Annotated in this window: 114 protein-coding genes and 1 riboswitch (1 of these 115 running past the window's edge); of the genes, 50 read left to right on the top strand and 64 right to left on the bottom strand. The window is 59.4% G+C overall.

The annotated features are described in order from the left end of the window. Positions 1–108: 108 nt before the first annotated feature. From C1N60_RS22230 to C1N60_RS22215, 4 genes are all read left to right on the top strand, one after another. Positions 109–1821, top strand: a complete 1713-nt coding sequence (locus C1N60_RS22230; RefSeq protein WP_394521810.1) for an ABC-F family ATP-binding cassette domain-containing protein — start codon at positions 109–111, stop codon at positions 1819–1821. A gap of 143 nt (positions 1822–1964) precedes the next feature. Continuing rightward, positions 1965–3140, top strand: a complete 1176-nt coding sequence (locus C1N60_RS22225) for an efflux RND transporter periplasmic adaptor subunit (protein WP_127835113.1) — start codon at positions 1965–1967, stop codon at positions 3138–3140. Beyond that, entirely contained in the window at positions 3137–5074 is a 1938-nt protein-coding gene (locus C1N60_RS22220) for a MacB family efflux pump subunit (RefSeq protein WP_394521809.1), read from the top strand. The genes C1N60_RS22225 and C1N60_RS22220 overlap by 4 nt, the downstream gene beginning before the upstream one ends. Positions 5075–5249: 175 nt before the next feature. Next, the gene (locus tag C1N60_RS22215; protein WP_058770289.1) at positions 5250–5528 is read left to right on the top strand and encodes a hypothetical protein; all 279 of its coding nucleotides are present in this window, start codon (positions 5250–5252) and stop codon (positions 5526–5528) included. 350 nt (positions 5529–5878) lie between these two features. On the opposite strand, the gene C1N60_RS22210 is transcribed toward C1N60_RS22215, so the two are convergent. The 5 genes from C1N60_RS22210 to C1N60_RS22190 form a co-directional block, all read right to left on the bottom strand. Further along, the gene (locus C1N60_RS22210; protein ID WP_058759053.1) at positions 5879–6094 is read right to left on the bottom strand and encodes a YdgH/BhsA/McbA-like domain containing protein; all 216 of its coding nucleotides are present in this window, start codon (positions 6092–6094) and stop codon (positions 5879–5881) included. A 114-nt stretch (positions 6095–6208) separates the two neighbouring features. Continuing rightward, positions 6209–6367 (bottom strand): hypothetical protein, encoded by a 159-nt coding sequence (locus tag C1N60_RS22205; RefSeq protein ID WP_165899342.1) that lies wholly within the window; start codon positions 6365–6367, stop codon positions 6209–6211. Between the two features lie 153 nt (positions 6368–6520). Then, positions 6521–6724, bottom strand: coding sequence for a DUF1471 domain-containing protein (locus tag C1N60_RS22200; RefSeq protein WP_394521808.1), 204 nt, complete (start codon positions 6722–6724; stop codon positions 6521–6523). Positions 6725–7044: 320 nt separating this feature from the next. Then, a complete protein-coding gene (locus C1N60_RS22195) occupies positions 7045–7596 on the bottom strand; it encodes a C40 family peptidase (protein ID WP_021508972.1) in 552 nt (183 codons plus the stop codon). A 259-nt stretch (positions 7597–7855) separates the two neighbouring features. Further along, positions 7856–9373: an MDR family MFS transporter gene (locus C1N60_RS22190; RefSeq protein WP_394521807.1), complete on the bottom strand. Its 1518-nt coding sequence runs from the start codon at positions 9371–9373 to the stop codon at positions 7856–7858. Positions 9374–9451: 78 nt separating this feature from the next. Between C1N60_RS22190 and C1N60_RS22185 the strand changes: the two genes are divergently transcribed. Then, positions 9452–10114, top strand: coding sequence for a TetR/AcrR family transcriptional regulator (locus C1N60_RS22185; RefSeq protein ID WP_394521806.1), 663 nt, complete (start codon positions 9452–9454; stop codon positions 10112–10114). A 1-nt stretch (position 10115) separates the two neighbouring features. Here the strand turns inward: C1N60_RS22185 and C1N60_RS22180 are convergent, their stop codons facing one another. Beyond that, a complete protein-coding gene (locus C1N60_RS22180; RefSeq protein ID WP_021508969.1) occupies positions 10116–10271 on the bottom strand; it encodes a hypothetical protein in 156 nt (51 codons plus the stop codon). A 183-nt stretch (positions 10272–10454) separates the two neighbouring features. On the opposite strand from C1N60_RS22180, the gene C1N60_RS22175 reads away from it, so the two are divergent. Genes C1N60_RS22175 through C1N60_RS22160 form a run of 4 tightly spaced genes read left to right on the top strand, consistent with a single transcriptional unit; the run spans position 10455 to position 13456 of the window. Then, positions 10455–11021, top strand: a complete 567-nt coding sequence (locus tag C1N60_RS22175; protein WP_021508968.1) for a peroxiredoxin — start codon at positions 10455–10457, stop codon at positions 11019–11021. Positions 11022–11035: 14 nt separating this feature from the next. Further along, positions 11036–12265, top strand: coding sequence for a protein-disulfide reductase DsbD family protein (locus C1N60_RS22170; protein ID WP_394521805.1), 1230 nt, complete (start codon positions 11036–11038; stop codon positions 12263–12265). 17 nt (positions 12266–12282) lie between these two features. Next, the gene (locus C1N60_RS22165) at positions 12283–12834 is read left to right on the top strand and encodes a sigma-70 family RNA polymerase sigma factor (RefSeq protein ID WP_058759048.1); all 552 of its coding nucleotides are present in this window, start codon (positions 12283–12285) and stop codon (positions 12832–12834) included. After that, positions 12827–13456: an NrsF family protein gene (locus C1N60_RS22160; RefSeq protein ID WP_104187505.1), complete on the top strand. Its 630-nt coding sequence runs from the start codon at positions 12827–12829 to the stop codon at positions 13454–13456. The genes C1N60_RS22165 and C1N60_RS22160 overlap by 8 nt, the downstream gene beginning before the upstream one ends. Before the next feature lie 21 nt (positions 13457–13477). Here C1N60_RS22160 and C1N60_RS22155 read toward each other — a convergent pair whose 3' ends face one another. Beyond that, on the bottom strand, positions 13478–14542 hold the full coding sequence (locus C1N60_RS22155) for an SDR family oxidoreductase (RefSeq protein WP_394521804.1): 1065 nt from the start codon (positions 14540–14542) through the stop codon (positions 13478–13480). Between the two features lie 100 nt (positions 14543–14642). On the opposite strand from C1N60_RS22155, the gene C1N60_RS22150 reads away from it, so the two are divergent. Further along, entirely contained in the window at positions 14643–15545 is a 903-nt protein-coding gene (locus tag C1N60_RS22150) for a LysR family transcriptional regulator (protein WP_058781093.1), read from the top strand. Between the two features lie 7 nt (positions 15546–15552). Here the strand turns inward: C1N60_RS22150 and C1N60_RS22145 are convergent, their stop codons facing one another. The 7 genes from C1N60_RS22145 to C1N60_RS22115 form a co-directional block, all read right to left on the bottom strand. After that, positions 15553–16203 carry a methionine ABC transporter permease gene (locus tag C1N60_RS22145; RefSeq protein ID WP_021508962.1) on the bottom strand — a complete coding sequence of 217 codons (651 nt, stop codon included), beginning with the start codon at positions 16201–16203 and terminating at the stop codon, positions 15553–15555. After that, a complete protein-coding gene (locus C1N60_RS22140) occupies positions 16187–17284 on the bottom strand; it encodes a methionine ABC transporter ATP-binding protein (protein ID WP_262258282.1) in 1098 nt (365 codons plus the stop codon). The genes C1N60_RS22145 and C1N60_RS22140 overlap by 17 nt, the downstream gene beginning before the upstream one ends. A 2-nt stretch (positions 17285–17286) precedes the next feature. Then, positions 17287–18087 carry a MetQ/NlpA family ABC transporter substrate-binding protein gene (locus C1N60_RS22135; RefSeq protein WP_168714982.1) on the bottom strand — a complete coding sequence of 267 codons (801 nt, stop codon included), beginning with the start codon at positions 18085–18087 and terminating at the stop codon, positions 17287–17289. Between the two features lie 20 nt (positions 18088–18107). Beyond that, entirely contained in the window at positions 18108–19469 is a 1362-nt protein-coding gene (locus tag C1N60_RS22130; RefSeq protein WP_394521803.1) for an LLM class flavin-dependent oxidoreductase, read from the bottom strand. Next, positions 19466–20671: an SfnB family sulfur acquisition oxidoreductase gene (locus C1N60_RS22125; protein WP_394521802.1), complete on the bottom strand. Its 1206-nt coding sequence runs from the start codon at positions 20669–20671 to the stop codon at positions 19466–19468. The genes C1N60_RS22130 and C1N60_RS22125 overlap by 4 nt, the downstream gene beginning before the upstream one ends. Before the next feature lie 6 nt (positions 20672–20677). After that, a complete protein-coding gene (locus C1N60_RS22120) occupies positions 20678–21883 on the bottom strand; it encodes an SfnB family sulfur acquisition oxidoreductase (protein ID WP_394521801.1) in 1206 nt (401 codons plus the stop codon). Between the two features lie 340 nt (positions 21884–22223). Beyond that, positions 22224–23648 carry a hypothetical protein gene (locus C1N60_RS22115; protein WP_394521800.1) on the bottom strand — a complete coding sequence of 475 codons (1425 nt, stop codon included), beginning with the start codon at positions 23646–23648 and terminating at the stop codon, positions 22224–22226. A 184-nt stretch (positions 23649–23832) separates the two neighbouring features. Between C1N60_RS22115 and C1N60_RS22110 the strand changes: the two genes are divergently transcribed. Continuing rightward, positions 23833–24720, top strand: coding sequence for an alpha/beta hydrolase (locus C1N60_RS22110; RefSeq protein WP_394521799.1), 888 nt, complete (start codon positions 23833–23835; stop codon positions 24718–24720). Positions 24721–24728: 8 nt separating this feature from the next. On the opposite strand, the gene C1N60_RS22105 is transcribed toward C1N60_RS22110, so the two are convergent. Next, on the bottom strand, positions 24729–25931 hold the full coding sequence (locus tag C1N60_RS22105) for a lactonase family protein (RefSeq protein ID WP_394521798.1): 1203 nt from the start codon (positions 25929–25931) through the stop codon (positions 24729–24731). Positions 25932–26211: 280 nt separating this feature from the next. Here C1N60_RS22105 and C1N60_RS22100 point away from each other — a divergent pair, with 280 nt between their 5' ends. Further along, on the top strand, positions 26212–26850 hold the full coding sequence (locus C1N60_RS22100; RefSeq protein ID WP_058776059.1) for a LysE family translocator: 639 nt from the start codon (positions 26212–26214) through the stop codon (positions 26848–26850). 114 nt (positions 26851–26964) lie between these two features. Here the strand turns inward: C1N60_RS22100 and C1N60_RS22095 are convergent, their stop codons facing one another. From C1N60_RS22095 to C1N60_RS22080, 4 genes are all read right to left on the bottom strand, one after another. Beyond that, the gene (locus tag C1N60_RS22095) at positions 26965–27765 is read right to left on the bottom strand and encodes an inositol monophosphatase family protein (protein WP_021508951.1); all 801 of its coding nucleotides are present in this window, start codon (positions 27763–27765) and stop codon (positions 26965–26967) included. Between the two features lie 14 nt (positions 27766–27779). Beyond that, on the bottom strand, positions 27780–28841 hold the full coding sequence (locus C1N60_RS22090) for an ABC transporter ATP-binding protein (RefSeq protein ID WP_021508950.1): 1062 nt from the start codon (positions 28839–28841) through the stop codon (positions 27780–27782). Continuing rightward, on the bottom strand, positions 28838–31060 hold the full coding sequence (locus C1N60_RS22085) for an ABC transporter permease (RefSeq protein WP_394521797.1): 2223 nt from the start codon (positions 31058–31060) through the stop codon (positions 28838–28840). The genes C1N60_RS22090 and C1N60_RS22085 overlap by 4 nt, the downstream gene beginning before the upstream one ends. An 89-nt stretch (positions 31061–31149) precedes the next feature. After that, complete coding sequence (locus C1N60_RS22080) at positions 31150–32178, bottom strand: ABC transporter substrate-binding protein (protein ID WP_058759035.1); 1029 nt, start codon at positions 32176–32178, stop codon at positions 31150–31152. A gap of 217 nt (positions 32179–32395) precedes the next feature. On the opposite strand from C1N60_RS22080, the gene C1N60_RS22075 reads away from it, so the two are divergent. Then, on the top strand, positions 32396–33430 hold the full coding sequence (locus tag C1N60_RS22075) for a LacI family DNA-binding transcriptional regulator (protein WP_058759034.1): 1035 nt from the start codon (positions 32396–32398) through the stop codon (positions 33428–33430). A 1-nt stretch (position 33431) separates the two neighbouring features. On the opposite strand, the gene C1N60_RS22070 is transcribed toward C1N60_RS22075, so the two are convergent. Continuing rightward, positions 33432–34334, bottom strand: coding sequence for a LysR family transcriptional regulator (locus C1N60_RS22070; RefSeq protein ID WP_394521796.1), 903 nt, complete (start codon positions 34332–34334; stop codon positions 33432–33434). 131 nt (positions 34335–34465) lie between these two features. Here C1N60_RS22070 and C1N60_RS22065 point away from each other — a divergent pair, with 131 nt between their 5' ends. Beyond that, positions 34466–35158, top strand: coding sequence for an SDR family NAD(P)-dependent oxidoreductase (locus C1N60_RS22065; RefSeq protein ID WP_088517377.1), 693 nt, complete (start codon positions 34466–34468; stop codon positions 35156–35158). A 5-nt stretch (positions 35159–35163) separates the two neighbouring features. On the opposite strand, the gene C1N60_RS22060 is transcribed toward C1N60_RS22065, so the two are convergent. Continuing rightward, the gene (locus tag C1N60_RS22060) at positions 35164–36093 is read right to left on the bottom strand and encodes a LysR family transcriptional regulator (protein WP_394521795.1); all 930 of its coding nucleotides are present in this window, start codon (positions 36091–36093) and stop codon (positions 35164–35166) included. A gap of 79 nt (positions 36094–36172) precedes the next feature. Here C1N60_RS22060 and C1N60_RS22055 point away from each other — a divergent pair, with 79 nt between their 5' ends. Together C1N60_RS22055 and C1N60_RS22050 are read left to right on the top strand one after the other, a co-directional pair. Further along, positions 36173–36994, top strand: coding sequence for an MBL fold metallo-hydrolase (locus tag C1N60_RS22055; protein ID WP_394521794.1), 822 nt, complete (start codon positions 36173–36175; stop codon positions 36992–36994). Positions 36995–36997: 3 nt separating this feature from the next. Beyond that, positions 36998–38359: an amidase gene (locus tag C1N60_RS22050; RefSeq protein WP_394521793.1), complete on the top strand. Its 1362-nt coding sequence runs from the start codon at positions 36998–37000 to the stop codon at positions 38357–38359. Here the strand turns inward: C1N60_RS22050 and C1N60_RS22045 are convergent. From C1N60_RS22045 to C1N60_RS22030, 4 genes are all read right to left on the bottom strand, one after another. After that, positions 38334–38741, bottom strand: a complete 408-nt coding sequence (locus C1N60_RS22045; RefSeq protein ID WP_058770312.1) for a DUF2000 family protein — start codon at positions 38739–38741, stop codon at positions 38334–38336. The two genes, C1N60_RS22050 and C1N60_RS22045, sit on opposite strands and share 26 nt — an antisense overlap. Before the next feature lie 35 nt (positions 38742–38776). After that, positions 38777–39634 carry an AraC family transcriptional regulator gene (locus C1N60_RS22040; RefSeq protein ID WP_059009250.1) on the bottom strand — a complete coding sequence of 286 codons (858 nt, stop codon included), beginning with the start codon at positions 39632–39634 and terminating at the stop codon, positions 38777–38779. 27 nt (positions 39635–39661) lie between these two features. Beyond that, the gene (locus C1N60_RS22035; protein WP_059009252.1) at positions 39662–40957 is read right to left on the bottom strand and encodes an SLC13 family permease; all 1296 of its coding nucleotides are present in this window, start codon (positions 40955–40957) and stop codon (positions 39662–39664) included. A 92-nt stretch (positions 40958–41049) separates the two neighbouring features. After that, positions 41050–41949, bottom strand: a complete 900-nt coding sequence (locus C1N60_RS22030) for a LysR substrate-binding domain-containing protein (protein WP_059009254.1) — start codon at positions 41947–41949, stop codon at positions 41050–41052. Positions 41950–42046: 97 nt separating this feature from the next. Between C1N60_RS22030 and C1N60_RS22025 the strand changes: the two genes are divergently transcribed. Continuing rightward, positions 42047–42817: a HalD/BesD family halogenase gene (locus C1N60_RS22025; RefSeq protein ID WP_394521792.1), complete on the top strand. Its 771-nt coding sequence runs from the start codon at positions 42047–42049 to the stop codon at positions 42815–42817. On the opposite strand, the gene C1N60_RS22020 is transcribed toward C1N60_RS22025, so the two are convergent. Together C1N60_RS22020 and C1N60_RS22015 are read right to left on the bottom strand one after the other, a co-directional pair. Further along, positions 42802–43884: a DUF2817 domain-containing protein gene (locus tag C1N60_RS22020; protein WP_394521791.1), complete on the bottom strand. Its 1083-nt coding sequence runs from the start codon at positions 43882–43884 to the stop codon at positions 42802–42804. The genes C1N60_RS22025 and C1N60_RS22020 overlap by 16 nt on opposite strands. Before the next feature lie 38 nt (positions 43885–43922). Continuing rightward, positions 43923–44693 carry a transporter substrate-binding domain-containing protein gene (locus C1N60_RS22015; RefSeq protein ID WP_394521790.1) on the bottom strand — a complete coding sequence of 257 codons (771 nt, stop codon included), beginning with the start codon at positions 44691–44693 and terminating at the stop codon, positions 43923–43925. Between the two features lie 267 nt (positions 44694–44960). Between C1N60_RS22015 and C1N60_RS22010 the strand changes: the two genes are divergently transcribed. Continuing rightward, positions 44961–45635 (top strand): heavy metal response regulator transcription factor, encoded by a 675-nt coding sequence (locus tag C1N60_RS22010; protein WP_104093403.1) that lies wholly within the window; start codon positions 44961–44963, stop codon positions 45633–45635. Then, positions 45632–47011 carry a heavy metal sensor histidine kinase gene (locus C1N60_RS22005; RefSeq protein WP_394521789.1) on the top strand — a complete coding sequence of 460 codons (1380 nt, stop codon included), beginning with the start codon at positions 45632–45634 and terminating at the stop codon, positions 47009–47011. The genes C1N60_RS22010 and C1N60_RS22005 overlap by 4 nt, the downstream gene beginning before the upstream one ends. A 37-nt stretch (positions 47012–47048) precedes the next feature. On the opposite strand, the gene nfsB is transcribed toward C1N60_RS22005, so the two are convergent. Both nfsB and C1N60_RS21995 read right to left on the bottom strand, forming a co-directional pair. After that, a complete protein-coding gene (gene nfsB / locus C1N60_RS22000; protein WP_058770319.1) occupies positions 47049–47702 on the bottom strand; it encodes an oxygen-insensitive NAD(P)H nitroreductase in 654 nt (217 codons plus the stop codon). A gap of 104 nt (positions 47703–47806) precedes the next feature. Continuing rightward, positions 47807–48808, bottom strand: a complete 1002-nt coding sequence (locus C1N60_RS21995) for a zinc-binding alcohol dehydrogenase family protein (protein WP_394521788.1) — start codon at positions 48806–48808, stop codon at positions 47807–47809. Positions 48809–48944: 136 nt separating this feature from the next. On the opposite strand from C1N60_RS21995, the gene C1N60_RS21990 reads away from it, so the two are divergent. The 3 genes from C1N60_RS21990 to C1N60_RS21980 all read left to right on the top strand — a co-directional run bounded on the left by C1N60_RS21990 (position 48945) and on the right by C1N60_RS21980 (position 51011). Further along, positions 48945–49862 carry a LysR family transcriptional regulator gene (locus C1N60_RS21990; RefSeq protein WP_278708198.1) on the top strand — a complete coding sequence of 306 codons (918 nt, stop codon included), beginning with the start codon at positions 48945–48947 and terminating at the stop codon, positions 49860–49862. Between the two features lie 494 nt (positions 49863–50356). After that, positions 50357–50728, top strand: a complete 372-nt coding sequence (locus tag C1N60_RS21985) for a type II toxin-antitoxin system RelE/ParE family toxin (protein ID WP_088517388.1) — start codon at positions 50357–50359, stop codon at positions 50726–50728. Next, positions 50712–51011 (top strand): helix-turn-helix domain-containing protein, encoded by a 300-nt coding sequence (locus C1N60_RS21980; protein WP_021508926.1) that lies wholly within the window; start codon positions 50712–50714, stop codon positions 51009–51011. The genes C1N60_RS21985 and C1N60_RS21980 overlap by 17 nt, the downstream gene beginning before the upstream one ends. A gap of 77 nt (positions 51012–51088) precedes the next feature. On the opposite strand, the gene C1N60_RS21975 is transcribed toward C1N60_RS21980, so the two are convergent. From C1N60_RS21975 to C1N60_RS21940, 8 genes are all read right to left on the bottom strand, one after another. Continuing rightward, complete coding sequence (locus C1N60_RS21975; protein ID WP_058759022.1) at positions 51089–51556, bottom strand: hypothetical protein; 468 nt, start codon at positions 51554–51556, stop codon at positions 51089–51091. Between the two features lie 185 nt (positions 51557–51741). Then, positions 51742–52671 (bottom strand): ABC transporter substrate-binding protein, encoded by a 930-nt coding sequence (locus tag C1N60_RS21970; RefSeq protein ID WP_394521787.1) that lies wholly within the window; start codon positions 52669–52671, stop codon positions 51742–51744. Between the two features lie 9 nt (positions 52672–52680). Beyond that, positions 52681–53415, bottom strand: a complete 735-nt coding sequence (locus tag C1N60_RS21965) for an ABC transporter permease (protein WP_058776076.1) — start codon at positions 53413–53415, stop codon at positions 52681–52683. Beyond that, the gene (locus C1N60_RS21960; protein WP_021508922.1) at positions 53399–54115 is read right to left on the bottom strand and encodes an ABC transporter ATP-binding protein; all 717 of its coding nucleotides are present in this window, start codon (positions 54113–54115) and stop codon (positions 53399–53401) included. The genes C1N60_RS21965 and C1N60_RS21960 overlap by 17 nt, the downstream gene beginning before the upstream one ends. Then, positions 54112–55080 carry a HesA/MoeB/ThiF family protein gene (locus tag C1N60_RS21955; RefSeq protein ID WP_394521786.1) on the bottom strand — a complete coding sequence of 323 codons (969 nt, stop codon included), beginning with the start codon at positions 55078–55080 and terminating at the stop codon, positions 54112–54114. Before C1N60_RS21955 ends, C1N60_RS21960 begins: the two co-directional genes overlap by 4 nt. Before the next feature lie 10 nt (positions 55081–55090). Next, positions 55091–55849 (bottom strand): thiazole synthase, encoded by a 759-nt coding sequence (locus C1N60_RS21950; protein ID WP_010615680.1) that lies wholly within the window; start codon positions 55847–55849, stop codon positions 55091–55093. 3 nt (positions 55850–55852) lie between these two features. Beyond that, positions 55853–56050 (bottom strand): sulfur carrier protein ThiS, encoded by a 198-nt coding sequence (thiS, locus tag C1N60_RS21945; RefSeq protein WP_127834999.1) that lies wholly within the window; start codon positions 56048–56050, stop codon positions 55853–55855. Next, positions 56034–56978 (bottom strand): FAD-dependent oxidoreductase, encoded by a 945-nt coding sequence (locus C1N60_RS21940; RefSeq protein WP_394521785.1) that lies wholly within the window; start codon positions 56976–56978, stop codon positions 56034–56036. The genes thiS and C1N60_RS21940 overlap by 17 nt, the downstream gene beginning before the upstream one ends. 126 nt (positions 56979–57104) lie before the next feature. After that, positions 57105–57224, bottom strand: a riboswitch (TPP riboswitch). 165 nt (positions 57225–57389) lie between these two features. On the opposite strand from C1N60_RS21940, the gene C1N60_RS21935 reads away from it, so the two are divergent. Further along, positions 57390–57827, top strand: a complete 438-nt coding sequence (locus C1N60_RS21935; RefSeq protein WP_104093410.1) for a 6,7-dimethyl-8-ribityllumazine synthase — start codon at positions 57390–57392, stop codon at positions 57825–57827. Positions 57828–57982: 155 nt separating this feature from the next. Here C1N60_RS21935 and C1N60_RS21930 read toward each other — a convergent pair whose 3' ends face one another. Together C1N60_RS21930 and C1N60_RS21925 are read right to left on the bottom strand one after the other, a co-directional pair. Then, positions 57983–58192 (bottom strand): glycine zipper 2TM domain-containing protein, encoded by a 210-nt coding sequence (locus C1N60_RS21930; RefSeq protein WP_031279978.1) that lies wholly within the window; start codon positions 58190–58192, stop codon positions 57983–57985. A 253-nt stretch (positions 58193–58445) separates the two neighbouring features. Then, on the bottom strand, positions 58446–59171 hold the full coding sequence (locus tag C1N60_RS21925) for a pirin family protein (protein ID WP_021508917.1): 726 nt from the start codon (positions 59169–59171) through the stop codon (positions 58446–58448). 123 nt (positions 59172–59294) lie between these two features. Between C1N60_RS21925 and C1N60_RS21920 the strand changes: the two genes are divergently transcribed. Next, on the top strand, positions 59295–60176 hold the full coding sequence (locus C1N60_RS21920) for a LysR family transcriptional regulator (RefSeq protein WP_394521784.1): 882 nt from the start codon (positions 59295–59297) through the stop codon (positions 60174–60176). A gap of 1 nt (position 60177) precedes the next feature. On the opposite strand, the gene C1N60_RS21915 is transcribed toward C1N60_RS21920, so the two are convergent. The 9 genes from C1N60_RS21915 to C1N60_RS21875 form a co-directional block, all read right to left on the bottom strand. Next, positions 60178–60927 (bottom strand): anti-sigma factor family protein, encoded by a 750-nt coding sequence (locus C1N60_RS21915; protein WP_394521783.1) that lies wholly within the window; start codon positions 60925–60927, stop codon positions 60178–60180. Continuing rightward, a complete protein-coding gene (locus C1N60_RS21910) occupies positions 60924–61427 on the bottom strand; it encodes a sigma-70 family RNA polymerase sigma factor (RefSeq protein WP_394521782.1) in 504 nt (167 codons plus the stop codon). The genes C1N60_RS21915 and C1N60_RS21910 overlap by 4 nt, the downstream gene beginning before the upstream one ends. Next, positions 61427–61981, bottom strand: coding sequence for a cytochrome b (locus C1N60_RS21905; protein ID WP_021508913.1), 555 nt, complete (start codon positions 61979–61981; stop codon positions 61427–61429). Before C1N60_RS21905 ends, C1N60_RS21910 begins: the two co-directional genes overlap by 1 nt. Then, positions 61978–63027, bottom strand: coding sequence for a catalase family peroxidase (locus C1N60_RS21900; RefSeq protein WP_394521781.1), 1050 nt, complete (start codon positions 63025–63027; stop codon positions 61978–61980). Before C1N60_RS21900 ends, C1N60_RS21905 begins: the two co-directional genes overlap by 4 nt. A 71-nt stretch (positions 63028–63098) precedes the next feature. Further along, on the bottom strand, positions 63099–64322 hold the full coding sequence (locus tag C1N60_RS21895) for an MFS transporter (protein WP_059009278.1): 1224 nt from the start codon (positions 64320–64322) through the stop codon (positions 63099–63101). Between the two features lie 186 nt (positions 64323–64508). After that, complete coding sequence (locus tag C1N60_RS21890; RefSeq protein WP_132463284.1) at positions 64509–65456, bottom strand: ROK family protein; 948 nt, start codon at positions 65454–65456, stop codon at positions 64509–64511. Next, positions 65453–66322, bottom strand: coding sequence for an ABC transporter permease (locus tag C1N60_RS21885; RefSeq protein WP_150058888.1), 870 nt, complete (start codon positions 66320–66322; stop codon positions 65453–65455). The genes C1N60_RS21890 and C1N60_RS21885 overlap by 4 nt, the downstream gene beginning before the upstream one ends. Next, positions 66322–67242 (bottom strand): ABC transporter permease, encoded by a 921-nt coding sequence (locus tag C1N60_RS21880; protein WP_238562156.1) that lies wholly within the window; start codon positions 67240–67242, stop codon positions 66322–66324. The genes C1N60_RS21885 and C1N60_RS21880 overlap by 1 nt, the downstream gene beginning before the upstream one ends. A gap of 18 nt (positions 67243–67260) precedes the next feature. Continuing rightward, entirely contained in the window at positions 67261–68796 is a 1536-nt protein-coding gene (locus C1N60_RS21875; RefSeq protein ID WP_059009281.1) for an ABC transporter substrate-binding protein, read from the bottom strand. A 285-nt stretch (positions 68797–69081) separates the two neighbouring features. Between C1N60_RS21875 and C1N60_RS21870 the strand changes: the two genes are divergently transcribed. Genes C1N60_RS21870 through C1N60_RS21860 form a run of 3 tightly spaced genes read left to right on the top strand, consistent with a single transcriptional unit; the run spans position 69082 to position 73462 of the window. Continuing rightward, positions 69082–70215 carry an ROK family protein gene (locus tag C1N60_RS21870; RefSeq protein ID WP_394521780.1) on the top strand — a complete coding sequence of 378 codons (1134 nt, stop codon included), beginning with the start codon at positions 69082–69084 and terminating at the stop codon, positions 70213–70215. 11 nt (positions 70216–70226) lie between these two features. Further along, positions 70227–71669 (top strand): M81 family metallopeptidase, encoded by a 1443-nt coding sequence (locus C1N60_RS21865; protein ID WP_394521779.1) that lies wholly within the window; start codon positions 70227–70229, stop codon positions 71667–71669. Then, positions 71666–73462, top strand: a complete 1797-nt coding sequence (locus C1N60_RS21860) for an ABC transporter ATP-binding protein (protein WP_058781053.1) — start codon at positions 71666–71668, stop codon at positions 73460–73462. Before C1N60_RS21865 ends, C1N60_RS21860 begins: the two co-directional genes overlap by 4 nt. Positions 73463–73479: 17 nt before the next feature. On the opposite strand, the gene C1N60_RS21855 is transcribed toward C1N60_RS21860, so the two are convergent. Next, positions 73480–74649 (bottom strand): ROK family transcriptional regulator, encoded by a 1170-nt coding sequence (locus C1N60_RS21855; protein ID WP_058759002.1) that lies wholly within the window; start codon positions 74647–74649, stop codon positions 73480–73482. 264 nt (positions 74650–74913) lie between these two features. Between C1N60_RS21855 and C1N60_RS21850 the strand changes: the two genes are divergently transcribed. Genes C1N60_RS21850 through C1N60_RS21830 form a run of 5 tightly spaced genes read left to right on the top strand, consistent with a single transcriptional unit; the run spans position 74914 to position 79938 of the window. Then, complete coding sequence (locus C1N60_RS21850; protein WP_394521778.1) at positions 74914–76152, top strand: extracellular solute-binding protein; 1239 nt, start codon at positions 74914–74916, stop codon at positions 76150–76152. A gap of 9 nt (positions 76153–76161) precedes the next feature. Further along, entirely contained in the window at positions 76162–77073 is a 912-nt protein-coding gene (locus C1N60_RS21845; RefSeq protein ID WP_394521777.1) for a carbohydrate ABC transporter permease, read from the top strand. Further along, on the top strand, positions 77063–77902 hold the full coding sequence (locus tag C1N60_RS21840; protein ID WP_394521776.1) for a carbohydrate ABC transporter permease: 840 nt from the start codon (positions 77063–77065) through the stop codon (positions 77900–77902). Before C1N60_RS21845 ends, C1N60_RS21840 begins: the two co-directional genes overlap by 11 nt. After that, complete coding sequence (locus C1N60_RS21835) at positions 77902–78852, top strand: carbohydrate kinase family protein (RefSeq protein ID WP_394522001.1); 951 nt, start codon at positions 77902–77904, stop codon at positions 78850–78852. Before C1N60_RS21840 ends, C1N60_RS21835 begins: the two co-directional genes overlap by 1 nt. 3 nt (positions 78853–78855) lie before the next feature. Continuing rightward, positions 78856–79938: an ABC transporter ATP-binding protein gene (locus C1N60_RS21830; protein WP_058776100.1), complete on the top strand. Its 1083-nt coding sequence runs from the start codon at positions 78856–78858 to the stop codon at positions 79936–79938. Positions 79939–80056: 118 nt separating this feature from the next. Here C1N60_RS21830 and C1N60_RS21825 read toward each other — a convergent pair whose 3' ends face one another. Continuing rightward, on the bottom strand, positions 80057–81466 hold the full coding sequence (locus tag C1N60_RS21825) for an MFS transporter (RefSeq protein WP_394521775.1): 1410 nt from the start codon (positions 81464–81466) through the stop codon (positions 80057–80059). Positions 81467–81581: 115 nt separating this feature from the next. On the opposite strand from C1N60_RS21825, the gene C1N60_RS21820 reads away from it, so the two are divergent. From C1N60_RS21820 to C1N60_RS21800, 5 genes are all read left to right on the top strand, one after another. After that, a complete protein-coding gene (locus tag C1N60_RS21820; RefSeq protein WP_394521774.1) occupies positions 81582–82436 on the top strand; it encodes a helix-turn-helix transcriptional regulator in 855 nt (284 codons plus the stop codon). Between the two features lie 99 nt (positions 82437–82535). Continuing rightward, the gene (locus C1N60_RS21815) at positions 82536–82781 is read left to right on the top strand and encodes an AbrB/MazE/SpoVT family DNA-binding domain-containing protein (protein ID WP_058770344.1); all 246 of its coding nucleotides are present in this window, start codon (positions 82536–82538) and stop codon (positions 82779–82781) included. Beyond that, positions 82781–83113, top strand: coding sequence for an endoribonuclease MazF (mazF, locus tag C1N60_RS21810; RefSeq protein ID WP_394521773.1), 333 nt, complete (start codon positions 82781–82783; stop codon positions 83111–83113). Before C1N60_RS21815 ends, mazF begins: the two co-directional genes overlap by 1 nt. 105 nt (positions 83114–83218) lie before the next feature. Further along, a complete protein-coding gene (locus tag C1N60_RS21805; protein ID WP_021508895.1) occupies positions 83219–83392 on the top strand; it encodes a hypothetical protein in 174 nt (57 codons plus the stop codon). 29 nt (positions 83393–83421) lie between these two features. Beyond that, a complete protein-coding gene (locus tag C1N60_RS21800; protein WP_021508894.1) occupies positions 83422–83769 on the top strand; it encodes a hypothetical protein in 348 nt (115 codons plus the stop codon). Between the two features lie 39 nt (positions 83770–83808). On the opposite strand, the gene C1N60_RS21795 is transcribed toward C1N60_RS21800, so the two are convergent. Beyond that, entirely contained in the window at positions 83809–85002 is a 1194-nt protein-coding gene (locus tag C1N60_RS21795; RefSeq protein ID WP_125310199.1) for a zinc-dependent alcohol dehydrogenase, read from the bottom strand. Positions 85003–85265: 263 nt separating this feature from the next. Between C1N60_RS21795 and C1N60_RS21790 the strand changes: the two genes are divergently transcribed. Beyond that, a complete protein-coding gene (locus tag C1N60_RS21790) occupies positions 85266–85973 on the top strand; it encodes a phage antirepressor KilAC domain-containing protein (RefSeq protein ID WP_021508892.1) in 708 nt (235 codons plus the stop codon). Positions 85974–86007: 34 nt separating this feature from the next. On the opposite strand, the gene C1N60_RS21785 is transcribed toward C1N60_RS21790, so the two are convergent. Both C1N60_RS21785 and C1N60_RS21780 read right to left on the bottom strand, forming a co-directional pair. Further along, positions 86008–86223 carry a hypothetical protein gene (locus C1N60_RS21785; RefSeq protein WP_021508891.1) on the bottom strand — a complete coding sequence of 72 codons (216 nt, stop codon included), beginning with the start codon at positions 86221–86223 and terminating at the stop codon, positions 86008–86010. Between the two features lie 141 nt (positions 86224–86364). Beyond that, on the bottom strand, positions 86365–87636 hold the full coding sequence (locus C1N60_RS21780; protein ID WP_394521772.1) for an NAD(P)/FAD-dependent oxidoreductase: 1272 nt from the start codon (positions 87634–87636) through the stop codon (positions 86365–86367). 117 nt (positions 87637–87753) lie between these two features. On the opposite strand from C1N60_RS21780, the gene C1N60_RS21775 reads away from it, so the two are divergent. The 5 genes from C1N60_RS21775 to crtB are packed head-to-tail and all read left to right on the top strand — an operon-like array spanning position 87754 to position 93524. Further along, positions 87754–88659, top strand: a complete 906-nt coding sequence (locus C1N60_RS21775; RefSeq protein ID WP_022547229.1) for a polyprenyl synthetase family protein — start codon at positions 87754–87756, stop codon at positions 88657–88659. A gap of 14 nt (positions 88660–88673) precedes the next feature. Next, positions 88674–89951, top strand: coding sequence for a glycosyltransferase (locus tag C1N60_RS21770; RefSeq protein WP_394521771.1), 1278 nt, complete (start codon positions 88674–88676; stop codon positions 89949–89951). Next, positions 89951–91117 (top strand): lycopene beta-cyclase CrtY, encoded by a 1167-nt coding sequence (gene crtY, locus C1N60_RS21765; RefSeq protein WP_394521770.1) that lies wholly within the window; start codon positions 89951–89953, stop codon positions 91115–91117. Before C1N60_RS21770 ends, crtY begins: the two co-directional genes overlap by 1 nt. Continuing rightward, the gene (locus C1N60_RS21760) at positions 91117–92598 is read left to right on the top strand and encodes a phytoene desaturase (RefSeq protein ID WP_021508885.1); all 1482 of its coding nucleotides are present in this window, start codon (positions 91117–91119) and stop codon (positions 92596–92598) included. The genes crtY and C1N60_RS21760 overlap by 1 nt, the downstream gene beginning before the upstream one ends. Next, on the top strand, positions 92595–93524 hold the full coding sequence (gene crtB / locus C1N60_RS21755; RefSeq protein ID WP_127835013.1) for a 15-cis-phytoene synthase CrtB: 930 nt from the start codon (positions 92595–92597) through the stop codon (positions 93522–93524). Before C1N60_RS21760 ends, crtB begins: the two co-directional genes overlap by 4 nt. On the opposite strand, the gene C1N60_RS21750 is transcribed toward crtB, so the two are convergent. Then, positions 93463–93996: a sterol desaturase family protein gene (locus tag C1N60_RS21750; protein ID WP_022547228.1), complete on the bottom strand. Its 534-nt coding sequence runs from the start codon at positions 93994–93996 to the stop codon at positions 93463–93465. The two genes, crtB and C1N60_RS21750, sit on opposite strands and share 62 nt — an antisense overlap. Before the next feature lie 308 nt (positions 93997–94304). Between C1N60_RS21750 and C1N60_RS21745 the strand changes: the two genes are divergently transcribed. Continuing rightward, the gene (locus tag C1N60_RS21745; RefSeq protein WP_127835014.1) at positions 94305–95495 is read left to right on the top strand and encodes an MFS transporter; all 1191 of its coding nucleotides are present in this window, start codon (positions 94305–94307) and stop codon (positions 95493–95495) included. A gap of 2 nt (positions 95496–95497) precedes the next feature. Here the strand turns inward: C1N60_RS21745 and sfnG are convergent, their stop codons facing one another. Together sfnG and C1N60_RS21735 are read right to left on the bottom strand one after the other, a co-directional pair. Further along, positions 95498–96592 carry a dimethylsulfone monooxygenase SfnG gene (gene sfnG / locus C1N60_RS21740; protein ID WP_288423596.1) on the bottom strand — a complete coding sequence of 365 codons (1095 nt, stop codon included), beginning with the start codon at positions 96590–96592 and terminating at the stop codon, positions 95498–95500. Between the two features lie 220 nt (positions 96593–96812). Continuing rightward, positions 96813–97160, bottom strand: coding sequence for an ArsR/SmtB family transcription factor (locus C1N60_RS21735; RefSeq protein WP_021508880.1), 348 nt, complete (start codon positions 97158–97160; stop codon positions 96813–96815). Between the two features lie 159 nt (positions 97161–97319). Between C1N60_RS21735 and C1N60_RS21730 the strand changes: the two genes are divergently transcribed. Next, a complete protein-coding gene (locus C1N60_RS21730) occupies positions 97320–98546 on the top strand; it encodes an MFS transporter (RefSeq protein ID WP_058770354.1) in 1227 nt (408 codons plus the stop codon). Positions 98547–98599: 53 nt separating this feature from the next. Here the strand turns inward: C1N60_RS21730 and clcA are convergent, their stop codons facing one another. Continuing rightward, entirely contained in the window at positions 98600–100003 is a 1404-nt protein-coding gene (gene clcA / locus C1N60_RS21725; protein ID WP_081316036.1) for a H(+)/Cl(-) exchange transporter ClcA, read from the bottom strand. Between the two features lie 297 nt (positions 100004–100300). Between clcA and glsB the strand changes: the two genes are divergently transcribed. From glsB to C1N60_RS21710, 3 genes are all read left to right on the top strand, one after another. Beyond that, positions 100301–101224: a glutaminase B gene (gene glsB, locus C1N60_RS21720; RefSeq protein WP_394521769.1), complete on the top strand. Its 924-nt coding sequence runs from the start codon at positions 100301–100303 to the stop codon at positions 101222–101224. 578 nt (positions 101225–101802) lie between these two features. Further along, positions 101803–102219, top strand: coding sequence for a DUF2946 domain-containing protein (locus tag C1N60_RS21715; RefSeq protein WP_021508875.1), 417 nt, complete (start codon positions 101803–101805; stop codon positions 102217–102219). Positions 102220–102284: 65 nt separating this feature from the next. Next, positions 102285–104024 carry a DUF2534 family protein gene (locus tag C1N60_RS21710; RefSeq protein ID WP_058770357.1) on the top strand — a complete coding sequence of 580 codons (1740 nt, stop codon included), beginning with the start codon at positions 102285–102287 and terminating at the stop codon, positions 104022–104024. Between the two features lie 80 nt (positions 104025–104104). Here the strand turns inward: C1N60_RS21710 and C1N60_RS21705 are convergent, their stop codons facing one another. Both C1N60_RS21705 and C1N60_RS21700 read right to left on the bottom strand, forming a co-directional pair. Further along, on the bottom strand, positions 104105–105121 hold the full coding sequence (locus tag C1N60_RS21705; protein WP_021508873.1) for an NADPH-dependent aldehyde reductase Ahr: 1017 nt from the start codon (positions 105119–105121) through the stop codon (positions 104105–104107). 123 nt (positions 105122–105244) lie between these two features. After that, on the bottom strand, positions 105245–105514 hold the full coding sequence (locus C1N60_RS21700; protein ID WP_010616678.1) for a hypothetical protein: 270 nt from the start codon (positions 105512–105514) through the stop codon (positions 105245–105247). Between the two features lie 332 nt (positions 105515–105846). On the opposite strand from C1N60_RS21700, the gene C1N60_RS21695 reads away from it, so the two are divergent. Next, on the top strand, positions 105847–106743 hold the full coding sequence (locus C1N60_RS21695) for an extracellular solute-binding protein (protein WP_394522000.1): 897 nt from the start codon (positions 105847–105849) through the stop codon (positions 106741–106743). After that, positions 106740–107522: a molybdate ABC transporter permease subunit gene (locus tag C1N60_RS21690; RefSeq protein ID WP_348879422.1), complete on the top strand. Its 783-nt coding sequence runs from the start codon at positions 106740–106742 to the stop codon at positions 107520–107522. The genes C1N60_RS21695 and C1N60_RS21690 overlap by 4 nt, the downstream gene beginning before the upstream one ends. Here C1N60_RS21690 and C1N60_RS21685 read toward each other — a convergent pair. The 5 genes from C1N60_RS21685 to C1N60_RS21665 form a co-directional block, all read right to left on the bottom strand. Continuing rightward, entirely contained in the window at positions 107519–107908 is a 390-nt protein-coding gene (locus C1N60_RS21685) for a response regulator transcription factor (RefSeq protein ID WP_021508870.1), read from the bottom strand. The genes C1N60_RS21690 and C1N60_RS21685 overlap by 4 nt on opposite strands. Positions 107909–108118: 210 nt before the next feature. Then, a complete protein-coding gene (locus C1N60_RS21680) occupies positions 108119–108895 on the bottom strand; it encodes an ABC transporter ATP-binding protein (protein WP_058758981.1) in 777 nt (258 codons plus the stop codon). Then, the gene (locus C1N60_RS21675; RefSeq protein ID WP_159377600.1) at positions 108895–109578 is read right to left on the bottom strand and encodes an ABC transporter permease; all 684 of its coding nucleotides are present in this window, start codon (positions 109576–109578) and stop codon (positions 108895–108897) included. The genes C1N60_RS21680 and C1N60_RS21675 overlap by 1 nt, the downstream gene beginning before the upstream one ends. Positions 109579–109587: 9 nt before the next feature. After that, positions 109588–110307 carry an ABC transporter permease gene (locus C1N60_RS21670; RefSeq protein ID WP_159377599.1) on the bottom strand — a complete coding sequence of 240 codons (720 nt, stop codon included), beginning with the start codon at positions 110305–110307 and terminating at the stop codon, positions 109588–109590. Positions 110308–110319: 12 nt separating this feature from the next. Further along, on the bottom strand, positions 110320–111154 hold the 3' portion of the coding sequence (locus C1N60_RS21665) for a transporter substrate-binding domain-containing protein (protein WP_241493834.1). 14 nt of this gene lie beyond the right edge of the window; 835 of the gene's 849 nt are visible here — the last part of the coding sequence; the start codon falls outside the window, past its right edge — the gene reads right to left on this strand; its stop codon occupies positions 110320–110322.

Here is a 111154-nt window from a genome sequence, read left to right as displayed (position 1 = left end):
CCTGAGCGAAGTTCTGACAATCTAATCCCTTCTCTCCGGCTTACCGGGTTGTCGTCAGCGAAATTCTGACGTCAGGCTTTTTTGCGCCTGCAACTTGAGAGTAAGTAGATGAGCACACTCCTTTCCGCACATGCCGTCGGCTTCGACAATGCCTTTGGCCCGCTTTTCCATTCCCTGGATTTCAGCCTGAAAAAAGGCGACCGCATCGGCCTGATTGGCGACAACGGCAGCGGTAAAAGTACCCTGCTGAAAATTCTCAGCGGAGAACTGGCCGCCAGTCACGGCAGCGTCACGCCAGCCAGCCACTGTCTGCTGGCGCGCATTGAACAACACCTGCCGGAAACGTTACTTGAGGCCTCATTGCTGGATGGCGTGATCGCCCGGCTGCCCGCAGCACAGCGCAGCAGCGAGCGCTGGCGTGCCGAGGCGCTGCTGCATACGCTGGGTTTCAGCACAGCGCAGCAGTCACAAACCGCGGCGACGCTGAGCGGCGGACAGCATATGCGGCTGTTGCTGGCGCGCGCGCTGATTCTGCAGCCCGATTTACTGTTGCTGGACGAACCGGGTAACCATCTCGACCTGCCGACCCTGCTGTGGCTGGAGAATTTTCTGATCGGCTGGCAGGGCAGCTTTGTACTGGTATCCCACGACAGCGCACTGCTGGACCGAGTCACCAACTGCAGCGCAATTCTGCGCGATCGCACGCTGCATGTTTTCCGTCTGCCCTGCACGGCCGCCCGCGAGGCGCTGGCGCAGCAGGATGAGGCGGATGCGCAGCGCCACCAGGCACAGCAGCAGGAGATCGCCCGGGTTGAGAGCAGCGCAAAACGGCTGGCGATCTGGGGGCGGACCTATGACAACGAAGGTCTGGCGCGTAAAGCAAAACAGATGGAGAAGCGCATCGACTGGCTGAAAGCCGCGCAGACCACGCTCAGCGCCGGCAGTCCGTGGCAGCTGCAGTTACAGGGCGAAGCGCTGCAGGCGGATCGCGTGCTGGCGCTGCCGCCGATGTCGATTCAGCCTGCTGCCGGGGCGCCGACCCTTTTTTCCCTGCCCGCGCTGCAGGTGAAAAGTGGCGATCGCATCGCGATTGTCGGCCACAACGGCTGCGGCAAATCCTCACTGCTGCGCCAGCTGTGGCACAGCTGGCAGCAAGGCGACAGCCCGCTGTTTCATCCGCGCGCCCGCGTCGGCTATTACGACCAGAGCCTGCAACAGTTGCGTGACGACCAGACGTTAAGCGCGGCGCTACACGGTTTCGCTGCGCTGAGCGATGAGCAGTGCAAAATGGCGCTGATTAGCGCAGGCTTTCCCTGGCTGCGCCATCAGCAGAAGGTTGCCTCACTCAGCGGTGGTGAGCGCTCGCGCCTGCTGTTTGTCGGCCTGACGCTGGCGCGCTACTCGCTGCTGCTGCTGGATGAACCGACCAACCATCTGGATATGACAGGCAAAGAGGAGCTGGCGCAGGCGCTGCAGCAGTTCGCCGGCGCGGTGCTGCTGGTGTCTCACGACCGCAGCCTGATCGCCAGCAGCTGCAATCGCTTCTGGCTGATTGAACAGCAGCAGCTGAGCGAGTGGCACGACTGGCCGCAGGTGACCGCCAGGCTGGCCACCGCCCATGTGCCAGTCGATCACCCGCTTGCCGCTGCCGCCGTCGATGACCGCCCGGGCGATGAAGATGCGCTGTTGCAGGCGCTGCTGGTGCTGGAAGAAAAGCTGCAGCAGGACGAAGCGCGTAAGGCAAAGCATCAGAAACCGGCGCAGCAGCAGCAGTGGCGCAGGGAGATTGCGCAGCTGAAGCAACAGCTGAATCTGCTCTAAACGGATTGACTGACGGGGTATCGCTAACCCACAACCTGCGCCAGGGATGGCGCACTCCCCTGCGGCTGACAAAATTCCGCAGAATTTTTCTCCAGTTTGTCCCGCTTAGTGATTATTATTCTCGCTAAATTTAAGGGACGATGATGCACACAATGACGAAAAAATGGCTGTTTGCCGCGCTGACCGCGCTGGTGATGATTCTGGTTCTCTGGGCATATTCGGCGTCACGCAGTAAACCCAATCCGCTGATGACCGCCGCGGTGCGCCAGGGCGACATCGAAAACGTGATTGCCGCCACCGGCAAAATGGACGCGATTGAGCGCGTTAACGTCGGTGCGCAGGTCTCCGGTCAGGTGAAAAAGCTGTATATCAAAGCCGGCGACAACGTGCGTAAGGGCCAGCTGATCGCGGAGATCGATGATCAGCCGCAGCGCAGCGATCTGCGTAATGCGCAGGCGGCGCTGAGCGTGGCGCAGGCGGATTTACAGACCCGTCAGGCTACGCTGGTACGCCAGCAGGCACAGTTTCAGCGCCTGCAGCAGATGATTAAAACCAACGCCGTTTCCCGCCAGGATTTTGATACCGCCGCCGAAGCGTGGCGCATCGCCCAGGCAGAGCTGACGGCGCAGCAGGCGCGGGTGATTCAGGCGCAGATCGAAGTGGATAAAAAGCAGCTCGATCTCGGCTACACGCGCATCATGGCACCGATTGACGGCACGGTGGTGGCGATCGTCACGAAGCAGGGCCAGACCGTAAACGCCGTACAGAGCGCCCCGACCATCGCCAAACTGGCGCAGCTCGGCACCATGACCATCAAAGTGCAAATCTCCGAGGCGGACATTACCAATATTCAGCCCGGCCAGCAGGCGTGGTTTACCACCTTCGCCAATCCGGATAAACGCTACAACGCCACGCTGCGCAGCATCGAACTGGCCCCTGAGTCGGTGATGAAAGATGATGCGCTGATGGGCAACAGCGAAAGCAATACCGTGAGCAGCACGAACGCGGCGGTGTATTACAACGCCCTGCTTGATGTGCCGAACCCGGATAATGCGCTGCGCATCTCCATGACGGCGCAGGTTAATCTGCTGCGTGACCAGGCGAAAAACGCGCTGCTGGTGCCGGTACAGGCCACGAAAAAGGCCAGCGATGGTCGTACTTACGTCGAAATCGCGGATCAAAATAATCAGCCAGAGAAGCGCTACATCACCACCGGCATCAGCGACAGCGTTGACATTCAGGTGCTGAGCGGGCTGCGCTTAGGGGAAAAAGTGATCCTTGCCACGCAGCAGCCGGGCGCGGACAAGGTGGTGATGTGAATATCATCGAACTGCACAACATTCAGCGCAGCTACGTCAATGGTTCCCAATCCCTGCAGGTGCTGAAAAACATTAATCTGCAGATTGCCAGCGGCGAAATGGTGGCGATCATCGGCCCCTCGGGCTCAGGCAAATCCACGTTGCTGAACATTCTTGGCTGCCTTGATGCGCCGGACAGCGGTGATTACCTGATTGGCGGCAAAAATACCGCCACGCTCTCGCCCGATGCGCTGGCGCAAGTGCGGCGCGAGCACATCGGCTTTATCTTTCAGCGCTATCACCTGATGCCAGATCTCAGCGCGCTGAGCAACGTTGAAATACCGGCGATTTACGCCAATTTATCCGGCACCGCACGCCGTCAGCGCGCCGCACAGCTGCTGGCACGGCTCGGATTACAGGGGCGCGAACAGCATAAGCCGGGCGAGCTGTCAGGCGGCCAGCAGCAGCGTGTCAGTATTGCGCGTGCACTGATCAACGGTGCCGAAATTATCCTCGCCGATGAGCCCACCGGCGCGCTCGATTCGCACTCCGGTGAAGAAGTGCTGCGCATCCTAAGCGAACTGAACCGCGAAGGTCACACGGTGATTATCGTTACCCACGATATGAAAGTGGCGCAGCACGCGGAACGCATTATCGAAATTCAGGACGGCGAGATTTTTGCCGACAGCGGCAGCGCTGCCACGGCCGCAAAAACGTGCTTTACGCCAGCGCCACGCAAGCGGCAAAGCAGATTCCGCGGTCTGCTTGACCGGCTGCGCGAATCATTGCGCATGGCGCTGAATGCCATGAACGCCCACCGCCTGCGCACCGCACTAACTATGACCGGCATTATCTTTGGCATTGCCGCCGTCGTCACCGTGGTGGCGCTGGGCCAGGGCGCGCGGGAAAAAACGCTGGAGAGCATTTCCGGACTGGGTACCAATGTGGTTTCTATCTATGCCGGGGGCGATTATGTCGAGGACGATGCGCATCCGGTACAAACCCTGGTGATGGCCGATGCCGATGTGATTGCGCGCCAGCAGTTTGTCGCCGCCGTCAGTCCGGAGATCATCGCCACACAGCCCATTCGCTACCTGGCCAACGCCTCCAAAACTTCAGTTTCCGGCGTAGGCGTCGACTATTTTCGCATTCAGGGCATTAAGCTGGTGGAAGGCAGCAACTTCAGCGATGAGCGGCACGCGCGCCAGGAAGTCATTATTGATATCAACACACGCAATAAATTATTTGGCGAACAGGGCCCGAGCCCGATTGGCAAAATGATTGTGCTGGGATCGGTGCCGGTGCGGGTTATTGGCGTGGCCAACAATGAAGATGGGCTTTCGCCCAACCGTCTCAGCGTCTGGCTGCCGTGGAGCACGGTGATGTATCGCATCAGCGGTCAGACCGCGCTCACCAGCATAAGCATCAAACTTAAAGATGATGTGGTGAGCGGTGCGGCGGTGGAATCGCTCACCCAGCTGCTGACGGCGCGCCACGGCACCAAAGATTTCCTGATGTTCAACCGGGACAAGTATCGTAAAGCGATAGAAGGTGCGGCGGCCACGCTGACGCTGCTGATTTTACTGGTGGCTTCGATTGCGCTCATGATCGGCAGTATTGGCGTAATGAACATCATGCTGGTGTCGGTGACCGAACGCACCCACGAGATTGGTGTGCGCATGGCGGTGGGTGCGCGACGCGGCGACATTATGCAGCAATTTATGATTGAAGCCGTGCTGGTGTGCCTGGTGGGCGGATCGCTCGGTGTGGCGCTGTCTCTGGTGATAGGTCCGGTCATTTCACTGCTGGCTGGCGGCGTGCTGACCGCCATCTACTCATGGCAATCGGCTGGCGCAGCGTTTGCCTGCTCAACCATTATCGGCATGATATTTGGTTATCTGCCCGCGCGCAAAGCCGCACGAATGGATCCGGTCGCCGCGCTCGCCAGCGAATAAATCAACAACCGGACCGGCACATTATTCATGCTGGTCCGGCCATTTCAGGTCTAATCCGAAAGTCATTAAATCAATTAGCCCCGCAGGTCATCATCGGCGTAGACTGAACGCGTCTCTAATTTAGACACATCACCGATTATCTATTCGATGGCTATCACTCGCCCGAGAGTAAGTTATGTTAGAACCGCACTATTTTTATTTATGTCACGATCCGGACGCCGGCTGGGTATTGCATAAAAAAGGCTGTTACGTACTGGAATTTGAGGAAGAGAAGCGCTTTATCGGCTCTTTGTATACTGTGCATCAGGCGCTGACGGTAGCGCGTATCCACCATCCGCAAATAGCCTGTTGCCGCGACTGCCTGCTGGACAAAGGCCGGTCGAAAAGAACGCCGGTTAATAAAGAGAAAAATCTGATTCCCTCTCGCCATTTTGACGACGACGCGAAAAAATAACGGTGCAGATTACGCAAACGTAATGTGTTTTGAAATGGTGAAATAAAGTCACCCGCTTCGCGTTTATTTAGCCGCAACCGGATTCATTTCTGAAAAATAACCGACGGGTAAGTCGGGAAATCCACTCAGCGTTTGTCGCCTGACGGTTTGATATTAAAGCAGTTATCCACAACTGACGTGCAAAGAGGCTGGCTTATCCTGTGGATAAACGCCTGGGCTCCGCCTGTTGCGCCCGCTGAGCAGGATTGGTCAAATTTCGAACGCCAGCCTGCTGCTTTTGTTCGTTTCAAGCCTTCCGGAAACAGCAAAGCCGCCCGAGGGCGGCCTTAACGCAGTGAACCAGTCTGAACTTAGTTATACAGTTCAGCCGTCATGTGCACGCGGTTGTTGGTGTTGGCTTCAGTAATTTTATACTGAGCGCCCTGCTCTTGCGCCTGCGCGGCGATTTTAGCTTCTGCACCGTCCAGTGTAGAGGAAGTCACGGTTACGCTCTGGGCAAAGCTGGCAGCTGACATCAGTGAAAGAGCGGCAACAGCGGCGAGTGACATAGCTTTAATGGTTTTCATGGTCTTATTCCTTAATGGTTGTGGCTGAAGGCTGTGTGCCTTCGATGGAACTAATAATAACTCGGGTTACTATACTGCAATTGATAATTAGTGCGGTTATCGTGATCGTGCTAATTATTTCTGATCGCCCGGTTGCGCCAGCTCAGCGCGCACCGTCGCGATAAATTGCGGCCAGTGGGCAAAACGAATCACCGGAACGTGAGCATGGCGTTGCGTGCGTAATGCATCTGCAAAAGCCAGCGCCTGCCGGTTGATATCCACGTTGTTCAGCATATTGCGTTCTCCTGCCAGACAGTCTGCGCTGCAAATTCAGCAATATCGCCAGAATGATTGATACGCTGCGAGCCTGACTGCACGACAAAAAAGGCCGCCCGTCAGGCGACCCGTTCTGGCACATCCCTGTGCAACCATCCGTTATTTGTAGAGTTAAGCGGTCATGTGCACCAGGTTGTTGGTGCTGGCTTCCAGAATTTTATATTGCGCGCCCTGCTGCTGAGCCTGAGCGGCAATTTTCGCTTCGGCACCATCCAGTGTGGTGGAGGTGGCTGAAACGGTTTGCGCGAAGCTGGCAGCAGACATCAGGGAAAGCGCGGCGGCGGCGGCAATGGTCAGTGTTTTGATAGTTTTCATGGTCATATTCCTTAGCGTTTGATGAGAAGGCGCTGCGCCTTCGATGGAGATAATAATAACCATGATTACTATTACAAAATTGATAATTAGTGCGAATACTATGATCGCACTAATTGTTAACGCGTGATATTTAAATTGTTTATTTATAATCAACAGGTTGAATGTATTTCGATGCCCATAAAGCGGCACAGAGCGTTAAAGCAGCCATCATATTTAAGGCGAATTGCTACTGAAACAGGAGACGAATGGTTGACGGCAGGATGGGTCTGAGTACGGGCGCGAAAACCTCGCGCCGCGATTTTGTTGAGGGAAGTCTGACCTCAGACTTTATTTTTATAATTGAAACTGATCTGCGAATTTTGCTCGCGCGGAAGTCGTCTGGCTTCTAAATATACCGATTTCCAGTACGGATTATTCAGTGACGAGCGCATCACGCCCTGGCTGACTGAGGCATGCAGGAACTGGCGATCGGTATCGTAAAAGCCGACGTGCAGCTCATGCTTAATGCGGAAGAACACTAAGTCGCCAGGCTGTAAATGCGCCTGATCGACCGGCTTACCCATGGCAATCAGTTCACGCGTTGTGACGCGATCCATGGGAATATTGAAACGATCTTTTAAGGTGCGCCAGACAAATCCGGAACAGTCAACACCGGATAATTGCGTCCCGCCCCACTGATATTTGGTGCCTTCCCACGAATGCATTTGATCGTGCAAAGCGGCTATCACCGGAATTAAATCGGGCTGTTTACCACCGTCCTGCGAGGTATCAACACTTTCCTGCTCCGGTGCTGGCGAGGAGTGAGACGAGCAGCCAGCCAGGGTTAATAACATCAGGCAGGCAATCAGGTTGCGGGCCGCAGTAGCAATCATAGGGTGACGTTTCACAGTGGATAACAGGGATAGCAGATTTATACCGTAAAGAAGTTGCAGAAATAAAGCGTCTCCGCCCGAATTCTTGCTGTCTTCACTATTTTTACCTAAGTTTACAGAAAGGTAACGCTATGTATTTAGGATAAAAATCTATATCTTTTGCTGCTTTGCGCCGACAGCGCATATTTATCCGGCAAATTGCGTTTAAATTTTATTCCGCAGCCTGACCGACGGACCTGCTGCGAAATAACCGGAAAGCTTATTTGCGCACGTTATCGCGCAGCGGCGACTCCGGCAGCAGCAGCGACAGTATAAACGCCAGCAGCATAACGCCGGCGGCCATCTGAAATGCGGCATGCACCGCATCACTGAACACCAGCAAATAAGCCTGACGCAGCGCTGCAGGCAAATGGTTCACGGCGACCGGATCCAGCGAGGGCGGCAGCATGTTACCCTGCTCTATCAGTCGGATCGCTCCGGATTTCAGCACGTGACTGAACACAGCGCCAAACAGCGCAACGCCGATCGAACCGCCCACCGAGCGAAACAGCGTAACCGATGAGGTCGCTACGCCGATGCGATCGGCCGTCACCGCATTTTGCACCGCCAGCACCAGCACCTGCATAGTCATGCCCATTCCCATGCCGAGCACGCTGGAGAACAGATAAATGTGCCAGAGCGGCGCATCCAGCGTCAGCGTGGTCATCAGCGCCATCCCGGTTGTGGCCAGTAGCGTCCCGGCGATGGGTAACAAACGGTATTTCCCGCTGCGGCTAATCATGCGACCACTAATGATCGAGGTGACCAGCAGCCCGCCCATCAGCGGTAACAGCTGTAGCCCGGCCTCGGTGGGCGTGGCGTTTTTTACCACCTGCAGATAAAGCGGCAAAAACGTCACGCTGCCAAACAGCGCCATGCCGATAATAAACGCCATCAGACTGGCGAGGGAAAAACTGCGATTGCGGAACAGATCCAGCGGAATGATCGGTTCCCATGCGCGTCGCTCCTCATAGATAAACCCCAACACGCCAACCAGCCCCATGGCCAGAATGCACCATAGCTGGGGATCTGACCATTCGCGCAGCGTGCCGCCTTCACTGGTAAACAGCGTCACGCCCACCAGCGCCAGGCTGAGAAACACCGCACCCGGATAATCGATTTCATGGGGTTTGCGTCGGCTATCCGCTTTAAACACCGCATTAATGATCAGCAGAGCCAGCAGGCCGAGCGGCAGATTAATGTAGAAAATCCAGCGCCAGGACATGTGCTGCACGATAAAACCGCCCAGCAGCGGCCCAATCACCGTCGCCAGACCAAACACGCCGCCAAACAGGCCCTGGTACCGGCCGCGATCGGCGGGCGGAATGACATCCGCGACCGCCGCCATGCTCACCACCATCAATCCGCCGCCGCCCAGTCCCTGCAGCGCGCGAGTAAAAATCAGCTGCGGCATGTTTTGCGCCAGCCCGCACAGCGCCGAGCCCAGCAAAAACAGCACCACCGAGATTTGCAGCACCGTTCGGCGGCCAAACAGATCGCCAAATTTGCCGTACAGCGGCACAACCAGGGTTGAGGCCAGCATGTAAGCTGTGACGATCCACGACAGGCGATCCAGCCCGCCCAGTTCGCCGACGATAGTCGGCAGCGCGGTCGAGACGATAGTCTGATCAAGCGCGGACAGCAGCATCACCAGCATCAGCGCGCCCATCAGCAGGCGAATGGAAGGCGGGCTGGTTGCCCCGCTGTCGCGCTGCGATGTGATAGATTGAGGTTTCATAACGACACCGTTTGAAATTAATTAAATGCACAATTAATATTAACCGAAGTCTGACACGAAACCCGTGAGTACGTAAAGATGACCGCACAAAAAGTGATGGAGAGCGAGACAGCGCCTTCTGATAAACCCCGCCGGCCGGGCCGTCCACGCGGCGGCGCAATCAATGCCCAGCAGCGCGAGCATCTGCTGGACATCACGCTCGCGCTGTATGCGCAAAACGGCATCGCGGAAACCTCGCTCAACGCCATAGCCCGTAAAGCCGGCGTCAGCCCGGCCATGCTGAATTACTATTTTCAGTCGCGCGAGTCACTGCTGGATACCGTGGTCGCGGAACGCTTTGTGCCATTACGGCAACGGCTGGAAGCGCATTTTGTCGAAGAGAGTAGTGAACCTGTCGCTGCGATCAGCGGATTTATTAAAGAGTTCGCGGATATCGTGCTGAGTCATGACTGGTTCGCACCGCTGTGGCTGCAGGAAGTCGCCAGTGGTCAGGGGCTGGGCGGCACGCTGAAACAGCGTCACGGTCATGCCGGACGCGAACGGATTCGCGCGTTGCTGATTCAGTGGCAGCAGCAGGGATTACTGAACAACCAGCTGAATGTCGATGTGCTGATGACCTCAATTCTCAGCATGGTACTGGTGCCCTTTACCCGCTTTGCCCACGAGCCGGGCTTTGATACCGAAATGATTCTGCAGCACACCCTGAGCATGGTGTGCCACGGTATTCAGCCGCACAACTGAGTCAGGCGTCGTCGCCGTGGGTCAGCGTCTCTAACTGCTGCCAGAAATCTTCCGGCACCGGCTGCACCCGGGGAGGCGGCTCGGCAATGTGCTGTTCAAGGGAGGCCAGCAGCTGCTGGGTTTCACTGTTCTGTTTATCGCAAGACGTTGAAGACATATCTAAAACCTAAAAAAACATCAGGCGATTATTGTAAGGATTTCACGCAAAGAATAAATAAACGAGACGGGAAAAAGGGATCTGCCCTGCTTTTTTTTGCCCTCCGCGCAACTTTTTACCGACTGCGGCGAACTGTCTGGCTGAACACCCCTAACCGGACCTCTTTCACCGCAGGAGCAGATCATGACAACTATCAGGCATCTCATCGCTACCCTCACCCTTGGCACCACGCTGAGCCTCGCCGCCTTCGCTGCCAGCGCGGCGCTGCCCGTCGGGGCCAAAGCACCTGACTTTGAACTTCAGGGCGCGCTGGCCGGCAAGCCGCTCACCTTCTCGCTGCAGCAGGCGCTGCAAAAAGGGCCGGTGGTGCTCTACTTCTTCCCGGCGGCCTTCAGCGCGGGTTGTACCATCGAGGCGCACGACTTCGCCGAAGCCACGGATGATTTCAAAAAAATGGGCGCCACGGTGATTGGCGTCACTGCCGGTAACACCGAGCAGATCAGCGATTTTTCTAAGCTGGAGTGTCGTGACAAATTCGCCGTGGCTGCCGATCCGGGTGCCAAAGTGGCCGCCGAATATAAAACGCTGATGCAGATAAAAGGCAAAACGCTGTCTGACCGCACCTCTTATGTGATTGCCCCCAACGGCAATATTCTGCTGAGTTATACCGACAGAAACCCGGATACCCATATCGAAAAAGCGCTGGCGGCGGTGAAAGAGTATGACGCTGCGCATCCGCAAGCGCAGTAAGTGAGAGGCCAGCCATGTTAACCGCGATGCTGGCCGCCTTTTTGGGCGGCATCATCCTCAACCTCATGCCGTGCGTCTTTCCGGTGATTTCGCTGAAAGCGCTTGGCCTGCTGCGCCATCAAAGCCAGGCTGCCAGCGCGCGTCGGGAAGGCCTCGAATTCCTGCTCGGCGTGCTGGTGACCATGATGGCGCTGGCTGGCATTCTGCTGGCCGCACGCGCGGGTGGCGCCGCGGTCGGCTGGGGCTTTCAGCTGCAGTCACCGCTGGTGATCGCCCTGCTGTCGCTGGTGATGCTGGCTGCCGCGCTTAACCTGCTTGGCGTCTTTGAGGTGGGACTAACGGTGCAGCGCGTCGGGGCCATCGACATCCAGCGCGGCGCTTTTTTGCGTTCCGCGCTGACCGGTGCGCTGGCGATCATCGTAGCCACGCCCTGTGCCGCGCCCTTTATGGCCAGTGCCATCGGCTACGCGCTGGTGCAGCCCCCTGCGGTTGCGCTGGTCATTTTCTTTGCGCTGGCGCTCGGCTTCGCCGCGCCCTTTACCCTGCTGTCGCTGTTCCCGCCGCTGGCACGATTTTTACCGCGTCCTGGCGTCTGGATGGATATCCTTAAGCGCGGGCTGGCCTTTCCCATGCTCGGTGCCTGGGCCTGGCTGGTGTGGATTCTGGCCCAGCAGGCGGGCAGCAGCGCGCTGGCTGTTGTGCTGGCCGCCTCGGTGGTACTGGCGTTTGCCGGCTGGCTGTATGGCATGGCGCAGCAGCGCCGCTTTGCCGGAAAAGGGCACAAAGCGCTGTTCAGCGTCACGGCGATATTGCTGATTGCGGTGATCGCGCCGCTGCCGGGGCTGATCAAGCCAGGCGCGGCGCTGCAAGGCGATATACAGGCGCAGGTCAGCAAACAGACGTGGACGCCGCAGGCGGTGGCCGCTCAGCGCGGGCATGGCAAAGCGATTTTTGTCGATTTTACCGCATCATGGTGCATCACCTGTCAGGTGAACGAGAAGACCTCGCTGTCGACCCAGGCGGTGAAAACCGCACTGGCGAAAACCGGTACGCTGTACATGGTGGCAGACTCGACTAAATTTAACCCGGACGTTGATGACGTGATGAGTGAGTTTGGTCAGGGCGGTTTACCAATGTACCTGGTGTATCCGGCTGATGGCGGACCACCGAAAGTACTGCCGCAGGTGCTGACACCCGGCATCGTAGTGGATGCGTTAAACCAGGCGGCAGCGAAGAAGACGTAACGGCAACAAGGCAGCGTATGCACACAGGCGATAGCGCACGTGAAAACTGGCCCGGACTGATGGAACGCGCGCAGGCCGGGGATCAGTGTGCCTATACCCGGCTGCTGCGGGCGCTGGTGCCGGTGATACGCGCGCAGGTGCGGCGCAGGCTGAGCGATGAAGCCTTAACGGAAGATGTGATTCAGGATGTGCTGCTCACGCTGCATCGCGTGCGCCATACCTACGATCCCGCTTACCCTTTTCTGCCCTGGCTGACGGCGATAGTCTCGGCGCGCGCGATTGATGCCCTGCGCCGCCGCGGCCGCCAGCAGCACTGCGCGCTTGACGACGCCCAGGCCGCCGATCCCGCCAGCACGGCAGAACAGCAGCAGCTGGACACCCGGCAGGAGCTGGCGGGCTATCTCAGCCAGCTGCCGCTGCGTCAGCGTGAAATCGTTGAGCATGTTCATTTGCATGAAATGAGCCTGAACGAGGCGGCGGCACACCATAATCTGAGCGTGTCGGCGGTGAAATCGCTGCTGCACCGCGCGCTCATCAATCTGCGCCGCTTTGGAGCAAACCATGACTGACCATCATTTGCTGATTGAAAAACTGGGGCGCGATCTGCGCCCGGTGAAACGCCCGCCTGCGACCGGAAAACGCGTGCTGGGCTGGCTGGCGCTGGCGCTACCGGCCGGCATCGCGGCCAGTTTGCTGGTGCCGCGCACCCTGACTGACTGGTCGCAGGCCGGCGCAATGCAGGCCGCGCTGCAACTGATGCTGGCCTTTATCCTCGGGCTGCTGGCGATGCGCAGCGCCTTTGAACTCAGCATTGCCGGCCGGCGCGGCATCAGCGCAAAGCTGCTGTTGCCGCCGGGCCTGCTGTGGCTGGGATTGAGCGCCAGCAGTCTGCTGCAGACGGCCGCGCCGCTGCAGCAGCACGACACGCTGCCGTGCTTTGTTTTCCTGCTGGTGGTGAGTCTGCCGATGCTGCTGCTGACCATCATCAGTCTGCGCCGGACGCGGACGCTCTATCCGTCCCGCAGTCTGGCCATGGCGGGCCTGGGCGTCGCCTGCATGGCGGTAAGCCTGCTGGCGTTCTGTCATCCGGTGCACCTGCATGCGCTGGATTTGCTGCAGCACCTGGCGGCCATCGTGAGCATCATCGTGCTGACCGTATTGCTTGGCCGGCGCTGGGTGCAGATCGCCTGACGACGCCGGCCAGTGACGCTATCAGGGAATGATGCGCTCCGCCCGCAGCCGGTCGAACAGCTGGGTGAAGGAATCCAGCGTGGCGCGATAGCCGGTAAAGCCGGCTTTACGGCTCTTGCTCATATCGGTAAACGCCTCCATCGGCCGTCCCAAATCCGCATCGGTGTGCCACCACGACGCCAGTTTATCGATGTCCGCTTCACGCAGCTGATAGCGCGCAGCGATCTCACGCCAGGCCGCTGCGGCTTCCTGCATGCGTCCTTCCAGCGGCATCATCTGCGCCGGATAGTCTGCAGCTTCAATACCGAAATAGTCTGCCAGACGCGGCCACAGCCAGTTCCAGCGGAACACATCACCGTTCACCGCGTTGAAATCCTGATTGGCAGCCCCTTCAGCACGGGTCGCCCACAGCAGCTGTTCCGCCAGTAAACCGGCTTCGGTGACATCGGCCAGACCGTTCCACTGCTGCGGCGAGCCGGGAAAGATGAACGGCCAGCCTTTTTCACGGCACAGCGTGGCGTAAACGGCCAGCGTCTGCCCCATGTTCATGGCGTTACCCAATGCATAACCGATGATGGTGTGCGGACGGTGCACGCTCCAGCTGTAGCCATATTGCTCTGCGCCGGCAAACACTTCGTCTTCCTGCGCATAGTAAAAGTTATCGACTGGCTGACGTCCCTGCTCTTCGCGGAACGGCGTCACCGGCACCGCACCTTTGCCATACGCTTCGAATGGACCAAGATAGTGCTTCAGCCCGGTCACCAGTGCCACATGCGCGCCGTTCAGCCGCTCGCCGAGCGCGGCAATGACGTTATGCACCATGCCGCCGTTAACGCGAATGTTCTCTTTTTCATTCGCCTGGCGTGACCAGACGCTAAAGAACAGCGCATCCGGTTTTTCCTGCGCCAGCGCAATGCGCACCGCTTCTGTATCGGTCAGATCGGCCGTCAGACTGCGGCAATCTTCCGGAATGGCACCGCGTCCGCGCGACAAACCGGTTACCTGCCAGCCCTCGCTTTGCAGCCTTTCCGCCAGCGCACGACCAATAACCCCGCTGATCCCCACGATTAACGCCTGTTTTTGCATGTCGAATCTCCTCTGTTGCAGTTATCCTTAGCGTAATAGAGAATTCAATTCTTAGCCGTGGCATTAATTCACATCATTCCTGAACTGGATTCACTAATACATGCACGATCAGCGTCTGAAAGACATCGTTCCTTTTGTCGCCAGTGTTGAAAGTGGCAGTTTTGCCGCTGCCGCTGAGCGCCTGCACCTGACCGGTTCCGCCATCAGCAAAAGCGTGACGCGGCTGGAAGCGCGGCTCGGCTCTCGCCTGCTGGAGCGCACCACCCGCAGCCTGACGCTCACCGACGCCGGCAGCGCCTATTACCAGACCTGCCTGCGCATTATGGAGGAGCTGGCGGAAGCCGAAGCAGTGCTGGCGGCGCAGCGCACCATTCCTTCCGGGCGATTGCGGCTGGCGGTGCCGAATACCTATGGCCGCCTCAGCGTCATGCCGCTGCTGATTCCGTTCTGTCAACAGCACCCGGATGTGGAACTCAGCCTGACCTTTTCCGATCGCTTTATTGATCTGTTTGATGAGGGCATTGATGTCGCAGTGCGCATCGGCGGTTCGCCCGATCTGCCCGCCTCGCTCGGCTACCGGGCGATGGGCCGCGAGCGTATGGTGTTTTGCGCCGCGCCGGACTATCTGGCGCGCGCAGGCAGACCGACCAGCGAGAGTGAGTTGCTGCAGCATCGGGCGATTCTGTACGAGCGCGTTGACGGCAGCACCAAGCCGTGGCTGTTCACCACGGAGGATGGACATCCGCACTGGCGTCAGGTGCCGTCTCGCATGGCGCTGGGCGACGTGGATGCCCAAATGCAGGCGCTGTGCGCTGGCCTTGGGGTGGCGCAGATGCCGTCATGGCTGGTGCGTGACGCGCTGGCGAGCGGCGCGCTGGAAGTGATTGTGCCGCAGCAGCAGCCGGACGGTCTGCCGCTGTCGGTGATTTGGCCGCGCCGCAAACAGCTGCTGCCGAAGGTCGACGCGCTGCTGGCGGCGCTTGACGGCCTGCAGATCAGGTGAAACGCCTTTAGCGATGGTTCAGCCGGCGCGACAGCCGGTCGCCACACAGCTGCAGCAGCGTGACCAGTGCCACCAGCACCACGATCACCGTGAGCATGACCTGCATATCGAAACGCTGGTAGCCGTAACGATAAGCCAGATCGCCCAGCCCGCCGGCGCCAATCGCACCGGCCATCGCCGAGGCATTAATCATCGTCACCAGCGTAATGGTAAAACCGCTGACGATGCCAGGCCGCGCTTCTGGCAGCAGCACGTGCCAGACAATATGCCAGCGCTGAAAGCCCATCGCCTGCGCCGCTTCCGTCAGCCCTTTGTCCACTTCGCGCAGACTCACCTCCGCGATGCGGGCAAAAAACGGCGTCGCCGCCAGCGTCAGCGGCACCACGGCCGCCCAGACGCCGTAGGTGGTGCCGACAATCCAGCGGGTAAACGGGATCAGCGCCACCATCAAAATCAAAAACGGAATCGAGCGGAACAGGTTCACCAGCCAGCCCAGCAGCCGGTTGAGCAGCGGATTGGGGAACAGATCGCCGCGCCCGGTCACCACCAGAATCACCGCCATCGGTAAACCGATCAGCAGTGCCAGCAGCGACGACACGCCGACCATCAGCAGCGTATCCAGCAATCCCTGCCATAAACGATCAATAGCCAGTGACATAACCTGCAACCTCCAGTTGGTCCGCCAGCGGATGAAGCGCGGCAAGGGCTGCCGGCGCGTCGTGCCGGGCATCCAGCAGCAGCAACAGCTGGCCGGTGGGTTTGCGATCGACCCATTCAACCGCGCTATACAGTAGCGTCAGCTCGCCGCTGACCTGTGCGCTGATCGCCGCCAGATCCGGCTGCGCACCCTGCCCGCTGTAGCGCAGCCGGACCAGCAAACGCGAGTCCACGTCCTGACGTTGCGGCGTCAGCAGCGGCTGGATGGCCTCCGGCAGCGCGCCGAATTGCGGATTAAGCAACTGCCGCGTCGTCTCATGCTGCGGATCGCTGTACACCTGCCACACCGGACCGCGCTCAATGATTTCACCCTGATCGATCACCGCCACCTGGTGACACAGGTCGTGCACCACGTCCATCTCATGGGTGATCAGCACAATAGTGATATGACGCTGCTGATTGATTTTTTTCAGCAGCGCGAGGATGGCGCGCGTGGTTTCCGGATCCAGCGCCGAGGTTGCCTCGTCGCACAGCAGCAGTTCCGGATCGTGCACCAGCGCGCGCGCAATGCCGACGCGCTGCTTCTGCCCGCCGGAGAGTTGCGCCGGCCAGGCATGCTGGCGCGCCTCCAGCCCAACCAGCGCCAGCAGCTCATCCACTTTTTGTCGCCGTTGCGCCGCCGGTATGCCGGCCACCTTCATCGGCAGCTCAATGTTTTGCCGCACCGTTTTAGCGGACAATAAATTGAAGTGCTGAAAAATCATGCCGGTGCGGCGCCGCCACTGCACCAGCTGGCTGGCGCTCAGTGAACTGAGATCGATACCATCAATCACCACCGCACCCTGCGTCGGATTTTCCAGCCGGTTCAGACAGCGGATCAGCGTCGATTTGCCCGCGCCGCTGCGGCCAATGATGCCAAAAATCTCGCCGCGTTTAACCTGCAGGTCGATGTGCTTCAGCGCATCCTGCGACTGGCCGTCATAGCGTTTGCTCAGCCCGCGGATCTGCACATGCGCACGGCCCGCGACCGGCGGCGTGGTGTGCAGCGCCGCCTGCTCGCCAGGAAGAGTCAGGCTGACCATGATTACTGGCTCCAGCCCGGCTGATACAGCTTGCCGTAGAACTCATCCAGCTTCGCGCGCACCACCGGCGAGTGCTGATAGATATCTACAAACTTTTTGAGACGCGGATCGTCCTGATGTCCGTCACGAATCACGAACTGAATCACATATTCCGGATGCTCAAGGCCATCAAATAACAGGGCCTTGTTGGGGTCGATGGTCTTCGACAAACGCAGATAGTGCGGATATCCCTGCGCCAGGTCGACCTCATCCAGCGAGCGCGACAGCTGCACCGCCTCCACTTCGATGATTTTCAGGTGTTTTGGATTGCTGGCGATATCATCCACGGTGGATTTCAGCCCGCTGCCCGGTTTTAACGTAATCAGCTGCGCTTTTTGCAACAGCAGCAATCCGCGCGCACCGTTAATCGGGTCATTGGCAATCGCCACCGTGCCGCCGTCCGGAATCTGATCGATTGCCGTGTGCTTCTTCGAATAGAGCCCGATGTTATTGATGATGGCGGGCGCATACGGCACCAGATGGAAACCGCCCTCGCGGTTGGCATTGTCAAGAAACGGCTTGTGCTGGAACAGGTTGACGTCAATGTCGCCATTTTCCACGCTCACGTTCGGCGCAGTCCAGTCGGTGAACTCCACCAGCTCGACCTGCAGTCCCTGCTTTTTCGCTTCAGCCACGGCGGTTTCCAGCGGCGGCGCGAAAGCCGCCGTGGTACCGACTTTGAGGGCGCCGCTGTAGTCACCGGCGGCAAACGCGCTGGCGGTAAATATTGCGGCGCTCAGCGCCACTAATGAGGCAAATTTCATCCTGATTTCCTGAGGTTAAATTAACGAACGTCAGCCACAGGCCGCCAGCGCGCGGCCGGGTGGCGCGCGGGCAGACGATCCTGCTGCTGAAAAATTTTTTGCCGGAGCGATCCCGGCTGATAGGCGGTTTTGAAGCGGCCGCGCTGCTGAAGTTCCGGCACCACCAGTTCGATAAAATCGCGGTAGCTTTGCGGATTCAGGATGCGCGTCAGATTGAAGCCGTCGATGTCACCTTCATCAATCCAGCGGATCAACTGGTCGGCGACCTGAGACGGGTTGCCGACAATCACCGGGTAGCGGCTGCCAAGCGCGTGCTGCTCCAGCAGCTGGCGGCGCGTCCAGCCGTTATAGGCTTTGCTCACTGATTCAATGGCGCGCGTGTCGCCGCTGTGAATCGGTTCATCGAGGCCAAACGCGGCGAGATCGACGCCAATTGAGCTGGAGAAGTGCGCAATGCCCGCTTCAGCACTGGCGTATTCCAGATAACTGCGGTGCTTCTCCTGCGCTTCGCGTTCGCTGGCGGCGACGATCACGCTGACACCCATAAAGATGCGTAAGTCGTCCGCCTGGCGACCCGCCGCCACCGCCGCGTGGCGCAGACGCTGCGCCTGCTCGCGCAGCGCCGCCGGCGAGCTGGCATTCACGAAACTGCACTCGGCGTGCCGCGCAGCAAACGCCACGCCGCGCACGGATGAACCTGCCTGGAACAGCAGCGGCGTGCGCTGCGGCGAAGGGCTGCTCAGGTGATAGCCCTGCACCTGATAAAATTCACCCTGATGATTAATCGCGTGAATCTTCTGCGCGTCGGCATACAGCCGGCGCTGTTTGTCGGCCAGCAACGCATCGTCCTGCCAGCTGCCTTCCCACAGCTGATAAGTGACATCGAGAAATTCATCGGCCTGGTCGTAGCGCCGATCGTGCGCCAGCAGTTGCTGCTGCCCCATGGCGCGCGCCGCGCTGTCGAGATAGCCGGTTACGATGTTCCAGCCGATGCGGCCGTTGGTCAGATGGTCGAGCGTCGACAGGCGGCGGGCAAAAGGATAAGGGGCTTCGTAGCTGAGATTGGCGGTCACGCCAAAGCCCAGATGCTGCGTCACGCTGGCCATGCCGGAAATCAGCATCAGCGGATCGTTCACCGGCAGCTGAATGGATTCGCGCGCCGTCAGGCCGATACCCTGCTGATACACATCGTAAACGCCGAGAATATCGGCAATGAACAGTCCGTCGAACAGGCCGCGCTCCAGCAGACGCGCTAAATCCAGCCAGTACGCCAGCGAATTGAACTCCACCGAGCGGTCCTGCGGATGGGTCCACATGCCATGGTGAATATGCCCCACGCAGTTCATGTTAAAAGCATTGAGCAGAATCTGTTTGCGGCTCATAGCGTTCCCCGTCGCGGCGGCAGCACGCCGTTAAGCAGATAGTTGCCGATGACCGGATATTTCCAGCGTACCGGGTCATGCAGCGTGTGGGTGCGCGCGTTGCGCCAGTGGCGATCGAGACTGTGCTCGCGCAGGCTGGCGCGCGATCCGCCCAGCTCAAACAGCAGGTTGCCGGCTTCCAGCGCCACCTCAGTGGTCCAGGCACGCGCTTTCGCCACTTCAACCGATGCCAGCGCGACGTGTTCAGCGCTCGGGTTGCGTTGGGCGACATCGACCGCCTCCCCGGCGACATCCAGCAACGCATCACCGGCGCTGAGCCGTGCGGCAAGCCGCCCGGTGCGATCCAGCGTCAGCGGATCGTCACAGGCTCGCTCAACACCGCTGTCCGGCCACGGCCGGGCGCGCTGCTGCACAAAGGCCAGCATGTCGTTGAAGGCCGCGCGGGCAATGCCCTGGTCGATGGCCGCATGCATAATCTGGGCAAACGGTCCGACGGTGGTCGGCCGCTCAAACGCGCTATGAAACGGCACCACATCGTCCGGCGCGATCGCCACATCACGAAACTGCACGCTACCGCTGCCGGTGGTGCGCTGGCCGAAACCGCTCCAGTCATCAATCACCGTCACGCCCGGCTGATGGCGCGGCACAAACACCAGCTGTTCTTTGCCGTCATCGGCGATGGCCAGCGTCGGGATGCGGTCGGCAAACAGCGCCCCGGTGCAGTAAAATTTGTCGCCGTTGAGGCGCAGCCCGCTGGCGGTCTGGCTGAAGGCGGTGGTGCGCTGATGCGCCGCCGCAGAGGCGAACTCCGCCAGCGCGTTACCATAGTGAACGCCCGCCAGCACTTCGTTGTACAGCCGCTGCTGCTGGGCATCGCTGCCGTTAACGCGCAGCACTTCCAGCGCATAGAAGTGGTTTTGTGGCACCTGACCGATCGAGGCATCGGCAGCGCTGAAAATGACAAAAATCTGCGCCAGTTCTGCGCTGGAAATCTCAATACCGCCCCACGCACGCGGCACGGTAATGGCGCCCAGGCCGGACTGGAAATAGTGCTGAAGTTCAGCATGTGGCAGCTCACGCTGCCGATCGCGCTGCGCTGCGCCGCTGCGAAAGCGTTCAGCCAGCTCTTCTGCCACCTGCAGGGCCTGCTGCGCGCTGCGGATGCGTGCTGCCGGCTGTTTAGCGAAAACCTGCGTCATCATCGCTCCTTAAATCCACGCATGACGCGCGGGCAGAACATCATTGAGGTAATAGTTGCCGATAGCGTGCGTTTTCCAGCGCACCGGATCGTGCAGCGTATGGGTGCGCGCGTTGCGCCAGTGGCGATCCAGCCCATGCTTCAGCAATGTGCCGCGGCTGCCGCTCCACTCCAGCAGCTTTTCGCTGGCTTTCAGCGCAATTTCGGTGGTCAGCACTTTGGCTTCTGCAACCGCAATGGAGGCGCGCGCGCAGTGCGCAGCGGTAAGCGCGTGCGGGTCAATGCTGTCCAGTACGCGCGCCGCTCGCACCAGCAGCGCATTGGCGGCGCTCAGTTCGGTGCTGATACGCCCGACATCGGCGAGAATGTAAGGATCGTCTGCGTTGCGGCTCACGCCCGCGTCCACCCACGGACGCGAGCTGCTGTGAATAAACGCCAGTGCCTCGTCCAGCGCGCCCTGGGCGATCCCGGCGTCAATCGCGGCCTGGATCAGCTGCGATACGGCACCGCGCAGCGTTGGCTTATCTGGCGACGGTAGCGCGATGGTTAAACCGGCATCGACCGCCACCTGCTGGAGCTTCACCGTGCCGCTGGCGGTGGTGCGCTGACCGATACCCGACCAGTCATCGATAATCTCCACCCCTGCCGCCGGCAGCGGAATGAACGCCATCACCGGCTGGCCCTCCTGCTGCGCGGTGGTCACCAGAATGTCGGCAAACAGTGCACCGGTTGAATAGAACTTTTCACCGCTGAGCCGTAAACCCTCCGGACCTGACACCAGCTGCGCCTGCACATCACGCGTGTGCTTGCTGTTCTTTTCCGGACCGCCGTTGCCAAGCCGCTGGCCCTGTACCACCGCGCTGAGCAGGCGCTGCTGCTGTTGCGCGCTGCCTTCCCCCAGGATGAACTGAATCAGCCCGAAGTGGTTTTGCGGAATCTGGCCAAGCGACGGATCGCTGGCGGAGATCAGGCGGAACACCTCCGCCACGGTAGCAAAAGACAAACCGCCGCCGCCAAACTGGCGCGGCACGCTGATACTGCCCAGCCCCAGCTGGGTGAACTGATCGAGCAGTTCACGCGGATAGATACGCTGTTGGTCGCGTTCGGCTGCCCCGGCTTTCGCCTGTTCCGCCAGGTGGCGGGCAGCGTCGATTGCCGCCGCGTCAGACGTGATCACCGCCGCGCGCTGAAGTTGTTGAGCCCTGATTTGCGTCATCGCTGGATTCACTTTTTATTTTGCTGTGATTCACAGGCTCATTCTGCCAGGGCAGAGAGCCGTAATTTAATAACAGATTGAGCGCGATGATAATCAGCGGGAATAACAGCGGTAAAGAGCGCGGTTATGCTATATCCGGCAAACGGCATGCAGAAAGAGAATAAAGAATTTATCAGGGATAAGAAGGCGTTAGCGGGCGCGGAGATGCAGGGTTATGACGCTGAGTGACACGGGTGAATTATCTTAAGTATTAATTCCGCTATCGATAGTGATAAATGACATTATTGTTTTATTGCGCCATCGGCTGGCGCAATAAAGTGGGCATTACGTCATCCTGGTATTACGCCTGCGCCAGATACATCGCCGGTGAATAGTGGCGCGTCGATTCACTCTTCTCACTGTGCGGTGTGCTGGTACTGTCGATCAGCTTCGCCAGCTGATAAGTCTTCACCGTTTCCTGCTGCGTCAGCTGCCGGGCGAAACGGGCGGTGAGGTTACCCTGCGCATCCTGCGTCACCTCAGTGGTGCTGCGCGTTTCATCGTGAATCTGGTGGTAGTGATAGTTTTGTGATTCTTTGGTTTCATTGAGCGCCAGCGGCGAACTGGCGCTCAGCGCGGTATGAAAACTGGCGTTCAGCTTAAACAGGGTTTCCTGCGTCATGTGCTGCGTATCGCCGTTCTTCTGCTGGCTGCTGCGCTGCGCCACATCCAGAGCGAAAGTATCTTCTTCTTCCGGCTTCAGCGGATTACTGGAGCGCGCCGTCTGGTGATAGCTGGCCGAGAAATCCGCCAGGCCGCTGATGGCACCGGCCTGCGCCGCATGCGCGCCTACGGTGATCGCCTGCGGGGTGCGCATCGCCACGCCGGCCGCCGCGCTGGTGCTGTTTAAGCTCTCGAAACCCTGCTTAAACAGTGCCAGCGCCGCACGATCGCCATGACCGCGCGAAGCGGCCTGATCAAATTTCGCGCTCCACTGCGCCAGGGCGCTCTGCTGCTGACCGGCGTTGCTGGCCTGCGCCAGGCTGCGCATGTCCGTCGTCAGTTTGAAACTGGCGTCGGCATTATGGAAACCCAGCCAGCGTGAACCCGGGTCGGCATGCAGATTCAGCGACTGCATTACTTCGCCGCTGCGACGCAGGTCGGTTTTCAGATCAACGCTGGCCAGCTGGTTACTGTCAAAACTGAGCAGGTCACCGACATCCAGTTTACCGTTGCCGTTATCCAACCCGCTCAGGGTTTTCTCCAGCGCGCCGGAAAGTTTGGCAATTGCCGCAGCTTCGTCATCGCTCAGCTTACCGTGAGTGGTTTTCAGCGCCACCGCTACGCCATCCTGCTGCCGCGTCATCTGCAGAGTCAGGCTCACGCCGGACTGAGTGGTAATCTCCAGTGCCACCGCGCTCTGCGTGTCAGTTTGCGCGCCGCCGCTGGCCGGTACGCTGATGGTGACATCGTCACGCTGCTGCGTCAGTGCGCTCAGCAGCGCGCTGCCAATGCCGTTCATGCTGACGCCCGAGCTGCGCAGCGCCCCCATCGCCTGCGTCTGCACATCAGGCGAAAGAGGCGTGCTGGCGGTGACGCGCGCCGGCGTCATCTGGTACACCGCAGAGATGGCGTCGGTGGCTTCGCTAAAGGTGACTTTCGCCGAGGCGTCTGCCGTCAGACTATTTTGCCGGGTCGCATTGCTTGCCGTGCTGCTGGTCACGCGTGCGCTGGCGCTGCTGAGATGGAGCGGTGAGAAACTACCCGGTCCGATACCGTTAATCATCCTGACTATCCTCGCTGGTATTATACCGCTACGTTATCGGCGATCCTGACGAAATCTTTACACTTCCGCACGGCGCATGACGGTGCAAAATGGTTGTTGAAATTAATAATCATTATCACTAATCTGTCTGGCGCTTTCGCTGTGACACGGAAGTAATTGACTCGCCAGCTAGTAAGGAAGCGCCATGATTTATCGCTTTATCATTCCGCTGTTCACCCTGCTGAACCTGCTGCTCAGCCCCGCTGTCGGTTTCGCCCGGCCTGATATGACGCCGCTCGGACCCAATATTGCCGACAAAGGCTCTGCCTGGTATCGCTTCACTGTTAACACGTTTGATTCCGCTGACGGCCAGCGCCACTACAAGGTGTGGACGGCGGTGCCACGTAAACCGGCACCGGCCACAGGTTACGCGGCGCTGTATATGCTGGATGGCAACGCGGTGATGAACCATCTCAGCGAAGCACTGTTGCAGAAGCTGGCAGCAGGCAACCCGCCGGTGCTGGTGGCGGTAGGCTATCAGACCCCGCTGCCGTTCGATCTCGCTGCGCGCACGCTGGATTACACCCCGCCGCAGCAGGTGCAGGATCGTCGCGGCCGGCCAGCCGGCGGCAGTGCCGCATTCCGCCAGCTGCTGGAACAGACTATCGCGCCGCGTGCCGAACAGCATCTGCCGATCAATGCGCAGCAGCGTGCGCTGTGGGGCCACTCTTACGGCGGGCTGTTTGTGCTGGACAGCTACTTGACCTCCGGATTTTTCCAGCGCTATTTTGCCGCCAGTCCTTCCCTGCGCGGCGACACAACGCTGTTGCAGCAGATGGCGGCGGTGACGCCCGCATCGTTCAAGCAGAAGCAGCTGGTGCTGATGGAAGGCAACGGCGAATTCCGTTCTGGCGTCAGCGATGTGCTGAGCCGGATTCGCACCACCCTCGACGGCATGCAGGAGAACGGCCTGGCGGCTCGCTTCCAGCTGTTTCCCGGGCTCAGTCACGGCCAGATGTTTCCGGCTTCGCTGGAAAGCGCGCTGTCGGCCATGGCGGAAGACGGTGCGCCGTCACGCGCACCGGATGAGTGAAAGGGCAGTTAGTTGAAGAATTTGATGTCGGTTGGCGTTGCCAGCTTCGCCGCCACACCGCGCGCGCTCAGCTTGCCGCTGTGCGCATCAAAATCAAACAGCGTAATGGTATTGGTAAACACGTTGGTGACATAGAGGTGTTTACCGCTGTTATCAAACGCCAGCGCGCGCGGCTCAATACCATCGGCGGCATAGCGCTGTGGATCTGTCAGGCTGCCATCGGCGGCAATCTTAAACACCAGCAGATGATTGTCAGATCCGCGGTTAGCGGCAATCAGGAATTTACCCTGCGGGCTGAGAATGATGCCGCCGCCGCTTTTGTAGGCGGCGCTGCTGTTTTGCGTATTCAGCGCCACCTGTGCCTGCCGTTCCAGCCGGTCATCAGTGACGCGGAACACCACGATTTCGCCCGCCATTTCAGTAATCACATAAGCGTGTTTACCGTCGGCGGAGAACACCATGTGGCGCGGACCCGCACCTGGCGCAAAGCTCACATCACGGCTGGTATCCGCCTGCAGCGGCTCTCGCCGATCCGCGTGGTAGCGATAGGCGTGCAGTTTATCGTCACCGAGATCGGCCGCATACAGATAGCGGCCATCATGGGTAAAGGTGGTGGAGTGCGCATGGCCGCCATCCTGCCGATCTTTTACCACGCCGCTGCCTTCGCTGAACGCAAAATGCTGGACCTGTTCGCCCAGCTTGCCGTCCGACGCAATCGGGAACACCGTTACCCCTGCTCCGCCTTTCGCCACCGAATAGTTGGCGACAAACAGGAATTTGCCGTCCGGGCTGAGAGTGGCGTGCGTCGGCTGCTCGCCGTGGCTGTCGACCTGATTCAGCACCTGCACTGCGCCTTGTTTATCGATCGCCAGCGCGGTAACGGCACCGGCATTCTCTTCATTGGTGGTATAAGCAAACCGCCCGTCGCGTGATTTAACGATCCACGACGGGCTTTTCATCCTGATCACCTCCAGCGGCTTGAGCGTCCCGTCGCTGTTGACCTGCATGCGATACAAACCTTCACTGGGTCGATCCGGCTTTTGTACCGCAGGGGCATCCGGAATACTGGTCCAGGTGCCGACTAATGCTGTTTGATGATGTTCCGTGTTCTGCGCCATAGCACTCCCCGCCAGCGTCAATAGAGCCAGTGATATTGCCACGGTTAAGTTTGTTGCTAAACCGCCAGTTGCCGGTTTTGGGTATCCACTCATTGTCTTTCCACCATAATCGGAATTTTCACGGGCCTGCGCCCAAACCAGGTTGATTTTTTTGTATTGAAACGGACGTTGTTAACGTCTCGTTAACGACTATAGTGGCATTCGCTGCGCGCAAAGCTGCGCAGGCCGATCGGCTTCACAAATCGGTTTATTTAATTGTGCCTTTGCCAATGGGTCATAGCGTTTGGTTATGGATGGCAGGAAGCAGTGTAAAAAGCCCCGGCACGCATGCTTTAATCTTTCCTTTACCGAACTCAGGGATGGTCACGACGTTATGCTGCCGTTTTCTAATGGTTTTTTATTGAGTTTATCGCTGTGTCTGGATATCGGACTCGCCAACATCGCCATGCTGACGCTGGCGATGCAGCGCGGTTATCTGCACGGTTTCTGGCTGGGCATGGGCACCTGCGTGGGCGATTTAATTTACGCCTTGCTGGCGATGGCTGGCATGGCGGTGGTACTGCAGTTTACGCCGGTGCGCTGGTTGCTATGGATTGGCGGCGGCATCTTGCTGCTGTGGTTTGCCGCTAAAATGCTTTACGCCGCGCTGGCCAAAAAAATCGACATTCCCGCGGCTGAAACCCAGCCTTATCGTTCACTGCTGCGCGAATTTCGGCGCGGCATCGTGCTGGCGATGTCGTCACCGACGGCGATTCTGTGGTTCGCCAGCGTGGGCGGCGCGCTGATAGCCCGCATCGGCCACAGTGATGCCGGTGCAACTTCGTGGTTTCTCAGCGGGTTTTTCCTCGCCGGGGTGGTGTGGACCTGTGTGATCTGCCTGATCGGCAGCATGGGCGGAAAGCTGTTAGGCGAGCGCCTGCTGAAGTATTCGTATCTCGCCTCAGCGCTGATTTTCTGTTATTTCGCGGTGTATGTGATTTGGTCGGGATACCGCGAGTTCGTGGCGGTTTAAGTCACCACGTAACCGTTTAAAATCATGCGATTATCCAGTTACGACAGCGCAAGCGTTGTAAGGTCGCCATGGATGGCGACCCGGAAAACGTCGCGCGGCCGTGAAATACACCACTTAAACGCCGGCAATCCGCCTCAGCTCCGCCTGTGCACCCGGCGCCACCGCCAGCACCTGCGCGCCTTTCAACAGCCGGTCGCCCTCAGTATTAAACGGGTGATACCAGCCGCCGGCCTCTTTCACCAGACAGTAACCGGCCAGGCAATCCCACGCGTGCATGTAGGGTTCGAAATAGCCCACCACGCGTCCGGCTGCCACCCACGCCAGCATCAGCGCACCAGATCCGATACGGATAAAGTTGCCCCCCGCTGCCAGCAGCGACGCCAGCAGGCGGCCCACCTCTTCCGGGCTGACATAGCTATTAGCGCCAAAGCCGGTCACGTGATTTTGCAGCGTACGTGACGGATCCACCTGCAAACGGCGGCCATTCAGCGTTGCGCCCTGGCCGAGCGCGGCGACGTAGCACTCCTGATAGGTCGGCGCAAAGATCACGCCAATCACCGGCACGCCGTCATGCAGCACCGCAACGGAAACACACCAGTTTGGCATACCGTTGAGGAACGGGCTGGTGCCGTCAATCGGATCGACCACCCAGGTATAGCCTGACGTGCCCGGCTGCAGGCCGTACTCCTCGCCAAGAAAACCGTCGTCAGGAAAGCTGGCGCGAATCTGCTGGTCGATCATCTGTTCCACCTCGCGGTCAGCGCGTGATACCACATCCTGCAGGTCGTGCTTGGTTTCGACCACCAGCGTGTCACGCTGATTGAAGTAGGCCAGCGCCTTCTCCCCGCCCGCCCGCGCGACGCGTTCGGCCAGCAGCAGACGCGATTGCAGCGCGTCATTTTTCGTATCACTCATGCGTTATCCTTAAATTAACCGGCAATCAGGGCCAGACCCTGAGGTTTAAAATCAATCGCCACCCGTGCGGCCAGCGGCAGCTGCTGCTCCATCTGCGCATCGACGATAAACAGCGAGCCCAGTTCCGTGTTGACCTCGTATTCGATGTGATCGCCCAGCCAGGTGGCGTGTGTCACCTCGCCGCGCAGTGCGCCTTCAGCACCGCTGTGCAGGGTAATGAACTGTGGTCTGACCGACAGCTGCGCGGATCCGGTCGCAACGCCGTTACCGCGCACGCGATAGCGCTGCCTGCCGAGTCGCACCAGCGCTTCGCTGCCTTCTACCTGTTCGACTTCGCACGGCAGAATATTGGCTTCGCCCATAAAGTCAGCGATGAACACCGAATTGGGCGCGTGATACAGGCTTTCCGGCGCGCCCTGCTGAGCAATATCGCCCTCTTTCATGACAATAATTTTATCCGACACCGCCAGCGCCTCTTCCTGGTCGTGCGTGACATACACCGCCGTGAAGCCCAGCCGTTGCTGCAAATCACGAATATCGGTTCGCACCCGGCGGCGCAGGCGCTCGTCGAGATTGGAGAGCGGCTCATCCAGCAGCAGCACCTGCGGCTCCAGCACCAGCGCGCGCGCCACCGCAATGCGCTGCTGCTGCCCGCCGGAGAGTTCGGACGGCAGCCGCTGCCCCTGACTCTCCAGCCCGACCAGTTTCAGCCCTTCGCGCGCACGATCCTGCGCTTCCTTTTTGCTCATGCCGGACGATTGCAGGCCGTACATGATGTTGTCGAGCGCACTCATATGCGGAAACAGCGCGTAGGATTGAAACACCATCGCCACGTCGCGCTCGTTGGCTGGCAGATGCGTCACGTCTTTACCACCAATCAAAATGCGCCCCGAAGTCGGATGCTCCAGGCCGGCCAGCAGGCGCAGCGTGGTAGTTTTGCCGCAGCCGGAAGGCCCCAGTAGCGTCACCAGCGTACCAGGCTCCACCGTCAGCGATAAATCCGGCAGCGCGGTAAAACCGGCAAAGCGTTTCTCGACGTGTTCAAACACCACGGAACCAGCAGTAATCGCGGTCATACGGCACTCTCCTGAGTTAACGAAGGGGAAGCTGGTGGCGCGGCGACGTCCACCGGGCGCGCCACGCGGCGCAGGCGACGTTCGCCCACCAGCCACTGGAACACGCCAATGATCAGCAGCATCACCACAATCAGTACTGTCGAATAAGCAATGGCGACGCCGTATTCGCCATTCTCTACCAGCCCGACGATGTAGGACGTCGCCATGTTGTACTGGGCGCTGACAAGGAAGATCACCGCGCTGATCGAGGTAATGGCGCGGACAAAGGCGTACACCAGCGCCGCGCTGATCGCCGGTTTCAGCAGTGGCAGCACCACTTTGCGCAGCGTGCGGAAACTGCTGGCGCCCAGCGTCAGTGAGGCTTCATCAAGGCTCTTATCCAGCTGGCTCATCGCTGCGATACCGCCGCGCACGCCGACTGGCATATTGCGGAACACAAAACAGGCAATCAGGATCATTGCCGTGCCGGTAATCTCCAGCGGCGGCAGGTTATAGGCCATCACATAACTGACGCCGATCACCGTGCCGGGAATGGCAAAGCTCAGCATCAGCAGGAACTCAAACGTCTGGCGACCGGCAAATTTCTGCCGCACGATAAGCCAGGCGGTCAGCAGGCCCACCACGGCGGTGAGCGGTGCGGCAATCAGGGCTATTTCCAGCGTGGTCCAGAACGAGTTCCACGCCACGCCGCTCCACAGCAGATGACCGTCACTGACGCTGACGCGGAAAGCGCGCACGTAGTGATCGATGGTCAGCGCATCGTTCAGGCCCCACGACTGCACAAAGCCGCCCACCACAATCATGCCGTAGATCACCAGGGTAAACAGACCCCACGGAATCACCATGCCGTACACGCTGTAGCGCAGCAAACGCGGCAGCTGACCATGTTTGCCGCCGTCGCCCTTGCCGGTCACCGTGGCGAAGTTTTTGCCACCCAGCCACAGCCGCTGCAGCACAAAGGCGGCCAGCGTGAAGCACAGCAAAATCATCGCCAGCACCGCGGCGCGACTCGGATCGTTTTGCGCGCCTACCACCGAGAAGAAAATTTCGGTAGAGAGCACGCCGTGACTGCCGCCCAGCACCATCGGATTACCAAAATCGGCCATGCTCTCGATGAAGCTGATCAAAAAGGCATTGGCCAGACCCGGCGCCATCAGCGGCAGCGAAACGCGGCTGAAGGTGCGCCAGCGGTTAGCGCGCAGCGTTTGCGACGCCTCTTCCAGCGACGGACTGACGCCTTCCACCACGCCAATCAGCACCAGAAAGGCAATCGGCGTGAACGACAGCACCTGGGCAATCCAGATACCGGTCAGGCCATACAGCCAGCGGCCGGGCTCAATGCCAAAAAGCGCCGCCAGATGCTCCGTCACCACGCCCGAGCGACCGAACAGCAAAATCAGCGCCAGACCAATCACGAACGGTGGCGTGATGATTGGCAGAATGGTCAGCATGCGCAGCGCTTTTTTGCAGGGCAGCGGCGTGCGCGTTGCCGCCAGGGCAAAGGCCAGACCCAGCAGCGTCGAACCGCTGGCAGTCATCAGCGCCAGCCACAGCGTGCGCCACGCGGTGCCGCAGGTGCCGCCTTTCAGACAGGCAAGGCTCCAGATCGACGGGTCCTGCAGATTGCTGATCAAACCGTCCGGTTTGAAACTGCCGTCAACGTCCTGCACCGATACTACAAACATGCTGAGCACCGGATAGAGTACGAAGATGCTGACCAGCGCAGTCAGCAGCACCAGCGACGCCACCACAAAGGCATCGCCTTTCAGCACGCCGCGTTCGGCCAGCGCAAACGAGAACAGCAGCAAAAACACGGTCAGCAGCAGAAGCGCGCCAGCGCCCATCGCTGGCTGTCCCTGCGGCAGCGCGCCGAAGCGATTTTCCAGCCACAGCCAGCTCCAGCCGCTGTAGCCAATCGCGTGCCCTTCCACAATCAGGAAGATCACGCCCAGCGCGCTGAACAGCAGCAGCAACCGGCTGCGCGCGCTGCAGGGCAGTAAACCGCAGGCGGCGCACAGCGCCAGCAGCGCCACGGCGAGCGCCAGCCATGGATGGCTGCCGATCTGCCACAGCGCCGGCGCGCTGGCTTCATCACGCCACAGGTTAAGCAGCCAGCCGCTATCGAAAAAGCCTGCTTCCAGGCTGTACCACGGCAGCAGCAACAGCGCGACGGCGCCCAGCAGCAGCGCGCCTGTCAGACGGCGATTATTTGCGTTCATGTGTTACCTCAATGCGGGATCATCGCGCCATCCTTAGCGCTGTCGGAATCGGTAAGCCGCCGTGAGCGGCAGCGTCCGGCGATGCGGCATTACTGCGCGCTGGCGCCGATCTCTTTATCCCAGCGGCTCAGCAGCGCTTTGCGTTTGGCGGAATCGCCGTAGGTTTTGAAGTCATAATCGATCAGTTTGATGTTCTCGAAGCGCGGCGCGTATTCGGAGATCTCTGCACTGCGGTTTGACGGCAGCTGGAAGGATTTGGCCTCTTTCATGTGCGACTGCGCTTCGGCGCTAAGCGCCCAGTCGTACCACACTTTGGCATTGGCCAGATTGCGTGCCCCTTTGACGATCGACATTGAGCCAATCTCATAGCCAGTGCCTTCACAGGGCGCGACGGTTTTGATCGGGAAGCCGTCGACTTCCATTGCCACCGCGTCGTGCATAAACACGATGCCAACGGTGGTTTCGCCGCGCGCCGCCGCCTTCACCGGTGCCGAGCCGGATTTGGTGTACTGGGAAATGTTGGCATTGAGCTTTTTCAGGTAATCAAACGCTTTGTCCTCGCCCATGATCTGCACCAGCGTCGCCAGGGTGTTATAGGCGGTGCCGGACGAGTTCGGATTGGCAATCTGAATTTCGCCTTTGAAGGCCGGATCGAGCAAGTCAGCCCAGCAGGCTGGCGCTTTGAGCTTTTTATCCGCCAGCAGTTTGGTGTTATAGCCCCAGCCGAGCGCACCGGCATAAATTCCCACCGTACGGTAACCTGAGTTTTCCGCCTGCTTCTGCGCCCAGTCCTGCTGCTGGTCGAGCAGTGGCGATTTATACGGCTGCGTCAGCCCCTCTTCCGCCGCCTGCATATGCGGATCGCCGGTGCCGGCCCACCAGATGTCGGTGCGCGGGTTACGCGCTTCGCTGCGCAGGCGGGCATAGGCTTCACCCGCCGACAGGCGCACCATGCTGACTTTAATATCCGGATGTGCCTGGCTGAAAATGCGCGTCATGTGTTCGCACACCACCACGTCCGCCGAGCAGACCATATTGAGATTACCAGCGGCCGTCGCAGCAAACGGCAGCGCGGTGCAACTGAGGGACAGCGCGATGGCCAGTGAGGTGTAGCGCATGATGTTCTCCTTGGTTGGCAGGGTTCCGTGCTTAACAGAGGTTTTTATTTGCACGTGTGTGCAAATTAGTAATGAACAGAAAATAGCCTGTCAAATAGCGCAATCTGCAATTGACAGGCTGTGTCACAAAAATGCAACAAATGTGATCGCAGACAAATTGCACAGCTTTGCAATTTACGGCAGACTGCTTTTCAGCCGTAATTGTGAGGAGGTGAAGATGCAGAATGACAAAGCCGGGGTGAGCGCACAGGATGTGGCGGATCGGGCGGGCGTGTCGCGCTCGGCGGTGTCGCGCGCCTTTACGCCCGGTGCCAGCGTTTCTGCAGCCACGCGTGCCCGGGTGATGAAAGCGGCGCAGGAGCTGGGCTATCACGTTAACCACCTGGCGCGCGGGCTGGTGCGCAACCGCAGCGGCATCGTCTGCCTGATCGTCTCTGAAATCGCCACGCCTTACCGCGCCACGCTGGTGCGCTGGCTGACACAGTTTTTACAGGAAGCAGGCAAAGTGGCGATGCTGATTAATACCGATCGTTCCGACAACAGCGTCTCCGCCGCGCTGCTGCAGGCGATCAATTTTCGCGCCGACGCCTCCATCATCCTTTCCGGCATGCCGGATCGCACCATCACCCGCCAGTGCTATCAGCACGGTCAGCGCATCATCCTGATCAACCGCGACGAAGCGCTGCCGGGCTCGCTCAGCATCAACCTCGACGCGCAGGCGGCGGCCGAAACGGCGGTGATGGCGTTTCAGCGCGCCGGCTGTCGTCAGCTGGCGTTCGCCAATTCGCTGGCCGGTACGCCGAGCCTGATCAAACGCGAAGCGGCGTTTATCGCTGTGGCGGAGCGCGCCGGACTGACGGTCAGCGTGGAGCGATTCGGCACCACCTCGTATGAGAGCGGTCAGATTCTGGCGCATCGCCTGCTGACGCGTCATCAGCGCCCGGACGCGGTGTTCTGCGTCACCGACCTGATGGCCTGCGGTTTCATGGATGAAGCGCGCCACCGTTTCCAGCTGCGCGTACCGGAGGATTTGTGCCTGATCGGCTACGACAACATCGCGCAGGCTGGCTGGTCCTCTTACAATCTCACCACCTTCGCCCAGCCGGTGGAGCGCTTTGCCCGCGACGCCATCGCGTGGCTGACGCAGACCGAGCAGGCGGAGAGTGGTTTTACGCCGCAGAGTGAGCAGCAGCACGACACGCTACTGTATCAGGCTGATGTGGTATGGCGCGGATCGGTGCGCGGCGGCTGATCTAAGCGCGGCATACCTGCCGCACCGTGTCACGCAACCAGCGGTGTGCGGCATCCTGCTCCAGTCGCGGATGCCATAGCTGTGACACCGTCACCTCTGGCGTGGCAAACGGTAATTCAAACATCGCAAACGCCGGATTATCTTTGATTAGCGGATGGTGCAGGCACAGCGTATGCGGCACCAGCGCCAGCCAGTCGCTGTGCAGCGTGAGCGCGACGGCAGTGGAAAAAGCGGGTACCACGGCCGCCACCTGGCGGGTAAAACCGGCGGCGAGCAGCGCCTCATGCACCGGCCCGCCCAGCTCATCGCGCCTTGACGCTACGATGTGACCATATGCGGCCAACTGCGCCAACGTCACGTCGGCGAGTAACGGATGCCCGGCGCGCACCACGCCGACGAAGCGATCGCGAAACAGCGCCTGCAGCCGAATCTCCGGTCCCATATTGCCCAGTACGCCAATCTCCAGATCGACGTCGCCGCTGCGCAGCGGTCGATCATTTTTCTCTGCTTTCGGCATGAAGCGCAGCTGCACGCCGGGCGCCTGTGCGCGGACTGCGGCGATCAGCGCGCTGCCAAACGCTTCGACAAAACCTTCGTTGGTACGCAGCGTGAAGTGGCGCTGCAGCTCAGCGGCGGCAAAGCGTTGCGCGGGTGGACTCAGCAGCGCCTGCGTGTCCTGCAAAGTGGCATGCACCTGGCTGCGCAGCGCTTCGGCGTGTGGCGTCAGCACCATCACGCGCCCGGCGCGCACCAGTAGCGCATCGCCGGTGGCAGCACGCAGTCGCCCCAGCGTGCGGCTCATCGCTGACTCGCTCAGCCCCAGGCGACGCGCAGCGCCCACTACGCTGCCTTCACTGAGCAGCGCGTCCAGCGCAGGAAGTAAATTCAAATCGACGGTATTCATCGCATCATCCTTATTGATTGAGCGCCATCTGGCAAGGCGTTTGCTGCAGGTTATCTATGCAGATGCTGCGCGTTCCGCCTGTTGTCATGCAAGGGTAGACTTTTCACTCACCCCAACACCAGGAGAGAGTCATGAACAAGGCTTCCCGTGCTTTATTGATTGGTGCTTCACGCGGCCTCGGCTTCGCGCTGGCGGAGAATATGCTGCAGCGTGGCTATCAGGTGGTGGCGACCGGCCGCCAGCACTCCCTTCACGCGCTGCAACAGCTGGCGCAGCGCTACCCGCAGCAGCTGACGGTGGAGAGCGTGGACATCACCGTGCCAGCAGAGGTCAACGCCCTGCATCTGCGGCTAAGCGGCCAGCAGTTCGATCTGCTGCTGGTCAACGCGGGCGTGAAAAATGACGATCGCGAAACCCTTGCCGATGTGTCGACGGAAGAGTTTATTCGCGTAATGGTAACCAACGCGCTGAGCCCGCTGCGCGTGCTGGAAACCTTCAGAAATAACGTCAGCGCGCGCGGCACGCTGGCGGTGATGTCCTCCGGCCAGGGCAGTCTCACCAACAACACCCATGGCAACTACGAGGTGTATCGCGGCAGTAAAGCGGCGCTGAATATGTTTATGCGCAGCTTTGCCGCGCGTCACGACGATGCGCGCACGCTACTGCTGCTGGCCCCAGGCTGGGTGCGCACCGACATGGGCGGCGCCGGGGCGCGACTGAGCATTGAGGAGAGCATCCCGAATCTGCTCAACACGGTGGAAAGCCAGACCGGACGCGGCGGCCTGCACTATCTCGATTACCTCGGCCGCGTAGTGCCGTGGTAAACGTTTCACGCCAGCTTGCGTTCGATCAGCTGACGCAGCGTGGCGCGCAGCCAGCGGTGCGCCGGGTCTTCCGCCCGGGCGTTATGCCACAGCAGCGAAAGCGCATAATCCGGCATGCCGATCGGCACCGCCGCCGTACTCAGCGCATAGCGCTGTTGCCATGCCTGCATCAGTCCCTGCGGAACGGTGGCGAACAGCGGCAGACGCTGCAACATTAGCGGTAACACCGAGAAGTGCGGCGTGACATAACGCACGCGGCGCGTCAGTCCCTCGCGGGCTAACGCAGCGTCCAGCGCACTTTCACTCACGCCGCGATAGGAGACCAGCGCATGCTGATACTGCACGAACTGCGCCAGCGTCAGCGGTGGCGCAAGGTCAATTTGTCCACGATGCCATACCGTGCGGAAGCCGGCGCGCGCAATGTGCTCCCGCGTAAGATCGCGGCTGGTTTCCTCTCCGACGGTCACCACCACGTCAGCCTGCTGCTGCTCCATCAGCGGAATGGCCTGCCACGGATCGGCAGCCACCACCCGGATATCAATATTCGGAGCCGAGTCGGCCAGTTGCAGCAGTAAATCGGGCATCAGCCAGTGCTCGAGCCAGTCGCTCATGCCGAGCGTAAAACTGCGGCTATCGTGCGCGGCATCAAAGCGATCGGCAGTGAAAATAACGCGATGGACGCTCTGCAGCAGCGGTGCGATCTGGCGCACCAGCTGCTCTGCGCGCGGCGTGGGCATCATGCCTTGCGAGGAACGCACGAACAGCGCATCGTCAAACATTGCCCGTAATCTTTTTAATGCCGCGCTGACCGCCGGCTGCCCCAGATAAAGCCGGCTTGCCGCCTGAGTTACGCTACGCACGTCATACATGACCAGCAGCACAATCAATAAGTTAAGGTCGATTTTGCTGAAATCATTTTCATTGATGCTTTTCATGATTTTAATCGATTTAAATAATGAAACAGCCCTCAGTATAGTGACCTGTAATAACAGGCACCACGCTTAAGGAGGCAATATGACCCTGCACATAGGTGAATGCAGCATTGATAAAGTGATCGAGCAGACCAGCTCACTCCCCTTCGCTGCGCTGTTTCCGGCACACCGCGAGACGATGGGCGACACGCTGGCACAGCAGCCGGCAGAGCTATCCATCCATAGCTGGGTGGTGCGCACCGCTCGCGACACCATCGTGATTGATACCGCAACGGGCAATGGCCGTAACCGCGATAACAAGCCGCTGTTTCACCAGCTGCAAACCGCGTGGCCGCAACGTCTGGCCGAAGCGGGCGTCGACCCTGATGAAGTGACGCTGGTGCTGATGACGCATATCCACACCGATCACGTCGGCTGGAATACCTGCTGGCGCGCTGGCCGCTGGCAGCCGATGTTTCGTCATGCGCGTTACATCGGTTCAGCGCGTGAACTGGCACAGTGCCGCAGCACGCCGTCGATGCAGGCGCTGTATCACGATAGCCTTGCGCCGCTGCTGGCGAGCGGCCAGCTGGAAACCATTGATGTGCAGCACTCCCCGCTGTTTGCCGGTGTGCTGCGCTATATGCCGACGCCGGGCCACAGCGTCGATCACGCTTCAATTGTGCTGCAAAGCGCCGGTGCCCATGCGGTATTTAGCGGTGATGTGATGCATCATCCAGTTCAGTTTGCACATCCGCAATGGAACTCAGTTTTTTGTGAGGATTTACCACGCGCCGTAACGTCACGTCAGTTACTGATAGACTGGTGCATCCGCCATCAGGCACTCTGGTGCAGCTCACATTTTGCCGGCAGTTCGTTCGGCCGGGTTTCGCCAGAGCGGCAATGGATTCCTGTGGGGGCCTGAACCATGCAATACGCTGATTACCTCACCGCGTCGCTGGGGGATATGCAACAGGCGCTGGCCCAGCGCCGGGTGAGCGCACGCCAGCTCACCATGTTTGCGCTGCAGCGCATTGCTGACGTGGATCAGCCGCGCTACAACGCCATCAGCTGGCTGTTTGCCGATGACGCGCTGGCTGCGGCCGCTGCCAGCGATGCCGCACGGCAGCAGAATGCGCCAGTTGGCCCACTGGCCGGTATTCCGCTGCTGATTAAAGACAACATTGAAGTCAAAGGCTGGCCGACCAGTGCCGGTTCGGCGCTGCTGCGCGATGTGATTGCCAGCGAGGATGCGCCGCTGGTTACGGCTCTGCGTCAGGCTGGCGCAATCCTCATCGGCAAAACCACCATGCATGAACTGGCGGCAGGCATCACCGGCGCGTCGTCGCTGAGCGGCTTCACCCATAATGCCTGGCAGCAAGGCCGTTCTCCGGGAGGTTCAAGCAGCGGTTCAGCCGTGGCGGTGGCCGCAGGCTTCGTGCCGCTGGCGATAGGCAGTGATACCGCCGGTTCGGTGCGCATTCCGGCCGCATTCAATGGCCTGTTTGGCTTACGTATGACGCGCGGTGCACTGAGTAGCGCTGGCATCGTGCCGCTGTCGCCTACCCAGGATATCCCCGGACCGCTGGTGCGCTACGCGGCCGATTTGCGGCTGATCAGTGAAATACTCACGGGCCAGCGTTTTTCCCGTCCCGACCGGGCGTTGCGCATCGGTATCTGGCAGGAAGGATTTGCCGCAGAGGAAACGGAGATCAACCAGGCGGTGCAGGATGCTGTGGCACCATTTCAGCCGCGCATGCTGAGCTGGCCGCAGCTGGAGACGCTGGCGACGGAAGCCAATATTATTGCCTATGAATTTGCCGACGCGCTGGCCACCTGGCTGGCGCTTCAACCCGAGGCACCGCTGCGCACGCTGGCGGCGATTGCCGCCTCAGGGCGCTATCATCCCCAGCTGGAGGCCACCTTCAAAACCCGCGCGCAGCATCCCGGCACGCAGAGTGACGGCTATCGCGAGGTGCAACTGCGCCAGCAGAGGCTGTATCAGCAGCTGGCGCAGTTTTTTCAGCAACAGCAGATCGACCTGCTCGCTTATCCGGTAGTCCGCCATCCGCCAGTGAAGCATGGCGAGTTACAGCCTGGCAGCAACGCGCTGATCTCAGCCGTTACCGGCGCACCGGCAATCAGCATTCCGGTCGGCCTGAGTACGGAAGGGTTACCCATCGGCCTGGAGCTTCTGGCACTGCGCGACCGGGAAGATGTGCTGTTAAAGGCGGCAGAACAGATTGAACAGGCGCACCCGCCGTTCAACCGTGCAGCGCCAGCCCTTTAATAGCTTTATCCACCGCCTTTTTCGGGCCGCGCAGCGCGATGCCCACCAGGTTGAGATTATCGGCGTCTTCGGCCAGAAACACCGCGCGGTTGGCGGCATCGTGGCCGGTGGAAAACATCGCTTCGACGTAGGGAATCAGCGTTAACTCGCGCTCTACGCCCTGGCGATGCGCCCGTTGCAGGCCGGCTAAATCGGCGGCAAACACCAGCATCGGCTGGCCGGCCATGTTGCCGTACTGACGACCGAGCGCGTCGACGTAGGGTTCACCCATCATCTCCGGCGCGGCCGCCGCAATGCCGGTCGCCAGAAAAGCCACCACATTCAGGCGCTGCCAGGTGGCTAAATCATCACGTACGATCAGGGCAATTTTGGTATCAAACATCTGTCAGAACTCTCCGGTGAGGATTAAAAATCCTATCATCGGATAGCCGGCAGAGAGCGGTATAGAACGTTTGTGCACTGGCGCTGATAGGCGGCGGGTGTCAGACGATAAGCGCGCTGGAACCAGCGGCCAAGGTGGCTTTGGTCGGCAAAGCCCACCTGCGCTGCGACCTGCACTGGCTCAACGCCCTGTGCCAGCAGCGCACGCGCGCTACGCAGCCGCAGCCGCACCAGATAGGCGTGCGGCGACTGGCCAAACGCCTGCTTAAACTGGCGCGTCAGGCGGAAACGATCGATGCCGGACAAGCGCGACAGATCGTCCAGCCCGATATCCTGCGCCATAAAATCGTGCAGATAGTCACGCAGCAGATGCATCTGCCGCTGAGCGTCACTGAGTTGCATGCCGGGTTTATTTTCCAGATGCCGGGACAGCAGCGTGAGCAGATGATCCAGGCTCTGATCGCGCGCCAGCCGCCCTTCCCGCTGATGCACCGCAAACCATGCCTGCTGAATCGCAGAGGCCAGCTGAGCATCATCGGTGAGCGTGGAGCGAAATGCCCCCTGAATATTCGCCACATCGCCCAGCCCGCGGCGCTGCATCATCTCCGCCACCCAGGGTTGCGGCAGATAAAGCATCACATAGGTAAAACCGGCGGCATCGGGCGCGTGACCATCGTGTACCGCGCCCGGCTCAATCAGAATAGCGCGGCCCGGCGTGCTGGTGTGCAGCGCGCGGTGACAGTTAAAGCGCTGCAGCCCCTGCTGCGTCACGCCGACCAGCAGTTCGTCGTGGTCATGCGGATCGTAAGCATGGCCGCAGAAGTGCGCGTTAACACTTTCGATGCCCGTTTCCTCATCGCGACGGAAATCTACCCAATCGTTAGTAGCTGACATAGCGAATTCGTGACCTCTGACGGCGTATCAGGCATAGCCTAGCAGCCGGAACCACAGATAATCCAGCGGTAACAGCAGCAGCGCGCTCAGTACAAACACCAGCAGGCACAGCTGCAGACCGGCTCTGGCAGGCACATTCCCCAGCCCCATTGCCACCACGATGGGCGACGCCTGATATGGCAGCAGCGGTGTGGCGTAGGCAAAAACCTGCAACATCACCACGCTCAGTAGCGGAAAGCCCGAAGCGGCAGCCAGCTCCTGCGCCATCGGCGTCACCATCGCCGGCACGCCGTTGGCGGTGAGCACAAAATTCAGCAGCGTCACCAGCGCATTGAGCACGGCAAAATTACTGAATGACGGCGAGTCATGCAGCGGCAGCAGGTGAAGCAGTGCATTGGCGATGAGCCGCCCCAGGCCAGAGTCCACCACCACCGTGGCGACGCCGAGAATGCCGGCGATATAGATGCAGGTGCGGAAATTGACGCCGCTAGCAAAATCGTCGCCCGAAAGAAAGCCCACGCGCGGTAACAAACACAGACACGCCGCGGCCAGCCCGACCCACGCAGCGGATAAGTCGTGCAGGCTGTCGGTCATCCACAACAGTAGAGTGACGGCCAGTAAGGCAATCAGCCGCCATTCGCGCCCGCTTAGCGCCGGCAATGCTTCCCGCGTTGCCACCGGCTGCGGCTGAGCGCGGAACAGCAGCGTAATGCAGGCAACCAGCAGAATACCTTTGCCCAGCCCCACCACCGGCATGTGCAGCAGCCACCACGGCAGCCATTGCAAATGCAGCTGGTACGCGCTTTCCGCCGCGCCGCTCAGCACCAGGTTTGGTACGTTGGCGGGCAGAATACTGGCAGAGAGTTGAAAGGTGCCGAAGCCCACCGCCAGCGCCAGCCCAATGCTGCCGCGACTGCCCGGCCGGATACCGGCCCGCTCGCCCAGCGCCAGCACCACCGGCATCAGCAGCGCAATGCGTCCCATGTTCGACGGCATCACCAGCGCCAGCAGATAACTCAGCAGCACCGTGCCCGCCACCATCCGCGGCCAGCTCTGGCTGAACGGCACCACCAGCCAGTTGGCCCAGCGTTGGGCAAGGCCCACTTTGCGGATCGCCGCGCCCAGCACAAAACCGCTCAGCACCAGCCAGAACGCTGAGGAGGCAAAACCGCTGAACACGCTGCTGGCTGGCGCTATCGACAGCAGCATCGCCGCCGCAAAAAACAGCAGCGCGGTAAGGTATTCCGGCAACCGCGCCAGCGCCCACAGCAAAATTGTGATGCTGACCACCAGCGTGGTCAGCCAGAATGAGGTATCAATCATCGTGCCTGAACTCCCTTTCCTCGCAACTGCGCACAAAGCGCATCAGCATAGGGCAATCCCTGTCGCAGAACGCTGCGGCAGTTAACAGTTTGTTAACTCGCCAGCTGCGTCAGCCACTTAATCAGCGCCTCGCTGCCGGGCTGACTGCGGGAACGCTGTGGCCAGGCGAGGAAATAGGGTTTGCTCAGCGGCAGACTGAGCGGATCCACCACCTGTAGCGCACCGCGCGCCAGTTCGCCGGCAATCAGGCGACGCTGCCCCAGCAGCACACCGGCCCCGGCTACCGCCGCGTCGATCGCAAGTGAGGTGAGATTAAAGCTGAATGCCGGCTGGACCGCCGGCTCCATGCTGCCTTTGGCCTGAAACCAGCTGCGCCAGTCGGGCAGAAAGCGTCCTTCATTGCCCCAGTCCAGATGGATCAACGGCGCCTGGCTGAGCAACGATTCGCCCGGGTAACGCTGTATCAGCGCCGGACTGGCGACCGGCAGCACCTCGTCACAGAACAGCCGTTGCTTGTCGAGTTGCGGGTAGCGATCCTCACCAAAGCAGATGACAAAATCTGCCGGTGTGGCGCTGAAATCCACCGGCGCATGAGTGCCGTGCAGGCTGAGTTCGCAGTCCGGGCAGTGAGCCCGCCAGGCGGTGATATTCGGCAGCAGCCATTTCGACGCCAGCGCCGGCAGTGAATAGAGCGTCAGCTTCGGCATGCTGGCCGCATGGCGCAAATTTTGCTGCCCCAGATGCAGAATATCGAACGCCTCACTGACGTAGCGCAGATACTCTTTACCGGTTTCCGTCAGCATTACCCCGCTCTGGGTGCGCACAAACAGCGCGCTGCCCAGCTGCTCTTCCAGCTGACGAATCTGCTGGCTGACGGCAGCCGGCGTCAGCGCCAGCTGTGCGGCGGCTTTCGCAAGGCTACCAAGTTCCGCCGCCACTTTGAACGACTGAATCACGCTGATTTTCGGCAAACGCGACGCGGGTGCAGGCATTAAGGTTTCCTTAGCAAGGCGTTAAATATTTATCGTTAGGCATCAACATATCAGGCCGTTACAGTCTCTACACCTGCCAACTCAGAGAACCACCGCGATGTCTGCTTTGATTCGATTTGATTTGCACCCACTGGCCGACGCCGACTGGCGTCGGCACTGTCGCCAGCAGCTGGAGCAACACGGCGCGCTGGTGCTGCGTCAGTTTTTGCAACCGGCTGCGCTGCAGGCGATCGTGGCTGACGGGCTGGCCCAGCGCCATCTGGCTTACCACACCGTCAGCAAGCACAACGTCTATCTGCTGAAGCCGAACGAGGCGTACCGTGCCGATCATCCGCGCAATCGTGACGTGATCAGCACCAAAGGCTGCATTACCGACGATGTGATTGCGGCGGAATCGCCGCTGCGTCAGCTGTACAATGACGAACTGTTTAAACGCTTTCTGTGTGATGTGCTGGACGAGGAGGCGCTGTATCCGTACGCCGACCCGCTATCGTCGATTAATCTGCATTACGCACCTGATGGCCAGGAGCTGGGCTGGCACTTTGATAACTCCTCTTTCGCCATCACGCTGCTGGTGCAGAAACCGCACGCTGGCGGTGTGTTTCAGTACGTGAAAGATCTGCGCGATGCGGACGCCGGCGAGATGAACTACGACGGCGTCGCCGCCGTGCTCGATCAGCGCCAGCCGGTTGAGGCGCTGGAGATCGATGCCGGCGATCTGGTGCTGTTTCGCGGCCGCAATTCGCTGCACCGCGTGACACCCACCGAAGGTGATGTTACGCGCATGCTGGCGGTGCTGGCCTACAACACCCAGCCCGGTATCGCACTGTCCGAAACCGCGCGCATGACCTTTTACGGCCGGTTGTAAGCCACCAGCCCGCGCCAGCCGCGCAGGAAAATTTGTTGGGTACGAAACGCAGTTAAGGCGCGCCAGTCCTCATCGGCGGGCCAGAACCCCTCCACCAGCTGCTGCTTCAGCGCGCGTCCGGCGTGGCTTGCCGGATCGCCCTGCAGATGCAGCCAGTGATCGTCGCGCACCCGGCGGTGCATCTCTTCGCCCGGATAAGTGCCACACTCCACCACCAATGGCAGCAGCTGCGTGTCAGGCAGCGAGGTCAGCAGAAACTGCGAGACATAGCCGGTGGCGGTCGCCGTGACGCCAGTGTCGCTGTCGCGCCCGCTGCCGGTGAACAGCAGCGTCAGCCACTCATCGTATAAGCTTTTGCCCCAGTGATGCGCCGGATAGCGCTGCTCCGCAATCGCCAGCAGCATCGGATGGCCCCACGCGCCGGCACCGGTGTGCAGGTCGAAACTCAGGATGACCTGCGCCTGACGCAGGTGCTGTTCGACGATGGCGTGCAGCGTGCGGTGCGACCAGGCCGGCTGCTGCCCGCCATAAAACAGGCCATCTGCTGCCTGATATTGGCCCGCTTCCACCACCCGTTTTAGCGCCGGCCAGCCTGACTGCTGCAGTGTCTCCGCCAGCAGCCGATCGGCATGTGCGCGGTCGCCCTGATACAGATCGTGCCATAGCGCATAGTGCGGATTAGCGGGTGCGGGCTGGCTGAAATCGATGAAATTCCGGTTGAGATCGATATTGTCTTCATTGACGCGCCGCAGATGCGCAGCGCCCCATGGATTCAGCAGATGGACCAGCACAAGGGCGCAGTCGGGCGGTAACGCGGCGACATCGAAGCTATCAAGCCAGGCGATCTGGCTGTCTGAACCGTAATAGCCCTCCACACCGTGTGTGCCGGAGAGAATCAGCATGCGTTTGGGAGCCGCCGGATCGCCGATCACCGCAACGTCGGTGTACAGCGCGGCCCCGTCGGGCGCGGTCAGCGGATGGCGATAGGCAGTCAGCGCGCCGTGCTGGCGCGTGACGGCGGCCAGGAATCGCGCCCGCTGCTGGGTATAATCAGGGAGTAAAGACATGATTTTCCTGTGCGTTATAAAGGCAAATCGGCCGGCAATTAGGGATAAACCTTAACCTTAAAGTACTTCTGCGCCAGCCGGTCGTAGGTGCCATTGCTGTGCAGCGCGGCCAGCGCATCGTTAATTAAGGTAAGATTGGCCGTATCGCCTTTACGCAGCCCGATACCCACGCCGTTGCCCAATAATGCTTTATCCACCAGCGTGGCTTTATTGACATAGCCCTTGCCTTCCGGCGTGTTGAGAAAGCCCTGCTCGGCCGAAACCGCATTCGCCAGGCTGGCATCGAGTCGACCCGCTACCAGATCCGGATAGATCTCCATCTGATTCGGATACGAGACCACGTTGACGCCCTGCGGAGCCCATTTCGTTTTGGCGTAGGTTTCCTGAATGGTGCCCTGCGCGACGCCGATATTTTTCCCGCGCAGCGTGCTGATGTCCGCCGTCAGCGTGCTGTTGGCAGGCGTCAGCAGCGCGCTGGGCGTGATATATAGCATATCGCTGAACGCCACCTGCTCGCGGCGCTTCTCCGTCATCGACATCGCCGACAGAATGGCGTCAAATTTCTTCGCCTGCAGCGCCGGAATGCTGCCGTCAAAGCCAATCTGTACCCACTGACATTTCACTTTGGCCTGCGCACAGATGGCATTGCCCAGATCAATATCAAAACCCTGCAGCGAGCCATCGCTGGCTTTGGATTCGAACGGTGGAAAAGTGGGATCGACGCCAAAACGCAGCGTCTGCTGCGCCGCAGCCAGTTGGCTAAGGGCGCTGAGTGACAACAGTAAGGCATAAGACCAACGCTTTTTCATGATGCTCTCCGGCAGGCTATCTCACAGGTTTTAACCTTGTAATAACACGATGCCGCTGACACCACCATCAAAAGCGCGCAATAATGCAGAGCAAATTCTTATATATGTTAATGAGTTAGCGAAATTTGTCGCGCCATTAAGTTTTACTTAACGCTCTGTAATGATTTTGTCATCAGGGGCTCATGCCGCTTTCAGCCTCGGTTTTCTATGCTAACCCGCGTTATACTGCCCGCCATCAGCAAGCGGCCGCCACTGCCGGGAGATCGCATGAAAATATTGGTGATAGAAGATGAAGCCGGGGCGCGTGATTACATGCGCAAAGGATTGACCGAGGCCGGTTTTATCGTCGACGTGGCGGAAAACGGTCAGGATGGCCTGTTTTATGCGCAGGAGCACCATTACGATCTGATTCTGCTGGATGTGATGATGCCCGGCATCAATGGCTGGGAGGTGATGGCGCAGCTGGATAAGCAATTGCAAACGCCGGTGATTTTCCTCACCGCCAAAGGCACGGTGGAAGATCGCATCAAAGGGCTGGAACTGGGTGCCGATGACTATCTGGTCAAGCCCTTCTCCTTCGCCGAACTGCTGGCGCGCGTGCGCACCCAATTGCGGCGCGGTAGCCAGCAGAAGCTACCCGACATCCTGACGCTGGCCGATCTGCAGCTGGATATTGCCCGTCGCCGGGTCGAGCGCGCCGGACAGCGCATCGACCTGACCAACAAAGAGTTCAATCTGCTGCATCTGTTTCTGCTGCATCCCGGCGAGGTACTGACACGCACGGTGATTGCGTCGCGCGTCTGGGATATGAATTTTGACAGCGACACCAACGTGGTGGATGTGGCGGTAAAACGGCTGCGGCAGAAAATTGACGGCCCTTTCAACCGACCATTAATTCATACCGTGCACGGTGTCGGTTATCGCTGCGAAGCTGAAACATGAAACTCCGCTCGCTCGCCGTCCGCCTTTCGCTACTGCTCAGTGCTACGGTGGTGGTCATTTTTACACTCAGCGGCATGGCGCTGTATCACGCACTGGCGAAGCAGATCGGCGTGCGCGATGACGCAGCCCTGCTGACGCGCATCGATCAAATGCGCACACTGCTGCGCGATGAAGATGCGCTGACGCTGATTCAGCAGAAGCCGCGGCTGTTCGCCAATATGCTGGGTAATACCGAATCGTTGCTGGTGCTGCGCTTTCCCGGCCAGCCGCCGCTGATCGTGATCAATCCTGGCGGGCGTCCGGTGCCAGCCATTACGCCGGTCGCCGCCGATCAGCCGTTAACCCTGCAATCGGTCCACCATCAGCAGGCGGCGGACGGCACGCCGTTTATTGCCGCCGCCGCGTTAACGCCAACGCGCGATGGTAGCGGCCAGATCGAAATCATTACCGGTCGCCTGATGAGCGACCGCACGCAGACCCTCACCGGCTATCGCCACCAGATTATCCTGTGCACCGCGCTGGCGGCGCTGCTGGTCGCCGCGATCAGTGTGCTGCTGGTGCGCCACGGCCTGACGCCGCTGCGCCGGCTGGCGGCGGAAGCTGGGGTGATCGACGTGCGGCGGCTGTCGCATCGCATTGAACTGACCAGTGCGCCAGGCGAGCTGCAACCGCTGCTGGCGGCGCTCAACCAGATGCTGAGCCGGCTGGAGCAAGGTTATCAGCAACTTAGCCAGGTCTCAGCGGACATGGCACACGATCTGCGCACGCCGATTGGCACGCTGCTTGGCCAGACGGAAGTGGCGCTAAACCAGCCGCGCAGCGTCAGCGAGTATCAAACGCTGCTGGGTTCCAATTATGCGGAGCTGGAGCGGCTGGCGAAGATGATTGATAACATGCTGTTTCTCGCCAAAGCCGCAGACGCCAGCCAGGCGCTGGACAGGCAACGCATCGATCTGACCCCGCTGGGTGAGCGGTTGAGTGACTATTTTGAGGGCATGGCGGAAGAGCATGGCATGCAGCTTGTCATCTCGCTTCACGGTGAGTTGCACGCCGATTCACAGTTGTTACAGCGCGCGCTGGCGAATCTGATCGCTAACGCGCTGCATTACGGCACGCGCGACGGCACCATTCACGTCTCCAGTATCACGCAGCCAGACGCCGTGCTTTTGGTGGTGGAAAATCAGGGGCCGACGCTAAGTCAGGCGCAGCAGGCACGCCTGTTTGACCGCTTCTGGCGCGCCGATGCGTCACGCCAGCAGGGCGGCAGCGGACTGGGTCTGTCGATCGTGCGCGGCATCATGCAACTGCATCAGGGCAGTTGCACGGTGAGCAGCGAACACGGCATCACCCGTTTCTGCCTGCGGTTCCCACGTTGAGCGCGCAGGTGCGCAGGTGCGCACCTGGTTAAGTCCCTTAGATAAAGGTGAAAATTTCGTCCTGCGGCAGACGCGATTTCGGCAGCGTAGCGTTGAAATCTTCCTCACTGCGATAGCCAAGCGAAACCAGCACCACGCTGGTAAAGCCCTGTTCACGCAGGCCCAGCGCCTGGTCAAGTGCGCGCGCATCAAAGCCTTCCATCGGGGTGGCATCAATGCCGAGCATCGCTGCGCCCAGTAACAGTCCGCCCAGCGCCAGATAGACCTGTTTCTCCATCCACTGCGGCACGTCGCGCAGCTCATAACGGTGCATATCCACATAGCTGCGGCGGCTCTTATCCTGACCGGCTTTGGCTTCGGGTTTGGCAAAACGCCCGTCCTTCTCTTCCTGCGCCAGCACATTTTGCAGGTGCGCTTCATCCAGATCGGTGCGCATGCACAGCGCAATCACGTGTGAGGCGTTCAGCACCTTAGGGTTGTTGTAAATGAACGCGCCGCTGGTGGATTGCGCCATCTTTTCCCGCCCTTCCGCAGTCGACGCGACAACAAAGTGCCACGGCTGCGAGTTAACCGATGACGGGCTGTTGCGCAGCAGGTTAAGCAGCGTGTCGATCTCCTGCTGCGGCAGCGTTTTGCCCGCAGAGAAAGCTTTTACGGTGTGACGGCGGGCAACCGCATCATTAAGGGTCATGAGAGTCTCCTGATTGAAGATTGCGCCGGAGCGCAGATAAATAGCAAAGTCGCTACCATAACCGCCCGGGCTGACGGACGGTTAACCTTACGTGTTTTAATGACTTAAAAGCCGCTGAGGACAATCTTGCCGCGTGCGCGACCGCTTTCAATCAGCGCATGCGCTTTACGCAGGTTGGCCGCGCTGATGCTGCCGTGATGCTCGCCAGCGGTGGTCTGCAGGGTTTGATCGTCAATCAGCTGACTCACCTGCTGCAGAATCTGATGCTGGCGCTGCATATCGGCGGTATGGAACAGCGAGCGGGTAAACATCAGTTCCCAGTGCAGCGAGATGGCTTTGCGCTTCAGCGGCACCGCATCCAGTGTTTCCGGATCGTCAATCAGCGCCAGTTTGCCCTGCGGAGCCAGCACATCGATCAACTGCGGATAGTAGCTGTCGGTATGGGTCAGTGAAGCCACGTAGCGCACCTCTTTAAGGCTAATCTCTGCCAGCTGCTCGCCCAGCGGACGCTGGTGATCGATAACATGATGGGCACCCAGCGAGCGCACCCAGTCGGCGGTTTCCGGGCGAGAGGCGGTACCAATGACCGTCAGTCGGGTCAGTTTGCGCGCCAGCTGCGTCAGCATCGAACCCACGCCGCCGCCCGCGCCAATGATCAGCAATGTGCCTTCATCGGCAGCATCAATTTCCAGGCGATCGAACAGCAGTTCCCACGCGGTAAGTGACGTCAGCGGCAGCGCGGCGGCATCGGCGTCGCTCAGCGTGCGCGGCTTGAGTCCGGCGATGCGTTCATCCACCAGTCCGTACTCGGCATAGCTGCCAGCGCGTGTGATGTCGCCGGCGTAGTAAACTTCATCGCCGGGCTGAAACAGCGTGACATCGCTGCCCACCGCCTCGACCACGCCCACCGCATCCCAGCCGAGAATGCGCGGCGTGTCTGTCGGGGCGCCAGCGCGCACTTTGGTATCAACCGGGTTAACCGCAATCGCACTGATTTTTACCAGCAGATCGCGTGCGCCTGGCTGCGGTTTCGCCACGTCCAGTTCATATAACGCATTTTCATCTGAAATCGGTAAACCGTTTTGGCTATAAACAATCGCTTTCATGCAACAGGCTCCAGGTGAGTGAATATTTTCAGGGTGTTGACAGCAGCATAGCCAGACATCGCACCGGGAAAAATGCCTGTTGCAGGACAACACTTTCACTCGTAGAGTGAAAATCCCGATAATGGCGAGAACGTCGATGATTCGTTTAGAAGATGTCACCCTGTTTGTGCGCTCTGCCGCGCTGGGCAGCTTTTCCCGCGCAGCGCGCGAAGCCAACCTGCTGCCCGGTCAGGTCAGCGCCGCCATTCAGCGGCTGGAGCGCGATCTCGATCGCCGTCTGTTTGCGCGATCGACGCGCAGCCTGCGTTTAACGGCGGAAGGCGAAAAGTATCTGCCGTTCGCGCAGGAGATGCTGGCGCTGATGCACGCCGGTGCGGAAAGCCTGCAAAGCCACGACGATGCCCTGAGCGGCGAGCTGAAAATCGCTCTGCCGTCTGACATCGGCCGCCATATTATTCTGCCGCTGCTGACAGAATTTTGCCGGGCGCATCCGGCGCTCGGGCTGCGTCTCTCGTTTTCCGACCAGGTGAGTGACGTGTTCCGCGATCCGGTGGATATCGCCATTCGCTACGGTAAGCTGGAGGACAGCAGCTATGTCGCGCTACCGCTGGCGGAAGAAAACCGCCGTGTGATGGTCGCCGCACCCAATTATCTCGATCGACATGGCCGTCCGGAAAAACTCGAGGATCTGGCACAGCATCACTGTCTGCCGTTTGTCATGGGCGGTCACGTGTATGATAAATGGACTTTTCCGCAGGAAGGGATGCGGCGACAGATTACGGTGAAAAGCCGGCTGCTGTGCGACGACGCTGAAGTGGCGCGCCGCTGGGCGATTGCCGGGATGGGGATTGCTTATAAATCCTGGCTTGATGTCTGCGACGATATCAGACACGGCCGGCTGGAACGGGTGCTGCCGCAGCTGCCAGGCGAAAGCACGCCGCTGCATTTAATCTGCCCGCATCGCAAACAATTCTCGCCGGCGATTCGCGCTTTACATCAATTACTGCGTGAACATTTACGCACTCTGACGGCGCAAATCTTACCGGCGATTTAATCTCACCGCTGCGCCTCGACGCCATTAGCCACGCAATCCGGGCCAGCCATCAGGCGAATGCCCCTGCGATTTATCTTTAAAATTAAGGACGCGCGGCCGCAAGCAAATGAAATGCTGCGCCTTCTGAACCCGCGCATGAAAACGCAGCCGTCCGGCACCTCTGATAACCGTGGCACAGCATAGTAATCTTATTCTTAACAGGTAATATTTAACGTTACTTCACTGTATTCACGTTAATTATTCAGGACTGATGATGTCTCAACCCAAAGCAATGTCCGTTAATGCTCTCACCCACATTATCCTGTTCTTCCTGGCCATCAACGCGATTGATGTCGTGTATGCGCTGATGCACTGATGGCTTATTGCGCTTTACCGCTGTTTTTGCGAGCCAGATTCGAAAGATGAGATAAATTCCCCGTCACGGATTTTTTAATCCGCGAGCCTTGATAGACTGCAGACGATAAAATAGACTACAGACTATCAAGGATGGCATCGTGTGGCAGGTTGAAGCAACAGATCGGTTTTGGAAATGGTTGCAGGCTCAGGATGAAGCGTTGCGTCTCGATGTGCTTGCCGCCATGAAGCTTCTGGCGCAGGACGGTCCGCACCTCGGCCGCCCTTTCGTTGATACCCTGATGTTATCGCGGGTGCCCAATATGAAAGAGCTACGCGTGCAAAGTAAAGGTCGTCCCATCCGCAGCTTTTTTGTTTTCGATCCGCGCCGCCATGCGATTGTGCTGTGTGCCGGCAACAAACAGGGTAAAAATCAGAAGCGTTTCTATCAGCAGATGCTTCGCATTGCCGAAACCGAATACCATTATCATCTGAACGCAATCGGGGAAACTCATAATGAAAACCTTGGATGAGATGCTGGCGGCGCTGACGCCCGAACAGCAACATCAGGTCGATGAACGCGTCAGCCAGATGCGTCTGGAATACCAGCTTTACCAATTACGTGAGCAGATGCAGCGGACTCAGCGTCAGCAAGCGCAGGCCATGCACATTGCCCAGTCATCTGTGGCGGCGATGGAAGCGCGTGGCGCAGAGTTAAAAATTTCCACGCTGAAGCGCTACATTGAGGCACTGGGTGGAGAGCTGACGCTGGGTGTAAAGATGCCGGGTGGCCAGCATGTCGACTTAATTATCTGACCGTTCAGGCAGAGCGCATTACGCCCTGCCCCAGACTCCGATCAACGGTGCCGACATCTGACCCGCACCGCAGTCAATCAGGAGTTGTTTGGCGTGGCAGCGCTTTCGCTGAACTGCGGTTTTTGCCGCGTAACGGAATAGACCACGTTTTTCGGGCCATTGGTGTCTGTGGTGACATCGACCGCAGGAATGGTCACTTTGCCAAAACCAAACAGTGTTTGCACGTAGCCGCCAATCTGGTGTTTACCGGCCGGAACGCGGAGCTCTTTACTCTCGCCCTTTTGCAGCAGTCCGGCTTCCTGCCCATCCACCGTCACGTACACGGATGAGCCATCGTCGGTGCGCGTCACCAGATGGGAGACATTGATGACGGTCGGTCCGCTGGCAAACGGCGAAGCGCTGTCGTTGTTTTCGACCGGAGCGGAAGCAGTAGCCGGGGCTTCTGCGGCGGCAGCATCAGCGCTGCTGTCGCTGGCAGCATGACGCGCGCAACCGGTGAGCAGGAGTGTGGCCGTTAACGTGGCCAGTGTGAAACGCGAAAACATCGTGACGAAAAACCTTCTGCTAAATGAGAAGTATTTATTTTAGCGTTACCCGCGCAGTGATAACAGTCACAGAAATCCAGTATTTTCCGAAAACCGGGGATGCGGGTCTCCGTTTGTCCCCCGGCCGCACGCAATGTCAACGCGCGCCGTTCTCCCGGCCAGGGAAAACGGCGCAAGCGGACGAATTACAGTGAATAGCGCGCCAGCGGCGCCACGGTGGTGATCAGCCCGTTGGCTTTCATATATTCACCAAATGCCTGATAACGCGCCTGATTGAATTCCGCACTGTGCGTTGCAAAATAAGGCAGCGTCGCCTGCCAGGCCTGATGATTGAGTGGCGTATCCAGTTCAGGATAACGCTTAATGAACGCCTGCCACGCTTGTTGCGGATGAGCGCGCAGCCAGGCGATGCCCGCATCCAGCCCACGCAGAAATGCCGGGATGCGAGGATCGTTTGCCGCTGTGTTGCTGTTGGCCAGAATGATCAACTCATCGTAGGCCGGCACGCCGTAATCTTCCGGTTTAAACGACACCGGCTTTGCGCCTTTGTCCTGCAAATCCAGCAGCTCGTAGTTACGGAAGATGGTCAGCGCGCCGTCAATTTTATGCGTCAGCAGCGCGGAGACGGCGTCCATATTCAGATTTACCAGCTTCACGCTGTTAACGTCGACGCCCTGCGATTTCAGCATGTTGCGGATAGCCACATCTTCCGCGCCGGGAATCGCATAGCCAATCGATTTACCGGCGAAGTCTTTAATACTGTGGATATCGCCCGATACGGCTGTCAGGGTGTTCAGCGGCTGGTTAATAAGCGTGCCAACCCGGATTACCGGCACCTGCTTGTCCACCAGCGTATAGAGCTGTGGCTGATAGCTAATCGCCAGATCCGCCTTGCCTGCCGCCAGCAACAGCGGTACCGACGCGGAATCCGCCGGTGCGATCATCTCGACATCCAGCCCCTGCTGTTTAAACGCCCCGCTGTACTGAGCGGCAAAGATCGCCGTGTGGTTTGGGTTAATGAACCAGTCGAGCAGCAGCCGCACCTTTTCGGCTGCCTGCGCGTTGACGGTGGCCAGCAGCAGTAACGAAGCGATGGCACGAAGAAGTCTGTTCACTCAAGTTCCTTAGTATGATTGCCAGAGAAATTTTTTACGCACCAGCGCCACGGCCGCTGAGAGCAGCAGCGCCAGGCTCATTAACAGCAGCAGTGCGGCAAAACTGGTGGCCGTTTCCAGCCGCGCGTTGGATTGCATCATCAGGTAGCCCAACCCTTCGCTGGCACCGACCCACTCGCCGATCACCACCCCAATGGGTGCCAGCACCACCGCCATTTGCAGGCCGGCGAAAAACTGCGGCAGCGCAGCCGGCCAGCGCACGCGCCAGAAAATTCGCCAGCGCGAGGGATACAGCGTTTGCGCCAGCTCCAGCCAGCCGGCAGGCGTACGGCATAAACCGTCGAACAGCGACAGGCACAGCGGGAAAAACAAAATCAGCGCCGCCACCACGACTTTTGACGCGATGCCAAAACCCAGCCACAGCACCAGCAGCGGGGCCAGCGCAAATACCGGGATGGTCTGGCTGGCCGTCACCAGCGGAAACAGCACCCGACGCAGTAGCGGGCTGGAAGCCATCAGCACCGCCAGCACCACGCCACCGCCGACGCCCAGCAGCAGCGCCAGCACAATTTCCGCCAGCGTAAACATTGCGTGATGCGCGAGCAGCTGCCGCTTTTGCCACAGAGCCTCCAGCACCGCCTGCGGTGCCGGCAGCAGAAATGCCGGTACGCCGTTGTGGCGCGCCAGCAGCCACACGCCCAGCACCACCGCGATCAGGTAGATACCACTACTCAGCTTTTTCATAGGAATTCAGTCGGGAAAAGAGTTCGGCCTGCGCCTGCAGCAGTCCGGCATCATTGAGCGCGCGCGGCACCGTACCGTTCGGCACAGGCCAGTGCGTCATCTGCAGCGGCTGGCCGTGCAACAGCAGAATGTCATCGGCCATACGGCAGGCTTCCAGCGGATCGTGGGTCACCAGCAGCACCGTTTTGCCGCGCAGCAGCGTCGCGGTCAGCGTTTGCAGTTGGTGTTTGGTCATCACATCCAGCGTGGCGAATGGCTCATCCATCAGCACCAGCTCGCGCTGCGCATACAGCGTGCGCGCCAGCGCGACCCGCTGCCGCATGCCACCCGAGAGCTGTGAGGGCGCGGCTTGCGCCTCGTCTTCCAGTCCCACCTGTGCCAGCAAGTGGTGCGCCCGCACGCGGTCCGGCTTCGCACCGCTTAGACGCGCCGTCAACATCACGTTCTCCAGCACCGTCAGCCACGGATAGAGCAGATCCTGCTGCCCCATCCATGCCACGTGCTGCGCAATACCGCTCAGGCTGCCCTGCTGCGGCTGCACTAAGCCGGCCACCAGACGCAGCAGCGTGCTTTTACCAATGCCGCTGCAGCCCAGCAGCACCGTGGTTTTGCCGCCGCGCAGTTGCAGATTGAGCCGATCGCATAGCTGTTTTTCGCCCCAGGCAAAGCTCACCTGGTCAAAGCGGATGTCCTGCGTCATGGCCGCCGCGCCGCCAGAATTGCCAGGTGGCTAAAGCCGCGCTGCGCCAGTGCGCTGGCCGCCTGCGCTGCCCGGATGCCGCTGGCGCAGACCAGTACGATGCGGCGATCCGCCGGTGGCTGCCAGGCGTCCAGTTCGTGCGGCAGCACGCGCTCAACCCGTTCGGCCACGCTGGCGGGCGCCTCTTCGCAGCTGCGCAGCTCCACAATGCAGTCTCCGGGTTGTAACAGGTGAGCATCAATAAACGGCACGCCGGGCTGGGCCGGTTCCTGTGCCGCATCAAAGCGGAACGAACGAAAGTGCCAGCTGACGAAGTCACAGTTGACCATGCAGCCGAGCGGTGAGGGTTGCAGCCCGAGCAGTACGCTGAGCGCCATCTGCGCCTGCATCGCCCCCAGCGCCGCCACGGCCGGGCCCATCACGCCAGCGGTGTTACAGTTAGCCGCGGAAGCAGGCAGCTGCGGAAACAGCGCACGATAGCTCGGCGCGCCGCCGCAAAAACCGCCAGCATAGCCCTGACGACCCAGCACCGAGGCGCTGATCAGCGGTATGCCTGCCTGGAAACAGGCATCAGACAGTTGGTAAGTCACCGCGAAGTTATCGGCGGCATCAATCACCAGATCGCACCCCGTCAGCGCCTGCGCGATATTGCTGGCGCTCAGCGCCTCGGGCACCGCTTCGATTTGCACCTCAGGATTGCGCTGCTGCAAAGCCTGCTGCGCCGCCACAGCTTTGCTGCGACCCACATCCTGCAGGGTGAACAGCGTCTGGCGATGCAGGTTATGCAGCGCGACCTGATCATCATCGTACAGGCACAGCTGACCGACGCCCGCGCCCGTCAGCTGAGGCAGCAGCGTGGCGGCCAGCCCACCGGCACCGGCTACCAGCACGCGGGCGCGAGCCAGTTTCTGCTGCCCGACGACGCCAATTTCCGGCAGCATCATCTGGCGTTGGTAGCGTTCCATTGCGCGCTCCTTAGTTCAGGTTAGCGAGGCCGAAGATCGGCGTTGAGGCCACGGCCATATCACGCTTCTCCATCAGCCCGGCATCGCGCGCGCCCTGCCCGGCGGCGATCGCCTGGCTGAACGCGCGCGCCATCGCCACCGGATCGCCCGCTTTCGCCACGGCGGTATTGAGCAGGATGGCATCGAAGCCCATCTCCATAGCCTGCGCTGCCTGTGACGGTGCGCCGATGCCGGCATCAATGATCAGTGGAATATCGCTGAACCAGGCTCGCATCGCCCGCAGCCCGTCAATATTTCGCAGTCCCTGGCCGGAGCCGATGGGCGCGCCCCACGGCATCAGCAGTTCACAGCCGGCGGCCAGCAGTTTTTCACCGACAATCAGATCCTCCGTGGTGTAGGGAAACACCTGGAAGCCGTCGGCGCACAGAATGCGTGCCGCTTCGACCAGCGCGAACGGATCGGGCTGCAGCGTGTCGGCATGACCAATCACTTCCAGCTTGATCCACGGCGTGTTAAACAACTCGCGCGCCATGTGCGCGGTGGTGACGGCCTCTTTGACCGTGTGGCAGCCAGCGGTATTGGGCAGCACGCGCACATTCAGGCCCGTCAGCAGCTCGCGAAAAGCCGCGCCCGCCGTGCCTTCGCGGCGCAGGCTGACAGTGATAATTTCACTGCCGGATGCGGCGATCGCCTGCTGCAAAATCGCCGGTGAAGGGTAGCCTGCGGTGCCGAGCAGCAAGCGTGACTGCGGTGTAAAATCGTAAAACATCGCTCAGCCTCCCTGCATCGGTGACAGGACTTCCAGCTGCCAGCCTTCCTGCAACTGCAGGCTGGCATACTGACTTTTCGGCACAAAATCGCCATTGCAGGCGGTGGCAACACAGACCGCATCGATTTGCTGTTCGATCAGCAATTCGCTGAGGCTGCTGGCCTCAGTGCTGATGGTGCGGCCGTTAAGCTGAATATTCATGGCTAACCTCCCCGGACAGGCGCTGCATCAGCTGTTCTGCCATCATTGGTGCCAGCAGAAAACCGTGACGATACATGCCGTTAAGATAAAAAATACCGTTGTGATAGTGGATTTCCGGCAGATTAGCCGGCCATGCCGGACGCAGACCGCTGCCGCTTTCGTTGACGCGCGCTTCCGCCAGCGCCGGGTGCAGGGTGTAGGCCGCGCTGAGCAGTTCCATCATGGCGCGCGCGCTGATAGCGCTGGCATCGTCGCTTTCGATCATGGTGGCGCCGAGCATGAAGTGGCCGTCGCGACGCGGCACCAGATAACAGGGAAAACGCGGATGGAGCAGACGAATCGGCCGGGAAAATGACACCTCATGACTCTGCAGGATCAGCATTTCCCCACGCACCGCGCGCAGGCCGGAGAGCTGCGCTCTGGCATGGATACCGCGACAGTCGATGATCCGGCCCGATGGCTGGCGCGCATCAAAGCGGACGCCGCGCTGCAGCAGTTTGTCACGCAGTTCAGCCAGCGCACGGCGCGGATCGAGATGTGCTTCGCGCGGGAAAAACAGTCCGCGCGCAAACCGGTTTTCCAGCGCCGGTTCAAGCGACGCCGGATCAACCCATTGATGCGCCGTCGTCATGCGCGCGAAGCGGTTTAACTCCGGGTTATCACGCGGCGGTGCCAGCACTAACGTACCCTGATGCACCACGCTGCTGACGCGCGTTTGCCACCATGCCGCAGCATGCTGGCCGAGGGTAATTACGTCGGCTGGCGCGCTTTCAGCTTCACACCACGGCGCCAGCATGCCACCGGCAAACCACGAGGCAGGCTGACGCGCTTCATCATCAATGACCTCGACGGTTTCGCCGCGCTCAGCCAGTAGCGTGGCAACACAAAGCCCGGACACGCCGCTACCGAGCACGCTCCAGCGGCTCATGAATCACGTTCCGGTAAATAATCTGGGAAATTCACATCGGCCTCTCAGTGATAACTGAGACCCGCAGATACAGGTGAAGGGAATCGACGCCAGCGATCGGGCTCGCCTTTGCGCCAGACGGCTTTGCACATGAGCCGTCAGTCTTCCTACGCCAGTATCAACTGGGTCAGGTTCAAAGGGTCGCTAAGCCGCGCAGTGCGCTATTAGCCTCTCAGTCTCTCAGGCGAGACTCCCCCGACGCGTCTATTTGTATTGCAGGCGCTGGCTGGCGTCAAGCAGCACGTTAACTGCGCTGCCCGCGTTGTGGATCAAAATTGCAACATATGGTATACCAGACGGATAGCGGGCAGATGATAAAAAAGACTTTTTTATTATTCACTTATAAATTTTTCAGCTAATCATGGAAGCATTATGAATAAGTTTCGTGTGGCTTTTATTAAAGCAGGATGGCATCAGGCGATCGTGAACAACGCGCTGGTGGGATTTGAGCAGGAACTGACCGAACAAGGCGTCGAAAATACATTAAAAAGCTATGACGTACCCGGCGCGTTTGAAATGCCGCTGCTGGCTAAACGCCTGGCCGAAACCGGCAAATTTGATGCGATTGTCTGCGCCGCGCTGGTGGTCGACGGTGGCATCTATCGCCATGACTTTGTCGCGCAGGCCGTCGTCGATGGCCTGATGAATGTACAGCTCGCCACCAATGTTCCGGTGTTTTCGGTATCACTCACTCCGCACAATTTTCAGCCGGTCGATGCGATTGAAGCGTTTTATACCGAACATTTTATTAAAAAAGGCAAAGAAGCCGCACGCGCCGCTCTGATGATTCATCAGCTACAGATCGATTAATATTTTTTAAGCGGTAGCGGTAATAATTGATGGCCGGATTAAATAAAGAAATTTCTGGCCGATGAATATTTCAACGCGGGGCTATTGACGGCAGGTTATGAAGTGAAATGATTTCGCCAGCATTCCGGCTGGCGAAATCCTGAGTAGCGGTGGAATTAACGGCTGACTTCGTGACCAATCAGGCCGCCGATAGCCGCGCCGCCGAGGGTACCGAAGGTGCTGCCGCCGGTCAGAACGGCGCCGCCTACCGCACCTACACCAGCGCCAATGGCGGTGTTGCGGCCACGATGAGACATGCCACAAGCCGTTACAGAAAAGGCTAAAACCAATACCACTGCGATATTAAAGCTGCGTTTTAAAACCATCAAAATCCTCATTACCATTAATTCTAATGGAATGTAATAGTGTTAACTTTGTTTGTTGTTTAGCCGCCAAATACCTGGCGTAGCGTGCTTATCCTGGAGGCAAATTTAAGGGGCTTTGCATTTTTGTGGAAGGTAAAAATTCCTATTTTATGCCGGACCTGCCAGGTGCTGGTTATTATTCGTACCTTAAGCCAAATAAAAAGGCATGGCGTGAAGGTTCACGCCATGCCTCGATGACTTACCGCGCAATGAATTAACGCTGCGGATGATTAACTTCTACTGGTCGTAAATCAAACACCAGCACTTCAGCATTGTTACCGTTGGCGAACTGCAGCGCCGTCTCATTGCGTACGCGCGCGCCGTCGCCGGCTTTGAAGCTCACGCCATTCACTTCAATGCTGCCGCGCGCCACGTGAATATAAGCATAGCGATCGTTAGCCAGTTCCAGCGTCTGCTGCTCAGCACCGTCAAACAGTCCCGCGTAAATACGCATATCCTGACGTACGCGCAGCGAGCCGTTGTCGCCTTGTGGCGAAACAATCAGGCGCAGCTGACCACGTTTGTCGGCCTCTGCCACTGACACCTGCTGGTAACCTGGCTCGGTACCGCGTTCTGCCGGCACAATCCAGATCTGCAGGAAGTGCACATTGTCCTGTTTCGAGTGGTTAAACTCGCTGTGCGTTACGCCGCTACCGGCGCTCATCAGCTGCACGTCACCGGGCACGATAACCGAACCGGTACCCATGGAATCTTTATGCTCCAGCGCGCCTTCCAGCACGTAAGAGATAATCTCCATGTTGTTGTGCGGATGCGCACCGAAACCGCGACCCGGTGCTACCTGATCATCGTTAATCACCAGCAGATCGGAGAAACCGGTCTGTTGTGGGTCCCAGTAGCTGGCAAACGAAAAGGTATGGCGTGAATGCAGCCAGCCGTGATCGCCTAAGCCACGTTGTTCGGACAGTCGTTGTTCAATCATGGTCTGCTCCTAAAATTTTTAGCTGGAGGGCGAAGGCCCTTCCCGTTGCTGACCAGTATACGTAAACTGATTTGCCCAACAATGCGCCTGTATGACAATGACTGTCACAGATAAGTGGACAATATGCAGATTGAAGATCTCCGAATTTACGTCGCCGTAATCAAAGCGGGCAACTTTACCGCTGCGGCTGAACAGCTGATGCTCTCCAAGCAGTACGTCAGCCGGCGCATCGCCGCGCTGGAAGAGTCACTCGGGGCGCGTTTGCTGAATCGCAATACGCGCAAACTGTCCGTTACCGACAACGGCCAGCTGTTTGCCCAGCATGCGCAGCGCATTCTGGATGATGTGCAGGAAGCCGAACTGGCGGTGTCTGGTCGTCGTCAGGTGCTGCGCGGCAGTTTTCGTCTCAGCGTGCCGATGTCGTTCGGCATCAGCCATCTTTCCCCTTATATCGCCGAATTCCTGAGCCAGCATCCCGGTATCCAGTTCCAGGTGGAACTGGCGGATCGGCATGTGGATATGGTTGGAGAGGGTTTTGATATGGCGATCCGCATCGGCACGCTGCCGGACTCCAGCCTGATCGCCAAACGGCTGGGCGAATTCCGCCGCGTGATCTGCGCCAGCCCGGCCTACCTGCAGGCCGCCGGCGCACCGCGTGAGCCGGAGGATCTACTGCAGCATCTCTGTCTGCGCTATGGACGTGAAAGCCAGACCGGCTGGGAGCTGTTTCAGGGCGACACGCGCAAAGTACTGGCGGTACAGGGACCGATGGTCAGCAATAACGGAGAAATGCTGCGTGATGCGGCCGTCGCCGGGCTGGGGCTGATCCTGCTGCCGGAGTTTATCGTGGCTCCGGCGCTGGCGCGAGGTGAGCTGGTGACGGTACTGGATGACTGGCATCCGGCCTCGCTGCACCTCAATGCGCTTTATCCGCAGCATCGCCAGCGCAGCGAGATCAATCGGGTATTCATGACGTTCCTGCAGGCAAAGCTGGCAGGCAAATGAATCAGCCCACTTCGCTGCCTATCGCAGCACGCAGTGCCGGTGCGGCTTCCCCGCTCATCGGGCTCACCAGTGCATAGTTATAGTGGCGATCGCTCCAGTATTGCGCCACCAGATTGTCCGCCTGGCGCGACCCCTTTTCCAGCCGCACGGTTTGCGGGCGGATGTACCAGCCAACGCGCGTACCGCTGGCGGTCTGATACAGCACCAGCGCCGAGGCGCCATGCTCATTCGCCATCAGGCGCGCGCCGATGAGCTGATAGCCAAAGCGCTCCAGATTGGGCGGCAGCGTACCGTTGATAAAATAGCGGCCCAGCCAGCTGGCCAGCTGTGTCGTCTGATGGGTGCTAATGTCCATCGTCGCCTGCTGCGCGCCATCGCCGAATAACCGGTAAGCCTGTACCGCATCCTCCATCGGTAACGGGTGATTCTGTAAGCGTTCAGTCATCTGCCAGCCGGACAGACTGCCGATCCCCAACGCCAGCACCAGCGAGCAGGCCAGCGCCAGCCGCTGATAACGCTGCCGCGCGCGCCGCTGGCGTAGCTGTGCCGGTTGCAGTGGCGTAAAGGCGGTTCGCGCCATGTTGCGCTGCAGGCTTTGTTGCAAGCGCAGCTTGTCCTGACGCCAGCCCTCAACCTGGGCGGCGATGTCAGGATGCTGCGCCAGCCAGACGCTGACGGCCTGATGGCTGGCGCTATCCAGTTCACCATCCAGCCAGGCGTGCAACTGGTTCTCATCGGGCGGGATATTCATTTTAATCTCCTCAACGTCACCGGGGCCGGCAGGCCTTCGGTCATATGCTGCAACTGTTTTCGCGCCCGCGACAACCGTGACATCACGGTGCCCAGCGGAATGTCCAGCGTGTCAGCCGCTTCCTGATAACGCATGCCTTCCACGTTAACCAGGAGCAGCAATGCGCGACTGTCAGACGGCAGACGGGCGAACAGCGCCAGCATCTCATCGGCGATGGCGTGATGCTCAGCCGACTCGGCAAAGGACTCGGCGCGGCTGAACAGCGTCATAATCGCCTGCCAGCGCTTACGGCGCCGTTCGCCATCAATGAACTGATGCCAGAGAATGGAAAATAGCCAGGCACGCAGACTGCGCGTGTCATCGCGCGCCGCGTCCAGTGCTTTGACCAGCGTGTTTTGTACCAAATCCTCAGCGGCCATGCGCTCACGCGTCAGCCCCAGCGCAAAACGCTGCAAATGCGGCAGTAATGCGCGGATTTCGTCATCGCTCAATGCAGACATTATTTTTGCTCTCGCACCCGGCGCAGGCCGGTCATGCTACTCAGCACGCCATCCCGTAAAATCAGACCATGCAGCAGCGCGGCAGCCAGATGGGCCAGGATCAGCGCGAACAGACTAAACGCCAGCAGCGAGTGTAACGGGCGCAGCACGGCATAACTTTCCACGCTAACCGGCAGCAGCGGCGGCAGCACCAGCCCCTCGCCAATTGTCACCGGAAACCCGCCTGCCGACAGCATTGCCCAGCCTACCAGCGGTTGCGCCAGCATCAGTAAATAGAGCGCCAGATGGGTCAAATGTGCCACCGTTTGCTGCCAGCCCGGCACCGACGCGGGCATGGCGGGCACACCATAGTAACGCCGCAGCCCGATACGCACGACCACCAGCAACGCGATTACCACGCCGAGCGGTTTGTGTATCGCCAGCAGCAGTGAATGGGCAGCCGAGATATCCGCCACCATCGCCACGCCGATAAATAGCATGGTCAGCACGGCCAGCGCCATCAACCAGTGTACGATGCGCAGCAGCGGATGAAACAGGGTTGTCTGGTGACTCATGATTTTTTCTCCTGCTGGCGCGCCTGTTCAGCCGTGCGCAGATTGAAAGATTTCGCGTAAGCGGCGGAGCGCGCGTTGAGCAGCGGATCGTCCGAACCGCTGATGCCCTGCGGCAGAATAAGCGGATCGTAATTGATGTCATTGCAGCTGCCGCCCTGTTGCGGGCTGCTGTCGCGCAGCGTCAGCGTACCGGCGACAACCTGCTGCCGATCGGCTGGCCACACCTTGCTGGCATCGTTCACCGCATCGCCGGGCTGAGCCACGCTGATCACCAGATCCCACTTCAGCGGTGCGGTCGCCAGCCGGTCGTGCAGGTCGCTCTGCAGATAATCCGGCTGCTTCTGCTGAGCGGCGCTAATCGGCTGCCATGGCGTACGCGGCACCAGACTCCAGCGCACAAAGCGCGTTTCCCCCTGCGCATTGGTAAAACGGAAGGCATTCAGGCTGTTGTACTGCTCCTGTGCCCAGCTGGCGGCCAGCACATGGGTTTTCACCCAGGCAAAGAACGGTTTAACTTCGGGATGGGCAACGGTAAACGCCATCAGCTTTTGCGCATCAGGTTTGCCGGTCTGCGGCAGCGGCCGGCTGGCCTGCTGCTGATCGTAAAAAGCCTGCGGCGTACTGACCGGGAAAAACGGCAGCGCGTTCATGCCGGTACGCCACTGCTCGCCGTGCGCCAGCTGAAATTCCAGCGCCAGGCTGCGCACCGGCACGCCATAGTCCGGCGCGTGCGGATTACCGCCGGCAATGGCAAAGCGGCCAATCACCGGCACCGTACCCGGCTGGAAAACGCTGGCGCGTGACAGAAACGCCGCGTTGCCGCTGGAGGTAAAATCACCGGTAACGCACACGCCCTTGGCATGATTGCGCCGGTATCCCGGATGCACACCGCTGTTTTGCTGCAGCGACTGCACCAGACTTTGCGCACTGAGGCGCTGCGGCGTCAGCCAGCCGCCTGCAGCAAGAAACAGCACCAGCAGTAATCCGGGAATAATGACCACCAGCAGTAACAACGGCAGATGTCTGACCGTAGGTTTAAAGTTCATCTTAGCCAACTCAGTAAGGGAAAGTGGGCATAAGACGAACCAGCGCGGCGTTTATTCCCGCGCGGTAAAAATTATTTTATGGCGAGCGCCGGCGTCCGGCGCGCATCGCGCACCGCAACGGCATGAATCAGCAGCCCCAGCACGGACAGAATGGCCCCAACCCAGCCGGTGGACTGCCAGCCCAGCCCGGCGGAAATGGTGATGCCGCCGAGCCACGCCCCCAGCGCGTTGGCAATGTTGAACGCTGAGTGATTAAGCGCGGCCGCGAGGGTTTGTGCATCACCGGCCACGTCCATCAGGCGGATCTGTAGTACGCTTCCCAGCGCCACCATGGTACCGACCAGCATCACGTTAAGCGCCCCCGCCAGCGCATAATGCGCCGCGAAGACAAACGCGCTCAATACCAGCAGCGACCACACCAGCACAATGCGGATGGTTTTCTCCAGCCCGCGATCGGCCAGACGTCCCCCGACAAGGTTGCCGATAATCATGCCAAGACCAAACAGCGCCAGTATCGCCGGCACCAGATTCTCCGGCAGGTGGGCCAGTTCCATCATGGTGGGTTTAACGTAACTGAATACCGAGAACATGCCGCCGCTGCCAATCGCGCCAATCGCCAGCGTCAGCAGAACCTGCTTGCGCGTCAGCGCCGAGAGCTCGCGCAGTGGACTGGCCTGCTTGTCACCGGCCACATTGGGAACCCAAAGCCACACCAGTAACAGCGTCAGCAGCGCCAGTCCGCCGACGATGGCAAACGCATCACGCCAGCCAAACCACTGGCCGATGGCGGTAACGGCAGGTACGCCAATCAGATTGGCGATGGTTAATCCCAGCAGCACCATCGACACCGCCTGCGCGCGCCGCGCGCGCTCCACCAGTCCTGCCGCCACCAGCGCCGCAACGCCAAAGAAGGTGCCGTGCGGAAAGCCCGCCAGAAAGCGGGCCACCAGCATCGCAGGGTAGCCCGGTACGACAGCGCTCAGCAGATTACCCAGCGCAAACAGGCCCATCAGCGTCATCAGGAAATTACGCCGTGAAGCCCGCGCGCCGAGAATAGCCAGCAGCGGCGCGCCAATCACTACGCCGAGGGCATAAATGCTGATGAGATGGCCGGCCTCAGGAATCGTGACGTTCAGGCCTTTCGCCGCATCGGGCAGCAGGCCCATGATGACAAATTCACCGGTGCCGATGGCAAATCCACCGGTGCCCAGCGCGAACAGCGCTTTTGGCACGCTGTGACGCGGCAGCGAGGCCTCGTCCGGAAGCTGAGAGAGTTGAGGTTGTACTGATGACATGTTTTTTTCCGTACCGCAGGTGAAAAAAACAGCAAAGAGGCTGGCGACAGTGTCTGTTCACCAGCCTCTTTGCTGCGGGTTTTAGCGCGTCAAGCTTAGCGCATTTAAGGTTGAATCGGGTTCAACGAAGTCTTGAGCGCAACACGGTAACCGAAAAGCACCAGCAACGGGCGAAAGGGCAAAAGCTCAGGACGCGCTGAGCGCCTGCCGCGCCAGCAGCGCCGCGCCCACCATGCCGCCCTGATGGGCAAACTCGCCCGGCACCACCAGCGCATGCGCTGTGCTGCGCAACACGCAGCGCTGCACCGCATCATTAAGCGCAGCAATCAGCGGGGTGACCGAAGCCAGGCCGCCGCCTACCGCCACCCGCGACGCGCCGGTAATGTTAATGGTGTAGGCGAGCGGCTCGCTTACCAGTTGCAGCCAGGCTTCTATCGTCTGCTGCGCCCGCGCTTCTGCCTGCTGCCAGCGGGCAATGATTTCCACGCTGCTGGCGCTTTCAGCGTGCAGCACCTGATGCAGCGTTTCCAGTCCGCGCGCGCCGCCGTAGGTGTCCAGACACCCTGTCTGGCCGCACGGACACGCCTGGCGCGGCACGCGCACGCGACGATGCGCCAGCGTCACTTCCGTGAGGGTAATCGGCCCGTGGCCCCATTCGCCGGTCAGGCCGTTTTGTCCGGTGATAATGCGGCCGTCCGCCACCAGACCACCGCCCACGCCGGAACCGAGAATCGCGCCAAACACCACTTTGTGCCCTTTGCCGCTGCCGGCCAGCGCCTCGGCCAGGGCAAAGCAGTCGGCGTCGTTGTGCGCGATCACCGGCCGCTGCAGCACCTCACCCAGTTCCCGCGCCAGATTACGCCGGTGAAAAGCCGGGATGTTGCTGGCAAACATTTCGCCGGTTTGCGGTGCCACGATCCCCGCCGTGGAGATGGCGACAGCCGCCTGGCTGCTGAAATGGTTATGCTGCCCGGCGATCATCTCGCTGACTCTGGCGCAAAATGCCTGCCAGTCCGTCGCCGGGATTTTTTGCTGATCGAGCAGGGTTAGCCGATCCTGTGCATCCATCACGCCAAGCTTGATAAAGGAGCCGCCCAAATCGAGGCAGATCACAGTTGAGTGCGGGTGAGTCATAAACGTTTATCCATTACATCGCGCAGGCCGTCGCCCAGCACATTAAAACCGAGCACGGTAATCAAAATCGCCAGTCCAGGAAATAGGGAGACGTAAATATTTAGCCCGAGAAAGTTGCGGCCATCGCTCATCATGGTGCCCCACTCCGGCATCGGCGGCTGCACGCCGAGCCCGAGAAACGACAGACTGGCGGCAGAAAGCACCACCGCACCAGCCGTCAGCGTCGACTGTACAATCAGCGGGCCAATGGCGTTGCGCAGAATATAGTGCGTGATAATGCGCGGGTATCGCACGCCAAGCATATGCGCCGCTTCGATATACTCCATATTTTTCAGTCCCAGCGTCAGGTTGCGACTCAGACGTGCATACACCGGGATCGAGAACAACGAAATGGCGATCAGCATGTTTGTCAGCCCCTCGCCGAGCACGCTGACAATCAGAATCGCCAGTACGATGCCGGGGAAGGCGAAAATAATATCCATCAGCCACATGATCAGCGCATCAATTTTGCGTCCAGCCAGCCCCGAGATGATGCCCAGAGGAATGCCGATCGCCATCGAGATGGCTACGCTGAGGCTGACTTCAAACAGCGTGATGCGCGCGCCATAAATGACGCGGGCAAAAATATCGCGGCCGTAATCATCGGTGCCGAACCAGTGGGCAGCGGAAGGCGCCTGCAACGTGTTCAACAGATCCTGCTCGATGGGATCCCAGTGAGTGATCAGCGGTGCGAAAAGGGCAGCCAGTACCACCAGCAGCACCAGCCCGCCTCCGGTCGTGATGGAAGGGTTGCCAAGCAAAAACCTCACGATCTGGCGGCGGCGGCGCGCGGGCGGCGGCTGGAGAGACGTGTCGAAACTGTTCATCAGTCGAACCTTATTTTCGGGTTGAGCAAGCCAATCACTATCTCACCCACCAGATTCATCAACACCACGCCGGTTACCGCCACTAACGTTACGCCCTGAATCACCGGATAATCGCGGTATTTCACCGAATCCACCAGCAGGCGGCCAATACCCGGCCAGTTAAACACCGACTCAGTGACCACTGCCCCCCCGATCAGGCTGCCAAAATTCAGCGCGACGATGGTGACAATCGGTATCAGCGCATTGCGCAGCGCGTGTTTCCAGTTAACGCTGGCCGACGATAATCCTTTGGCTCTGGCGGTACGGATGTAGTCCTGACTGAGCACATCCAGCATGCTGGAGCGCGTCATCCGCGCGATCATCGCCATCGGGAGAATCGCCAGCGTCACGGTCGGCATCACATAGTTGCGCCACGAATCAGCGCCGAGTAGCGGCAGCCAGCCGAGCTGTACCGCAAAGTAGTTCATCGCCAGCAACGCCAGCCAGAAATTCGCAATCGAGGCACCGGCAATGGTCAGTACCATGACGATCTGATCGGGAATCCGCTGCCGGTAAATGGCCCCGGTCATGCCCGCCGGCACGCCGATGGCAATCGCCAGCAGGTACGCCAGCGCCGCCAGCGACAGCGTGTACGGCAGGCGTTCGCTGATTTCGGTCATCACCGGACGCTGCGACTGCAGCGACAGCCCGAGATTGCCATGCAGCGCTTCACCGGCAAACCTGACGTATTGCAGCGGCAAAGGCTGATCCAGCCCGAGGCGCACGCGCATACTGTCCACCGCTTCCTGCGGCGCTTCGGGGCCGGCCATCAGGCGTGCCGGATCGCCCGGCAGCGCGCGGATGGCGATAAACACGATGATCGACACACCGAAGATAATTAACGGCAGCGAGAGCATCTTTTTTGCGACATACGCTTTCATATCAATCAGCCATCAGCACTATTTCTTCACGGCATCACGGACCACAATCTGGCCGCCCGGTTGCATCGTCACGCCACTGATATTTTTGCGCGTCGCATACAGATCGTCCTGATAGTAGAGCAGCACCTGCGGGGCGAGTCCGCTGATCCGCTGCTGTGCCTGGAAATAGAGCGCTTTGCGCTGGGCATCGTCGAGCGTGGAGGCGGCGCTGTCGATTAGCTCATCGGTACGTTTGTCGCTGAAGAAGCCGAGGTTAGCCCCGCCGGGCGCAAAGCTGCTGCTGTGATATAGCGGACGCAACTGCAGATCCGAGCCGTACAGCCCCGAGGACCAGGACGCCAGCACCGCGTCCGTCCCCTGCGCGGCTTTCTCTTTGGCATCGGCAAACGCCGCTTTGGCCCATACGCCGCTCTCCATCTGGCGCACGCTGAGTTTGACGCCAATTTTGCTCCACATACCCTGCAGAACCTGCGCGGTGCGTGCGTCAGGTGCCTGCACGGCAATCGACATGGCGAAGCCGTCGGCATAGCCCGCTGCCTTAAGCAGATCTTTGGCTTTCTGCACATCATATGGATAGTCATGCAACGCTTTGTCGTAGTTGGCATCGACCGGCGCCAGTGGGGAATTGGCCGGCTGCGCATAACCAAACATCACCGCTTTTACCAGCGCCTGCTGGTCGGTCGCGAAGTTCAGCGCCTGGCGTACTCTGACATCGCTGAGGGCTTTACTCTGCGTATTGAGATCGATCCAGAATACCGCCGCGCCCGGCGACTGTTTTAACTGCACGCCGGGATTATTTTTTAACATGCCGGCAAATTGCGGCGGCACCGGGTTAATAATATCGACCTGACCGGATTGCAGCGCCATATTCATGACTGACGGCTCACTGCTCCAGGTCCATTTTATTTCGTCCGGCCCGGCAGACTTGCCCCAATAGTCCGGATTCTTCTGCTCCAGGACAAATTCACCGGATTTATACTGCGCCAGTTTATAGGGTCCGGTACCGTCGGCTTTATTATTGATCGTGCCGGCTTTGTCAGCTTGTGGACTCACCATTAATCCCGGACCGGAGGCCAGCACGGTTAAAAACGCCGGATTAATTTTCTTCAGTGTAAAGGTGACGGTTAAGTCATCTTTTTTCTGCACGTCCTGAATAAAGGTGCGAATTTTCCCACTTCCGGCAAGACCGCGCTTCGTATCCAGATGACGCTGAAAGTTTTCAACGACCGCATCGGCATTAAATGGCGTGCCATCGTGGAATTTAACGTTGGGACGCAGCGTAAATTCCCAGTGCAGTCCGCTGTCGTCGGCATGCCAGGAGAGCGCAAGGGCCGGCATGATTTTGCCATCGTCACCGAGCCGCGTCAGGCCTTCATACATCGGGTCCAGCACCGTGCCGGTAAAGGTCGCGGTCTGATTGCCCGGGTCCATGCTGCGCGGCGGTTCGTTTTGCATAATGACCAGCTGAGCAGCCAAAACCGATGCGCTGGAAAACGACGCCAGAATACCCGCGGCAAGTGTCAGTACCCTGAAATGCTTGAGTGTGCTTTGCATGAAGGCCTCAGTGAATCAGTGACAAAGAGTGAAGAGTCATTGCCCGGCAGGCAGCTGACCGTCAATGCGCGCCATCGCCTGCCATACGCTTTGGTTGTGTTAACGGCAGCAGATGAACGGGCTCGACGCTATATAAGGCACACTCTGCAAACAAAAGCCAAGATGTCAGTTCATATATTTTACTTATAATTCGATCTGCATTCAGAAAATAAACTAAATACGCTTGAATTTGTTTTCAAGGCTGATTAATGTCGGCCAAATACAGCCTGTGCCGTGAGAACTCTGATGCTTAATGCTCATCAGCAACAAATTGTGCGTTTATTAATTGCTTCGCATGGCATGAGCCGCACGGCAATTGCGGAAAAAATGAAGCTGAGTAAAGCCGCAATCAGCACTTTAATCAAAGAGATGCTTAGCGCAGGACTGCTTGAAGAGAGCATTCCGGAAAGTAACGGTCAGGGTCGGCCTTCGGTGTTATTAAAAATGCGTGCCGACAGCGCCTATTTTCTCGGTGCGTCGTTGCTCGGTGACGATGTGTATCTGGTGCTGACGGATATGCATGGCCGCATCCTGGCCAGCACTCACATGCCGCTGAATCCCGATCCTGCGCTGCTGGCTGGTGCGCTGGCCGCCGCCATTCCCGGCCTGATTGCACAAAAAGGTATCTCCGCCGATCAGCTCATCGGGCTGGGCGTCACGCTTTCCGGCTTTGTGGATGAAAACCAGGCGGTGTGCGTCCAGTCTGCCCTGCTGGGCTGGAAAAACGTCCCGCTGGCGGCACTGCTTAACGCGCAAACCGGTCTGGAGGTGTCACTGGAAAACGATGCCAAAGCTCTGGCGGTCAGCGAAAAGATTTTCGGCGTGGCGAAAAAGGCACGGAATTTTACCCTGATTTCCCACGGCGACGGCATTGGCTCCGCGCACTTCTTTCAGGGGCAGCTGCACCGCGGCGCGCACGGTGGGGCCGGTGAAATTGCTCACTGTACCGTAGAGCCGGGCGGGCGTCCGTGCCGCTGCGGCAAACGCGGCTGCCTTGACACGCTGGCGTCGCTCACTGCGATGCGTGAAAGCATGCGTGACAAACAACTGCCCTGCACCAGCGTTGCCGAACTGGAAGCGCTGGCGGTAAAAGGCAATAGCGCCGCGATCGCTATTCTGCACCAGGCAGGTGACGCACTTGGCCTCGCCATCGCCAATATCATTCAGATGAACGATCCGGAGATGATTATCATCGCCCATCAGCCGGATGCGTTCGACGGCCTGCTCAGAACCGTGGTGATGCAGGCGATAGATAGTCACGTGTTGCCTTCAATCATGGGCAAGACGCCCATCGCCAGCATGGCGATTGATCAGTTGAGCTGGGCCCGCGCCGCAGCCAGTGTGGCGGCTTACCGTTTTATCGTTCACTTACCCGACTAGCGGAGTCTGTTATGCGCATTGCCTATGGTGGAATTCATACTGAATGCAGTACCTGGAATCCGGTGCTCAATTACGCCGACGACTTCCGCATCGTGCGGGGTGAAACGATGACGTCCAATCCCTATTTCGCCTTTCTGCAGGATTACGCGGCCGAATTTCTGCCGACCTTTCACGCCCGCGCCATTGCCGGTGGGCCGGTGGCACGTGTGACCTATGATGCCTTCAAACAGGAGTTTCTCCGTCGGCTCGAGGCGTATTTGCCCGTGGATGGCGTTTACCTGGCGATGCACGGCGCGGTATATGTCGAAGGGATGGAAGACGCGGAAGGCGACTGGATTAGCGCGACGCGCGAGCTGGTCGGGCCCGATTGTCCGATTAGCGTCAGCTACGATCTGCACGGCAATGTCTCGCAGCGCATCATCGACGCGATCGATATGTTTTCGACCTACCGCACAGCACCGCATATCGATGTGGAGGAGACCATGCGCCGTTCCGTCTCAATGCTGGTCAAAAGCCTGCAAAGCGGCATCCGACCGGGCGTGGTGTGGGCACCGATCCCCGTGGTGCTGCCAGGCGAGCGCACCAGCACGGAAGATGAACCGACCAAAAGCCTTTACGCCAGCCTGCCCGGCATTAACGCACTTGAACATATCTGGGATGCTTCGCTGATGGTTGGCTATGTCTGGGCGGATGAGCCACGCGCCACGGCGGCCGCCATCATGACCGGTACCGATGCCGATGTGCTGTCTGAGCAGGCGGCCAAACTGGCGCTGGCTTACTGGCAGGCGCGTGAGCAATTTGTATTTGGCTGCGTGACCGGCAGTACTGAAGAGTGCGTACGCATGGCGATTTCCAGCCCTGGAGGACCGGTGATTCTCGCCGACTCCGGTGATAACCCGACCGGCGGCGGCGTGGGCGATCGGGCCGATGTACTGGCCGAGCTGCTGCGGCAAAATGCGCAGGATGTCATCGTTGCAGGCATTACCGATAAACCGGCCACGGAGGCGGCCTTCGCCGCAGGCGTCGGGGCCCGGCTCTCCCTGACTATCGGTGCCACGCTGGATCCTGCCGGCGGCAAAGTCAGCGGCGAGTTTGACGTGCTGCTGCTGAGTGATGATGCCCGTTCGGTTGCCCGTCAGGCGCTGCTGAAGATTGCAGGCATTACCGTGGTAGTTGCCGATCGGCGTCGTCCTTATCACAACCTGGCGGATTTCGCCCTGCTCGGACTCGATCCGCGCCAGGCAAAAATTGTGGTGGTAAAATCCGGTTACCTGTCGCCCGAGCTGGCGCCGATTGCCAATCCCAACCTGATGGCGCTGTCGGAAGGTGTGGTCGATCAGTATGTTGAACGGCTGGTGCGCAAGCGCAAGTTGCAGCCGGCTTATCCGTTCGATACCGATTTTACCTTTGTGCCGGTCAGCACCCGCTCGGCGCGCTTTGTGGCGGCACAATGAATCGCGCTGACCCGCCGGTGCTGAGCATCGAAAATCTCACCGTCGCGTTTCGCAGCGATGACCGCTGGCGTGAGGTGGTGAAAAACGTCTCTTTTACCCTCGGGGCCGGTGAAACGCTGGCGATTGTGGGTGAGTCGGGCTCAGGCAAAAGCGTTACCTCGATGGCGATCATGCGTCTGCTGAATAGTCGTCACGCACGTATCAGCGGCAAAGTGCTGCTGAACGGCGTGGATTTGCTCACGCTGAGCGAACGTGCAATGCGCGATATCCGTGGCAATGCCATCGCGATGATATTCCAGGAGCCGATGACCAGCCTTAATCCGTCGTTCACTATCGGTCACCAGATTGCTGAGGCGCTGATCGCGCACCGCAAAATCAGCGCACGCGCTGCCCGCGAGGAGACCATCCGGCTGCTGGAGAAAGTGCGTATTCCCAACGCGGCCAAACGCTTCAGTGATTACCCGCACCACTTTTCCGGCGGCATGCGTCAGCGCGTGATGATCGCCATGGCGCTGGCGCTGCGTCCAAAATTGCTGATTGCTGACGAGCCGACCACCGCGCTCGACGTCACGATTCAGGGTCAAATCCTTGACCTGATCAAGACCCTGCAGGAGGAGGAAGGCACCGCCGTGCTGTTCATCACCCACGATATGGGCGTGGTGGCAGAAGTCGCCGACCGCACGCTGGTGATGTATCAGGGCGCGATGGTGGAAACCGGCAGCACCGCCGCGATTTTTTCTGCCCCGGCGGCAGAGTATACCCGCACGCTGATTGCGACCGTGCCGCAGCTCGGTGCCATGCGCGGCATCGATGGACCGCGTAAGTTTGCGCTCAACGGCGAAGCGCCGGTGGCGCAGGCGCGGCAGACGCCACAAGGGCAAACGCCGCTGCTGTCGGTGAAGAACCTCAGCACGCGCTTCAGCATTCACGAAGGGCTGTTCAGCCGTAAAACCGGTGCGGTGCACGCCGTGGAGAATATCTCGTTTGATCTGCTGCCGGGTGAAACCTTGTCGCTGGTCGGCGAATCCGGCTGTGGCAAATCCACCACCGGCCGCTCGCTGACGCGGCTGGTGCAGCCGGCCTCCGGGCAGATTGCTTTTGACGGCAGCGACGTGCTGACCCTCTCCCGGCAAGAACTGCGCAAGCTGCGCTGCGCCATGCAGATGATTTTTCAGGATCCGTTTGCCAGCCTTAACCCGCGCATGTCGGTCCTTGAAGCCCTCACCGAACCTTTTTTACAGCATCGGCTGGGCAGTAAGGCCGCCGCACAGAACAAAGCGGCCGAACTGATGACGCGCGTTGGCCTGCCCGCAACCATGCTGAAACGCTATCCACACGAATTTTCCGGCGGCCAGCGTCAGCGCATCTGCATTGCCCGTGCGCTGATGCTCGATCCGAAAATGATCATTGCCGACGAGTCGGTGTCCGCCCTTGATGTCACCGTGAAAGCGCAGATCATCAATCTGCTGCTCGATCTGCAACACAGCCTGAATCTGTCGTATCTGTTTATCTCACACGATATGGCGGTAGTAGAGCGTATCAGCCATCGTGTGGCGGTGATGCTGCTGGGAGAGATTGTTGAGATTGGACCGCGCGCGGCTATTTTTGAGAATCCGCAGCACCCTTACACACAAAAACTGCTCGCGTCGGTGCCGGTGCCCGATCCGGCGCGCCGCCATTTAAAACGGTACGTGGACGTCAGCGAGCTGAAGAGCCCGGTGCGTGCCAATGGATTTGTGCCGGAAACACGGCATTATCAGGAAGTGAGCGCCGGACACTGGGTGATGCGGTAAAACGCTGGCCGCGTTTTTCACTTCATCAGCACCTGGAACTGCGGATTAAACTCATCAAAAATTGGCAAAGCCGCTGCGCCGAGGGCGGCGGTGTCACTGCCGGTCATGCCGGTCTTGAGTCGCGTGCCGGTCAGATAGCGGCCGCGCACCGATTGGTAGAGCGGCGGCAGGCGCTGGATAATTTTATCCAGCAACACCGCTGGCATCATGCCGCCGATAATCACGCTCTCGGCATCAAAGATACACTCCAGCATGTTTATACCCTGTCGCAGCGGCGTAAGCACGGTATCAATCCAGCGATCAAACAGCGCCGGATCAACCTGCAGTAAATCTTCCGGCAGCGCGCTCATCGGGTCGAGCCCGCAGAATTCGTAAGCGGCCTGCAGCGAAACATAACGCTCCAGGCAGCCATGATTGCCGCAGTAACACTCACGTCCACCGGGTTCAACCACTACATGCCCTACTTCACCGGCGTTGTGCGCATGGCCGCTGTACACATGGCCATCCATGATGATGCCCGCGCCCAGGCCCGTGCCAATGTACAGATAAATAAAGGAATTAAGATGACGCGCCACACCGTGAAAGCGTTCGCCAATCGCCGCGACTGTGGCATCATTCTCCAGCGTGACCGGCAGTCCGCTCATCTCAGCGAGACGCGCGGCGATATCGACATCCTCCCAGCCGTGCAGCGTGGTCGGCCCCATTGACGAGATACCCTCCACACCAAACGGCCCCGGCATCACCACGCCAATACCCAGCACTTTTTGCCAGCGCGGCCCGGTCTGCTGTTTGATCTCCGCCAGCACCCCGGCAATGCGCGCTAATGTGGCATCCGGCTGCGGTTTTTGCACCATAATAAGGCGGCGAAAATGGATTTCACCGGTCAGGTCCACCAGCACAATCAGTAGCGTCTGATGGTCGAGATGGATGCCGATGGAAAACGCACTGGCAGGATTCAGGGTGACCGGAATCGCCGGCTGACCGCGGCCCTGCTTACGCGGCTGACGGCTGGTGAGCAACTCCGCCTGCTCCAGTTCAGCGACGATATTCGAGACGGTTTGCGGCGTTAACGCGGTCAGTCGCGCCAGCTCGGCACGGGTCAGCTCACCGTGCAGGCGTATCGCTTCGATAATCACCCGACGATTGTGCGCGCGCGCATGTTCCAGATTGGTTCCCGACGTTTTCATCCTGCTCGCTTCCCTCTTTTAACTACCGCTGCGGACCGCCGCCTCAATATCTATGATCGGCAACACATTTTACAACCTGTTTACCTGACAGCGGCAAAAATCTGTGCAAAGTAGTGTCGGATGGCAGCGTTGTTTTCTGCCCTGGCACGTCCCTTGCTTTAGCTCACTGCTGTCAGCCACTGCGCGATGGCAATCTGTGCGCGATATTAAATCAATCAAATTGATTTAATTAAACACCCTCTACTGCATGAAGGCGAGAACGCAATGAAAAATCAGATGAAAGGTTGTTTTGCCGCCGTACTGTTCGCCTGCGCGGGCAGCGCGGCAGCGGCTACCACTACGCTTAACGCCCTGTTTATGACGCAGGCGGCCTACAGTGAAAACGATATCCGCGCCATGACGCAGGCGTTTCAGACAGCGCACCCGGACGTGCAGGTCAATCTGGAGTTTGTTCCTTACGAAGCGCTGCACGATAAGATTGTCGCGGCACGCGGCGCGGGCGGCAACGGTTACGATGTGGTGCTGTTTGATGCCATCTGGCCGGCTGAATTCAGCAAGTTCGACCTGTTGCAGGATGTCAGCAGTCGCATCAGCGCAGATGAAAAAGAGAAAATCTTCCCCGGCGCAATGAACACCGTGGTGTTCAAAGGCAAAACACTGGGCATGCCGTGGATCCTCGACACCAAATATCTCTACTACAACAAAGCGATGCTGGAAAAAGCCGGCATAAAAGATCTGCCGCAAACCTGGCAGCAGGTGATGGATGATGCGCGCATCATTAAGCAGAAAAATATCGTTAAATATCCGCTGGTATGGAGCTGGTCACAGGCGGAAGCGCTGGTGTGTGACTACACCACGCTGGTCTCCGGCTTCGGCGGCAAATTCTATAACAACGGTAAGCTCGATTTCTCAACGCCAGCCTCGCTGCAGGCGGTGAAGCTGATGAAAAGCTCGCTTGATGAGGGTCTGACCAACCCGGCTTCGCGCGAATATCTGGAAGAGGACGTGCGCAAAGCCTTTTCCAACGGCGATGCGGCTTTCGCGCTCAACTGGACCTACATGTACAACATGGCCAACGATGCCAAACAGAGTAAAGTCGCCGGCCAGGTTGGCATCATGCCCGCACCCGGCGATGCGCCCAATCGTTTCGGCGCGGTCAACGGTTCGATGGGTCTGGGCATTGCCAAAGGCAGCAGCCATCCGGAGCAGGCGTGGCAGTACATCAGTTACATGACTTCGCAGCCGGTACAGAATAAATACGCCACGCTCAGTCTGCCGATCTGGAAAAGCTCCTATCAGGATCCCGCGGTCAGTAAGAATCAGGAGAGCCTGATCGCTGCTGCCGACAAATCGCTGAATGTCATGCTGTCGCGTCCGGAAACCGCTGATTACTCACGTCTCTCCAACACCCTGCAGCAGCAGCTGCAACGGGTTCTGGTCGGCAGCGCGACACCGGAAGCAGCCATGCAGGCGGTAGACAAAAGTGCGGCGCGTCTGCGTTAAGGGGTCAGTATGCTGAGTTTGCGTCAACGCGAACAACGGCAGGCATGGGTGCTGCTGGCACCCATGCTACTGGTGATGCTGTTGCTCACCGCCTGGCCGCTGCTGCGCACTATCTGGCTGAGTTTTACCGATGCCGCGCTGATTGGCGGTGGCGGTGAAGCGCCGCAATGGATTGGCCTGGAGAACTATCTCTACGCCATTACCGATGCGGATTTTCAAACCTCGCTGTGGCGCACGCTCTACTTCACCGTGGTGTCGGTAGCGATTGAAGGCGTCATCGGCGTGCTGGTTGCGCTGCTGCTCAACCAGAAATTCGCCGGACGTAACGTGCTGCGCGTGCTGGTGATTCTGCCGTGGGCGCTGCCAACCATTGTGAACGCCATGATGTGGCGCCTCAATTTCAATCCGGACTACGGCAGTATCAACGCCCTGCTGACGCAGCTCGGTTTCATCGATGGCTACCGCAGCTGGCTGGGGTCGCCGTCTTCCGCGCTCAACGCGGTAATGTTTGCCGACATCTGGAAAAACTATCCGCTGGTGACGCTGCTGGTGCTGGCAGCGCTGCAGTCGGTGCCGGAGGATCTCTACGAAGCGGCACGGCTGGATGGCGCATCGGCATGGCGGCGTTTTCGTGCCATCACCTTTCCGGCGATTGTTGGATCGCTCAGCGTGGCGCTGGTGTTACGCACCATCGACGCCTTTAAAATCTTCGACATCATCTACGTGATGACGCGTGGCGGTCCGGTCGACAGCACCAAAACGCTGAGCTTTTACGTCTATCAGGAATCCTTCAGCTACCTGCGCGCCGGCAGCGGTGCGGCTTATGCCATGTTAATGACGCTGCTGTGCGCGGTGCTGATCACCCTTTACATGTTATTACTGTGGCGGCAGCGCCGTCGGGGAAGTGCCTATGAAGGTTAAACTGCGTACCTGCGCTAAATACGCGGCGGCGCTGCTGGTGGCGCTCTCCGTCGTGGCACCGATGGGCTGGCTGTTTCTGATGAGCGTCAGCGCCACCAGCGATCTGACACGCGTGCCGCTGGAGTGGCTGCCGCGCCAGTGGGATTTCAGCCGCTACGGCAGGCTGATCTCGCTGGAACCCGGCCAGCCCGGCGCGCTGTTCCTGCATGCGCTGGGTAATAGCCTGCTGGTGTCAACCGGCGCAACGCTGGTGTGCCTGATGCTCGCGATCCCGGCAGCGTTCAGCTTCTCGCGCTATCGCGGCCGTGACGGCTGGCTGTTCGCGTCTCTGGCCATCTATATGGTGCCGCCGGTGGCGTTTGTGCTGCCGCTCTACTTTCTGCTGCAGCAGTTCGATCTGCTCAACACCCGACCCGGTTTGATCATCGTGTACTGCTCGCTGATTCTGCCGTTTCTCACCTGGATGCTGAAAAACCAGTTTGATGCCCTGCCGCAGGATATCGAACAGGCTGCGCGTCTTGATGGACTGCGCGTCTGGCAGGTGCTGCTGCGCATTACGCTGCCGCTGGCGAAACCGGTGCTGGGCGCGGCGGCGCTGTTTGGCTGGCTGCTGGCGTGGGATGAATTTTTCTACGCCCTGCTGTTCACCAGCAACATCGCCGCGCAAACCCTGCCGGTCACCATTGCCGGCTTTACCGCAGGCCGCGCCACCGACGATGGGCTGATTGCCGCCGTCGGTATTCTGGCGTCGGTTCCTCCTCTCTTTATCGCTATCTGGCTGCAAAAAACGCTGGTCAGCGGCCTTGCCAGTGGCGGGAGCAAAGGATGATGAGCAATAAGGAAGCCCGCGCCACGCTCTACGTGGTGGGCAATATCAATGTCGATGTCATCATGGGTACGCTGGACAGCTGGCCGCAGCGCGGCACCGAAGTGATGCTGCAGCACAGTGAGCTGCGTCCGGGCGGTTCGGCAGGCAACTGCGCGCTGGCGCTGGAAGCGATGCAGGTGCGCCATCGCGCCGTCGCTAATCAGGGCGATGACGGCCTCAGCGCATGGCTGGCGAGCCATTTTCCGCACAGCGCGGCGCACTGGACACGCTACGCCTGCGAAACCTCGCTCACCGTTGGCGTCACGCACTCCGATCACGAGCGATCGTTCCTCAGCAATCTCGGTCACATTGTGCGGCTCAGCGCGCTGGACGTGCTGAGCCAGCTCCCGGCGCAAGCCAGCAGCGGCGATATCGTGCTGCTGTGCGGCACGTTTCTCTGCCTGCAACTGTATGACGACTATCCGCAGTTGCTGGCCGAACTGCAGCAGCGCGGGTTTATCACCGCCGTCGATACCGGCTGGCCACCACAGGGCTGGAGCGATGAGGTGCGCGCGCAGATCGCCCACTGGCTGCCGCAGTGCGACTGGCTGCTGCTCAATGAAGTCGAAACGCTCGGGCTGAGTGGCGCAGATGATCTGCACACCGGCGCGCACCTGCTGGCGCAACGGCTCAGCGGGCGCGGCGGCTGCGTGGTGAAATGCGGTGCGCAGGGCGCGGGCTGCTGGCAACGTCAGCACAGCCTGCAACAGCCTGGTCGCGCGGTCGCGGTGGTCGACACCATCGGTGCCGGCGACAGCTTTAACGCCGGCTTTCTCACCGCGCTGCTGCATCAGCAGGATCTTGCCACCGCGCTGCAATGGGGCATTGCGGTGGCCTCACTGGCAATCAGCACGCAGCCACGTCGCTATCCCGACTGGCAACAACTGCAACTATGCGCACAGGAGTTTTAAATTATGGCCGGAGTTGAACTCGTTAAAGTGGCCAAGCGCTACGGTAAACAGTCGGTGCTGCATCCGCTCGACCTGACCATTCCCGACGGCAGCTTTACCGTGCTGGTTGGCCCGTCCGGCTGCGGCAAGTCGACGCTGCTGCGCCTGCTCGCCGGACTGGAGAGTCTCTCCGACGGCGCGATTCTGATGGATAAAGTGCAGATTAACGATCGCGATCCCGCCGATCGCGACATTGCGATGGTGTTTCAGAGTTATGCGCTTTATCCGCATCTGACGGTGGCCGAAAACCTGGCGTTTCATATGCAGGTGAAAAAGGTACGTCGCGATGAGCAACAGCAGAAAATCGCGCGCATCGCCGCGATTCTTGGCATAGATAAGCTGCTGCAGCGCTACCCGCGCGCGCTCTCGGGTGGGCAGCGTCAGCGCGTGGCGATGGGCCGCGCCATGGTGCGTAATCCGCAGGTGTTTCTGTTTGACGAACCGCTCTCTAACCTTGATGCCCAGCTGCGCATGGAGCTGCGCGCCGAGATCAAGTCGCTGCATCAGCGTTTCAAAACCACCATGGTGTATGTCACGCACGATCAGGTAGAAGCGATGACGCTGGCCGACCAGATTGTGGTGATGAAAGAGGGACGCATCGTGCAACAGGGCGCACCGCTGGCGATCTACGATCGTCCGGCAGATACCTTTGTGGCGCGTTTTATTGGTTCGCCGCCCATGAACCTGTTACCGGCACAATTGCTGACGCATGACGGCGTGCCGGGCGTGCAGTGTCAGGACTGGTGGCAGCCGCTGCCCGCGCAGTGGCAGGCGGTGGCGCGGGAACGTGAAGGCGCTGCCGTGACGCTGGGGGTGCGCCCGCACGATTTGTGCGAAGTGCAGGACGGCGCGCCTGCGAGGGTGAACGTGGTGGAGATTACCGGGGAATCAACCCTGCTGCACCTTGACTGGCACGGTCATGCGCTGCACATGCAGATGGCCGGACGGCATGCGGCCGGCAGTGGTGCGACGCTGCGCATCGGTTTCAATCCGCAAAAAATTCATCTGTTCGATGCCGAAAGCGGTTTACGCCTGGCGGAAAAGTAAGCGCGGCGCGGTTTTCAGGTGCCGGGGCGCATCAATGCGCACCCGGCCCAAAAACCTGTTATTACCTTGCAGGATCAGCGTTTACGGTGACCAGAAGGGCTGACTTTTCCCTCCGGCGTCAGCCTTCAGCCGTCGCCGGCTGGAATGTCCGGCGGTTGACGCTGGTCAGCACAACCAGCAGTGCCATCATCAGCAACTCCACCGTCAGCGTACCGCTGATGGCTGCCAGATGATTACCATGCTGATTGATCTGGGTGAACACGCCGCCGAGCAGCATCGGTCCCAGTCCCAGCGCCGATTGCTGCACGGTGGACAGCACAGCACTGCCTGCGCCAGCCTGATGATGCGGCACCCCGCTCATGCCAATGCGGTAGAAGGTGCTGACAATAAACGACTGGCCAAAGCCAATCAGCGCGGTAGCCGGAATCAACGTAGCAATGCCCACCTGCGGCCACTTCAGCTGCAGCGTCGCGATCAGCGCCACCAGCCCGACCATCTGAATCGCACAGCCAGACAGTAACGTGGCACGTTTACCATAGCGCTCAACCATGCGGGTAGTACGCATTGAGCCGATAAAATAGGCCGCACCAAGGGCAATAAACGCGTTGCCGGACTGGAAAGCGGTCATGCCGATGCCGGATTGCAGCGTCAGCGCCACCGCGAACATAAAGCCGCTCCAGCAGGAGAAGAACAGCACCGCCAGCGTCAGACCAAAACGCACGCTGGAAAGACGCAGCAGCGAGGGCGGCAGCAGCGGCGATCCGCCAGCGGCTTCCAGTCGCAGCGCGCTATGACGCAGCCGATGCAGAAACAACGGAAACAGCGCCAGTAGTAACAGGCACGGCCACGACCAGTGCAGCAGCGGCCCCAGCGCGAGTGCCAGCATCAGACAGCCGATCGCGCCGGCCAGCAGCAGCGTACCGCTCACATCCACCGGCACGCGCTTGAGGTTATGCGTTTCCGGCACGAAGCGGCGCGCGGTCAGCAGGACGAACAGGCAGATCGGCAGGTTGATGAGAAACACGCTGCGCCAGCCGTAGCCGCCAATATCGGCTTTGATCAAAAAACCGCCCAGCACCTGGCCAACAATAAAAGCCAGCCCGCCGATACCGCCGTACAGGCCAATGGCCCGCGCATGCGCCCTGCCCTGCAGCGTAACGTGCAGCGTGGCGAGAATCTGCGGCACCATAAAAGCGGCACCGACGCCCTGCAGCGCGCGCGCAAACATCAGCATGCCGACGCTGTTAGCGATGCCGCACAATAATGACGCAATGCCAAAGATCCAGACGCCAGCCAGAAACACGCGACGGCGGCCAAAGTTATCACCCAGGCGTCCGCCCATCGCCAGACAAATAGCAAAAGCGATACCGTACACCGCCACGATCAGCGCCAGCGCGATCGGCGAGGCACGCAGCGATTGCGCCATCGCATCCAGCGCGACGTTGACTATGGAAAAGTCGATCATCGGCAATAGCTGCCCGGCCAGCAGGACCACCAGTCCTGCACGTTGAAGTTGCGATGTCTGCATAGCGTTAACCTTGTTTTTAGTTTCACTATGGCATAGCATCACCTAACCATTAAACGGGTACCAGTTCTTGATTATCATGGTATAAATTCTACCCGTCTCGTCTGGAGAGCTGCTGATGAGCACCGCGCAAACCCTTACCCCCGCTGAGCTGAACAACCGTAAATTACTCGGTACCTTTTTACGTACGCGCCGTGAGAGCCTGGATCCTAACCGCCTCGGTTTACCGCGCATGCGTCAGCGCCGCACGCCGGGTTTACGCCGTGAAGAGGTAGCGCAGCTGGCGGATGTCGGCGTCACCTGGTACACCTGGCTGGAACAGGGGCGCGATATCAAAGCCTCCACCAAAACGCTGACGGCCATCGCCAGCGCCCTGCAATGCAATGATATTGAGACGCAGCATCTTTTCTCGCTGGCCGGACACACCCTGCCATCGACGCGCGTCGCCGCTGCCTGCTGCAAACTCGCCGGACATAATCAGCAAATGCTGGATGCCATTCAGCTACCGGCGATCATCGAAACGCCGCGCTTCGATATCCTCGGCTATAACCAGGCGTGGTGTGCGCTGATGGGCGTCGATTTAGCCCAGATCGCGCCGGAAGATCGCAACTGTATCTGGCTGGCGTTCAACCATGCCGGCTGGCGCAATGTGATGACCGACTGGGACGAAGTGATGCCGCAGATGGTGGCGATGTTTCGCGGTCAGATGGGCGAGCATCTGGGCGATCCGCACTGGGAGAGCTTCCTGGCGCGATTGCTGAACAGTTCCGATGAGTTCGCGCACACCTGGCAGCGCTACGAACTGGGCAAGGTGGAAAACCGCGTAAAACGCTTTTACCGTGCCGAAGTAGGCGAAATGACCCTGCGCCAGAATAACTGGTGGTCGGCGTCACGCAACGGCGATCGCCTGCTGGTATATGTGCCGGATGATGCCGCCAGCGCAGCGGCGTTGCAACAGTTAACGGCGCGCTGAATCCTGCCGCTTTCTTAACATGTCAGGCTGAAGGTGTTTATACGTTGTATCAACATCATCACGGCTATACAATGTATACACATTCTTCGGAGGCCTGTTATGACGACCGTCACCTTAAAGAAATGGGGCAACAGTCCCTCGATTCGCATTCCGTCCAGCGTGATGCAATCCGCGTCGCTCAGCGTGGACGATAAACTGGAACTCAGCGTTGAAGATGGCAAGCTGATCCTTGTGCCGCTCAGGGAAAAGGTGTATTCACTGGACGCTCTGCTGGACGAGATCACCGACGATAACGTCCATGATAAAATTGATTTTGGACCTTCAGTGGGCAAGGAAAGAATCTGATGGTGTCACGTTTTGTTCCCGATGCAGGCGATCTCATCTGGCTGGATTTTGATCCCACCCTTGGCCATGAACAGGGCGGCCATCGTCCTGCGGTTGTGCTGAGTCCCTTTGCCTATAACAACAAGGTCGGCATGTTGTTGTGCGTCCCGTGTACCACCCAGGTCAAAGGCTATCCTTTCGAAGTTTCCCTTGTCGGTAGCCGTGATAGTGTGGCGCTGGCCGATCAGGTCACCTCCATCGACTGGCGCGCCAGAAAAGTGGAAAAAAAAAGCCATGTGACCGCCGAGGAACTGAGTGAGATTCGCGCTAAAGCTAAAGCGCTGATTGGCTGACGTCCGTTATCTTTGCCATCGCCACCGATAAGAATGTCCTGCGCTATCCCCAACCTTATTTATCCTGACTATGCTTATCAGACGATAATAAATTCAGGAGAGCGCATGAAACTACTTTATTTCGTTTCGCTTATTGCTGCAGCCGGTTATTTACTGGCTTTCTTACCTAAACTGCGCACCCGTCGCGAGCCTGTGGCTTATTGGGGGTGCTGGGCTTATTTAGGTCTGAACGCGGTATATTGGGCAGTATTTGCGTTTCGCTATTATTTTCTGCGCTAACCGTGGTAACGTCATGAAGGAGTTATGTTATGTCAGAAAACAATCGCGATCGGATGCCCTATTTACTCTATTTTTCCCGTCAGCGTTTACTGGTGGAAAATATCGACGGCCATATCGTTGATATTGGCGGTGCGGAAAGAGTGGGCGATCGTTATCGCTGGCAGCTGGATGGTAAAGATGCCGGGGGAGAAACAGAGCAGGAAGTGGACGAATTACTGGCGGAGGTGGAAAAACACCTGAGCTTTTTGTTCGTCGATGGCCAGTTTACCAGCCTGCCCGATGTCAGTGCTGATTATGGCGATCGGCTGGATAACGCGCCCTCACGGCAAATTGCACTACCCGAGCTCAACGACCGCGATGAAGATATCGTGCGTTAAGCCACGGAAGCAGGCTGCCGTCAGGCAGCCTGTCAGCACTCAGGTCGCCGGTGTGGTACTGGCCATACCGGGCACCAGAATCACTTTGCGGCAATCCTCTTTGCGTTTTTCAAAGATTTCATAGCCACGCGCGGCCTCTTCCAGCGGCATATGGTGCGTCACAATCTCTTCCGGCGTCAGCAGCCCTTGTTCAATCAGCGACAGCAGGCGCGGTAAATAGGCCTGCACATGCGTCTGGCCCATTTTAAACGTCAGTCCTTTATCGAATGCATCGCCAAACAGGAAGCCGTGGATAAAGCCGGCATACACGCCCGGCACGCTGACCACACCGCCACGGCGCACCGCCGCAATACACTGCCGCAGCGCCTTCCCGCTGCTGCCCTCCAGCTTCAGATTACTCATCACCGTTTCCGTCAGGCTGCCCTTGGCTTCAAAACCTACCGCATCGATTACCGCATCAACGCCCCGGTGGCCCTGGGTATGATCAATGATCCAGCCAGCAGGATCGTCGATTTCGTCAAAATTGATCGGCGTAACCCCATAACGCTGGCGGGCAAATTCCAGTCGATAAGCGTTGTGGTCAATCATAAAGATCTCTTCCGCCCCTACCAGGCGCGCGCAGGCGGCGCTCAGTAACCCGACCGGGCCGGCGCCAAAAATGGCGACGCTGGAGCCTTTATCCAGCCCGGCATTTTGCACTGCCTGCCAGGCGGTGGGCAGGATATCGGAGAGAAACAGCACTTTCTCATCCGGTAGCGCCAGCGGCACTTTAAACGGCCCGACATTGGCTTTTGGTACCCGCACATATTCCGCCTGGCCGCCCGGCACGCCGCCGTACAGTTTGCTGTAGCCAAATAACGCTGCAGGCGGGGTAATATTTTTCTTGTTTAAAATAGCACCGCGCCCGCTATTGGTATTTTCACAGGCCGCATACTGATGCAGATGACAAAAGAAACAGTCGCCACAGGCAATAACAAAGGGCACCACAACGCGATCGCCAATTTTTACGTTGGTAACCTCACTTCCCGCTTCGACCACTTCACCCATAAATTCGTGACCAAATATATCACCGTGATCGGTACCGGGAATTTTCCCGCGATAAAGATGTAAGTCGGAGCCGCAAATTGCCGTCGCGGTGACGCGTAAAATAATGTCGTCCGGCTGCTCTAAAATCGGGTCAGGAACAGTTTCAACGCGCACCCGATGTGGGCCATGATAAGTTAACGCTTTCATAATCAGCTCCTCATAAATAAGCGTAACGAAAGGCTGTCTTTATTTAACCTGAATCGCTTAAGCCTGGTAGTAATAGTCGAATAGGCAAGCGTATCGGTATCGGGTGCAGAGCGGGGTCCGGCGCAGTTGCGCTTTGTGCGATATCTCGCAGAGAGGCATTTCTTACAGTAACGGCTAAAAATAATACTGGATATGCAAACAGTATATTGTATACTTATCCAGCAGTCTGATGGACTGTTCCACGTTTGTAAGAGGTGATACTGATGATGATCTCAACGGAAAGTCTTGCTGCTCTCAACGCAACTCTGCTGATGAGCAGCCGTGAAATTGCCAGAATAACCGGCATCACGCATGGCGAAGTGAAGCGCCTGATTAAAAGCCTGGAAACCGCGCAGCGCCTTTCCCAGCCTGTCACGGTGAATCATTACGAGCATGAAGGTGAGACACGTCAGGAGTTCCAGCTGAATAAACGTGACTCGCTGCTGGCGGTTGCTCGTCTTTCCCCTGGCTTTACCGCCGAACTGCTGGACCGCTGGCAGGAGCGGGAGAAATTCACCCATCTGCCCGATTTCACCAATCCGGCGGAAGCGGCACGTGCCTGGGCAGAACAGTTTGAGCAACGCCGTGCGGCGGAACAGCAACTGGCGCTGACGGCCCCAAAGGCAGAATTCTTTGATCGCTTTGTGGATGTGCATGAGTCGCTGGGTTTTCGCCAGCTGTGCAAAATGCTCAAGGTGAAAGAGCCGGAGTTTCGGCAGTTTCTGCTTGAGCGCAACATTATGTACCGTGACAAAGGTGCGCTGACACCACAGCAGCACCATCTGCAGGCTGGCTATTTTGCACTGCGCAGCGGAATGGGTGAAAACCAGCATGCTTTTTCGCAGGCACGGTTTACCGCGAAAGGTGTGAAGTGGGTTGCCAGCCTGTGGGCCGGTCATGTCGCTGCACGGCCAAATGGTGTCGCTGCCTGATATTCAGCCGGTCAGGACGACCGGCTGGATTCGCTTAGCGCTGATGGCGGCGGCGCTGGAGCCGATGGCGAAACTGCCTGACCTCTTCGCGTGACCAGCAGCGAGAGGAGAGCGGCAGGCTGTCATCAACCGCCGCCGGCAGCGGCAATTTTTCCAGCGTGCCACGATTACACATAGCACGCGCCAGCGTGGTACAGGGGATATCAAGGTAATGCGCCATCTGCGGCAGCGTCATCAGGGTGGTACGCATACTCACCTCCATTTGGCTTATGTTTCGCCTTCCATGGTTGAGCAGCCCGGCAGATGTTTTTTTGATCGCGATCAGCCTACGCCTTAATTCAGGTTAAAAATTAATCAATCTGCCACCCTGTGGTCTGCGCCATCGCTTCGCTCACTGTGCCGCCGGAAAGTTTCGCTGAATCGGTGCAAACGCGCTGGCGGCTTTGCCGATCAGCCGTTGTGGCCGGAACTCTTTCAGCAGGTCGCTGGGACTGTCGCCGATCAGTTCTTGCGCCACCAGCCTGCCAATCAGCGGTGATAACGTGATGCCGCTGTGCGTCACCGCGATATACACGCGCTGATGCGGGGTGACAAAGCCCAGCGCCGGCAACCCATCAGCCGGACGCGCCCGCTGCCCGACGACAATCTGCTCGATCTGCAACGCACCAGCCGTGGCAAACAGCGCACGGTAGCGCTCACGAAACTGATCGGCGATGGCACTATGAGTCGACGGCGGCGCGCCCGGATCGGCCAGATGATCGAGATCCAGCGCCTGTAACAGTAACCGCCCGCCGCCGTCCGGCCGCACGTTCAGCTGCGGAGAAATCAGGTTGGTGCCAAGCGATAACGGCTGTGGTGCGGTGCGCGCCAGAAAGCTGCAGGCCACCGCATCAGGCTTGCTGGTGTCAATCAGCGCCAGTTCCAGACCAAGCGTATGCAGCAGCTGATTGGCCCAGCGTCCGGTCGCCAGCACCAGACGATCACCCTGCCACTGCTCACCCTGCTCCAGCTGCACCGTCACGCCTTCCGCATTTTCACTAATGTGCTGAATCGCCTGATGCTGATGCAATACCGCGCCGTGCGCCTGCGCCTCTGACCACAGCCGTGCCAGATACAGCGCCGGATAGAGCACCGATTCCGTTGGAAAATGCCAGATGCTGCCGTGCACCGCAGACGTGCGCAGTTCAGGAATTTCCTGCTGCAGCTCGGCCAGCGTCCTTTGCCGTGCCGCATAGCCAGCGGCCTGTAATGTGGTGGCACGCTGCTGCAGTTGCTGTTCGGCTTCACCCGCGCCGGCCCACTCCCAGGTGCCACAAGGTTCCAGCCAGCGCACGCCATTGGTCTGCGTCAGCTGCAGCCGGATATGCTCCTCCATCGCCAGCGCATTGAGGCGGTGATAGCTGGCAGGCTGTTTGCCGTTCGAATTCACCCAGGCAAATGTGGTGCTGCTGGTGCCCGCGCCCATGTGTTGCCGGTCAAAGAGGGTCACCTGCGCCCCCTGCCGCGTCAGCGCCCACGCCACGGCGAGGCCGATCACACCCGCACCGATTACCGCCACTTTTTGCGTCGTCATAGCTGTCTCCTCTGATTGCCCGTCATCATAGCAGTCACCGCAGCGAAAACTGGCCTGAGGGTCATAGGAATTACTTCTCAGATTATTCAATAAATAAAAAAAGCGTGACGGTGCGTTAAAGTCGCTTCGCTCGCTGGCGCACTCCCCTTACCGGGTCTACGGTTAATTGAAAAAGCACAAGAATTTAACTAACCATGGAAAGCCGCTATGACCGCCCATGTCGATACCACAGCAAGCCAGGAAAGCGATCTCCTTCAGTTGCATCACGCATTGCAGGCTCATCTTGAACATTTATTGCCTGCCGGGCAGCAGGCCGATCGCGTTCGGGCCGCCATGCGTGCCGGCACGCTGGCACCGGGCAAACGTATTCGTCCGCTCTTGCTGCTGCTGGCAGCACGCGATATGGGCTGTGACGTGGCGCAGCAGGGTATCCTTGATCTTGCCTGTGCGGTCGAAATGGTGCACGCCGCCTCACTGATCCTTGACGACATTCCGTCAATGGATAACGCCCGGATGCGACGTGGACGCCCGGCAATCCATTGTGAATATGGGGAAAACGTGGCGATCCTGGCGGCGGTCGCGCTACTCAGCCGCGCCTTTGAGGTGATTGCCCTCGCGCCGGGTCTGCCGGCAACGCACAAAGCCGAAGCCATCGCCGAGCTCTCCTCTGCCGTGGGCCTGCAGGGACTGGTTCAGGGTCAATTCCAGGATCTGCATGACGGCGCACACAGCCGCAGTCCGGAAGCCATTACCCTGACCAATGAACTGAAAACCAGCGTCCTGTTTCGCGCCACGCTGCAGATGGCGGCGATTGCGGCCGATGCGTCAGTGCAGGTACGTCAGCGTTTAAGCTATTTTGCGCAGGATTTAGGTCAGGCTTTCCAGTTACTGGACGACCTGGCGGATGGCTCTAAACACACCGGCAAGGACTGTCATCAGGATCAGGGCAAATCCACGCTGGTGCAGATGCTGGGTCCTGAAGGGGCTGAACGTCGTCTGCGCGACCATTTAAGCAGTGCCGATGCCCATCTTGCCTGCGCCTGCCATCGCGGTGTCGCCACCCGTCAATATATGCACGCCCTGTTTAATCAACAGCTGGCGATGTTTAACTGAAGCCGGTCATACCTATGGGGCATTTTGCCGTTATTGCGCCACCGCTCTACAGCCACTTTCACGCATTGCAGGCGCTGGCGCAAACGCTGCTGGCGCGCGGACACCGCATCACCTTTATCCAGCAAAGCGATGCACGCACCTTGCTGAGCGACGATCGTATTGCCTTTGTGGCCGTCGGCGAGCGCACGCATCCTGCCGGATCGCTCTCCAGCGAACTCAGGCGGCTGGCCGCACCGGGCGGGCTATCGCTGTTTCGCGTGATTCACGATCTGGCCAGCACCACCGATATGCTGTGCCGCGAACTGCCCGCGGTGCTGAAACGGCTACAGGTCGATGGCGTGATTGCCGACCAAATGGAAGCGGCGGGTGGTCTGGTGGCAGAGGCGTTACAGCTGCCGTTCGTGTCGGTGGCCTGCGCGCTGCCGGTCAATCGCGAAGCGGCCATTCCGCTGGCCGTAATGCCCTTTCGCTTCGCTCAGGATGAGAAAGCGCTGCAGCGCTATCAGGCCAGCAGTGACATCTACGACCGCATCATGCGTCGTCATGGCGCTGTCATCGCTCGTCATGCGCGCACCTTCGGCCTGCCCGAACGCCATGGCTTACATCAGTGTCTGTCGCCGCTGGCGCAAATCAGTCAGCTGGTGCCCGCTTTTGATTTTCCGCGTCAGCAACTGCCAGCCTGCTATCACAGCGTGGGCCCGCTGCGGACTCCAGTCGCTAGCGGCGCGCTCGCCGCACCCTGGCCAGCGCTGCGCCAGCCGGTGGTGTATGCCTCGCTGGGCACGCTACAGGGGCACCGTTTTCGCCTGTTTCTGCATCTGGCTCAGGCCTGCCGCAATCAGCAGCTGTCGCTGGTGGTGGCTCACTGTGGCGGGTTGACCGCCAGCCAGGCGCATCAGCTCAGACTGGCCGGTGCTGCGTGGGTGACCGATTTTGTGGATCAGCGGGCGGCGCTGCAGCATGCGCAACTGTTTATCACTCACGCCGGTCTGAACAGTGCGCTGGAAGCACTGGAATGCGGCACGCCGATGCTGGCGCTGCCGATCGCCTTCGATCAGCCGGGCGTGGCGGCACGTATTGAGTGGCAAGGCGTCGGCCGGCGCGCCTCACGTTTCAGCCGGGTCGCGCAGCTGGAGCGACACCTGCAACAATTGCTGAATGACGATCGCTATCGTCTGCGCATGTCAGCCATTCAGGCGCAGCTGCAGCGGGCCGGTGGCTGTACGCGCGCGGCGGATATTGTCGAGCAGGCGCTGTGTCAGCAGCAAATCGTGCTGGCGGAGGCCACCTGATGCGCGCACCTTATGATGTCATTCTGGTCGGTGCCGGCCTGGCTAACGGGCTGATTGCGCTGCGTTTACGCCAGCTGCAGCCCGCACTTAAAATTTTGCTGCTGGAGAGTCAGGCGCAGCCGGCCGGCAATCATACCTGGTCGTTCCATCGCGAAGACGTCAGCGAAGCGCAGTTCCGCTGGCTCGAACCGCTGCTTTCGGCGCGCTGGCCCGGTTATCAGGTACGCTTCCCCACCCTGCGTCGCCAGCTGGATGGTGAATATTGCTCGATTGCCTCGGAGGATTTTGCCCGGCACTTGCAGCAGGTGCTCGGTGCCGCGCTACGCACCGCAGCGACGGTCAGCGACGTCTCACCCACCGGGGTCAGACTGGCGGATGGCGGGATGTTACAGGCGCAGGCGGTGATTGACGGACGCGGGCTGCAGCCGACACCGCATCTACAGCTCGGCTATCAGGCATTTGTCGGTCAGGAGTGGCAGCTGGCCGCGCCGCATGGCCTGCAGCAGCCAATATTGATGGACGCCAGCGTCGATCAGCAGCAGGGTTATCGCTTTGTTTACACCCTGCCGCTCAGTGCCAGCCGTCTACTGATTGAAGATACCCATTACATCAACCATGCCACGCTGGATGCCGCACAGGCGCGCCGGCACATTACGGATTATGCCCACCAGCGCGGCTGGAATCTGCGCCAGCTGCTGCGCGAGGAGCACGGCTCGCTGCCGATCACGCTCAGCGGCGATATCGATCAGTTCTGGCAACAGCAGCACGGACAACCGTGCAGCGGGCTGCGCGCCGGACTGTTTCACGCCACCACCGGTTACTCGCTGCCCGCCGCAGTGGCGCTGGCGGAGAAGATTGCCAGCACGCTGCCCGCCGATGCCCATACGCTGAGCCACTGCATCGAATCGTTTGCCCGTCAGCACTGGCGCGAGCAGCGCTTTTTCCGTCTGTTGAATCGCATGTTGTTTCTTGCCGGACGGCCTGAACAACGCTGGCGCGTGATGCAGCGTTTTTACCGGCTTGACGCCGGATTGATTAGCCGCTTTTACGCCGGGCAACTGCGCTTCGGCGATAAAGCACGCATTCTGTGCGGCAAACCGCCGGTACCTCTCGGCGAAGCGCTGCGCGCATTGATGATGACCTCTCCGTTACCAGGGAAGAAATAATGAAACGCACCTATGTGATTGGCGCAGGCTTCGGTGGCCTGGCGCTGGCGATTCGTCTGCAAGCGGCCGGCGTGCCGGTCACGCTGCTGGAGCAGCGCGATAAGCCTGGCGGGCGCGCCTATGTGTATCAGGATCAGGGTTTTACCTTTGATGCCGGTCCGACGGTGATTACCGATCCCAGCGCTATCGAGGCGCTGTTTACGCTGGCAGGCAAGCAACTCAGTGATTATGTCGACCTGATGCCGGTGACGCCATTTTATCGCCTGTGCTGGGAAGACGGCAGGCAGCTGGACTACGACAACAATCAGGCGCAGCTGGAGCAGCAGATTGCTACTTTTAATCCCCAGGATGTCGCCGGTTACCGCCAGTTTCTGGCCTATTCACAGGATGTGTTTCGTGAGGGCTATCTGAAACTGGGCACCGTACCTTTTCTGCATTTCCGCGACATGCTGCGTGCCGGGCCACAGCTGGGTCGGCTGCAGGCCTGGCGCAGTGTCTACAGCATGGTGGCGAAATTTATTCATGACGATCATCTGCGCCAGGCTTTTTCCTTTCACTCGTTGCTGGTCGGCGGTAATCCTTTTGCAACGTCTTCGATCTATACCTTAATTCACGCACTGGAGCGCGAATGGGGCGTGTGGTTTCCGCGCGGCGGTACCGGTGCGCTGGTTGATGGCATGGCGCGGCTGTTTCGCGATTTGGGCGGTGAACTGCTGCTCAACGCCGAAGTCAGCCAGCTGGAGACCGAGGGTAACCGCATCAGCGGTGTCCAGCTGAAGGATGGGCGCCGTTTTGCCGCCGCCGCCGTTGCGTCAAATGCTGACGTGGTGCATACCTACGATCGCCTGTTAAGCCAGCATCCTGCGGCGCGTAAACGCGCGGCAACGCTGAAGCGCAAGCGGATGAGCAACTCGCTGTTTGTACTCTATTTTGGTCTTAATCATGCCCACCCGCAGCTGGCGCACCACACCGTGTGCTTTGGTCCGCGCTATCGTGAATTGATCGATGAGATCTTCAATAGCAGCCAGCTGGCGGAAGATTTCTCGCTGTATCTGCACGCGCCCTGCTCCAGCGATCCGTCGCTGGCACCGGCGGGCTGCGGCAGTTTTTACGTGCTGGCGCCGGTGCCGCATCTCGGTACCGCCGCAATTGACTGGCAACAGGAAGGGCCGCGCTTGCGCGATCGCATTTTTGCTTATCTGGAGGAGCACTATATGCCGGGTCTGCGACAGCAGTTAGTGACACACCGTATGTTTACGCCGTTTGATTTTCGCGACACGCTGCACGCGCATCAGGGCTCAGCGTTTTCGCTCGAACCCATTTTGACGCAAAGTGCCTGGTTCCGGCCGCATAACCGCGATGCCGACATTACTAACCTTTATCTGGTGGGGGCTGGCACGCATCCCGGTGCCGGTGTGCCAGGCGTAATCGGCTCCGCGAAAGCCACCGCCCAGCTGATGGTGGAGGATCTGACCGGATGAACCAACCGCCGCTGATTGAGCAGGTCACGCAAACCATGGCGCAGGGCTCCAAAAGTTTCGCCAGCGCAACCCGGCTGTTTGATCCTTCAACGCGCCGCAGTACGCTGATGCTGTACGCGTGGTGTCGTCACTGTGACGATGTGATAGATGGTCAGACGCTGGGCGAAGGCGGCACGCAGCACGCGGTGGCGGATGCACAGGCGCGGATGCGCCACCTGCAAATCGAAACCCGCCGCGCCTACAGCGGTGCCCACATGGATGAACCGGCGTTTCGTGCCTTTCAGGAAGTGGCGCTGACGCATCAGCTTCCCCAGCAGCTGGCGTTTGATCATCTGGAAGGGTTTGCGATGGATGCGCGTGAAGAACGTTACGCGTGTTTCGGGGACACGCTGCGTTACTGCTATCACGTGGCCGGCGTGGTGGGGTTAATGATGGCGCGCGTGATGGGCGTACGTGATGAGCGCGTACTCGATCACGCCTGTGATTTGGGTCTGGCGTTTCAGCTGACCAATATCGCACGGGATATCGTTGAAGACGCGGAGAATGGCCGCTGCTATCTGCCACAAAGCTGGCTGGATGAGGCCGGACTGAGCGCCGCCCAGCTCGCCGATCCGCAACATCGCGCAGCGCTGGCCCCACTGGCTGCGCGTCTGGTGCGCGAGGCTGAACCTTACTATCAGTCAGCGCGCAGCGGGCTGCCAGGATTGCCGCTCCGTTCGGCGTGGGCGATCGCCACCGCACGCGGCGTTTACCGTGAAATTGGCGTAAAAGTGCAGCATGCCGGTGCCCGGGCGTGGGATGCGCGCCAGCGCACCAGTAAAGGCGAAAAGCTGGCGCTGCTGGTGAAAGGTGCTGGCGTCGCGCTTACTTCGCGCCTTGCTCATCCCCAGGCGCGTCCTGCCGGTCTGTGGCAGCGTCCGCGTTGACACGACGCCCGTGGCGCTGGCGCAGCGTCGCCTGCAGCTTGTGCAGCGGCGGGGCGTAAAGAAAGCCAAAGGAAACGCAGCCTTCCCGTCCCCGCACCGCATGATGCATGCGGTGCGCCATATACAACCGCTTCAGATAGCCTTTGCGCGGAATGTAGCGGAACGGCCAGCGCTGATGGACCAGGCCGTCATGCACCATAAAATAGAGCGCGCCATAGGTTGTCATGCCAGCGCCAATCCACTGCAGCGGCCAGACGCCGTTGACACCCAGCCAAATCAGGCCAATCGACAACAGCGCAAACACCACGGCATACAGGTCGTTGAGCTCAAATTTGCTCTCATGCGGTTCATGATGCGACAAATGCCAGCCCCATCCCCAGCCATGCATAATGTATTTATGCGACAGCGCCGCGACGATCTCCATCAGTATCACGGTAGCCAGCAGGATAAGCGCATTCCATAACCAGAGCATCATTGGTCCATTTGCGAAGAGTGAGAGTATAAAGGTGGACGTGGATAGCGAAAGGCGCAAGTCTCAGGCAAAAAAACGCACCGGCAGCGTAAATACCAGCCAGGTCACAGACGCGTGCTGTCACCGTCAGACAAGCAAAGCGGCAAGAAGATTATCCTGCATGGCGGCCGGGTGGGTCTGCTTTACATCGATTTAACAGCTGGTTAGTATAGCCAGCGGTTCAGCGGTCCAGGCTGCTGCGTAGGCGTTAACGTCAATCAACGCACCATATGCAGAGACTTTCTGCCTCATTTCCATGGTGCGCACACATGTCCCATACCGCTTTATCTGCTGATTCTGCCCTGCGTCGTTCCGGCTTTTTCCTGCTGCTGCTGTTACTCACCGCCGCCAACTTACGCACGCCCATTACCGCCACCGGGCCGGTGCTGGAAAATATTCGCCTGACATTTGGCCTGAGCGCCAGCGCTGCCGGCGTGATTAACTTTTTACCGCTGCTGATGTTCGCCACGCTGGCACCGCCAGCCGCCTGGTTTGGCAATCGCTTTGGCCTGGAGCGCAGTCTGTGGGGAGCGTTACTCCTGATCGTCCTGGGTTCACTGCTGCGAATCAGCGGCAGCGAAACGGCACTGTGGCTGGGTACGCTGATTCTCAGCAGCGGGATCGCGGCGGCCAACGTCCTGCTGCCGCCGCTGATTAAGCGTGATTACACCGCGCACACCGCGCGTTATATCGGGCTGTATGCCATGACCATGGGCATCACCGCCAGCATCGCTTCCGGCGTGGCCGTGCCGCTGGCCGAACTCAGCAGCGCCGGCTGGCGTCTGTCGCTGGCGGTCTGGCTGATTCCGGCGCTGATCGCGCTGCTGGCGTGGCTGCCACAGCTGAAAAATCCCGCGACGCTTGAGCAGCGCGCGACAGAGGTCACCGTAACGCGTTCGCCGTGGCGTTCCGCGATCGGCTGGCAGGTTTCGCTGTTCATGGCCAGCCAGTCGTTACTGTTTTATACCCTGATTGGCTGGTTTACCCCGTTCGCACAGGATAATGGCATCAGTCAACTCCAGGCGGGCGGCATGTTGTTCGTCTATCAAATTGTCGCGATCGCCTCCAATCTGGCCTGTATGCGGGCGCTGAAGCAGTTGCGCGATCAGCGTCTGATCGGGCTACTGGCTTCGCTGTCGATCTTCATCGCGGTGACCGGCCTGCTGCTGGCACCCGCATGGTCGCTATTGTGGCTGATTCTGGCAGGCCTCGGTGCGGGTGCCTCGCTGCTGATCAGCCTGTCACTGTTTAATTTACGCACCCGGGACCATCGCCAGGCCTCGAAACTCTCCGGCATGGCGCAGTGCGTGGGTTACGGGCTGGCGGCGCTGGGACCGCTGTGCTTCGGCATGCTGCATGATGTCAGCGGCAGCTGGCAGCTCCCGCTGCTGATGCTGTTGGCGGTAAGCGCGCTGCAAATGGCGATGGCGCTGCTGGCCGGACGCGACCGCGCTATCTGACCTCAGACCGTGACGGCGTTAAGCGCCTCCTGCCGTTCCAGTTCGCGCACGCGTGGGATAACTTCACGCCCAAAGAACTCCACCTCTTCATGGAAATGCAGAAACGCCAGCAGCAGTAAATCCACGCCAGCGCGTTTCTGCTCCATGATGCGCTCAGCAATTTGCTGCGGCGTGCCAATCAGATTGGTTTTGAAACCGTCGTTGTATTGCACCAGATCCTCAAAGGAGGATTTAACCCAGTTGCCCTCGCCTTCCGGCGACGCGCTGCCGGCATTTTTCACCTCATGCTGGAAGCCTTTTACTGCATCCGGATTGGCTTTGGCGATGATCTCCTGCAGCACCGCCTGGGCTTCCTGTTCGCTCTCGCGGGCGATGACAAAACCATTCAGGCCGATTTTAACGGCGTGCTGATTGACGGCGGCTTTGGCGCGGATATCGTCCACCTGCTGGCGTACGCCCTGTGGCGTGTTGCCGTTGGTGAAGTACCAGTCAGACACCCGTGACGCCATGTCCCGCGCGGCGCGCGAGCTGCCGCCCTGAAAAATTTCCGGCAGCGGATCGAGAGGTTTAGGCTTGAGCGCGTAGTCGCGGAAGCGATAAAAATCTCCGGCGAAGCTGAAGCTGCTTTCACGCCAGATGCCGCGCAGGCAGCGAATAAACTCTTCCGAACGCAGATAGCGCTCTTCGTGATCGAGCCAGGGTTCACCAATCGCTTTGAACTCGCCGCGAAACCAGCCGCTGACAATGTTCACCGCGATGCGCGGACCGTACAGATGGCTGATGGTGGCGATCTGCTTCGCCGCCAGCGTCGGGTTCCACGGCCCCGGCAACAGCGCGGCAATCACTTTGAGTTTTGTGGTGTGGCTCAGCAGATCCTGAGAGAAGGTGACTGATTCGTGCTGATTATCCGCGCCATAGCCGGCGGTGAAGCGAATCTGCGTCAGGGCATAATCGAAGCCAGCGCGTTCAGCGATTTTCGCCAGTTCACGGTTGTACTCCGCGTCCCAGCGCGTGCGCTGCTCGATCTGACTGATGACTAAACCCCCTGAAACATTAGGCACCCAGTAAGCAAACTGCAGCGGTTTTACCTGTGACATAGGTTTCTCCTGAGACTTCTTATAGCTGGATTAACGGAAAATTATCTTCATTAATGCTTTTTGCTATAAGAGGCTATGCAGTGAGCGTGCCAGTTCCTGGCAGAGATTAAACGCCTGATTTGCGGGCTAACTGAATGAGAGGATGAGGAATGTCTGTTGCGGATGCAGCAGCCGCTGTCGCCAGGCTGTTGCAATTGCAGCCGCTCCGGCGAAAAGGGCGCTACTCCGCGTGCTGAAAAGCCTGCAGCGCGCTTCGGGTGGCGGCATCGTCAACGGCGGCGCTGAGCAGCGCATCAAGCAGACCGGGAAAGCGCGCGTCCAGATCGTCGCGCCGCAGTGACAGCAGATTCTCGCGGCCAGAGGGTTTTTGCCAGATTACGCCGCTGTCACGCAGTACCCGCCAGTGGTGGGTTAAGGTTGATTTGGATACGCCTTGCAGCAGCGAACCGCAGCTGCGCGCCTCCCCCTGTGCCAGCAGCGCGACGACCGCCATGCGCATCGGATTGCCCAGCGCGGCCAGCACATTCTCCAGCCTGATGGCGTCACGCGACGGATGATTTTCCAGCATTGCTTATCTCTGTAAGGGCGTAAGACAGCAAATTATCCGTGAGTCGGCGGGCGATGTATAGCGCAGTACGAGCGGTGCGCCAATCGCGCTGCGCTAATTTACGATGTCACATTGCTGCTCTATGCTTGTCACCATCCTCCACTCTTTCTTCATCACAACATGAATGCAAATCCGATAGCGCATCCCGCTGCTTTGCGGTCTCTCCAGGCGTTGTGCCTGGTCAATTTTTTCATGGCCGATGTGCGGGATGGACTCGGCCCTTTCCTGGGGATCTTTCTTACCGAGCATGGCTGGAGAGCGGATGATATTGGCTGGGCGATGACAGCCGGCGGTTTAGCCGGTCTGCTGGCTACGCTGCCGGCGGGTCTGGCAACCGATGCCACGCACCATAAAAAAGGGCTGCTGATTCTGGCCTCACTGCTCATTACGCTGGCCACCCTGATGCTGTGGTGGTTTCCTTACGGTGGAGTGGTGGTTGGCTCGCAGGTGGTTACCGGTCTCGCGGCCGCGCTTATTGCCCCGTTACTGACCGGCGTCACCCTCGGCCTGACCGGCTCTCAGGGGTTCAGCCAGCAGATGGGGAGAAACGAGGCGTTCAATCATGGCGGCAATATGACTGCCGCGCTGTTTGCCGGGTTTGCCGTCTGGCTGTGGGGCACCGATGCGGTTTTTATCCTGATGACCGCGATGGCACTGTGCGCATGTTTTGCCGTGGCCGCCATTCAGCGTAACGCGATCGATGACCGCGCGGCGCGCGGCGGTGCCCGACAGCAGGCCGCAGAGCTTCCTGGTTTCTCTGCCCTGCTGCGCAATCCGGTGCTGCTGATTACCGGCCTAACGCTGCTGCTGTTTCACCTCGGCAACGCCGCGCTGTTGCCGATGCTGGGCATTCGCGCGGCGGCAACGCACAGCGGACAGCTCAGCCCCGGTGTTTATACCGCTGCAACCGTGGTGATTTCGCAATGCGTGATGATTCCCGTGGCGCTATTCGCCGCCCGAAACGCCAGCCGCCTCGGTTTCCCGCTGCTGATCACCCTCGCGCTGGTGGTGCTGCCGGTGCGTGCCGGCATCGCCTCCCTGTTCGATGGCACCTATGCGATGGTACCGGTACAGATTCTTGATGGTCTGGCCGCCGGGCTGCTGGGCGTGGCAGTACCGGGCTACATCGTCAGCGTGCTTGACGGCAGCGGACACACCAATGCCGGCCAGAGTTTCGTCATGCTGATGCAGGGCGTGGGCGCGGCATGCAGCCCGGCACTGACCGGCAGCATCGCCGCCGCCTGGTCTTATCAGGTCGCTTTCGCCGTGCTCGGCAGCATTGCCCTCGCCGCACTGATGCTCTGGAGCCTCAGCCAGCGCATCCGATGGGTTAAAAGCCGGGCGTGAGGTGATATCTTTCCACCCGGCTTTAGTCGCGCTTCGATAAGCCGGGATAATACCTATTCCGTCCGGGCGCTGGCGCGGTTAGTGAGCTGTGCTTTGGCCAGGGTGCGCGCCAGGATTGAGGAATAAAGCGGTTTGCCACCAAAGAACTGCGCCGCCAGCGTTGCGCCCAGGCAGGTGATGATCATCGGCAGAATCAGTTGATAGTTATTGGTCATCTCCAGCACCAGCACGATGCCGGTAAGCGGCGCGCGCACCGAGGCGGCGAACAGCGCGCCCATCCCGGCGACGGCAAAGGTGGCGGCTTCCAGCTGATAATGCGGGAACCAGTCGGCGCTCAGCTGACCAAAGCAGGTGCCCAGCAGCGTGCCCAGCGTCAGCATGGGCGCAAAAATGCCGCCCGGCGCGCCTGAAGAGAAGCAGCAAATGGTGACTAGCGTGCGCAGCGCGAAGAGAGCAAACAGCGCCAGCGCGCCATAGTGTCCGGTAGCGAAATCCGGAATCAGCGTCGTTCCGCCGCTCACCGCCTGCGGCAGCAGTAAACCCAGCATGCCGCACAGTCCGGCCAGCAGGCTACCGAACAGCACCCAGCGCCCGGTACGTCCGAGATGCAGGCGCTGAAACTGGTCCTGTGCGAGAAATATCAGCCGGTTGAACGCCACGCCGCAGCCACCAAACAGCACACCCAGCACCAGATAGAGCCACAGCGTCTCGGTGGGCGCGTCACGCAGCTGACCGATATTAATGATGGCTTCATTACCGTTGAGCACGCGAAAGACAATACTCGACATGATCACGCCAACAAACACCGCTTTTATCGATATCAGGCTATAGCGAAACTGCGGGCGCATCTCTTCGATAATGAACAAAATGCCGGCCAGCGGCGCGTTGAACGCCGCCGAAAGCCCCGCCGCGGCACCGGTCGCCAGCAGCGTATGACGCGATTCGGAATCGCGCACGCGAAACAGATCGAGGCACATACCACCGATGTTGCCGCCAATCTGTACCGTGGGTCCTTCGCGTCCCAGCACCATGCCAGAACCCAGCGCACCCATGCCGCCGATAAATTTAACCGGCAACACGCGCCACCAGCGCACCGGACGCAGCTCTTCCAGCGCGCCCTCAATTTCCGGAATGCCCGAGCCTCCCGCCTCTGGCGCGAAGCGGCGCACCAGAAAATAGCCGATGCCGCCCAGCAGCGCCGAAATAAAAAACGCGCTCAGCAACGCCATGGCCAGGTTATCCGCACGCTCTGTCAGCCAGCCGATCCGCAGGTGGAGAATAAAATTGACCGCGCGATCGAAAGCCACCCCCACCAGCCCGGTAAGGATACCGACCAGCGCGGCCAGCAGCAGCAATGCCAGCGGGGTTTTATCGCGTCGCAGCAGTTTTTGCAGCAGCATAAAGCGCCCGGCGCGCATCGCGTTGGCAGGCTCGGTGGCATCAGGTAAGGCAGACATCGTCATCCTCAATTACAACAGTTGAGCGCATTGGCTGCGCCGGAAAGAGTTTGGGCTTAGCATAACCAAAATTGCCTGATCGGTAACTCAATCATTCGCAACATAATTTTACCTCAGGCCGCGCGATGTGGCGTGGGCGCCAGGCTGGGTTGCGATCGGGCGCAACAAACCGGGCAGAAAATCCGCAACGCGGTGCAGGCTTGCTGCAGCATGCTCACAGAATTTTGCGCGGTGGATTGACGCGCCGACGGCAAATCACCATGATCGCGCCAGGATTAGTCACCCCGGAGCCACAAGGTGTCGGAACTCAGTAATGCATTGCTTGAAGAGATTGTCACGGACGTACGCCCCCTCACCCGTCAGGGCAAAGTGGCAGATTATATCCCGGCGCTGGCCGGCGTGGATGCCGATCAACTGGGCATCGCCATTGCCACCGCCGATGGACGCAGCTATCAGGCCGGCGATGCGGGCACGCGCTTCTCGATCCAGTCCATCTCCAAAGTCCTGTCGCTTACCGTCGCGCTGACGCTGTACGAGGACGCCGAGATCTGGCAGCGCGTAGGCAAAGAGCCATCCGGCCAGGCATTCAATTCACTGGTGCAGCTTGAACTGGAACAGGGAAAGCCGCGCAATCCATTCATTAACGCCGGCGCGCTGGTGATGTGCGATTTGCTGGAAAGCCGGCTCACCGCGCCGCGCCAGCGCATGCTGGAGTTTGTGCGTCGTCTGGCACAGCAGCCGGACATTCAGTATGACCGTGCGGTCGCGCGCTCTGAATATGAGCACTCGGCGCGTAACGCCGCCATTGCCTGGCTGATGAAGTCGTTTGGCAACTTTCATAATGACGTCAGTAAAGTAATGGAAACCTACTTTCACTACTGCTCGCTGGCAATGAGCTGCAGCGAACTGGCGCGCACGTTTCTCTATCTCGCCAATCACGGCCGCACGCTGGATGATGATTGGACGGTGATCTCTGCACGCCAGGCGCGGCAGGTGAACGCACTGATGATGACCAGCGGCATGTACGACGGCGCCGGTGAGTTTGCCTGGCGCGTGGGCATGCCGGCTAAATCCGGCGTCGGCGGCGGGATTGTCGCAGTGATTCCCGGTGAGATGAGTATTGCCGTCTGGTCACCGGCGCTGGATCATTCCGGTAACTCGCTGGCCGGCACCGCCATGCTGGAGAAACTCACGGAGCGGCTGGGGCGATCGATATTTTAAGGCCCGGCTCATACTGAGAGTCTTCCCTGTAAATGAAAAGAGTTAAACAATGAGCCGCCCGTTTATATCGGTGCGCATAAATGCGCACCCTACGAAAATCGTGTAATTCCTTGCTGATTGCGATCGATGCCGTTATGCCTTGCAATTAAGTTGAAAATGACCTGATTAGAACGGTGCGTATCAATGCGCCGTCATGTGTAAATCGTGCAACTGCCTACAGGCCGCAGTAAATGACGTGACACCTTGCAATAGAGTTGCAAGTGACTGTTTATATCGGTGCGGATCAATGCGCACCCTGTGCAAATAGTGCCAATACCTTGTAGGGTCGCCATTAATGGCGACCACAAATTCTGAGCAATGACAGGTTATGCCATCAGACACCGCTCATCCTTCAGCAATGAGAAATAGTGTTTCTCTAATGTACTCATCAGGTTGCAATTAAGTTAACAAACACACCACATTAAGTGACCCTTTTCAAAAGGTGCGAATTATGTCGCTCCCAGCCTCACTTTTATTAACCCTTGTGCGGCAATCGCGTTACACTTCGGCCTCATTTGTTGAAGCACTCAGTATTTGCCATGACGTTTTCCTATCACTTTCGCCAGCGCCTGACCGCCTGCGTCGCCATTGTGGCGGTGCTGCTGCTGTTCGTCGCGCCGATTGTGTCGAAAACGCTGCTGGAGCGGCAAACGCGCATTGACCCCGTGGCGTCGCACAGCCCTTCATCTGCCATGCCAATGCACCATCACGATATGCCGATGGAGATGGCGATGCCGGGCATGATGCATCACAACATGGACGACGGCGAATTTGCCTGTGGCTATTGTGATTTGCTGGTGCATGTTCCGCTGATGATGTGGGTGTTTATCCCGTTCATCTGGCTGATGCTGGTGATCTCGCGCGCCCCACCGCTGCCGCCGCTGGTGGCACCCCGGCCGCGCCGCTTCAGCGGTACCCATCGTCCGCGCGCGCCACCGGTTTTTCTTTCCTGCTGAATCTCATCAATCGGTACAACGCCTGCGCTGTGCCCTGACATTCTCTTATCGGAAGGAAGACGGCTTTGTCTGCTGTTCACTCTGCAGCACCGCGCGGCGCGGTGCTTAATCTGCTACGCCGCTTACATTTTTACATTGGCCTGTTTGTCGCGCCGTTCATCTTCGTGGCGGCGCTCAGCGGCACGCTGTATGTGCTGACGCCGCAGCTGGAAAATCTGATCTACGCCGATGCGCTCACCGCGCAGCCGCAGGGCAATGCGCAACCGCTCTCGGCGCAGATCGCCGCGGCACGCGCCTATGCGGGCGAAAATCAGCACATTTATGCGGTTCGACCTGCGCCCGCCGCGCGCGATACCACGCGCGTACAGTTCAGCGATGCCACACTCGGTCCGTCGCAGTCGCGCGCGGTATTTATCGATCCCTACAGCCTCAAAGTAACCGGCGACATGACGGTGTACGGCACCAGTGGCGTGTTGCCGCTGCGCACCACGCTCGATCTGCTGCACAGCAGTCTGTTACTCGGTGACTTTGGTCGCAACTACAGCGAACTGGCGGCGAGCTGGCTGTGGGTGGCCGCGCTCGGCGGTGTGCTGCTGTGGCTGGGCACGCGGCCAAAACGCCGGCTGAAAACCGTGCGAAAGGGGTTTGCCTTCACCCGCCACTGGCACATCACGCTGGGGCTGACGCTGCTGCTCGGGCTGCTGTTCTTCTCCGTTACCGGCCTCACCTGGTCACAATGGGCAGGTAGCAATATCGATAAGATGCGCACCGAGCTTAACTGGCTGACGCCACAGGTAAATACGGCGCTCAGCGGTGATGCGCCCGCCGCGCCGGCCGATCCTCACGCCGATCACCGCAGTATGCCGGACATGGACATGACCAGCATGCCGATGTCGTCGATGGCGAAACCGGCGGCGCAGCTGGCGAAGTCACTGCCGGCAAATGCCGCCGACGCTGACTGGGATCGCGTGCTGGCGGCGGCGCGTCAGGATGGCATCCGCGCGGCTAAAGTTGAGCTGCGCCAGCCGAAAAGCGAGGGCAAAGCCTGGACGGTGAGTGAAATTGACCGCAGCTGGCCCACGCAGGTGGATGCGGTGTCCGTGAATCCGCACAGCTTCGCGATTGTCGATCACGTCTGGTTTGATCGCTTCCCGCTGGTGGCAAAACTGACGCGCTGGGGCGTCGATGCACACATGGGCGTGCTGTTTGGCTGGCCTAATCAGCTGTTGCTGGCGCTGTTTGGCCTGGGTTTGTGCAGCATGATTGTGCTGGGTTATCGCATGTGGTGGCTGCGCCGCCCGGATCTCGATCAGGCCAGCCCGGCGCAAACCCTGAGCGCAAGCTGGCTGGCGCTGCCGCACTATGCCAAAGGGGTCTGCCTGATGCTGGCGCTGGCGCTCGGTTATGCCCTGCCGGTGATGGGCGTCAGCCTGCTGGCCTTCGTGCTGGTGGACGTACTGCGCTGGCGCAGACAACAACGTGCGCCGATGAGCGAAGCGGAAATTCTCGCTGCGCAGCAGTCGCCGCTCGGTATCGTGCGGGCGCGCTTCACGGTGAAACGCAAGGAGATGCGTTACTACCTGCGTGGGCTGTTTATTCTGGCGCTGATTGTCGGTACGGTGATGAGCAATGCGATTATCGGCGGCGTGATCGATCAATACGGCATCCCGTTCAGCCACTGGACGCTGACCATGTATCTGACGCAGGGCTTTATGATCGCGCTTTACACCACGGTGTTCACCGCGCTGATGTCGATTCCGCTGTGGTATTTCTTCCTCGGCGAAAAGGATGATTCGCAGGGATAAGACGTAAAAAACGGCGGATGATCCCCCATCCGCCGTTTTGTCTGACAAATGTCAGCGTGTTATCCGCCTCAGATTCCGACTCAGAAATCGGCCTTTAGCACCACGCGGTAATTAGCTTTACCGGCGCGTACGTGATCCAGCGCTTCATTGATTTTTGACATCGGGAACTCTTCCACCTGCGGTGCCACATCGGCGCGTGACGCCAGACGCATCAGCTTACGCAGCTGGCCCGGTGAACCGGTAGAAGAACCCGTTACCGCGCGATCGCCCAGAATCAGACTGAACGCTGGCACTTCAAATGGCTTCATCACCGCGCCCACGGTGTGGAACTTACCGTGCGGAGCCAGCGCCTGGAAGTACGGCTGCCAGTCCAGATCGACAGCTACGGTGCTGATAATCAAATCAAACTGCCCGGCCAGCGCGTTCAGCGCCTGCGGATCGCGGCTGTTGACCACACGATCGGCGCCCATGGCTTTGATGGATTCGGTTTTGCTGGCATTCGAACTGAACGCCGTAACTTCAGCACCCATGGCGCGCAGCAGTTTGATCGCCATATGGCCGAGGCCGCCAATACCGATGACGCCGACGCGGCTGGTTGCCGTTACATGGTGCATCAGCAGCGGTTTAAACACGGTAATCCCGCCGCACAGCAGCGGACCGGCAGAGGTAATGTCCATGGATTCCGGCAGCGGAATCACCCACTGCCAGTCGGCGCGCAGATGGCTGGCGAAACCGCCTTTGTTCATGATGGTTGGCACTGAACCGTTCTCACAGTTGACCTGCTCGCCGTTGATGCAGGCATCACAGTGCTGGCAGCTTTTCGCGGTCCAGCCGATACCCACGCGCTGACCCACCTTCAATCCTTTGTCCTGCGCCGCATCGCCGAGTGCGCTGATGCGACCAATCACTTCGTGACCGGCAATGACCGGATAAGAGGAAATGCCCCACTCGTTATCAATCATCGACAAATCAGAATGGCACACACCGCAGTAATCGACCTCAACCAGCACTTCTTCCGCCGCCAGCGGACCGGTTTCGTACTCGTACGGTACCAGCGCATCACCGGCGTTGTGTGCGGCATAACTTTTGATTTTCATTACTGTCCTCTGTTTTCAGCGTTGTTAACCCAGGAAGTCTAGCAGAGCGTATTGCATGATTATGATTAAATTTCAGCCAATTAGAGTCTGTTAAGCGTAACGGGGAAAGAAAAGCATTTCGCGTTAAAGCGAATCGTGACTGGGCGGACTGCGGAACGCATGGCGCGCCTCTTCTATCAACTGGCTGGCGGTGACGGTGGGCGGCAAACGCGTCAGCACTTTGCTGGCCTGCCAGTAACACAGCACCATCTCTTCGTTAGTTTCGTTCTCCGCCATTTCCCTTAAGCGCCTGCGCAGGCTCAGCACGTCCAGCGTTTGCTGTTCATCCACCATCTCAGCGATGGTTTGGTTGATGACCTGATGAATAATTTTCCAGGAAAGATCGGCAAACACATTAAACCTCGTGACGTAGTAACGGGCTCCAGGCAAATGAGGAAAAGGTGCACGCCCAGCGGCACGCAAATAATCTAACTGGGATAACTATAGCCGCTTATTTAACCAGCAAACGGCTGGCCGCCTGCGTATGCGGTAGCTTGCGGATCGGTAAATGAATTTTTTTCTCTCAGCACGCGTTGCAATGGTACTAAAACCCGGCGCTGGCGCGCGACCGCAGGATTTCGCAACAGATTTTACCTTGCGCTAAAACGGAGAATTCCGATAATCGCTATCTACTCATTTATATAGCGAAAAGGAATCTCCGCGTGAAGACGCTTACCCTGCTGTTAATGACTGCCGCCGGCGGATTGAGTTTACCGGCGCAGGCCGCCATGGATATCCGCGTGACGTATGCCGGTTCGATGGGAAAAATGATGGATCAGGCGCTGGGCCCGGCATTTGCACAACAGCATGACGGTAAGTATGAAGGTCAGGGCCAGGGGGCTTACGGCATGGCGCGTCTGCTGGCGAGCAAAAAAATCACCGCTGACGTGTTCGTGTCTATTACTCCCGGTCCGATGCAGATCCTGAAAGACGCCGGGCTGATCGACCGCGCTGTACCGGTGGCCAGCACCAGCATGGTGATTGCCTACAATCCCAAAGGGCCGTTTGCGCCGCAGTTTGCCGCAGCCAAAGGCAATGATGGCCGCTGGCTTCAGCTGCTGGCAGCGCCGGGACTGAAATTTGGCCGGACCGATCCGGTAAACGATCCAAAAGGCCAGAACATTATTTTCACCCTGCTACTGGCGCAGAAGTATTACCGGCAGCCCGGCATCGCTGACAACATTCTCGGCGGTTACCAGAATCCCGCACAAACCCATCTGGAAGGTGGCTTGCTGACGCGGCTCGAGAGCGGTCAGGTGGATGCGGCAGCAGGCTATGAAAGCGAAGTGATCTCTGCCCATCTGCCTTACATCGCGCTGCCCGATGAAATCAACCTCAGCAATCCGGCGATGGCGACTAAGTGGTACAACACGGTCAGCTTTAGCGTCAAAGACAGCCAGGGTAAAGATAAAGTGCTGCACACCCAGCCACTGGTCTACTACGCGGCGGTGCTCAGGAATGCGCCGCACGGTACGGCCGCTGGCAAAGCCTTTGTAGATTTCATGCTGAGTCCGTCAGGACAGGCGCTGTTTAAACAGCAAGGCTACGCCGCACCGAAGGGCGATGGGCTTTATGCGCCATGAAAATCCGCCATGCTGGCGCGCTGTGGCTGTCGCTGCCCGCCCTGGTGCTGCTGGCCGTGCCGTTTATCACCCTGACGGGCGTCACACACTGGCAACACCTGCGGCTGGCGTGGGGTGACGGCGCGGCGATTACCACTTCGCTCAGTCTGGGAGCGATCGCGCTGGTGCTGATTTTTCTGACCGGCTTACCGCTGGCCTGGTGGCTGTCGCAGGCGCGGGGAAAAATGCGCTGGCTGGTGGAAACGCTGGTGATGATCCCGCTGCTGACGCCGCCGCTGGCGATGGGAATCCTGCTGGTCAGCGCGTACGGTCCGTACAGTTTGCCCGGCCAGCTGCTGAGCAAGCTGGGCTGGACGCTGGTGAACAATCCCGCCGCCTTTATTCTGGCACAGTGGTATGGCGCGCTGCCCTACTTTGTCACCAGCGCACGCTCGGCGTTTATCGCGGTGCCGCAGGAGATCCTTGAAGCGGGCCGGACGCTGGGCGCCGCGCCATGGCCGCGCTTCTGGCGGCTGGCGCTGCCCCTGGCCGCACCGGGCCTGGCGTCGGCTACGGCACTTGCGTGGGTGCGGGCGATGGGCGAATTCGGCATTGTGATGATTTTCGCCTGGTTTCCCCACGGAATGCCGGCGCAGCTGTACAACAATCTGCAAAACGACGGAGTGGATGCGGTGTATGTGCTGTTGTGGCTGTTACTGCTGTTTACCCTGCCGGTGCCGCTGCTGTGCGCGCTGGCTTCCCGGCGCGCGCTTTGCGGCAACACGGCGCGGCATCATTAGAGGCTGGCGCGCTGCTCACTCTCACGCATCGCCAGCCGGACCGTCTCCAGCAGCGGTTCAATCTCCAGCGGCCGGGTGAAAAAGGCAAAGGCGCCCTGAGCAAACAAGCGCCGGCAGGCCTCCAGCGTGTCATGCCCGGTCATGATGATCACCGGCAGCAGCGGATGGCGTGCACCCTGCCGGGCCAGCCAGCTCAGGCCGCTACTCTCTGGCTGTCGCACGTCAAGCAGCAGACAGCCGCATACGGCTTGCTGACCGGCGGCGGCGGTTTCGAACGATGCCAGGTCGGCAAAGTCGGCGACCTCGTAGTCCACGGTTCGCAGCAGAAATCCCAGCGACTCACGCACGGATACATCATCATCCACTAACCACACCTTCGCGCCCATTACGTACTCCGCCTGTAGAAAAATGAGGAAAATTTCGGCCCTCTCTGTCGCGCGGTGACGCAACAGCAGCCAGACCTGACGGTAGCTGGTTATCGATGGACGTGAAGTGCGCGACGACGTGCACCTTCCCTGCGCCGATAAAAAAGCCCTCCGTTGAGGGAGGGCGATTTTTCCATAATTTGGCTTAGAACACCATTGGCACAAATCTGGTTAGCTGTTGCGCTGCAGGTGGCTGCTGACAAAAGCGCGACAGCGCGCCGAGATCGGTTCGCTAAACACCTGCTGCGGCGATCCGGACTCTTCGATTTTGCCCTGATGCAGAAACACCGCTTTGTTTGATACATCGCGCGCAAACCCCATTTCGTGGGTGACGATAATCATGGTGCGCCCCTCTTCCGCCAGGCTGCGAATGACGCGCAGCACTTCGCCCACCAGCTCCGGGTCGAGCGCGGAAGTGGGTTCATCAAACAGTATCGCTTTCGGCTGCTGCGCCAGCGCCCGGGCAATCGCCACGCGCTGCTGCTGGCCACCAGAGAGCTGCGACGGCCACGCGTTGCGCTTTTCGTATAACCCGACTTTTTGCAGCAGCGCTTCGGCCTCGGCAACGGCCTCCTGATGACTGCGCTTCTGCACATGGATCGGCGCCTCAATGATGTTCTGCAGCACGGTTTTGTGCGGCCACAGATTGAAGCCCTGAAACACAAAGCCGAGCTGCATGCGCATCAGCTTGATGCGGCGGCGCTGTTCACGGCTCAGCTTTTCGTCCGCGTTATCGAGGGTGACTACTTCATCGCCCACGGCAATCTCACCGGCCTGTGGCACTTCAAGAAACGGGATGCAGCGCAGCAGCGTACTTTTACCGGAGCCGCTGGCACCGATCAGCGAGATGACGTCGCCATCCTGCGCCGTCAGGCTGATGTCATGCAGCACTTCATGCCCGCTATAACTTTTTCTGAGATGGCTCAGGGCAATAGTGGGTTTGTTCATTAACGTGCTCCAGCGTGATAAGGGGACAAACGGCGCTCCAGCAGCGCCACCGCTTTGCTCACCAGCACGGTCAGCAGCAGATAGATAATCGCCGCGCTGATAAACACCTCCAGCGCGCGGAAGGTTTCTGACACGATGGAATCGGCGATGCCGGTCATCTCCATCAGGCTGATGGTGCTCACCAGCGATGTGGATTTGATCATTGAGATGATCTCATTGCTGTAGGCCGGCAGCGCCTGACGCACCGCCAGCGGCAGCGTGATGCGCCGCAGCGTAGTGAAGCGCGACATGCCGCACACTTTCGCCGCTTCCAGTGACTGCACGCTAACCGCATTCAGTCCGCCGCGCAGGATCTCGGCGGTGTAGGCGGCGTCGTTGAGAATCAGCGCAATTAACCCGCACCAGTAGGGCTCACGCAGCAGCGGCCACAGCACGCTTTCGCGCACCGCCGGCAGACTGCCGAGGCCGTAGTAAATCATGAAGATCTGAATCAGCAGCGGCGTACCGCGAAACAGCCAGACGTAAAAACGCGTGACGTAACTGCCGAGGCGATGCTGCCGCAGCAGATTCAGCAGCAGCGCCAGTACCCCGCCGCCCAGCAGAGACAAGACCGCCAGATTGAGCGTCAGCGGCAGCCCGCGCAGCAGTGCCGCCAGCGTATGCTGTAAAAAGGTGAAATCCATCGTGGCTCCTTACAACCGCGCGCGTTGTTGCCCGCGCATGGCCACTTTTTCCACATAGCGGAAGAAGAAATCTGAACAGGTGGTGATAATCAGGTAAGTCACCGCGCCTACGCTGTAGAAGAAAAACGGCATCTGGGTGGAATTCGACGCGGTGGAAATCTGGTTCATGGTTTCCACCAGCCCGGTCACCGACACCAGCGCCGACTCCTTAATCACCGATTGCCACTGATTACCCATGCCCGGCAGCGCGGTGCGCAGCGCCTGCGGCACAATCATGCGGCGGAACAGCATAAAACGGCCCATACCGGTGACCGTAGCGGCTTCCAGCGTGCCGGCGGGAATCGCGTAAAACGCGCCGCGAAATACGCTGCTCTGATAAGCGCCGGAAATCAGCCCGATGGCGATCGCGCCCGCAACGAAGCCGTTAACGTCAAACGGTCCCTGCAGGCCGATAGCTTCACCGATAAATCCGACCACCTGTCGGCCGCCAAAGTAGAACAGGTAGATCACCAGCAGCTCCGGCACGCCGCGAAACAGCGTGATGTAGCCGCTGGCAACACGCTGCTGCCAGCGGCCGCCACCAATCTGCATCCAGCACAGCAGGCTGCCGAGCATCGCGCCCAGCAGCCACGCACACAGCGAGACCGTTACCGTGACGGTGGCGGCGTCCAGCAGCACGCCGCCCCAGCCCTCGTCACCAAAACCTAACAGTTGCCAGTCAATAGTCATAAGCGCTCAGCATTATTCCGCAGGCGCGACGTTCTCGCCGAACCATTTCTCTGACAGTTGCTTCAGCGTGCCGTCTTTGATCATCGACACCAGCGCCTGATCCAGCGCGGCTTTCAGCTCCGGATTGTTTTTACGAATGGCAATCGCCGAGCCCTGGCCCAGTACACCACCCACAAAGCCGTAACCGGTGCTGTTTACCGTATCCGCGTGTTTTTTCACATATGCATTGAGGTTGGTGCGCGATGCCATGACCGCATCAACCCGGCCGTTAAGCAGATCGGCGAAGGTTTCCGGGCCGGCCTGATAGGTACGGATAGTCGCGACATCACCGAGGTATTTGTTGAGGAAATCGGCCTGAATGGTAGCGACCTGCACCGCAATGGTTTTGCCTTTGAACTTCGCCTTCAGCGCGTCGATGGCTTTGTTCATACCGGCTTCATCGGTCGCCTGTACCACTTCACCGTTGCCCGGCAGGGTATCCACTGCGCTGCCCTTCAGCGTGACGAAGCCCGAAACGCTCACGGTATACTGATGGGTAAAATCCACCACTTCTTGACGTTTTGGCGTCACGGTGACGGCATCGACCACTGCATCATATTTGCCATCAGCGAGGCCGGGGATCAGTCCGGACCACTTCTGTGCCACGATTTCATATTTGAACCCCGCGCGTTTCGCCAGTTCGGCCACCATATCGGGCTCGTAGCCGACAATTTTGCCGCTCGGCGTGGACTGGTTAAACGGCGGATAGGCCGCTTCGGTGGCGAATTTTAACGTGCCAAAATCTTTGGCCTGAACCACAGCGGCAGCAGCCAGCAGCAACATGCCCGCGGAGGCGGAGAACAGCCCT

The organism is Pantoea sp. SGAir0184 (assembly GCF_043544755.1).
Note: the sequence above shows the minus strand (reverse complement) of the source record. Positions and strands in the feature narration are given on the sequence as shown.

Bases quoted from the DNA above. Each gene is read 5' to 3' on its own strand.
- C1N60_RS22230 (WP_394521810.1), top strand. From the start codon at position 109: ATGAGCACACTCCTTTCCGCACATGCCGTCGGCTTCGACAATGCCTTT.
- C1N60_RS22225 (WP_127835113.1), top strand. From the start codon at position 1,965: ATGCACACAATGACGAAAAAATGGCTGTTTGCCGCGCTGACCGCGCTG.
- C1N60_RS22215 (WP_058770289.1), top strand. From the start codon at position 5,250: ATGTTAGAACCGCACTATTTTTATTTATGTCACGATCCGGACGCCGGC.
- C1N60_RS22210 (WP_058759053.1), bottom strand. From the start codon at position 6,094: ATGAAAACCATTAAAGCTATGTCACTCGCCGCTGTTGCCGCTCTTTCA.
- C1N60_RS22205 (WP_165899342.1), bottom strand. From the start codon at position 6,367: ATGCTGAACAACGTGGATATCAACCGGCAGGCGCTGGCTTTTGCAGAT.
- C1N60_RS22200 (WP_394521808.1), bottom strand. From the start codon at position 6,724: ATGAAAACTATCAAAACACTGACCATTGCCGCCGCCGCCGCGCTTTCC.
- C1N60_RS22195 (WP_021508972.1), bottom strand. From the start codon at position 7,596: ATGATTGCTACTGCGGCCCGCAACCTGATTGCCTGCCTGATGTTATTA.
- C1N60_RS22190 (WP_394521807.1), bottom strand. From the start codon at position 9,373: ATGAAACCTCAATCTATCACATCGCAGCGCGACAGCGGGGCAACCAGC.
- C1N60_RS22185 (WP_394521806.1), top strand. From the start codon at position 9,452: ATGACCGCACAAAAAGTGATGGAGAGCGAGACAGCGCCTTCTGATAAA.
- C1N60_RS22180 (WP_021508969.1), bottom strand. From the start codon at position 10,271: ATGTCTTCAACGTCTTGCGATAAACAGAACAGTGAAACCCAGCAGCTG.
- C1N60_RS22175 (WP_021508968.1), top strand. From the start codon at position 10,455: ATGACAACTATCAGGCATCTCATCGCTACCCTCACCCTTGGCACCACG.
- C1N60_RS22170 (WP_394521805.1), top strand. From the start codon at position 11,036: ATGTTAACCGCGATGCTGGCCGCCTTTTTGGGCGGCATCATCCTCAAC.
- C1N60_RS22165 (WP_058759048.1), top strand. From the start codon at position 12,283: ATGCACACAGGCGATAGCGCACGTGAAAACTGGCCCGGACTGATGGAA.
- C1N60_RS22160 (WP_104187505.1), top strand. From the start codon at position 12,827: ATGACTGACCATCATTTGCTGATTGAAAAACTGGGGCGCGATCTGCGC.
- C1N60_RS22155 (WP_394521804.1), bottom strand. From the start codon at position 14,542: ATGCAAAAACAGGCGTTAATCGTGGGGATCAGCGGGGTTATTGGTCGT.
- C1N60_RS22150 (WP_058781093.1), top strand. From the start codon at position 14,643: ATGCACGATCAGCGTCTGAAAGACATCGTTCCTTTTGTCGCCAGTGTT.
- C1N60_RS22145 (WP_021508962.1), bottom strand. From the start codon at position 16,203: ATGTCACTGGCTATTGATCGTTTATGGCAGGGATTGCTGGATACGCTG.
- C1N60_RS22140 (WP_262258282.1), bottom strand. From the start codon at position 17,284: ATGGTCAGCCTGACTCTTCCTGGCGAGCAGGCGGCGCTGCACACCACG.
- C1N60_RS22135 (WP_168714982.1), bottom strand. From the start codon at position 18,087: ATGAAATTTGCCTCATTAGTGGCGCTGAGCGCCGCAATATTTACCGCC.
- C1N60_RS22130 (WP_394521803.1), bottom strand. From the start codon at position 19,469: ATGAGCCGCAAACAGATTCTGCTCAATGCTTTTAACATGAACTGCGTG.
- C1N60_RS22125 (WP_394521802.1), bottom strand. From the start codon at position 20,671: ATGATGACGCAGGTTTTCGCTAAACAGCCGGCAGCACGCATCCGCAGC.
- C1N60_RS22120 (WP_394521801.1), bottom strand. From the start codon at position 21,883: ATGACGCAAATCAGGGCTCAACAACTTCAGCGCGCGGCGGTGATCACG.
- C1N60_RS22115 (WP_394521800.1), bottom strand. From the start codon at position 23,648: ATGATTAACGGTATCGGACCGGGTAGTTTCTCACCGCTCCATCTCAGC.
- C1N60_RS22110 (WP_394521799.1), top strand. From the start codon at position 23,833: ATGATTTATCGCTTTATCATTCCGCTGTTCACCCTGCTGAACCTGCTG.
- C1N60_RS22105 (WP_394521798.1), bottom strand. From the start codon at position 25,931: ATGAGTGGATACCCAAAACCGGCAACTGGCGGTTTAGCAACAAACTTA.
- C1N60_RS22100 (WP_058776059.1), top strand. From the start codon at position 26,212: ATGCTGCCGTTTTCTAATGGTTTTTTATTGAGTTTATCGCTGTGTCTG.
- C1N60_RS22095 (WP_021508951.1), bottom strand. From the start codon at position 27,765: ATGAGTGATACGAAAAATGACGCGCTGCAATCGCGTCTGCTGCTGGCC.
- C1N60_RS22090 (WP_021508950.1), bottom strand. From the start codon at position 28,841: ATGACCGCGATTACTGCTGGTTCCGTGGTGTTTGAACACGTCGAGAAA.
- C1N60_RS22085 (WP_394521797.1), bottom strand. From the start codon at position 31,060: ATGAACGCAAATAATCGCCGTCTGACAGGCGCGCTGCTGCTGGGCGCC.
- C1N60_RS22080 (WP_058759035.1), bottom strand. From the start codon at position 32,178: ATGCGCTACACCTCACTGGCCATCGCGCTGTCCCTCAGTTGCACCGCG.
- C1N60_RS22075 (WP_058759034.1), top strand. From the start codon at position 32,396: ATGCAGAATGACAAAGCCGGGGTGAGCGCACAGGATGTGGCGGATCGG.
- C1N60_RS22070 (WP_394521796.1), bottom strand. From the start codon at position 34,334: ATGAATACCGTCGATTTGAATTTACTTCCTGCGCTGGACGCGCTGCTC.
- C1N60_RS22065 (WP_088517377.1), top strand. From the start codon at position 34,466: ATGAACAAGGCTTCCCGTGCTTTATTGATTGGTGCTTCACGCGGCCTC.
- C1N60_RS22060 (WP_394521795.1), bottom strand. From the start codon at position 36,093: ATGAAAAGCATCAATGAAAATGATTTCAGCAAAATCGACCTTAACTTA.
- C1N60_RS22055 (WP_394521794.1), top strand. From the start codon at position 36,173: ATGACCCTGCACATAGGTGAATGCAGCATTGATAAAGTGATCGAGCAG.
- C1N60_RS22050 (WP_394521793.1), top strand. From the start codon at position 36,998: ATGCAATACGCTGATTACCTCACCGCGTCGCTGGGGGATATGCAACAG.
- C1N60_RS22045 (WP_058770312.1), bottom strand. From the start codon at position 38,741: ATGTTTGATACCAAAATTGCCCTGATCGTACGTGATGATTTAGCCACC.
- C1N60_RS22040 (WP_059009250.1), bottom strand. From the start codon at position 39,634: ATGTCAGCTACTAACGATTGGGTAGATTTCCGTCGCGATGAGGAAACG.
- C1N60_RS22035 (WP_059009252.1), bottom strand. From the start codon at position 40,957: ATGATTGATACCTCATTCTGGCTGACCACGCTGGTGGTCAGCATCACA.
- C1N60_RS22030 (WP_059009254.1), bottom strand. From the start codon at position 41,949: ATGCCTGCACCCGCGTCGCGTTTGCCGAAAATCAGCGTGATTCAGTCG.
- C1N60_RS22025 (WP_394521792.1), top strand. From the start codon at position 42,047: ATGTCTGCTTTGATTCGATTTGATTTGCACCCACTGGCCGACGCCGAC.
- C1N60_RS22020 (WP_394521791.1), bottom strand. From the start codon at position 43,884: ATGTCTTTACTCCCTGATTATACCCAGCAGCGGGCGCGATTCCTGGCC.
- C1N60_RS22015 (WP_394521790.1), bottom strand. From the start codon at position 44,693: ATGAAAAAGCGTTGGTCTTATGCCTTACTGTTGTCACTCAGCGCCCTT.
- C1N60_RS22010 (WP_104093403.1), top strand. From the start codon at position 44,961: ATGAAAATATTGGTGATAGAAGATGAAGCCGGGGCGCGTGATTACATG.
- C1N60_RS22005 (WP_394521789.1), top strand. From the start codon at position 45,632: ATGAAACTCCGCTCGCTCGCCGTCCGCCTTTCGCTACTGCTCAGTGCT.
- nfsB (WP_058770319.1), bottom strand. From the start codon at position 47,702: ATGACCCTTAATGATGCGGTTGCCCGCCGTCACACCGTAAAAGCTTTC.
- C1N60_RS21995 (WP_394521788.1), bottom strand. From the start codon at position 48,808: ATGAAAGCGATTGTTTATAGCCAAAACGGTTTACCGATTTCAGATGAA.
- C1N60_RS21990 (WP_278708198.1), top strand. From the start codon at position 48,945: ATGATTCGTTTAGAAGATGTCACCCTGTTTGTGCGCTCTGCCGCGCTG.
- C1N60_RS21980 (WP_021508926.1), top strand. From the start codon at position 50,712: ATGAAAACCTTGGATGAGATGCTGGCGGCGCTGACGCCCGAACAGCAA.
- C1N60_RS21975 (WP_058759022.1), bottom strand. From the start codon at position 51,556: ATGTTTTCGCGTTTCACACTGGCCACGTTAACGGCCACACTCCTGCTC.
- C1N60_RS21965 (WP_058776076.1), bottom strand. From the start codon at position 53,415: ATGAAAAAGCTGAGTAGTGGTATCTACCTGATCGCGGTGGTGCTGGGC.
- C1N60_RS21960 (WP_021508922.1), bottom strand. From the start codon at position 54,115: ATGACGCAGGACATCCGCTTTGACCAGGTGAGCTTTGCCTGGGGCGAA.
- C1N60_RS21955 (WP_394521786.1), bottom strand. From the start codon at position 55,080: ATGGAACGCTACCAACGCCAGATGATGCTGCCGGAAATTGGCGTCGTC.
- C1N60_RS21950 (WP_010615680.1), bottom strand. From the start codon at position 55,849: ATGTTTTACGATTTTACACCGCAGTCACGCTTGCTGCTCGGCACCGCA.
- thiS (WP_127834999.1), bottom strand. From the start codon at position 56,050: ATGAATATTCAGCTTAACGGCCGCACCATCAGCACTGAGGCCAGCAGC.
- C1N60_RS21940 (WP_394521785.1), bottom strand. From the start codon at position 56,978: ATGAGCCGCTGGAGCGTGCTCGGTAGCGGCGTGTCCGGGCTTTGTGTT.
- C1N60_RS21935 (WP_104093410.1), top strand. From the start codon at position 57,390: ATGAATAAGTTTCGTGTGGCTTTTATTAAAGCAGGATGGCATCAGGCG.
- C1N60_RS21930 (WP_031279978.1), bottom strand. From the start codon at position 58,192: ATGGTTTTAAAACGCAGCTTTAATATCGCAGTGGTATTGGTTTTAGCC.
- C1N60_RS21925 (WP_021508917.1), bottom strand. From the start codon at position 59,171: ATGATTGAACAACGACTGTCCGAACAACGTGGCTTAGGCGATCACGGC.
- C1N60_RS21920 (WP_394521784.1), top strand. From the start codon at position 59,295: ATGCAGATTGAAGATCTCCGAATTTACGTCGCCGTAATCAAAGCGGGC.
- C1N60_RS21915 (WP_394521783.1), bottom strand. From the start codon at position 60,927: ATGAATATCCCGCCCGATGAGAACCAGTTGCACGCCTGGCTGGATGGT.
- C1N60_RS21910 (WP_394521782.1), bottom strand. From the start codon at position 61,427: ATGTCTGCATTGAGCGATGACGAAATCCGCGCATTACTGCCGCATTTG.
- C1N60_RS21905 (WP_021508913.1), bottom strand. From the start codon at position 61,981: ATGAGTCACCAGACAACCCTGTTTCATCCGCTGCTGCGCATCGTACAC.
- C1N60_RS21900 (WP_394521781.1), bottom strand. From the start codon at position 63,027: ATGAACTTTAAACCTACGGTCAGACATCTGCCGTTGTTACTGCTGGTG.
- C1N60_RS21895 (WP_059009278.1), bottom strand. From the start codon at position 64,322: ATGTCATCAGTACAACCTCAACTCTCTCAGCTTCCGGACGAGGCCTCG.
- C1N60_RS21890 (WP_132463284.1), bottom strand. From the start codon at position 65,456: ATGACTCACCCGCACTCAACTGTGATCTGCCTCGATTTGGGCGGCTCC.
- C1N60_RS21885 (WP_150058888.1), bottom strand. From the start codon at position 66,322: ATGAACAGTTTCGACACGTCTCTCCAGCCGCCGCCCGCGCGCCGCCGC.
- C1N60_RS21880 (WP_238562156.1), bottom strand. From the start codon at position 67,242: ATGAAAGCGTATGTCGCAAAAAAGATGCTCTCGCTGCCGTTAATTATC.
- C1N60_RS21875 (WP_059009281.1), bottom strand. From the start codon at position 68,796: ATGCAAAGCACACTCAAGCATTTCAGGGTACTGACACTTGCCGCGGGT.
- C1N60_RS21870 (WP_394521780.1), top strand. From the start codon at position 69,082: ATGCTTAATGCTCATCAGCAACAAATTGTGCGTTTATTAATTGCTTCG.
- C1N60_RS21865 (WP_394521779.1), top strand. From the start codon at position 70,227: ATGCGCATTGCCTATGGTGGAATTCATACTGAATGCAGTACCTGGAAT.
- C1N60_RS21860 (WP_058781053.1), top strand. From the start codon at position 71,666: ATGAATCGCGCTGACCCGCCGGTGCTGAGCATCGAAAATCTCACCGTC.
- C1N60_RS21855 (WP_058759002.1), bottom strand. From the start codon at position 74,649: ATGAAAACGTCGGGAACCAATCTGGAACATGCGCGCGCGCACAATCGT.
- C1N60_RS21850 (WP_394521778.1), top strand. From the start codon at position 74,914: ATGAAAAATCAGATGAAAGGTTGTTTTGCCGCCGTACTGTTCGCCTGC.
- C1N60_RS21845 (WP_394521777.1), top strand. From the start codon at position 76,162: ATGCTGAGTTTGCGTCAACGCGAACAACGGCAGGCATGGGTGCTGCTG.
- C1N60_RS21840 (WP_394521776.1), top strand. From the start codon at position 77,063: ATGAAGGTTAAACTGCGTACCTGCGCTAAATACGCGGCGGCGCTGCTG.
- C1N60_RS21835 (WP_394522001.1), top strand. From the start codon at position 77,902: ATGAGCAATAAGGAAGCCCGCGCCACGCTCTACGTGGTGGGCAATATC.
- C1N60_RS21830 (WP_058776100.1), top strand. From the start codon at position 78,856: ATGGCCGGAGTTGAACTCGTTAAAGTGGCCAAGCGCTACGGTAAACAG.
- C1N60_RS21825 (WP_394521775.1), bottom strand. From the start codon at position 81,466: ATGCAGACATCGCAACTTCAACGTGCAGGACTGGTGGTCCTGCTGGCC.
- C1N60_RS21820 (WP_394521774.1), top strand. From the start codon at position 81,582: ATGAGCACCGCGCAAACCCTTACCCCCGCTGAGCTGAACAACCGTAAA.
- C1N60_RS21815 (WP_058770344.1), top strand. From the start codon at position 82,536: ATGACGACCGTCACCTTAAAGAAATGGGGCAACAGTCCCTCGATTCGC.
- mazF (WP_394521773.1), top strand. From the start codon at position 82,781: ATGGTGTCACGTTTTGTTCCCGATGCAGGCGATCTCATCTGGCTGGAT.
- C1N60_RS21805 (WP_021508895.1), top strand. From the start codon at position 83,219: ATGAAACTACTTTATTTCGTTTCGCTTATTGCTGCAGCCGGTTATTTA.
- C1N60_RS21800 (WP_021508894.1), top strand. From the start codon at position 83,422: ATGTCAGAAAACAATCGCGATCGGATGCCCTATTTACTCTATTTTTCC.
- C1N60_RS21795 (WP_125310199.1), bottom strand. From the start codon at position 85,002: ATGAAAGCGTTAACTTATCATGGCCCACATCGGGTGCGCGTTGAAACT.
- C1N60_RS21790 (WP_021508892.1), top strand. From the start codon at position 85,266: ATGATGATCTCAACGGAAAGTCTTGCTGCTCTCAACGCAACTCTGCTG.
- C1N60_RS21785 (WP_021508891.1), bottom strand. From the start codon at position 86,223: ATGCGTACCACCCTGATGACGCTGCCGCAGATGGCGCATTACCTTGAT.
- C1N60_RS21775 (WP_022547229.1), top strand. From the start codon at position 87,754: ATGACCGCCCATGTCGATACCACAGCAAGCCAGGAAAGCGATCTCCTT.
- C1N60_RS21770 (WP_394521771.1), top strand. From the start codon at position 88,674: ATGGGGCATTTTGCCGTTATTGCGCCACCGCTCTACAGCCACTTTCAC.
- crtY (WP_394521770.1), top strand. From the start codon at position 89,951: ATGCGCGCACCTTATGATGTCATTCTGGTCGGTGCCGGCCTGGCTAAC.
- C1N60_RS21760 (WP_021508885.1), top strand. From the start codon at position 91,117: ATGAAACGCACCTATGTGATTGGCGCAGGCTTCGGTGGCCTGGCGCTG.
- crtB (WP_127835013.1), top strand. From the start codon at position 92,595: ATGAACCAACCGCCGCTGATTGAGCAGGTCACGCAAACCATGGCGCAG.
- C1N60_RS21750 (WP_022547228.1), bottom strand. From the start codon at position 93,996: ATGCTCTGGTTATGGAATGCGCTTATCCTGCTGGCTACCGTGATACTG.
- C1N60_RS21745 (WP_127835014.1), top strand. From the start codon at position 94,305: ATGTCCCATACCGCTTTATCTGCTGATTCTGCCCTGCGTCGTTCCGGC.
- sfnG (WP_288423596.1), bottom strand. From the start codon at position 96,592: ATGTCACAGGTAAAACCGCTGCAGTTTGCTTACTGGGTGCCTAATGTT.
- C1N60_RS21735 (WP_021508880.1), bottom strand. From the start codon at position 97,160: ATGCTGGAAAATCATCCGTCGCGTGACGCCATCAGGCTGGAGAATGTG.
- C1N60_RS21730 (WP_058770354.1), top strand. From the start codon at position 97,320: ATGAATGCAAATCCGATAGCGCATCCCGCTGCTTTGCGGTCTCTCCAG.
- clcA (WP_081316036.1), bottom strand. From the start codon at position 100,003: ATGTCTGCCTTACCTGATGCCACCGAGCCTGCCAACGCGATGCGCGCC.
- C1N60_RS21715 (WP_021508875.1), top strand. From the start codon at position 101,803: ATGACGTTTTCCTATCACTTTCGCCAGCGCCTGACCGCCTGCGTCGCC.
- C1N60_RS21705 (WP_021508873.1), bottom strand. From the start codon at position 105,121: ATGAAAATCAAAAGTTATGCCGCACACAACGCCGGTGATGCGCTGGTA.
- C1N60_RS21695 (WP_394522000.1), top strand. From the start codon at position 105,847: ATGACTGCCGCCGGCGGATTGAGTTTACCGGCGCAGGCCGCCATGGAT.
- C1N60_RS21690 (WP_348879422.1), top strand. From the start codon at position 106,740: ATGAAAATCCGCCATGCTGGCGCGCTGTGGCTGTCGCTGCCCGCCCTG.
- C1N60_RS21685 (WP_021508870.1), bottom strand. From the start codon at position 107,908: ATGGGCGCGAAGGTGTGGTTAGTGGATGATGATGTATCCGTGCGTGAG.
- C1N60_RS21680 (WP_058758981.1), bottom strand. From the start codon at position 108,895: ATGAACAAACCCACTATTGCCCTGAGCCATCTCAGAAAAAGTTATAGC.
- C1N60_RS21675 (WP_159377600.1), bottom strand. From the start codon at position 109,578: ATGGATTTCACCTTTTTACAGCATACGCTGGCGGCACTGCTGCGCGGG.
- C1N60_RS21670 (WP_159377599.1), bottom strand. From the start codon at position 110,307: ATGACTATTGACTGGCAACTGTTAGGTTTTGGTGACGAGGGCTGGGGC.